This is a genomic window from Arthrobacter sp. KUASC02, from assembly GCF_059739395.1.
Genome location: NZ_AP046053.1, coordinates 4263568 through 4373779, shown reverse-complemented (window position 1 = coordinate 4373779; position 110212 = coordinate 4263568). Strand labels below are relative to the sequence as shown.

At 65.2% G+C, this 110212-nt stretch carries 109 protein-coding genes, 3 tRNA genes and 1 pseudogene (1 of these 113 cut by a window edge); 60 read left to right on the top strand and 53 right to left on the bottom strand.

Features of this window, described 5'->3' with window-relative positions; translation table 11 throughout:
• The 4 genes from AC6JAC_RS20125 to AC6JAC_RS20110 form a co-directional block, all read left to right on the top strand.
• A protein-coding gene (locus tag AC6JAC_RS20125) for a PEP/pyruvate-binding domain-containing protein (protein WP_497966893.1) crosses the window boundary here: on the top strand, positions 1-1905 show its 3' portion. 747 nt of this gene lie to the left of the window's left edge; only the last 1905 of its 2652 coding nucleotides appear in the window; the start codon falls outside the window, past its left edge; it ends in the stop codon at positions 1903-1905.
• A 104-nt stretch (positions 1906-2009) separates the two neighbouring features.
• Positions 2010-3236 (top strand): LolA family protein, encoded by a 1227-nt coding sequence (locus AC6JAC_RS20120; protein ID WP_497966330.1) that lies wholly within the window; start codon positions 2010-2012, stop codon positions 3234-3236.
• Positions 3233-4255 carry an ABC transporter ATP-binding protein gene (locus AC6JAC_RS20115; protein WP_497966328.1) on the top strand — a complete coding sequence of 341 codons (1023 nt, stop codon included), beginning with the start codon at positions 3233-3235 and terminating at the stop codon, positions 4253-4255. The genes AC6JAC_RS20120 and AC6JAC_RS20115 overlap by 4 nt, the downstream gene beginning before the upstream one ends.
• Positions 4256-4298: 43 nt before the next feature.
• Entirely contained in the window at positions 4299-5105 is an 807-nt protein-coding gene (locus AC6JAC_RS20110; RefSeq protein ID WP_497966891.1) for an ABC transporter permease, read from the top strand.
• On the opposite strand, the gene AC6JAC_RS20105 is transcribed toward AC6JAC_RS20110, so the two are convergent.
• Positions 5102-6535: a C40 family peptidase gene (locus AC6JAC_RS20105; protein ID WP_497966326.1), complete on the bottom strand. Its 1434-nt coding sequence runs from the start codon at positions 6533-6535 to the stop codon at positions 5102-5104. The genes AC6JAC_RS20110 and AC6JAC_RS20105 overlap by 4 nt on opposite strands.
• Positions 6536-6835: 300 nt before the next feature.
• Here AC6JAC_RS20105 and AC6JAC_RS20100 point away from each other — a divergent pair, with 300 nt between their 5' ends.
• The gene (locus tag AC6JAC_RS20100; RefSeq protein ID WP_497966324.1) at positions 6836-8482 is read left to right on the top strand and encodes an S-layer homology domain-containing protein; all 1647 of its coding nucleotides are present in this window, start codon (positions 6836-6838) and stop codon (positions 8480-8482) included.
• A 53-nt stretch (positions 8483-8535) separates the two neighbouring features.
• On the opposite strand, the gene AC6JAC_RS20095 is transcribed toward AC6JAC_RS20100, so the two are convergent.
• From AC6JAC_RS20095 to AC6JAC_RS20080, 4 genes are all read right to left on the bottom strand, one after another.
• Positions 8536-9462, bottom strand: coding sequence for a cation diffusion facilitator family transporter (locus AC6JAC_RS20095; RefSeq protein WP_497966322.1), 927 nt, complete (start codon positions 9460-9462; stop codon positions 8536-8538).
• A gap of 14 nt (positions 9463-9476) precedes the next feature.
• On the bottom strand, positions 9477-9905 hold the full coding sequence (locus AC6JAC_RS20090) for a metallopeptidase family protein (protein ID WP_454697468.1): 429 nt from the start codon (positions 9903-9905) through the stop codon (positions 9477-9479).
• A 9-nt stretch (positions 9906-9914) separates the two neighbouring features.
• Positions 9915-10928 carry a DMT family transporter gene (locus tag AC6JAC_RS20085; RefSeq protein ID WP_454697469.1) on the bottom strand — a complete coding sequence of 338 codons (1014 nt, stop codon included), beginning with the start codon at positions 10926-10928 and terminating at the stop codon, positions 9915-9917.
• Positions 10929-11037: 109 nt separating this feature from the next.
• Entirely contained in the window at positions 11038-11937 is a 900-nt protein-coding gene (locus AC6JAC_RS20080; RefSeq protein ID WP_497966320.1) for an ArgP/LysG family DNA-binding transcriptional regulator, read from the bottom strand.
• Positions 11938-12006: 69 nt separating this feature from the next.
• Here AC6JAC_RS20080 and AC6JAC_RS20075 point away from each other — a divergent pair, with 69 nt between their 5' ends.
• Both AC6JAC_RS20075 and AC6JAC_RS20070 read left to right on the top strand, forming a co-directional pair.
• Entirely contained in the window at positions 12007-12609 is a 603-nt protein-coding gene (locus AC6JAC_RS20075) for a LysE/ArgO family amino acid transporter (RefSeq protein ID WP_497966318.1), read from the top strand.
• A 115-nt stretch (positions 12610-12724) separates the two neighbouring features.
• Positions 12725-13270 carry a methyltransferase family protein gene (locus tag AC6JAC_RS20070; RefSeq protein WP_028272978.1) on the top strand — a complete coding sequence of 182 codons (546 nt, stop codon included), beginning with the start codon at positions 12725-12727 and terminating at the stop codon, positions 13268-13270.
• Between the two features lie 36 nt (positions 13271-13306).
• On the opposite strand, the gene AC6JAC_RS20065 is transcribed toward AC6JAC_RS20070, so the two are convergent.
• Entirely contained in the window at positions 13307-14332 is a 1026-nt protein-coding gene (locus AC6JAC_RS20065; RefSeq protein ID WP_028272977.1) for a PHP domain-containing protein, read from the bottom strand.
• Positions 14333-14516: 184 nt separating this feature from the next.
• Here AC6JAC_RS20065 and AC6JAC_RS20060 point away from each other — a divergent pair.
• From AC6JAC_RS20060 to AC6JAC_RS19980, 17 genes are all read left to right on the top strand, one after another.
• Positions 14517-14589 (top strand) — tRNA-Glu (locus AC6JAC_RS20060).
• A 92-nt stretch (positions 14590-14681) separates the two neighbouring features.
• Positions 14682-14755 (top strand) — tRNA-Asp (locus tag AC6JAC_RS20055).
• A 48-nt stretch (positions 14756-14803) separates the two neighbouring features.
• A tRNA-Phe gene (locus AC6JAC_RS20050) sits at positions 14804-14879 on the top strand.
• Positions 14880-15473: 594 nt separating this feature from the next.
• A complete protein-coding gene (locus tag AC6JAC_RS20045) occupies positions 15474-16607 on the top strand; it encodes a LacI family DNA-binding transcriptional regulator (protein WP_231511446.1) in 1134 nt (377 codons plus the stop codon).
• Positions 16608-16685: 78 nt separating this feature from the next.
• Entirely contained in the window at positions 16686-18365 is a 1680-nt protein-coding gene (locus tag AC6JAC_RS20040; RefSeq protein ID WP_497966315.1) for an ABC transporter substrate-binding protein, read from the top strand.
• A 199-nt stretch (positions 18366-18564) separates the two neighbouring features.
• The gene (locus AC6JAC_RS20035; RefSeq protein ID WP_497966313.1) at positions 18565-19542 is read left to right on the top strand and encodes an ABC transporter permease; all 978 of its coding nucleotides are present in this window, start codon (positions 18565-18567) and stop codon (positions 19540-19542) included.
• An 11-nt stretch (positions 19543-19553) separates the two neighbouring features.
• Entirely contained in the window at positions 19554-20588 is a 1035-nt protein-coding gene (locus tag AC6JAC_RS20030; protein ID WP_497966311.1) for an ABC transporter permease, read from the top strand.
• Positions 20585-21520 (top strand): ABC transporter ATP-binding protein, encoded by a 936-nt coding sequence (locus AC6JAC_RS20025; protein ID WP_497966309.1) that lies wholly within the window; start codon positions 20585-20587, stop codon positions 21518-21520. Before AC6JAC_RS20030 ends, AC6JAC_RS20025 begins: the two co-directional genes overlap by 4 nt.
• Positions 21517-22566, top strand: coding sequence for an ABC transporter ATP-binding protein (locus AC6JAC_RS20020; RefSeq protein ID WP_454697477.1), 1050 nt, complete (start codon positions 21517-21519; stop codon positions 22564-22566). Before AC6JAC_RS20025 ends, AC6JAC_RS20020 begins: the two co-directional genes overlap by 4 nt.
• Positions 22563-24134: a glycoside hydrolase family 32 protein gene (locus AC6JAC_RS20015; protein ID WP_497966306.1), complete on the top strand. Its 1572-nt coding sequence runs from the start codon at positions 22563-22565 to the stop codon at positions 24132-24134. Before AC6JAC_RS20020 ends, AC6JAC_RS20015 begins: the two co-directional genes overlap by 4 nt.
• A 539-nt stretch (positions 24135-24673) precedes the next feature.
• Positions 24674-26269 carry a glycoside hydrolase family 68 protein gene (locus AC6JAC_RS20010; RefSeq protein ID WP_028272902.1) on the top strand — a complete coding sequence of 532 codons (1596 nt, stop codon included), beginning with the start codon at positions 24674-24676 and terminating at the stop codon, positions 26267-26269.
• A gap of 230 nt (positions 26270-26499) precedes the next feature.
• On the top strand, positions 26500-26949 hold the full coding sequence (locus tag AC6JAC_RS20005; RefSeq protein ID WP_497966304.1) for a hypothetical protein: 450 nt from the start codon (positions 26500-26502) through the stop codon (positions 26947-26949).
• Between the two features lie 88 nt (positions 26950-27037).
• Positions 27038-27499 (top strand): Asp23/Gls24 family envelope stress response protein, encoded by a 462-nt coding sequence (locus AC6JAC_RS20000; protein WP_028272904.1) that lies wholly within the window; start codon positions 27038-27040, stop codon positions 27497-27499.
• Complete coding sequence (locus AC6JAC_RS19995; RefSeq protein WP_028272905.1) at positions 27496-27687, top strand: hypothetical protein; 192 nt, start codon at positions 27496-27498, stop codon at positions 27685-27687. The genes AC6JAC_RS20000 and AC6JAC_RS19995 overlap by 4 nt, the downstream gene beginning before the upstream one ends.
• Complete coding sequence (locus tag AC6JAC_RS19990) at positions 27684-28067, top strand: hypothetical protein (RefSeq protein WP_028272906.1); 384 nt, start codon at positions 27684-27686, stop codon at positions 28065-28067. The genes AC6JAC_RS19995 and AC6JAC_RS19990 overlap by 4 nt, the downstream gene beginning before the upstream one ends.
• A gap of 101 nt (positions 28068-28168) precedes the next feature.
• Complete coding sequence (locus AC6JAC_RS19985) at positions 28169-28732, top strand: hypothetical protein (RefSeq protein ID WP_497966889.1); 564 nt, start codon at positions 28169-28171, stop codon at positions 28730-28732.
• Positions 28729-29340, top strand: coding sequence for a hypothetical protein (locus AC6JAC_RS19980; RefSeq protein ID WP_497966302.1), 612 nt, complete (start codon positions 28729-28731; stop codon positions 29338-29340). Before AC6JAC_RS19985 ends, AC6JAC_RS19980 begins: the two co-directional genes overlap by 4 nt.
• A 58-nt stretch (positions 29341-29398) precedes the next feature.
• Here AC6JAC_RS19980 and AC6JAC_RS19975 read toward each other — a convergent pair whose 3' ends face one another.
• Positions 29399-31288 carry a glycoside hydrolase family 13 protein gene (locus AC6JAC_RS19975; protein ID WP_497966300.1) on the bottom strand — a complete coding sequence of 630 codons (1890 nt, stop codon included), beginning with the start codon at positions 31286-31288 and terminating at the stop codon, positions 29399-29401.
• 109 nt (positions 31289-31397) lie between these two features.
• Here AC6JAC_RS19975 and AC6JAC_RS19970 point away from each other — a divergent pair, with 109 nt between their 5' ends.
• From AC6JAC_RS19970 to AC6JAC_RS19950, 5 genes are all read left to right on the top strand, one after another.
• Positions 31398-32681 carry an ABC transporter substrate-binding protein gene (locus AC6JAC_RS19970; protein ID WP_028272910.1) on the top strand — a complete coding sequence of 428 codons (1284 nt, stop codon included), beginning with the start codon at positions 31398-31400 and terminating at the stop codon, positions 32679-32681.
• A gap of 6 nt (positions 32682-32687) precedes the next feature.
• On the top strand, positions 32688-33725 hold the full coding sequence (locus tag AC6JAC_RS19965) for a carbohydrate ABC transporter permease (protein WP_028272911.1): 1038 nt from the start codon (positions 32688-32690) through the stop codon (positions 33723-33725).
• Positions 33722-34618, top strand: a complete 897-nt coding sequence (locus tag AC6JAC_RS19960) for a carbohydrate ABC transporter permease (RefSeq protein WP_028272912.1) — start codon at positions 33722-33724, stop codon at positions 34616-34618. The genes AC6JAC_RS19965 and AC6JAC_RS19960 overlap by 4 nt, the downstream gene beginning before the upstream one ends.
• 8 nt (positions 34619-34626) lie before the next feature.
• Entirely contained in the window at positions 34627-34896 is a 270-nt protein-coding gene (locus AC6JAC_RS19955; RefSeq protein WP_028272913.1) for a hypothetical protein, read from the top strand.
• Positions 34897-34996: 100 nt separating this feature from the next.
• The gene (locus AC6JAC_RS19950) at positions 34997-36061 is read left to right on the top strand and encodes a LacI family DNA-binding transcriptional regulator (protein ID WP_497966297.1); all 1065 of its coding nucleotides are present in this window, start codon (positions 34997-34999) and stop codon (positions 36059-36061) included.
• Positions 36062-36076: 15 nt separating this feature from the next.
• On the opposite strand, the gene AC6JAC_RS19945 is transcribed toward AC6JAC_RS19950, so the two are convergent.
• Together AC6JAC_RS19945 and AC6JAC_RS19940 are read right to left on the bottom strand one after the other, a co-directional pair.
• Positions 36077-37045 carry a DUF8083 family protein gene (locus AC6JAC_RS19945; protein ID WP_497966295.1) on the bottom strand — a complete coding sequence of 323 codons (969 nt, stop codon included), beginning with the start codon at positions 37043-37045 and terminating at the stop codon, positions 36077-36079.
• 10 nt (positions 37046-37055) lie between these two features.
• Positions 37056-37862: an exodeoxyribonuclease III gene (locus AC6JAC_RS19940; protein ID WP_497966293.1), complete on the bottom strand. Its 807-nt coding sequence runs from the start codon at positions 37860-37862 to the stop codon at positions 37056-37058.
• Positions 37863-38166: 304 nt separating this feature from the next.
• Between AC6JAC_RS19940 and AC6JAC_RS19935 the strand changes: the two genes are divergently transcribed.
• The 4 genes from AC6JAC_RS19935 to AC6JAC_RS19920 are packed head-to-tail and all read left to right on the top strand — an operon-like array spanning position 38167 to position 42551.
• Positions 38167-39666, top strand: a complete 1500-nt coding sequence (locus AC6JAC_RS19935) for a CoA-acylating methylmalonate-semialdehyde dehydrogenase (RefSeq protein WP_497966291.1) — start codon at positions 38167-38169, stop codon at positions 39664-39666.
• Complete coding sequence (locus AC6JAC_RS19930) at positions 39666-40778, top strand: enoyl-CoA hydratase/isomerase family protein (RefSeq protein WP_497966289.1); 1113 nt, start codon at positions 39666-39668, stop codon at positions 40776-40778. The genes AC6JAC_RS19935 and AC6JAC_RS19930 overlap by 1 nt, the downstream gene beginning before the upstream one ends.
• Positions 40771-41718: a 3-hydroxyisobutyrate dehydrogenase gene (gene mmsB, locus AC6JAC_RS19925; RefSeq protein WP_497966287.1), complete on the top strand. Its 948-nt coding sequence runs from the start codon at positions 40771-40773 to the stop codon at positions 41716-41718. The genes AC6JAC_RS19930 and mmsB overlap by 8 nt, the downstream gene beginning before the upstream one ends.
• 53 nt (positions 41719-41771) lie before the next feature.
• On the top strand, positions 41772-42551 hold the full coding sequence (locus AC6JAC_RS19920) for an enoyl-CoA hydratase (protein ID WP_028272677.1): 780 nt from the start codon (positions 41772-41774) through the stop codon (positions 42549-42551).
• 58 nt (positions 42552-42609) lie between these two features.
• On the opposite strand, the gene AC6JAC_RS19915 is transcribed toward AC6JAC_RS19920, so the two are convergent.
• From AC6JAC_RS19915 to AC6JAC_RS19870, 10 genes are all read right to left on the bottom strand, one after another.
• Positions 42610-43641, bottom strand: a complete 1032-nt coding sequence (locus tag AC6JAC_RS19915) for an aldo/keto reductase (protein WP_497966285.1) — start codon at positions 43639-43641, stop codon at positions 42610-42612.
• Complete coding sequence (locus AC6JAC_RS19910; protein WP_497966283.1) at positions 43638-44990, bottom strand: LLM class flavin-dependent oxidoreductase; 1353 nt, start codon at positions 44988-44990, stop codon at positions 43638-43640. The genes AC6JAC_RS19915 and AC6JAC_RS19910 overlap by 4 nt, the downstream gene beginning before the upstream one ends.
• Positions 44990-46357 (bottom strand): LLM class flavin-dependent oxidoreductase, encoded by a 1368-nt coding sequence (locus AC6JAC_RS19905; RefSeq protein WP_497966281.1) that lies wholly within the window; start codon positions 46355-46357, stop codon positions 44990-44992. The genes AC6JAC_RS19910 and AC6JAC_RS19905 overlap by 1 nt, the downstream gene beginning before the upstream one ends.
• 26 nt (positions 46358-46383) lie before the next feature.
• Positions 46384-47190: an ABC transporter ATP-binding protein gene (locus tag AC6JAC_RS19900; RefSeq protein ID WP_497966279.1), complete on the bottom strand. Its 807-nt coding sequence runs from the start codon at positions 47188-47190 to the stop codon at positions 46384-46386.
• Positions 47166-48026: an ABC transporter permease gene (locus AC6JAC_RS19895; RefSeq protein ID WP_497966277.1), complete on the bottom strand. Its 861-nt coding sequence runs from the start codon at positions 48024-48026 to the stop codon at positions 47166-47168. Before AC6JAC_RS19895 ends, AC6JAC_RS19900 begins: the two co-directional genes overlap by 25 nt.
• Positions 48023-49138, bottom strand: coding sequence for an ABC transporter substrate-binding protein (locus AC6JAC_RS19890; protein ID WP_497966275.1), 1116 nt, complete (start codon positions 49136-49138; stop codon positions 48023-48025). The genes AC6JAC_RS19895 and AC6JAC_RS19890 overlap by 4 nt, the downstream gene beginning before the upstream one ends.
• 372 nt (positions 49139-49510) lie before the next feature.
• On the bottom strand, positions 49511-50134 hold the full coding sequence (locus tag AC6JAC_RS19885) for an SAM-dependent methyltransferase (RefSeq protein ID WP_497966273.1): 624 nt from the start codon (positions 50132-50134) through the stop codon (positions 49511-49513).
• 128 nt (positions 50135-50262) lie between these two features.
• Positions 50263-50691 (bottom strand): DUF1761 domain-containing protein, encoded by a 429-nt coding sequence (locus AC6JAC_RS19880; RefSeq protein WP_347895827.1) that lies wholly within the window; start codon positions 50689-50691, stop codon positions 50263-50265.
• An 87-nt stretch (positions 50692-50778) separates the two neighbouring features.
• Positions 50779-51285 carry a MarR family winged helix-turn-helix transcriptional regulator gene (locus tag AC6JAC_RS19875; RefSeq protein WP_028272670.1) on the bottom strand — a complete coding sequence of 169 codons (507 nt, stop codon included), beginning with the start codon at positions 51283-51285 and terminating at the stop codon, positions 50779-50781.
• A gap of 38 nt (positions 51286-51323) precedes the next feature.
• On the bottom strand, positions 51324-53078 hold the full coding sequence (locus AC6JAC_RS19870; protein ID WP_497966271.1) for an AMP-binding protein: 1755 nt from the start codon (positions 53076-53078) through the stop codon (positions 51324-51326).
• Positions 53079-53237: 159 nt separating this feature from the next.
• Here AC6JAC_RS19870 and AC6JAC_RS19865 point away from each other — a divergent pair, with 159 nt between their 5' ends.
• Positions 53238-54371 (top strand): acyl-CoA dehydrogenase family protein, encoded by a 1134-nt coding sequence (locus AC6JAC_RS19865; RefSeq protein ID WP_497966887.1) that lies wholly within the window; start codon positions 53238-53240, stop codon positions 54369-54371.
• 109 nt (positions 54372-54480) lie between these two features.
• The gene (locus AC6JAC_RS19860) at positions 54481-56025 is read left to right on the top strand and encodes an S-layer homology domain-containing protein (protein WP_497966269.1); all 1545 of its coding nucleotides are present in this window, start codon (positions 54481-54483) and stop codon (positions 56023-56025) included.
• On the opposite strand, the gene AC6JAC_RS19855 is transcribed toward AC6JAC_RS19860, so the two are convergent.
• Positions 55994-56587, bottom strand: coding sequence for a dihydrofolate reductase family protein (locus AC6JAC_RS19855; protein WP_497966267.1), 594 nt, complete (start codon positions 56585-56587; stop codon positions 55994-55996). The genes AC6JAC_RS19860 and AC6JAC_RS19855 overlap by 32 nt on opposite strands.
• Before the next feature lie 62 nt (positions 56588-56649).
• The gene (locus AC6JAC_RS19850) at positions 56650-57192 is read right to left on the bottom strand and encodes a GNAT family N-acetyltransferase (RefSeq protein ID WP_347895820.1); all 543 of its coding nucleotides are present in this window, start codon (positions 57190-57192) and stop codon (positions 56650-56652) included.
• Between the two features lie 182 nt (positions 57193-57374).
• Between AC6JAC_RS19850 and AC6JAC_RS19845 the strand changes: the two genes are divergently transcribed.
• The 5 genes from AC6JAC_RS19845 to AC6JAC_RS19825 all read left to right on the top strand — a co-directional run bounded on the left by AC6JAC_RS19845 (position 57375) and on the right by AC6JAC_RS19825 (position 60804).
• A complete protein-coding gene (locus AC6JAC_RS19845) occupies positions 57375-57776 on the top strand; it encodes a cytochrome c oxidase subunit 4 (RefSeq protein ID WP_028272665.1) in 402 nt (133 codons plus the stop codon).
• Between the two features lie 61 nt (positions 57777-57837).
• Positions 57838-58242, top strand: coding sequence for a P-loop nucleotide/nucleoside kinase family protein (locus tag AC6JAC_RS19840; protein WP_347895818.1), 405 nt, complete (start codon positions 57838-57840; stop codon positions 58240-58242).
• 363 nt (positions 58243-58605) lie between these two features.
• Positions 58606-58899 carry a hypothetical protein gene (locus AC6JAC_RS19835; protein ID WP_156037214.1) on the top strand — a complete coding sequence of 98 codons (294 nt, stop codon included), beginning with the start codon at positions 58606-58608 and terminating at the stop codon, positions 58897-58899.
• Positions 58900-59064: 165 nt separating this feature from the next.
• Positions 59065-59799 (top strand): TetR/AcrR family transcriptional regulator C-terminal domain-containing protein, encoded by a 735-nt coding sequence (locus AC6JAC_RS19830; protein WP_028272663.1) that lies wholly within the window; start codon positions 59065-59067, stop codon positions 59797-59799.
• Between the two features lie 24 nt (positions 59800-59823).
• A complete protein-coding gene (locus AC6JAC_RS19825) occupies positions 59824-60804 on the top strand; it encodes a prenyltransferase/squalene oxidase repeat-containing protein (RefSeq protein WP_497966263.1) in 981 nt (326 codons plus the stop codon).
• Positions 60805-61180: 376 nt separating this feature from the next.
• Here the strand turns inward: AC6JAC_RS19825 and AC6JAC_RS19820 are convergent, their stop codons facing one another.
• Positions 61181-62218 carry a helix-turn-helix transcriptional regulator gene (locus tag AC6JAC_RS19820; protein WP_497966261.1) on the bottom strand — a complete coding sequence of 346 codons (1038 nt, stop codon included), beginning with the start codon at positions 62216-62218 and terminating at the stop codon, positions 61181-61183.
• A gap of 120 nt (positions 62219-62338) precedes the next feature.
• On the opposite strand from AC6JAC_RS19820, the gene AC6JAC_RS19815 reads away from it, so the two are divergent.
• Positions 62339-62737 carry a DUF1304 domain-containing protein gene (locus AC6JAC_RS19815; RefSeq protein WP_028272661.1) on the top strand — a complete coding sequence of 133 codons (399 nt, stop codon included), beginning with the start codon at positions 62339-62341 and terminating at the stop codon, positions 62735-62737.
• A 253-nt stretch (positions 62738-62990) separates the two neighbouring features.
• Positions 62991-64682, top strand: a complete 1692-nt coding sequence (locus AC6JAC_RS19810) for an alpha/beta fold hydrolase (protein ID WP_497966259.1) — start codon at positions 62991-62993, stop codon at positions 64680-64682.
• 10 nt (positions 64683-64692) lie between these two features.
• On the opposite strand, the gene AC6JAC_RS19805 is transcribed toward AC6JAC_RS19810, so the two are convergent.
• A complete protein-coding gene (locus tag AC6JAC_RS19805) occupies positions 64693-65607 on the bottom strand; it encodes an SDR family NAD(P)-dependent oxidoreductase (protein ID WP_497966257.1) in 915 nt (304 codons plus the stop codon).
• A 484-nt stretch (positions 65608-66091) separates the two neighbouring features.
• Here AC6JAC_RS19805 and AC6JAC_RS19800 point away from each other — a divergent pair, with 484 nt between their 5' ends.
• The gene (locus AC6JAC_RS19800) at positions 66092-67165 is read left to right on the top strand and encodes a DNA polymerase IV (protein ID WP_497966255.1); all 1074 of its coding nucleotides are present in this window, start codon (positions 66092-66094) and stop codon (positions 67163-67165) included.
• Between the two features lie 88 nt (positions 67166-67253).
• Here AC6JAC_RS19800 and AC6JAC_RS19795 read toward each other — a convergent pair whose 3' ends face one another.
• Both AC6JAC_RS19795 and AC6JAC_RS19790 read right to left on the bottom strand, forming a co-directional pair.
• Positions 67254-67883 carry a suppressor of fused domain protein gene (locus tag AC6JAC_RS19795; protein WP_497966253.1) on the bottom strand — a complete coding sequence of 210 codons (630 nt, stop codon included), beginning with the start codon at positions 67881-67883 and terminating at the stop codon, positions 67254-67256.
• Between the two features lie 151 nt (positions 67884-68034).
• The gene (locus AC6JAC_RS19790; protein ID WP_497966251.1) at positions 68035-68793 is read right to left on the bottom strand and encodes a hypothetical protein; all 759 of its coding nucleotides are present in this window, start codon (positions 68791-68793) and stop codon (positions 68035-68037) included.
• Positions 68794-68969: 176 nt separating this feature from the next.
• Between AC6JAC_RS19790 and AC6JAC_RS19785 the strand changes: the two genes are divergently transcribed.
• The 3 genes from AC6JAC_RS19785 to AC6JAC_RS19775 all read left to right on the top strand — a co-directional run bounded on the left by AC6JAC_RS19785 (position 68970) and on the right by AC6JAC_RS19775 (position 70605).
• Positions 68970-69632: an ATP-binding protein gene (locus AC6JAC_RS19785; protein ID WP_497966249.1), complete on the top strand. Its 663-nt coding sequence runs from the start codon at positions 68970-68972 to the stop codon at positions 69630-69632.
• Positions 69633-69867: 235 nt separating this feature from the next.
• Positions 69868-70272 (top strand): SHOCT domain-containing protein, encoded by a 405-nt coding sequence (locus AC6JAC_RS19780; protein ID WP_156037213.1) that lies wholly within the window; start codon positions 69868-69870, stop codon positions 70270-70272.
• A gap of 30 nt (positions 70273-70302) precedes the next feature.
• Entirely contained in the window at positions 70303-70605 is a 303-nt protein-coding gene (locus tag AC6JAC_RS19775; RefSeq protein ID WP_028272653.1) for an antibiotic biosynthesis monooxygenase family protein, read from the top strand.
• Positions 70606-70760: 155 nt separating this feature from the next.
• On the opposite strand, the gene AC6JAC_RS19770 is transcribed toward AC6JAC_RS19775, so the two are convergent.
• Positions 70761-71348 carry a hypothetical protein gene (locus tag AC6JAC_RS19770; RefSeq protein ID WP_454697507.1) on the bottom strand — a complete coding sequence of 196 codons (588 nt, stop codon included), beginning with the start codon at positions 71346-71348 and terminating at the stop codon, positions 70761-70763.
• Positions 71349-71414: 66 nt separating this feature from the next.
• Entirely contained in the window at positions 71415-71888 is a 474-nt protein-coding gene (locus tag AC6JAC_RS19765) for a DUF1990 family protein (protein WP_454697508.1), read from the bottom strand.
• Positions 71889-72324: 436 nt separating this feature from the next.
• Between AC6JAC_RS19765 and AC6JAC_RS19760 the strand changes: the two genes are divergently transcribed.
• Both AC6JAC_RS19760 and AC6JAC_RS19755 read left to right on the top strand, forming a co-directional pair.
• Positions 72325-73005 (top strand): hypothetical protein, encoded by a 681-nt coding sequence (locus AC6JAC_RS19760; protein ID WP_497966246.1) that lies wholly within the window; start codon positions 72325-72327, stop codon positions 73003-73005.
• A gap of 177 nt (positions 73006-73182) precedes the next feature.
• Positions 73183-73425 (top strand): hypothetical protein, encoded by a 243-nt coding sequence (locus tag AC6JAC_RS19755; protein ID WP_454697509.1) that lies wholly within the window; start codon positions 73183-73185, stop codon positions 73423-73425.
• A 106-nt stretch (positions 73426-73531) separates the two neighbouring features.
• Here AC6JAC_RS19755 and AC6JAC_RS19750 read toward each other — a convergent pair whose 3' ends face one another.
• On the bottom strand, positions 73532-74536 hold the full coding sequence (locus AC6JAC_RS19750; RefSeq protein ID WP_497966243.1) for a LacI family DNA-binding transcriptional regulator: 1005 nt from the start codon (positions 74534-74536) through the stop codon (positions 73532-73534).
• A 108-nt stretch (positions 74537-74644) separates the two neighbouring features.
• Here AC6JAC_RS19750 and AC6JAC_RS19745 point away from each other — a divergent pair, with 108 nt between their 5' ends.
• The 3 genes from AC6JAC_RS19745 (at position 74645) to AC6JAC_RS19735 (ending at position 77389) form a co-directional block, all read left to right on the top strand.
• Positions 74645-75766, top strand: a complete 1122-nt coding sequence (locus AC6JAC_RS19745; protein WP_028272648.1) for a Gfo/Idh/MocA family oxidoreductase — start codon at positions 74645-74647, stop codon at positions 75764-75766.
• On the top strand, positions 75763-76554 hold the full coding sequence (locus AC6JAC_RS19740) for a TIM barrel protein (RefSeq protein ID WP_497966241.1): 792 nt from the start codon (positions 75763-75765) through the stop codon (positions 76552-76554). Before AC6JAC_RS19745 ends, AC6JAC_RS19740 begins: the two co-directional genes overlap by 4 nt.
• A gap of 271 nt (positions 76555-76825) precedes the next feature.
• Positions 76826-77389: a dihydrofolate reductase family protein gene (locus AC6JAC_RS19735; RefSeq protein ID WP_497966885.1), complete on the top strand. Its 564-nt coding sequence runs from the start codon at positions 76826-76828 to the stop codon at positions 77387-77389.
• A 496-nt stretch (positions 77390-77885) separates the two neighbouring features.
• Here AC6JAC_RS19735 and AC6JAC_RS19730 read toward each other — a convergent pair whose 3' ends face one another.
• Entirely contained in the window at positions 77886-78425 is a 540-nt protein-coding gene (locus AC6JAC_RS19730; RefSeq protein WP_497966239.1) for a hypothetical protein, read from the bottom strand.
• A 183-nt stretch (positions 78426-78608) separates the two neighbouring features.
• On the opposite strand from AC6JAC_RS19730, the gene AC6JAC_RS19725 reads away from it, so the two are divergent.
• Positions 78609-79262 (top strand): DUF4304 domain-containing protein, encoded by a 654-nt coding sequence (locus AC6JAC_RS19725; protein WP_497966237.1) that lies wholly within the window; start codon positions 78609-78611, stop codon positions 79260-79262.
• A 173-nt stretch (positions 79263-79435) separates the two neighbouring features.
• On the opposite strand, the gene AC6JAC_RS19720 is transcribed toward AC6JAC_RS19725, so the two are convergent.
• Positions 79436-79567 carry a hypothetical protein gene (locus AC6JAC_RS19720; protein ID WP_497966235.1) on the bottom strand — a complete coding sequence of 44 codons (132 nt, stop codon included), beginning with the start codon at positions 79565-79567 and terminating at the stop codon, positions 79436-79438.
• 339 nt (positions 79568-79906) lie between these two features.
• On the opposite strand from AC6JAC_RS19720, the gene AC6JAC_RS19715 reads away from it, so the two are divergent.
• Entirely contained in the window at positions 79907-80365 is a 459-nt protein-coding gene (locus tag AC6JAC_RS19715) for a hypothetical protein (RefSeq protein ID WP_497966234.1), read from the top strand.
• A gap of 786 nt (positions 80366-81151) precedes the next feature.
• Here the strand turns inward: AC6JAC_RS19715 and AC6JAC_RS19710 are convergent.
• Entirely contained in the window at positions 81152-81634 is a 483-nt protein-coding gene (locus tag AC6JAC_RS19710) for a tetratricopeptide repeat protein (RefSeq protein ID WP_497966232.1), read from the bottom strand.
• A gap of 153 nt (positions 81635-81787) precedes the next feature.
• Here AC6JAC_RS19710 and AC6JAC_RS19705 point away from each other — a divergent pair, with 153 nt between their 5' ends.
• Positions 81788-82150 (top strand): hypothetical protein, encoded by a 363-nt coding sequence (locus tag AC6JAC_RS19705; protein WP_497966230.1) that lies wholly within the window; start codon positions 81788-81790, stop codon positions 82148-82150.
• A gap of 45 nt (positions 82151-82195) precedes the next feature.
• Here AC6JAC_RS19705 and AC6JAC_RS19700 read toward each other — a convergent pair whose 3' ends face one another.
• The 6 genes from AC6JAC_RS19700 to AC6JAC_RS19675 all read right to left on the bottom strand — a co-directional run bounded on the left by AC6JAC_RS19700 (position 82196) and on the right by AC6JAC_RS19675 (position 87191).
• Positions 82196-82579, bottom strand: a complete 384-nt coding sequence (locus tag AC6JAC_RS19700) for a PASTA domain-containing protein (RefSeq protein WP_347895788.1) — start codon at positions 82577-82579, stop codon at positions 82196-82198.
• 95 nt (positions 82580-82674) lie between these two features.
• Positions 82675-83397, bottom strand: a complete 723-nt coding sequence (locus tag AC6JAC_RS19695; RefSeq protein ID WP_497966228.1) for an AAA family ATPase — start codon at positions 83395-83397, stop codon at positions 82675-82677.
• Positions 83398-84425: 1028 nt separating this feature from the next.
• Positions 84426-84923 carry a hypothetical protein gene (locus AC6JAC_RS19690; protein WP_497966226.1) on the bottom strand — a complete coding sequence of 166 codons (498 nt, stop codon included), beginning with the start codon at positions 84921-84923 and terminating at the stop codon, positions 84426-84428.
• 182 nt (positions 84924-85105) lie between these two features.
• Positions 85106-85393, bottom strand: coding sequence for a hypothetical protein (locus AC6JAC_RS19685; RefSeq protein ID WP_497966224.1), 288 nt, complete (start codon positions 85391-85393; stop codon positions 85106-85108).
• 981 nt (positions 85394-86374) lie between these two features.
• Positions 86375-86839 (bottom strand): hypothetical protein, encoded by a 465-nt coding sequence (locus AC6JAC_RS19680; protein ID WP_497966222.1) that lies wholly within the window; start codon positions 86837-86839, stop codon positions 86375-86377.
• Between the two features lie 79 nt (positions 86840-86918).
• Positions 86919-87191: a DNA gyrase subunit A gene (locus AC6JAC_RS19675; RefSeq protein ID WP_497966220.1), complete on the bottom strand. Its 273-nt coding sequence runs from the start codon at positions 87189-87191 to the stop codon at positions 86919-86921.
• A gap of 1843 nt (positions 87192-89034) precedes the next feature.
• Here AC6JAC_RS19675 and AC6JAC_RS19670 point away from each other — a divergent pair.
• Positions 89035-89634, top strand: coding sequence for a recombinase family protein (locus AC6JAC_RS19670; protein ID WP_347895774.1), 600 nt, complete (start codon positions 89035-89037; stop codon positions 89632-89634).
• Between the two features lie 115 nt (positions 89635-89749).
• On the opposite strand, the gene AC6JAC_RS19665 is transcribed toward AC6JAC_RS19670, so the two are convergent.
• The 8 genes from AC6JAC_RS19665 to AC6JAC_RS19630 all read right to left on the bottom strand — a co-directional run bounded on the left by AC6JAC_RS19665 (position 89750) and on the right by AC6JAC_RS19630 (position 98353).
• Positions 89750-89953: a cold-shock protein gene (locus AC6JAC_RS19665; RefSeq protein ID WP_013599688.1), complete on the bottom strand. Its 204-nt coding sequence runs from the start codon at positions 89951-89953 to the stop codon at positions 89750-89752.
• Positions 89954-90097: 144 nt separating this feature from the next.
• Positions 90098-90991: an alpha/beta fold hydrolase gene (locus AC6JAC_RS19660; protein WP_497966883.1), complete on the bottom strand. Its 894-nt coding sequence runs from the start codon at positions 90989-90991 to the stop codon at positions 90098-90100.
• Positions 90992-91002: 11 nt separating this feature from the next.
• Positions 91003-93720 carry a PEP/pyruvate-binding domain-containing protein gene (locus AC6JAC_RS19655; protein ID WP_497966218.1) on the bottom strand — a complete coding sequence of 906 codons (2718 nt, stop codon included), beginning with the start codon at positions 93718-93720 and terminating at the stop codon, positions 91003-91005.
• 9 nt (positions 93721-93729) lie between these two features.
• On the bottom strand, positions 93730-94047 hold the full coding sequence (locus AC6JAC_RS19650) for a hypothetical protein (protein ID WP_028272440.1): 318 nt from the start codon (positions 94045-94047) through the stop codon (positions 93730-93732).
• Positions 94048-94140: 93 nt separating this feature from the next.
• Complete coding sequence (locus tag AC6JAC_RS19645; protein ID WP_028272439.1) at positions 94141-95292, bottom strand: GGDEF domain-containing protein; 1152 nt, start codon at positions 95290-95292, stop codon at positions 94141-94143.
• A 139-nt stretch (positions 95293-95431) separates the two neighbouring features.
• On the bottom strand, positions 95432-96487 hold the full coding sequence (locus tag AC6JAC_RS19640) for a zinc-dependent alcohol dehydrogenase family protein (RefSeq protein ID WP_028272438.1): 1056 nt from the start codon (positions 96485-96487) through the stop codon (positions 95432-95434).
• A gap of 82 nt (positions 96488-96569) precedes the next feature.
• Positions 96570-97196: a response regulator gene (locus AC6JAC_RS19635; protein WP_028272437.1), complete on the bottom strand. Its 627-nt coding sequence runs from the start codon at positions 97194-97196 to the stop codon at positions 96570-96572.
• Positions 97193-98353: a sensor histidine kinase gene (locus AC6JAC_RS19630; RefSeq protein WP_497966215.1), complete on the bottom strand. Its 1161-nt coding sequence runs from the start codon at positions 98351-98353 to the stop codon at positions 97193-97195. The genes AC6JAC_RS19635 and AC6JAC_RS19630 overlap by 4 nt, the downstream gene beginning before the upstream one ends.
• A 239-nt stretch (positions 98354-98592) precedes the next feature.
• On the opposite strand from AC6JAC_RS19630, the gene AC6JAC_RS19625 reads away from it, so the two are divergent.
• Together AC6JAC_RS19625 and AC6JAC_RS19620 are read left to right on the top strand one after the other, a co-directional pair.
• A complete protein-coding gene (locus AC6JAC_RS19625; RefSeq protein ID WP_497966213.1) occupies positions 98593-99168 on the top strand; it encodes a GlcG/HbpS family heme-binding protein in 576 nt (191 codons plus the stop codon).
• 82 nt (positions 99169-99250) lie between these two features.
• Positions 99251-99916: an ankyrin repeat domain-containing protein gene (locus AC6JAC_RS19620; RefSeq protein ID WP_454699889.1), complete on the top strand. Its 666-nt coding sequence runs from the start codon at positions 99251-99253 to the stop codon at positions 99914-99916.
• A gap of 192 nt (positions 99917-100108) precedes the next feature.
• Here the strand turns inward: AC6JAC_RS19620 and AC6JAC_RS19615 are convergent, their stop codons facing one another.
• From AC6JAC_RS19615 to AC6JAC_RS19605, 3 genes are read right to left on the bottom strand one after another with little or no spacing between them, the layout of a single operon-like run.
• Complete coding sequence (locus AC6JAC_RS19615; RefSeq protein WP_497966211.1) at positions 100109-101293, bottom strand: acetyl-CoA acetyltransferase; 1185 nt, start codon at positions 101291-101293, stop codon at positions 100109-100111.
• Positions 101290-101976 (bottom strand): CoA transferase subunit B, encoded by a 687-nt coding sequence (locus AC6JAC_RS19610; RefSeq protein WP_028272432.1) that lies wholly within the window; start codon positions 101974-101976, stop codon positions 101290-101292. Before AC6JAC_RS19610 ends, AC6JAC_RS19615 begins: the two co-directional genes overlap by 4 nt.
• Before the next feature lie 28 nt (positions 101977-102004).
• A complete protein-coding gene (locus AC6JAC_RS19605; RefSeq protein WP_028272431.1) occupies positions 102005-102721 on the bottom strand; it encodes a CoA transferase subunit A in 717 nt (238 codons plus the stop codon).
• Positions 102722-102939: 218 nt separating this feature from the next.
• Here AC6JAC_RS19605 and AC6JAC_RS19600 point away from each other — a divergent pair, with 218 nt between their 5' ends.
• Positions 102940-103725, top strand: coding sequence for an IclR family transcriptional regulator (locus AC6JAC_RS19600; RefSeq protein WP_497966209.1), 786 nt, complete (start codon positions 102940-102942; stop codon positions 103723-103725).
• Between the two features lie 289 nt (positions 103726-104014).
• Positions 104015-104980 (top strand): plastocyanin/azurin family copper-binding protein, encoded by a 966-nt coding sequence (locus AC6JAC_RS19595; protein WP_497966207.1) that lies wholly within the window; start codon positions 104015-104017, stop codon positions 104978-104980.
• A gap of 49 nt (positions 104981-105029) precedes the next feature.
• Here AC6JAC_RS19595 and nadE read toward each other — a convergent pair whose 3' ends face one another.
• On the bottom strand, positions 105030-105851 hold the full coding sequence (gene nadE / locus AC6JAC_RS19590; protein ID WP_028272428.1) for an NAD(+) synthase: 822 nt from the start codon (positions 105849-105851) through the stop codon (positions 105030-105032).
• 292 nt (positions 105852-106143) lie between these two features.
• Here nadE and AC6JAC_RS19585 point away from each other — a divergent pair.
• Positions 106144-107037: pseudogene (locus tag AC6JAC_RS19585) on the top strand (IS30 family transposase); the annotation flags it as partial.
• A gap of 35 nt (positions 107038-107072) precedes the next feature.
• On the opposite strand, the gene AC6JAC_RS19580 reads toward AC6JAC_RS19585, so the two are convergent.
• The 4 genes from AC6JAC_RS19580 to AC6JAC_RS19565 all read right to left on the bottom strand — a co-directional run bounded on the left by AC6JAC_RS19580 (position 107073) and on the right by AC6JAC_RS19565 (position 110011).
• Complete coding sequence (locus AC6JAC_RS19580; RefSeq protein WP_497966881.1) at positions 107073-107930, bottom strand: IS3 family transposase; 858 nt, start codon at positions 107928-107930, stop codon at positions 107073-107075.
• Positions 107927-108247, bottom strand: coding sequence for a transposase (locus AC6JAC_RS19575; RefSeq protein ID WP_497966879.1), 321 nt, complete (start codon positions 108245-108247; stop codon positions 107927-107929). The genes AC6JAC_RS19580 and AC6JAC_RS19575 overlap by 4 nt, the downstream gene beginning before the upstream one ends.
• A 427-nt stretch (positions 108248-108674) precedes the next feature.
• Positions 108675-109409 carry a hypothetical protein gene (locus AC6JAC_RS19570; protein WP_454697523.1) on the bottom strand — a complete coding sequence of 245 codons (735 nt, stop codon included), beginning with the start codon at positions 109407-109409 and terminating at the stop codon, positions 108675-108677.
• A gap of 131 nt (positions 109410-109540) precedes the next feature.
• Positions 109541-110011, bottom strand: a complete 471-nt coding sequence (locus AC6JAC_RS19565) for a hypothetical protein (RefSeq protein WP_497966204.1) — start codon at positions 110009-110011, stop codon at positions 109541-109543.
• Positions 110012-110212 lie beyond the last annotated feature (201 nt).

The window sequence follows — 110212 nt, the reverse complement described above, 5'->3', positions numbered from 1 at the left end:
TCCGTCCCTTCCCTCAGCGATGGCCAGATCCGGGAACTGGCCGCCCTGGGCAGCAGGGTGGAGAGGCACTACGGGGCGCCGCAGGACATCGAATGGGCCATCGACGCCGCGGACAAGCTCTTCCTGGTGCAGTCCCGGCCCATCACCACGCTGTATCCCCTGCCGGATCCGCGCCCCGACCTGCGGGTGCCCGAGGGGGCTCGCGTCTTCCTGTGCTTCAGCCTTGCCCAGGGGCTGACCCGTCCGCTGACCCCGATGGGGATGGCCGGCTTCCGGATGATCGCGTCCTCGGTGGCCCGTGCGGCCGGCTTCGACGTGCCCGAGCCGCGCAACGGCCCGGCCCCGTTCCGGCAGGCTGGGCAGCGCCTCTTCGTCGACCTCACCCCGGTGGTCCGCAGCAGCGTGGGCCGCGCCATTGTGCCCCGTGTTTTCGACATTATGGAAGCCAGATCCGCCACGGTACTCCGCCGGCTGTTCGCTGACCCGAGGTTCTCGGTCACGCTCAGGTCGCCGTGGCCGCTCCTCCGGCACGTAGTTCCGCTGGCGGCGAAGGCCAGGGTTCCGGAGTCGTTCCTCCGGGCGCTCCTTCGACCGGAAGCGGCGCTTCAGCGTGTGGATAGATTCGGCGCGCGGTTCCGGGGCGGCCTCGTGGTCCCGGACACGGCCACGCCGGCGGAACGGCTGGAGCAGGCCGAACGCATCCTGGGCGAGAGGCTCTTCCACATCGTTCCGGCGGTAATGCCGCTGCCCGCTCTGGGGTTCGCGCTGCTGGCGGTCGCCGGGAAGCTGGCGGGGCAGGGCTCCGAGTCCGGTGCCCTGCAGGGCGTCCTCCGGGGCCTCCCCAACAACGTGACCACGGAAATGGACCTTGCCCTCTGGCAGTTGGCCACGGACATCCGCTCCCACCCGGGGGCCGCCGCCGTTTTTGAGGGGGCCTCTCCGGCTGAACTGGCGCGGCGGTACCGCTCCGGCGGGCTTCCCGCCGTCGTGCAGTCCGGGCTGGCGGGCTTCCTGGCACGGTACGGCCACCGCGCCGTGGCGGAAATCGACCTCGGCATGCCCCGCTGGTCGGACGACCCCGCGCACATCCTGGGAGTCCTGGCGAACTATCTCAAACTCGACGATCCGGCACTGGCCCCGGACCGGCAGTTCGCCAACGCCGCCCGCGAGGCAGAGGCCCAGATCGAGAGGCTAACAGCGATCGCGGGGAGCAAAGGCGGTCCGGCCGGCAGGCTGCGGGCCCGCATGGTGCGTGGTGCGCTGACGCGGACCCGTCTGTTCGCCGGACTGCGCGAACTGCCGAAATACCACATTGTCGAAGGCCTGGCTTCGGTGCGGAAACAGCTGACGGCGGTGGGGGAGGCGCTCGCCGCGGCAGGCAGCATCGCCGAGGCCGACGACATCTTTTTCCTCGACTTCGCCGAGGCGCACCGGGGCCTTGCAGGGGAGTCGCTGCGGGGAATCGTGGCGGAGCGCCGCGAGGCCTACGACGCCGAAATGGGCCGCCGTCGCATTCCCCGGGTGCTGCTTTCGGACGGAACGGAACCCGAAGCGCTGCACGGCACCGGCGCCGGCACGGCGGCCGGGGTCCTGTCCGGCACACCGGCGTCGGCCGGAACCGTCACGGCCCGGGCGCGCGTCATCCTGGACCCGCAGGGCGCCGCGTTGGAACCCGGTGAGATCCTGGTGGCCCCGTCAACGGATCCGGGGTGGACGCCATTGTTCCTCACCGCCGGCGGGCTTGTGATGGAAATGGGCGGGCCCAATTCCCACGGCGCGGTCGTCGCCCGTGAGTACGGAATTCCCGCCGTCGTGGGCGTCCCGGACGCAACCTCCGCCATCAGCACCGGGCAGCTGATAACGCTCGACGGCGGGGCCGGCACGGTCGCGCCGGCAGCGGGCTGAGCCGCCCCGGCAAGCTCACGACGGCGACGTCCCAAAGGGGTGTAGCGGGCGGGTCCGAAGCGTACTCTGGAATCAATAAGCTGCAATGTTGGAGCGGAGTTGTCATGACCAGAAAGTGGCTGCGGTGGATGCCCGCCGCCGCCGTGCCCGCCGTAATTGCCGCCGCTGCGCTGGCAGGGTCTTTGCCGGCAAGCGCAGGGGACCCTTTGCCCGCCAAGACGCCGCAAGAGGTCCTGGCGCTGGTAGCGCATCACTCCGCTCCGTCGCTCTCCGGGACGTTGGAGCAGACGTCCCGGATCGGCCTGCCCGAGCTTCCGAAAACCGGGCCGTCGGCCGGCGGCGCAGCGTCCGTCCTTGAGCTGTTGAGTGGGCCGCATACCGCCAGGGTGTTCCTGGACGGACCGCGCAACGTGCGGGTCCAGGTCCTGGACCGCCTCGCTGAACGCAATGCCGTACGCAGCGGGGACGAGGTGTGGCTGTACAGCTCCAGGGACAACACCGCCACTCACCTGACACTCCCCGCCGATGCCGGCCGGCATCATGATGTTGGCCAGTACAAGCATCCCGGTGCGGGCACGGACGGTGTGATGCCGACGCCGGAGGACCTGGCCGCCCGGTTCCTTGCGGCCGCTGACCCCACCACTGAGATTTCAGTGCTTCCGGAGGTCAACGTTGCCGGCCGGGCCGCTTACAACCTGGTGGTCACCCCGCGGACGGAAGGCACCCTGATCGCTTCGGTAGCCATCGCCGTTGACGGCCAGAGCGGCCTGCCGCTGAGCGTCGAACTGAAGGCCCGGGGCCAGGGCGAACCGGCCTTCAAGCTGGCGTTCACCAGCCTGTCACTTGAAGCCCCGGACGCCTCACTGTTCGCCTTTAACCCGCCGCCGGGGGCCACCGTCAAGGAAGTCGAAGTACCGGCCCACGGAACGGGAAGCCTGCCCGGACACCGCTGGCCCGGACACCGTACGGAAGAGGGCGTGGTTCCTGACGCTGCAGTTCCTGGCACCGTGTCGCCTGACACTGCAGTTCCGGAAGCTGTGGCACCGGATGCTGTGGCACCTGAGGCTGCGGCGACGGATGCTGCAGCAGTGCGGCCTACGGTGACGGGTACCGGCTGGGAGAGCGTGGTCGAATTCCCCGCCAGCGCCGCATCTGCGGAGGCCGGTGCGATGATGTCCAGCGATCCGCTGCTTCAGCAGGCCGCTGTTGCGGTGCCGGGCGGACGGCTGTTCAGCACCGCCGTCGTAAATGTGCTGTTTACCGATGACGGGCGCGTTTTCGCCGGGTCTGTTCCCGCGGACCGCCTGCTGACCGCTGCTGCCGCGAGGTGACCGTCGCGGGACGGCGCGCTGAGCTGGCCATAGAGACGCGCGGCCTCAGCAAACGGTTCGGCCATCAGCTGGCCGTGGACGGCGTTAATTTGGCCGTCCCGAGAGGTTCGGTGTTCGGTTTCCTGGGCCCGAACGGCTCCGGCAAAACCACCACCATCCGCATGATGCTGGGGCTCGCCGGGGCAACGGGCGGGTCGGTCAGCGTGCTGGGGCTGGAGATGCCGGAGCGCTTCCACGAGGTCCTGCCGCGTGTGGGCGCCCTGGTGGAAGGTCCCGCGTTCTACCCGTTCCTGTCCGGAGCGGCCAATCTTCGGCGCCTCGATGCGGCGGACCCTTACGCCGTACAGTCCACGCGGCGTGCCCGGGTGGAGTCCGCGCTGGAACGCGTGGGCCTGACGCACGCCGCCGGGAAGAAAGTCCGCGCGTATTCGCTCGGCATGAAGCAGCGCCTGGGCATCGCCAATGCGCTCCTCTCGCCCCGGGAGCTGCTGGTGCTCGACGAGCCCACCAACGGCCTGGATCCCCAGGGCACCCGCGAGGTGCGCTCCCTGGTCCGCTCCCTTGCGGCCGACGGCGCCACGGTTTTCGTCTCCAGCCACCTGCTGGCGGAAGTCGAGCAGATCTGCACTCACGCGGCGGTCATGAGCGCGGGCCGGCTGGTGGCGCAGGGAACGCTCGCTGAACTGCGGGACGAGGGCAAGGTCAGGATCCGCCTGGTAACGCCCGACGCCGGCCTGGCCGAGGGCGTTTTCGCCCGGCTGGGAATGACGCCCATGGGCGGCCGGAGCAACGGTGCGATGGTTTACGGCGACAGCCGGCAGGCCGGGGATACCGGCACGGCCGGAGACACAGGGCAGTTGGGCGACGCAGGGCAGTCGGGGGTTGCCGTGGAGCCGGAGGCCGTGGTGGCCGCCATGGTGGCGGCCGGTGTGCGGGTGCGCGGCTTCGCCGTGGAGCAGGGCAGCTTGGAGGACCGCTTTGTGGCGCTGACGGGGGAGGGGTTCGACATTGCCCAATAAGGAAGTTGTCACGACGGATGCACCGGCCAAGGCTTCCTCCGGCTTGCCTCTGCTGGCCTCCGAACTGAGCGTCCTTTTCCGCCGGCGCCGGACCTGGGCCATGCTGCTGGCGCTAGCGGCCGTGCCGGTGCTGATGGCCATTGCCGTCCGCGTGTCCTCGGCCGTTCCACCAGGCCGCGGACCTGCCTTCCTGGACAGGATCACCCAGAACGGGCTGTTTGTGGGGGTAACGGCGCTGCTCGTGTGTGTGCCGCTATTCCTGCCGCTCACCGTGGGCGTGGTGGCCGGGGATACGATCGCGGGCGAGGCTGGCCTCGGCACCTTGCGCTACCTCCTGGTGGCGCCGGCCGGCCGCGTGCGGCTGCTGCTGGTCAAATACGCCGGCGCCGCCGCGTTCTGCATCGTGGCTCCGCTGGTGGTGGCGCTGGCGGGGGCAGGGATCGGGGCGGCCCTGTTTCCGGTAGGCCCGGTGACGCTGCTGTCCGGCGACGTGATCACCCCTGGGGAGGCAGTGGTGCGCCTGCTGCTCGTGGCGGCGTACCTGACCGTGTCGCTGCTGGGGTTGTCCGCCGTCGGACTCTTCCTGTCCACCCTGACCGATGTTCCGGTGGGCGCCATGGCAGCCACCATCGTGGCGTCCGTGGTGTCACAGGTTGTGGGTGAGCTGCCGCAGCTCGAGTGGCTGCACCCCTGGCTGTTCAGCCACTACTGGTTCGGTTTCGCGGATCTGCTGCGCCAGCCGATTGCCTGGGATTCCTTTGGCAGTAATGCGTTGCTGCAGGCCGGCTACATCGCGGTTTTCGGGGCGCTGGCCTACGGCCGGTTCGTCACGAAGGACGTTCTGTCCTAGTACCGTGCAACGGTCGGGTGGAGCTGCATTCCGGCCATCCAGGTCAGGTCAGTGACCGTGATGCCGTCTTCCGGGCTCAGGGCCTGGACCACGCGTCCGCCGCCAAGGAAGATGGCTACGTGGTAGAAATCGGGGGCTGACCCCCAGACCAGGAGGTCACCGGGCTGCGCCTGTGAAAGAGGTACATGAACGGGCGCCTGCGCGTACTGCTGGGCCGCCGTGCGCGGAAGGTACTTGCCGGCCGCAGCGAAGGCATTCTGCACCAGCCCGGAACAGTCGAAGCCGAGCGGTCCGGAGCCGCCGTAGTTGTAAAAGTAGGGAGAGCCCACCTTGCCCAGCGCCACCGAGATGGCGGTCTGGTTTGAGCCACCCGGAGACGGGGCGGGAGCAGGGGCCGGAGCCGGGACGGCCGGTGCGGGAGCTACCGGGGCGGGCTGAGTCGGAGCCGGGACCACGGGCGCAGGCGGAGCAGGTGCAGGCGGGGCCGGATCCGCGGGCGCGGGGTTGGCCGGGGCAGGTGCGGGGGCAGCCGGCGCCGCCGGGGCGGGTGCGGGGGCACCCGGGGCCGGGCTGTTGGGCGCTGCCTCCGTCTGGGCCGCAGCCTGGGAAGCTGCTGCAGCGGTGACGGCAGCCAGCCGTTCCTGGGCGCGCTGGCGGTTCAGCGCATCAACCCTGGCTGACTCGAGTGCCACCGTGGTGTTCTTGAGGCTTGCCAGCTGGTCCACGAGCACGGTGCGCTGGGCCTTCGCCTCGGAGACCGCCTTCGCCTGCGCCGCATTGGCGCGTTCGGCTTCAACCTTGCGGTCTTCGGCGGACCTGGCCGCGTCGTCGGCCGCACGGTTGGCGTCCTCGGCCGCGGCAGTCAGCGACTGGGAGGCCGAGGCGGCGTTGTCGGCCGCCTCAAAGGCCCGGCTCCGGCTGGCGGAAATGGCTTCGAGGGTGGCGGCCTGCTTCAGCACCTCGCCGTTCCCACTAACAAAAGTGCTCAGCGCGGGATTGAGTCCACCGTTGCGGTAGAGGTCCCCGGCCAGCTGTCCCACCTGCTTGCGGGTCTTCGCCTGTTCGGCCTGGGCAGATGCGGCCTTCGCCGAGGCAAGGGCGGCGGCATCGCGGCGGATCCCGAGCGTGACCAGGGCATCACCGTAGGCATTGTTGGCCTGCATGGCCGCGGCAAAACTGGCTTCCTGGGCTGCGGCGGCGTCGGCAAGGATCCGGTCGATTCTGGTGACCTGGTCCGCCGTCGCGCTTTCACTGGCTTTGGCAGCCGCGATCTCCTCGGGCGAGGGGATCTCCGGCGACGCCGGAACGCTGAGCGCCGGCTGGGCGGTGGCCGGTGGCGGGGCCGCCCCGGCGGGCAGTGCGAGGGATCCGAGGAGTACGACGGCGGTGCACAGCACAGCCGCTTTGCGGCCGGATCCGGTCAAACCCATCAAGTAACCTCGCAACAGTCAGGCTGGAGCGCGCGAGGAATTCAATGTCATCCGTGATTTTCACAGGGAAATGCCCCGCTGCAGAGTGCCAGCACTCACGAGGCTACGTGGCCGGTTGCAACTTTGGCAACACTGGTCACATCAATAACATAAACAACAACAGTGTGATTCCGTCCCATTTTCGGCTGGCGTGTCGGGAAAGGGGCGAAACGAGTAGTCGCCACGCTAGCGGCCGGTCGAAGGGCCGCCGTACGGTGAACAGGTTGGGGGGCCTGATCCGTTCGGGCGAGGGGATTTCTCATGCAACAGCGTCGCGGCCAACTGCTTTTCGCCGGGCATCGGAGGGGCAGAGCGGGCATCGTTGTCCTGCTCGCCGTGATGTTGGTGGTGATCGGCGCTCCCGCCCCGATGACGGCGTCGACCTCAGGCTACTGGGTGTCGGCGTCGTTTCCGGCCGCGGGTTCGACGCGCTTCACGTCTGCAATCGCCGTTCATCCGTCCGGGTCCAAGATCTACGTTCCGCATGCCCTCTACATGAGCTCGGGCAATGTCACGGTCCAGGATGCCGCCACCGGCGCCCTTCAGACGACCATTCCGGGAGCGCTGAGCACCTCTGGCGTTGTGCTTAGCGACGACGGTTCGCGGCTTTACGTCGGCAGCGGCGGCCATACCCAGAACCCCCGCGACCCGGGCACGGCACCGGGCATTGTCCAGATCGTCGACACGCAGACAAACACCGTGACCGCGAGGATCGAGACGGATCGGGGCGGCGGACGCTTGGCCCTGTCGCCGGACGGGCGCACGCTCTACGGCGCCATGTACGAGGGCCGCAATGTCACCTTCATCGACACGGCTTCGAGCGCGATTGTCGCCAGAGTCCCGGTTCCCGGCCAGCCAGGAGGGCAGCTCGCAGTGAGCCCGGACGGGGGCACGCTCTACGTCGGTGACCTGCTGTCGGGAGGCATCCACGTGCTTTCAGTTGCGGAGCGGAGGGTTGTGAAATCAATTGAAACCGGCTGCACGGCAAGCTCCGCCCTCACGCTGAACCCTTCCGGATCGCGCCTGTACATCACGGGCTGCATCTACCCGGCCGTCGTCGGCATTGTGGACACCGCCACGGCGGTTTCGCATACAGTCCCGCTCACGGGCGTAGCCAGCGCAGTCGCCTTCAGTTCGGACGAGCGCACGGCCTACGTTGTCGACGGCAGCGAAAACGGCCACATCCTGGTCTTCGACACGGCCACCGAAACCGTCTCGGCGACCTTCCCGGCGGGACAGCTTCCCGGGGGACTTGTTGTCAGCCGCGACGGATCCACCCTCTTCATCGTCCACGCGGGTTCGGCCGTCTCGCGGGTTGCCCTTACGGGAGACGCGCGCCAGGCCTTTACCGACGTCCCCGCAAATGCCCAGTTCTTCCACGAAATCAGCTGGCTTTCGAATTCGGGGTTCAGCACCGGATACCCGGACGGCTCCTTCCGGCCCCTGGACAGCATTCAACGCGACGCGATGGCCGCCTTCCTGTTTCGGAAGGCCGGTTCCCCGGCCTGGTTTGTTCCGCCCGCCGTCTCACCATTCAGGGACCTTGGGCCCGGGGACATGTTCTACAAGGAGATCACGTGGCTGGCCGGCCAGGGCATCACCACCGGATACGAGGACGGCACCTTCCGACCCAGGACGCCGGTTTCGCGCGAAGCCATGGCCGCATTCCTCAACCGGTATGCCACTTCCGTGAACCGGGCGCCCGTCTACACTGCGCCGGCTACCGCGCCGTTCAGTGACGTCCGTCCCGGCGATCCCTTCCACCGGGAAGTGAGCTGGGCTGCTGCTGCCGGGATCAGCACAGGATATCCGGACGGCACCTTCCGGCCCGGCGCGCCGGTTTCGCGGGAGGCAATGGCTGCGTTCCTGTACCGGCTCACCAACCCGGACAAGCCCATGCCGCAGTAGCCAGGCAGGTGGGAACCGCCCCGTGCGGGCGCTACAGAAAAGCTCAAACCACCTCAGGCGTGCTGGTGGGACTCGTGCTCGGAGTGGCTCTCCGGCTCCAGCTGGAATGTGCAGTGCTCGGTGTCGAAGTGCGAGCCCAGACAGGTGGCGAGCTTGTCCAGCACCTGGTCGGCCCCGCGGGCGCTCAGTACGGCGTCCTCCACCACCACGTGGGCGGAGAAGACCGGGACACCTGAGGTGATTGTCCAGATGTGGATGTCGTGCACGGACACAACTCCCTGCACGGACAGGATGTGCTCACGGATCATCTGGACTTCAACGCCCTTCGGGGTCGCTTCCAGCAGCACATCCACCACGTCGCGGAGCAGGTGCCACGCCCGGGGCAGGATCATCAGGGCAATGACGATCGAGGCAATGGTGTCCGCCGCCTGGAAGCCCGTCACCATGATCACCGCGGCAGCGGCAATGACGGCGAACGAACCCAGCAGGTCCCCCAGCACCTCGAGGTAGGCGCCGCGCACATTGAGGCTCTCCTTCTGGGCGCCGCGCAGGATCAGCAGCGACACCAGGTTGGCCACGGCCCCGAGGACAGCGGCCCAGAGCATCACGTCGGTCTGGACTTCGGGGGCCGAACCGATCCGCCGGATGGCTTCGGTGAAGATCACCACGGAGATCACAATCAGCACCAGCGCGTTGGCCAGGGCCGCGAGGACTTCGGCGCGCTGGTACCCGTAGGTCCGCTGGTCGCTGGCGGGCCGGGTGGCGATCCACGCGGCCAGGAGGGCGATGAACACACCGGCGGCATCGGACAGCATGTGGCCGGCATCGGCCAGCAGGGCCAGGGATCCGGAGATCACGGCCCCTACGACCTGGATCAGGACCACGGCCAGGGTGATGCTGAGGACGGCGATCAGGCGCTTGCGGTGCTTGGCAGTGCCCGTGGCTGAGAGGCCGTGCGAGTGGCTGTGGTCGTGTCCCATGCCTACAAGGCTAGCTAGTCCCAGCCAAGTTCGTGCAGCCGTTCATCGCTGATGCCGAAGTGGTGGGCAACCTCATGTGTCACGGTAATGGCCACCTCCTGGATCACCTCTTCCCGGGACGCGCAGATTTCCAGGATGGGCAGACGGTAGATGGTGATGCGGTCCGGTAGCGACCCCGCACCCCACCACGCATCACGCTCGGTCAGCGGCACGCCTTCGTAAAGGCCCAGCAACACTGTGTCCGGGTCCTCGCCCGGCTGCGGGACGTAGTCGTCCTCGATGAAGACGGCCACGTTGTCCATGGCCTTGGCCACTTCCGGCGGGATGCGCTCCAGCGCGTCGCTGACGGCCGATTCGAAGTCCTCATCGGTCATGGGAAACGGTGCATCGTTGTCCGCCCCGTCCGGGACGATCGGCAGGCCGGGCGGCAGGTTGGCGGGCATACCAAGACTCTAGCGGGACCTGCGCCGGGTCAGCGCCACTCCCACCAGGCAGATCACGCCGCCCACCAGACCCCACACGGTGGGCACTTCGCCGAGCACCAGCCACGAGATGAGGATGGTGGTGCCGGGCACCAGATAGGTGGTGGCAGCCAGTTTCCCGGCGTCGATAAGGGACAGCGCATACGCCCACGTTGTGAACGCAATCGCCGTCGGGAAGATCCCCAGATAAACCAGCCCGAGGGTGGCCGGCAGCGGGGCCTGCTGCAGTTCGGCCACCAGCTGGCCGGTGAACGGCAGGCAGCAGACGGCACCCACCATGATGCCGAACCAGGTGGCCTGGGCCGCCGGGAACTTCCGCAGCACCGGCTTCTGGACAATCACGCTGACGGCGGCGAGCACGGCGGCAAGGAGGCAGAGCAGCACGCCCGCCACATCCGCCGTCGAACGCTGGCCCGAACTGAGCGCGATCACCGCGACGCCGGCGAACGCTATCAGGCTGCCGATGATCAGCCAGCGCGGAAAGCCTTCCTTGAGGAGAATGCCGGCCATCACGGCCACCAGGATGGGGTTGACGTTGATCAGCAGGGCCGCGGTGCCGGCGTCCAGCAGGTGCTCGGCGGCGTTGAGGGCCACGTTGTAACCGCCGAACCACATAACGCCGTACGCGAGGATGGGCCACCATTCCCGCCCCTTCGGCAGCATCCGCAGCTTCGGCAGCACCACCGCACCGAGGACGACGGCGGCAATCGCCAGCCGTCCCAGGGTCAGGGAACCGGGGGAGAAGCTTGGGCCCACGGCGCGGATGCCCACGAAGGCGGAGGCCCAGAGGACCACCGTGATAACGACGGCGGCGACGCCCAGTTTGTTGACTGGCGCCTGCTTCGGAGAGGGGCCGGCGGCGGGCGGATTGCCTGGCGTCTGGGGTTGCGTCTGGGGTTGCGGGGCGGATGCGGGGGCAGCGTGCGGGGACCCTTCGTGGGGGCCTGCGGACGGAGTGGGGCCGGGTGCGGCGGTTGTAGCCATGCTGCCAATCTAGCCCCCGCCGCGGCGGCGGGGCTGGCGGAAATCGGTCACGTCTAGTCGAGATCCTGCCAAAGTTGCCCTGCTACCGGCAGGGTGCTTTCGCCGGGCTTCACCTCAGGACGCGCGCCGCGTCCTGGATGGCAGACGCGACGCCGTCCAGCACGGCCGATCCGTACCGCCACTGCTGCCAGTGCAGCGGGACGTCCACAAAGGACTTGGCAGCCAGGGTCTGCAGTGTTCGCCGGTCCAGGTCGTCGCCGATTTCAATTTCGGGAAGAAGGCCCCACCCCATGCCCAGCCGGATGGCCTCGCCGAACTCGTGTGCTGCGGGCACGTAGTGGCGCCGCGGCTCGACGGGTTTCCGGCTGAAGCGCCGCAGGTAGCGGTCCTGCAGGTCGTCCTTGCGGTCGAAGATGATGACCGGCGCCTTCGCCAGTGCCTCCGCCGCCGCCGCGCCGTCGAACGCGGCCCCGCCGTCGAACCACTGCTCGGCAAAGGCCGGCGTGCAGACGGGCAGGTAGCGCATGACGCCGAGCCGGCGGGAAGTGCACCCCGGGGCGGCTTTGGCGGTGGCCGTGATGGCCGCTGCCGCCGCACCGCTGCGGAGGAGCTCCAGCGAATATTCCTGGTCCTCGCGCAGGATTTCCAGCTGGACCGTCCCGGCCACCGCAGCCAGCCCGGCCATCGCCCACGTGTGCAGCGAGTCGCTGTTGATCACAAGGGTGAGGCGGGTGTCCGGAGTGGTGGCTCCCGGCTGCAGTTCATCGGCGAGATCCGCCGAGAGCATCTCCAGCTGCCGGGCGAACCGCACCACGGCCTGGCCTGACTCGGTGAGTTCGATCGGCCTGGTCCTTCTCAGCACAGGACGGCCGACGGCCACCTCGAGGGCGCGGATGCGCTGGCTGACGGCGGAGGAGGTAACCGACAGATGGCTGGCGGCGGCATCAAAGCTGCCCTTCGCGACGATGGCCGCCAGCGTCCGGGCCTGGTCCGGCTGGATGTCTATCATTAGCTCATCTTATCTATCAGCAGAATGTTTAACTGGTTTCATGCTGGGGTTCGTCCTACCGTTGTAAGGGTGATCCTCCCCGTTCTCTCAGGCCTGGCCAGCGGCCTCTCGCTCATCGTCGCCATCGGCGCCCAAAATGCGTTCGTCCTCCGCCAAGGCCTCCAACGCTCGCATGTCGCCCTGGTCATCGCCGTCTGCGCCCTCTCGGACCTGGTGCTGATCGTGCTGGGAGTAGCGGGCATCGGCGTCGTGATCGAACAGGCCCCGGCGGTACTGGAGGTGGTGCGCTGGGCCGGTGCTGCCTTCCTGGCGGCCTATGGCGCCTTCGCCGCCTGGCGCGCCGTCCGCGGGCAGGCACTCGGACAGCTCGGGACGGGGCAGTCCGCCGGCTGGGCCGCGGTCCTGGGAACCGGCCTGGCTTTCACCTGGCTGAACCCGCATGTGTATCTGGACACCGTGCTGCTCCTCGGGTCAATCGCCAGCACGCACGGACCGGACGGCCGATGGTGGTTTGCGGCCGGCGCGGGGCTGGCCAGCGTCGCCTGGTTCACCGCTCTGGGCGTTGGCGCTCGGTTCCTTGCGCCGGTGTTCCGCCGCCGGAGCGCCTGGCGCGTTCTCGATGCCATCATCGCCGTCGTCATGGTGACCATGGCCATCCTGCTGGTCGCCTGAATTCGGTCCGTTCCCCTGCCTCGGAAGGTCGTTCCCCTGCCCCCGGGCCGCCGGAAGGGCCGGGAGGGCCGGTCGGCCCTTGTCCGCTGAACACCGCGGGTTCACGCTTGCTGGTATGAAAGCCTACGCAGCCTCGGCCCGTGACAGAAGGCGCGCCGCGATCGGCACAGCGGCCTTCGCCGTCGCCCCTGCGACTGTGGCCGGCGTGGTTCCATGGCTCCTGACCCGCTGGGAGGTTGCGGCGCCCGTCCCCGGCGGTGTGCCTGCGCAGGTCGGCGGCGCCCTGTTGATTGGTGCAGGGGCGGCGGTGATCGCGAACTCCTTTGTGCACTTCGCCGTGGAGGGCCTCGGCACACCCGCACCGTTTGCCCCGCCCAAGCACCTGGTGGTGGGTGGACTTTACCGGTACGTGCGGAATCCGATGTACGTGGCCATTGCCGCTGCCGTTGCCGGGCAGGGACTCCTGCTGGGCCAGCCAGTGCTCTACGTAGCCCTGGCCGTCGGCGCCATTCCGGTGGTGGCGTTCGTCAGGTTGTACGAGGAGCCGGTCCTGGCCCGGAAATTCGGTGCCGACTACGAGGAGTACCGCCGGAACGTTCCGCGCTGGCTGCCCCGGCCCACACCGTGGCGGCCGGAGGGTCCGGAGTCGGCCCGGGGCTGAGGAGTTTCCGCCAGGGCCCCGGACCTCGGCGGCGTGCTACTTTCCCCGGCCGGTCCACTCCAGCAGCCGGTCCAGCGGCCAGGTGGTGACGATCCGTTCGGCGGGCACGCCGTTCGAAGCGGCACGCTCGGCACCGTACTGCAGGAAGTCCAACTGACCCGGCGCGTGCGCATCGCTGTCGATGCTGAAGAGGCAGCCGGCATCGAGGGCCAGCCTGATCAGTTCGTCCGGCGGATCCTGCCGCTCGGGCCGGGAATTGATTTCGACGGCGACACCCCGCTCGGCGCACGCTGCGAACACCCGCTCGGCGTCGAACTCGGACTGGGGCCGTGTTCCCCTGGACCCCTGGACCAGCCGGCCGGTGCAGTGGCCGAGGACGTTCATCTGCGGATCGCTGATGGCGCCCAGCATTCTGGCGGTCATGGTGCGCCTGTCGGAACGAAGTTTCGAGTGGACGCTCGCTACCACGACGTCCAGCCGGTCCAGCATGTCCGGGGACTGGTCCAGGGTCCCGTCCTCCAGGATGTCCACCTCGATGCCGGCGAGCAGGCGGAAGTTGCCGCCGCCGTCGTCGTTGTTTATGTCCGCCACAATGTCGAGCTGTTCGGTGAGGCGTTCGGCGCTGAGGCCGTTGGCGATCTTGAGGCTGGGGGAGTGGTCCGTCAGGGCGAGGTACTCCCGGCCAAGGGTGCGCGCGGCGTCCGCCATCAGTTCGATCGGGGACCCGCCGTCGGACCAGTCGCTGTGGCTGTGCAGGTCCCCGCGGAGTGCCGAGTGCAGTTCGGTGCCACCGGCCGCGAGTGGCTGCTGCCCCCGTTCGCGAAGGCCTTCCAGATAGTCGGGGACGCCGCCGTCGACTGCCTGCCGGATCACTTCGAAAGTCCTGTCCCCGATGCCCTTCATGCTTTTCAGCCTGCCGGTGCGGGCACGGGCCGCAACTTCGGCCGGATCCAGGCCGCCGATGATGCCGGCTGCTTTCCGGAAGGCCTGGACCTTGAACGTGGGGGCCAGTTCGCGTTCCAGCCAGAAGGCGATCTCATTGAGGGCATCAACGGCATCCATCAGTCCATCTTGCACCCGCCCGGCACTGAATTCTGCCCCGACTTTCCAACCGCGGGGTGCCGATTTTGGATATTCCCAAGGTCTGCCCTACACTTTTATAGTCCAGTTCGGAGCAACTCGAAAGGGCGGAAAAGAAAGGCTTCGGCCCTTTATTTTTGCCCTGAATGAGTCGGATTGAGTTCAGGCCCCCATCGTCTAGCGGCCTAGGACACCGCCCTTTCACGGCGGCGGCACGGGTTCGAATCCCGTTGGGGGTACGCAAGGAAGTGGTCAAACCGGATGAAAAAGTCTGGTAGGCTGGAAGCCTTGAAAAAAGCAGTAGAGATACTGTGAAGCAAGAAACAAGCAAGGCCCTGTAGCGCAGTTGGTTAGCGCGCCGCCCTGTCACGGCGGAGGTCGCGGGTTCAAGTCCCGTCAGGGTCGCTCTGATTGCCAGAAGAAATTCCGGCCATCAAGGTGACGTGTCACCTAGGCTCTGTAGCTCAGTTGGTAGAGCGTTCGACTGAAAATCGAAAGGTCACCGGATCGACGCCGGTCGGAGCCACCACTGGGAAGCATCAGTTCTTCGGAACTGGTGCTTTTCTTCTTTAACGCCCGTGGAGTATCCGGGGCTTGTCCGTGGATCCTGACCCTGAAGGTTTGGATCCGCGGACAAGCTTAGGAATGCCGGGCCAAGCCGGCGCGTTGAGCCCGCCCGCGCGCGCCCGCCCCGCGCCCGCCCGCGCGGTTTCGACGCGCCAGCCCGCGCGCCCGCCCGCGCGGTTTCGACGCGCAAATGTCCCTGCGACGCGCAAAACTTCCTGCGACCCCCATATATCGGGTGCGCCAGGTAATTTGCGCGTCGCCAGGCGATTTGCGCGTCGTGAGGATCAGGCCGCCAGCAGCCCTGATTGTGTTCCTGCCGCCACGGCCCCCGCACAGCGGAGACGCCCTGCGGTCCCCATGCTGCGCTGCCCACACGCCCCGGCCTCAGAAAGTCCCGGCGGCCTCAAACGACGGCATTAGGGCTCTTCCAAAATTAGTCGTTGACAGGATCCGAGTAACGCGCGTAACCTAAATCACACGTTCGAAGTAACGCGCGTTACCAAAAGAATTTCAGCTGGCCAGGGCGGCCAGTGTCGGCAACATTCCGGAGCATTCAATGGCGAAGAGCACACACGCAGCGGCGTCGGCACCCGCAGCCCATGCGGCCGCGGCCCGGCCGGCCACCAGCGCCCCCGCCAGCACGGGTGCCCCCGCCGCCCAGCGCGGGGTCACTATGGCGGACGTGGCCAAGGCTGCGGGAGTGTCCCGCACCGCGGTGTCTTTCGTCCTCAGCAACCGGGAGAACGCCAGCATCTCCGAGGAAACCCGCACCCGGATCCTCGAAACCGTCCAGGTCCTCGGCTACCGTCCCAACGCCGGTGCACGTGCCCTCGCCTCGCAGCGCAGCGACTGGTACGGCATCGTCACAGAGATCGTCACGGCACCGTTCGCCGTCGACATCATCAAGGGCGCGCAGGACCAGGCCTGGCTGCACCGCCGGTTCCTGCTTATCGCACCCTCGGACCAGGCGGATGCAACGGGACCGAACCAGGGCATGGAAGATGCAGCCGTTGAGAAGCTGCTGGAACAAAGGGTGGAAGGGCTTCTCTACGCGGCCACCTACCACCGGGCCGTGCACGTTCCGAAGAGTGCCAACGAGGTGCCCACTGTCCTCATCAACTGCTTCGACGCGGACGGGAAGCTGCCCTCGATCGTCCCGGACGAACGCGCCGGGGGACGCGTCGCCGTCGAACGTTTACTCCAGGCCGGGCACTCCAGGATCGGTGTCATCAACCTGGATCCGGACATTCCCGCCGCCGTCGGGCGTTTGGAGGGGTGCCGGGAAGCGCTGGCCGCCGCAGGGCTGGAACTGGATCCTGAACTCGTGGTCTCGGGGCACGCGACGGCGGATGGCGGTTACGAGGCCGCCTGCGAAATCCTCGACAAGTACCAGGCCGGGGCAGGCAGGCCAACTGCCTTGTTCTGCCTCAACGACCGGATGGCTATGGGCGCCTATGACGCCATCAAGGAGCGCGGGCTCGCCATCCCCCAAGACATCGCCGTGATCGGCTTCGACAACCAGGAACTCATTGCGGCCTACCTCAGGCCCAAGCTGACCACGGTTGCGTTGCCCTTCGAGGAGATGGGTGCGCTGGGTGTCCAGACACTCGCAAGCCTTACAGCAGGACAGCCGATCACTGCACATCAGCAAATGGTCGACTGTCCGCTGCTAGAACGCTATTCAGTCTGACGGCAAATCAACTACTGAACAGCAACCCCTAACCACACCTTCACCTTCACAGCGAAGAAGAGGAAAGAGATATCCATCATGACACAAGCACGATTCCTGAGGTCTGCCCGCATTGCGGCGGCGGGCCTGGCCATGGGCGCCCTGGTGCTCACCGGATGCTCGGCCAATGCAGGCAACTCCGGTTCCGCCAAGGCTGACGGCTCGGCGCAAAGCGCCCTCCTGACCATTCCCCGCGAGGACATGGGCACGTTCGTCCGCAACTTCAACCCGTTCGCCCCCACCGTGGCCCCCATGACCCAGCAGGCCATCTACGAATCCCTGCTCATCTACAACCCGGCCAAGGGCGACACCACCCCGTGGCTGGCCAGTGAATGGAAGGCGGCCGGGGACGGAAAGTCCATCACCTTCACCCTCCGCGACGGCGTGAAGTGGTCCGACGGCCAGCCCCTGGTCCCCGCCGACGTGGTCACCACGTTCGCGTTGCAGAAGAAGATCAAAGGCGGCTACGACTACTTGGACACGGTCACGGCCGAAGGCGCCAACCAGGTCAAGTTCAGCTTCAAGACCGCCTGGTCCCCGGCGCTGTTCGACCTCGGCCAGCTGAGCATCCTGCCGGACCACGTCTGGTCCAAGATCGCGGACCCCGAGAAGGACGCCAACGAAAAGCCCGTCGGCACCGGCCCGTACACCGAAGTGGACACCTTCCAGGCCCAGTCCTTTGTGCTGAAGAAGAACCCCAACTACTGGCAGCCGGACAAGCAGAAGATCGCCGGTATCAAGATGCTCGCCTTTGCAGGGAACGACGGCGCGAACCTCGCCGCCGCGAACGGCGACGTGGACTGGGCGCCGCAGTACATGCCCAACATCGAGAAGACCTTCATTTCCAAGGACCCGGACCACCGCAAGTACTGGTTCCCGCCCACGGGTTCCATGATCAATTGGCAGCTCAACACCACCAAGGCGCCGTTCAACGACACGGACGTCCGCAAGGCCCTTTCCATGGCGGTGGACCGCGAGCAGGTCACCAAGATCGGCATGAGCGGCTACACCAAGCCGGCAGACTGCACCGGGCTTTCCGGGAACTACGAAACCTGGAAGAACAAGGAGGTCCAAGACAACTGCGAGTGGACCAAACTCAGCGTGGACGAGGCCAACAAGCTCCTGGACAAGGCCGGCTACGCCAAGGGTGCGGACGGCAAGCGCACACTGAAGGGCGGCAAGCCCTTCGAGTTCAAAATCTCCGTGGGAGCAGCTTCCTCCGACTGGCTCTCCGTGGCCAACGTGATCGCCCAGAACCTCGCCGAGGTTGGCGTCACGGCCAAGGTTGATTCGCCGGACTGGGCGGCCGTGGTGGCGGGCTACGAAACCGGTGACTTCGATTCCGGCATCGTCTGGACCGCCAACGACCCCAGCCCGTACAAGTACTTCGCGGGCGTCATGGGCTCCACCACGGTCAAACCGGTGGGGGAGAAGGCCTTTGAGAACTACCACCGCTTCGGCGATCCCAAGGCGGACTCCCTGCTGACCGAATTCGCAGCCGCAGCCGACGAGAACACCCAGCACGATATCGCGGACAAGCTCCAGGAGGAGTACAGCGCAGTGGCTCCGACCATCCCGCTGTTTGCCGGCCCGGAATGGGGCGCCTACAACAACACCCGGTTCACCGGCTGGCCCACGGAAGAAAACCCGTACGCCACCCTCTCGGTCCGGGCACCCACCACTGTCCTGGTCCTGACCTCGCTGGAACCGGCCAAGTAGTCCCCGCTGCCTCCCCAAACTCGCGAGCTCGTTTGGGGCCCCTCGGCAGCGTGGGCCCACCCGCTGCCTCCCCAAACTCGCGAGCTCGTTTGAGGCACTTCGGCAGCGTGGGCCCCAACTTTCCCCGCACACCCGGCGCTGTTGCCGGCGCCGGGTGTGCACCTCCCAAACTTCCGCACTTCCCGAATGGAGGGAAACCGTGCGCTTTATCCTGCGCCGCCTGGGTTTCTACCTGATCGCCTTCTGGGTGTCCATCACTTTGAACTTCCTCCTCCCGCGCTTTATGCCGGGAGACCCCGTATCCCGCATGTTCGCCCGCACCCAGGACCGCATGCAGCCCGAACAGATCGAGGCCCTCCGCAAGCTGCTCGGCGTCGACAGCCGCCCCATCTGGGAGCAGTACGTCGGCTACCTGCACAACATGGTCACCGGGCAGATGGGTGTCTCCATCTCCCGCTTCCCGACGCCGGTCACCGAAGTCATCGCCTCGCAGGTGGGCTGGACCCTCCTGCTGGGCGGGACCGCGCTGGTGATTGCCGCCGTCGTGGGCAACCTGCTCGGCATCCTGGCCGCGTGGCGGCGCGGCGGGGCGATCGACTCCGCGCTGCCTCCGCTCCTGATTTTCATCGGCTCCTTCCCGTACTTCTGGCTCGCGATGGGCGCCCTCTACCTGTTCGGCGTCACGCTGGGCTGGTTCCCCATCCGCCACGCGTTCAGCGACACGATTGAGCCGAGCTTCAGCTGGGAGTTCATGTCCGACGTCGGGATGCACCTGGTGCTGCCGGCCCTCACCATCGTGCTGGTTTCGGTGGGCGGCTGGATGCTCGGCATGCGCAACACCATGATCGCCACCAACGCCGAGGACTACATCACCATGGCCGAGGCCAAGGGCCTGCGCCCCGGCCGGATCATGTTCCGCTACGCCGCCCGCAACGCCATGCTGCCGTCCGTCACCAGCTTCGGCATGAGCCTGGGCTTCGTGGTGGGCGGTGCCCTGCTGACCGAAGTGGTGTTCGCCTACCCCGGCGTGGGCTACCAGCTCCTCAACGCCGTGCAGGGCCTCGACTACCCGCTTATGCAGGGGCTCTTCCTGACCATCACCGCTGCCGTGCTGCTGGCCAACTTCCTCGTGGACATCCTCTACGTCCGCCTCGACCCGCGCGTGCGCGCCAACTAGGAAGGACGGACATGACCACGTCCATCGCAACCACCGCTTCCACCCTGCCGGGGGAGACTCCCGCCGGCGGCCCCGGTGCCAGTTTTGGAACGCCCGACGGCGGCACCGGACTCCCGCCCGGAGCCTCCGTCCGCAGGCCCAACCGCAGCCTGCTGCACGGCCTGCTGACCAACAAGAAGGCCATGACCGGCGCAGCCATCCTGTTCATTTTCATCGCCCTGGCGCTGCTTGCCCCCGTCCTCTACCCGGACAACCCCTCCAAGATCACCGGCATGGCATCGCAGGAGCCGGATTCGGAGTTCTGGCTGGGCACCACGGCCAAGGGCCAGGACGTCCTGGCGCTGACTATCCACGGTGCCCGCAGCTCTCTGTTCGTGGGCCTGACCGTTGGCTTCGCCTCCACGTTCATCGGCATCCTGGTGGGCCTGGCCTCGGCCTACTTCGGGAAGTTTATCGACGAGGCGCTGTCCCTCACCACCAACGTGTTCCTGCTGCTGCCCGGGCTGCCGCTCCTGGTGATCCTGGCCGCGTTCCTGCCGCCCGGCCTGGGCACCGTGATCCTTGTCCTGGTGGTCACCGGCTGGGCCGGTTCGGCCCGGGTGCTGCGCTCCCAGGCGCTGTCCATTCGGTCCAAGGACTTCGTGGCCGCGGCCGTGGTCACGGGCGAACGGCCGTTGCGGATCATGTTCCGGGAAATCCTGCCCAATATGGCCTCGATTGTGATGGGCACTCTCCTGGCCTGCATCATCTACGGCATCGGCGCCCAGGCGGGCCTCGAATTCCTGGGGCTGGGTGACGTCAGCACCGTCTCCTGGGGCAACAACCTTTACTGGGCCGGCAACGAGGGAGCCCTGCTCACCGGCAGCTGGTGGGTGTTCGTGCCCTCCGGGCTGTGCATCGCGCTGGTGGCGTTTTCGTTGTCGCTGATCAACTACGCGGTGGACGAGGTTACGAACCCTCGACTGAGGAAAATACAGCTGCGGAAGATCCGGAAAACCAAGCCCGCCTCCAAACCCGCAAAACCCGGAAAGCGAGCATCGGCATGACCGTCTCCCAGACCTCCTTCGGGTCGCACGAACCTGTCCTGGAAATCAAGGACCTCACCGTGAAGTACCGCGGCGACACCCGCTCCACCACCGCCGTCGACCGTGTTTCCTTCAGCATCGGCACCGGCGAAATCTTCGGGCTGGCCGGGGAATCCGGTTGCGGCAAGTCCACCATCGCCAACGCCATCATGCGGCTGCTCCGCGACCCGGCGGAGATCGCCGGCGGCAGCATCCGTTTTGGCGGCAAGGATGTCCTGGCCATGGGGCAGGAAGAGCTCCGCCGCTTCCGCTGGCAGGACGTGGCCATGGTGTTCCAGTCGGCCATGAATTCGCTCAACCCGGTGATGACCATCGGTGACCAGATCGTGGATATCTACACCACCCACGCCGGCTACACCCGGAAGGAGTCGCTCCGGCGGGCAGCCGAACTGCTCGAACTCGTCCGCATCGATCCCGCCCGGCTGAAGTCCTACCCGCACCAGCTCTCCGGCGGCATGCGGCAGCGCGCCGTCATCGCGATGGCTGTTGCGCTCAAGCCGTCGCTGCTGATCCTCGATGAGCCCACCACCGCGCTGGACGTGGTGGTGCAGCAGGAAATCATGGCCCAGATCAAGGAACTGCAACACGAACTGGGCTTCTCCGTCCTGTTCATCACGCACGACATGTCCCTCATGGTGGAGCTCTCGCACCGGATGGCCGTGATGTACGGCGGCCGGATCGTGGAGACGGCCAAGGCCAGGGACATCCACGCCGCCCCGCTGCACCCCTACACGCAGGCCCTGATGGGGGCGTTCCCGCCGCTCACCGGACCCCGGGTTCCGCTGACAGGCCTGGCTGACGGCGTGAAGTTCAGCAACATCGCCGACGTCCAGGAAGTCACGCCCGGACACTTCGTTTCGCCCCTTCCAGTCCTCCAAGGAGCATCGTCATGAGCAGGCACAGTGATACAGCTGCCCTCGAAGTGAAGGGCCTGGTCAAGGACTTCCATAGCGGCGGCCTGTTTTCCCGCGCCTCGGTCCGTGCCCTCGGCGGCGTGGATCTCGCCATCCGAAAGGGCGAGATCGTGGCGCTCGTGGGGGAGTCCGGGTCCGGCAAGAGCACCCTTGCCCGCTGCATCGCGCGTCTGGAAAAGCCCACCGAGGGCCAGATCCGGCTTAATGGCACGGACGTGCTAAAAAGGGACCGCTTCCAGGCATCGAGGGAATACCGCTCGCAGCTGCAGATGGTGTTCCAGGATCCCTTCGGCTCTCTCAACCCCGTACACCGGATCGAACACTTCCTCACCCGTTCGCTGACCCTGCACGGAAAGGCCGGCACACCGGCGCAGCTGCGGACCCGCCTCGATGAGCTGATGACCACCGTGGGACTTACCCCGGACATGCTCAATTCCTACCCGCACGAGCTCTCCGGCGGTCAGCGGCAGCGCGTGGCCATTGCCCGGGCGCTGGCGGTCGAACCGGAAGTGATCCTGGCGGACGAGCCCACGTCCATGCTGGACGTCTCCGTGCGGATCGGCATCCTCAACCTGATGCGGAAGCTCCGCGACGAGCAGGGCATTTCGATGCTCTACATCACCCACGACCTCGCCTCCGCCCGCTACCTCGCGGACCGGATCGCTGTCATGTTCGCCGGGGAACTGGTGGAGGAGGGCGAATCGCTGGACCTGCTGGCCAACCCGGCCCATCCCTACACACGGCTGCTGGTTTCGGCCGTACCGGACCCCGCCCGCACCGGATCCTACGATCCGCGCGAGCGTGCCGCCCTGCGCGCGGCGGTGATGGAATCGGCGTCGTGCGCGTTCGACGGCGACCCGCAGCAGCGCTGTTCCGCCACCGAACCCGTCCGGCACCGCGTGGGAGACCCCGCGAATGAGCACTGGGTGCGCTGCCACCTCTACCGGCCTCCGGCCACGGCGGCGAGCCACGCCCTGTCCGCCGAGCCCCTCGACGCCCTTCCAGAAGACAAGGCCTCCGCATGACCGAACTGACCCACCCGCTGGCCACGGTGCCGCAGCACGAGCTGGTGGCAAGAGCCGAGGCAGACCCGCACCGGCCACGCTTCCACTTCGTCTCACCCGCAGGCTGGCTCAACGACCCCAACGGCGTGAGCCAATGGAACGGGACCTACCATCTCTTTTACCAGTACAACCCGGAGGGCGCCTTCCACCACCGGATCCTGTGGGGCCATGCCACCAGCACCGACCTGGTCAACTGGGCCGACCAGCCTGTGGCGCTTGAGCCCTCCGCCGGCCCGGACGCCGACGGTTGCTGGTCCGGTGTGCTGGTGGACGACGGCGGCACGCCCACCCTGGTGTACTCGGGCCGGCACGGGGAACGGGAGCTGCCCTGCGTGGCGGTCGGCTCACCGGATCTCCTGAGCTGGACCAAGGCCCCCGAAAACCCTGTAATCCCTGCGCCGCCGGCCGGGGTGGACATCACCGCCTACCGCGACCACTGCGTCTGGCGGGAAGGCCCGGTCTGGCGCCAGCTGGTGGGGTCGGGCATCCGCGGGCGCGGCGGGACGGCGTTCCTGTACGAGTCGGCCGACCTCCGCCGCTGGGACTACATCGGTCCGCTGTTCATCGGCGACGCCGCCTCCGGCCATCCGGCCGCCACGGACTGGCAGGGCACCATGTGGGAGTGTGTGGACCTGTTCCGCGCGGGCGGCGGGACGCTGGGTGACGGTTCTCCGGGTGACAGCACCGACGTGCTGGTCTTCTCGGCGTGGCACTACGGCGATACGCGCCATCCGCTGTACTGGACCGGCCGCTACGCGGGGGATTCGTACACGCCCCGGAACCTTCACCGGCTGGACTACGGCGGACGCTACTTCTACGCCCCGCAGTCCTTCGCGGACGAGTCCGGACGCCGGGTCATGTTCGGCTGGCTGCAGGAAGGCCGGACCGACGCCGCCATGGTGGAGGCCGGCTGGTCGGGCGTGATGAGCCTGCCGCGGGTGGCCACCCTGGAAGCGGACGGGGAACTGGCCTTCGCCCCCGTGCCGGAGCTGGAGTCGCTGCGGCGCGACCATGTCCGGCTCGGGCCCCGCACAGTTGGCGCGAGTGATGTCCTGACCAGCGTGTCCGGGAACCAGTTGGACCTTGAACTGGAGCTGGAATTAGAGCCGGGGAGTGTCTTCCGGCTGGGTGTCCTGGGGAGCTGGCCCGTTAAGGACCCGGCACTCGCCCAGGACCCGGAGCCGGCCGAGGAAACGGTGATCGAAATTGGCTGCGACGTGGGCAGCGGCGGGTTTTCGCACTCCTACGTGCTTCTTGACCGTTCCCGGACCAGCCTCGACCACACGGTGGACACCGGGGAGAAGTCAGGCCCCGTCCGGCTGCCCGGCGGGAAGTTGCACCTGCGCGTGCTGGTGGACCGCTCGGCGCTGGAGGTCTTCGCCAACGGAAAGCCGCTGACGGCCCGCGCCTACCCGACCCTCGGCGGCCAAACCGTCCGGTTGTCGGCCACCGGAACGGTCAGGCTGCTCCAGCTGGACGCCTGGCGGATGGAAGGAGTCTTCGCCGGCCCGCGCCCGCTGTTTCCCTAGGCCCCAAAATCCTGAAAAACTCCCACAACCCCCGTCGATTGCTCCGTAGCGGCCCTTTTGGGGCTCCATAAGGGCCGCTACGCAGCACTCGATGGCACGTCCGAGATCAGAGGCGATCTGAACGGACAGGCTCCCGGAGAACCCGTTCCGCCCGCCGCCCGGAGGTGAATTGCAGGTGGCCTGCGGGTGACTTTTCACACTAAATCTGATTTATGGCGCAACATTTGACTCGAAAAACGAGATGTGGCACGCGCGCGCAATGGGCAATGTAAGCGCTTGCACAAATGGAGCGAAACTCGGTTTTTAGCCGCTCGAAACACGGTTTGATAAGCCTGCTTATGCGTGCCAGCGTAGAGACCGGCGCAGGAAAGGATTCCTTTCCGAAGCGCCTTCCGGGGCCCTACCCAAGCCCCGTCCCCCTCGACACAAAGGCGTCCTCGATGACGCCTGCCGTGTCGTCGGGAACGCCGGAGTTTCGGGGAATGAGGGCAGACGCCCGTCTTCCACGAATGGTCTCAACTCCGCGAGAAGAGCAATAAATGCACAAGCACCCCAATACACACCGGATGCTGCGGTGGCGCCCTGCCGCCGCAGCACTGGCAACGGCCGTGGCGGCTTCCGCCTTCCTTGCGGTTCCCTCGGCCCAGGCCAACGAACCCTCGGACCCGCCCGCCACCCAGCAGATGCCGGCACCCACGCCCGGCTTCCCGCTGCCCACCGATCACAGCCAGAAGGCTTATGACCCGGCGGCGGAGTTCACCTCAAAGTGGACCCGCGCCGATGCCAAGCAGATCATGGCGCAGAGCGACTCCACCGTCACGCCCGGCCAGAACTCCATGAGCCCGGATGTCACCATGCCGGAAATCCCCGAGGATTTCCCCGCCATGAACGACGACGTCTGGGTCTGGGATACCTGGTCCCTCACCGACGAAAATGCGAACCAGATCAGCTACAAGGGCTATGACGTCATCTTCTCCCTGGTGGCTGACAGGCACGCCGGCTACGGCTTCGACCAGCGCCACTGGAACGCCCGGATCGGTTACTTCTTCCGCAAGACCAACGCCGACCCGGCCAAGGACAAGTGGAACTACGGCGGACACCTGTTCCTGGACAACACCTCCATCGGCAACACCGAATGGTCCGGTTCCACCCGCCTGATGCAGGGCAACCAGGTCAACGTGTTCTACACGGCCACCACGTTCTACGACGTTGCCGAGCGCAACGCGGGCGGCGGCGGCATCGCCCCGGACGCTGCCATTGCCAAGGCACTCGGCAACATCCACGCCGACAAGAACGGCGTCACCTTCGACGGCTTCAAGCACACCAAGCTGCTGGAACCGGACGGCAAGATGTACCAGAACAAGGCACAGAACCCGGGCTTCGCCTTCCGCGACCCGTACACGTTCGCCGACCCCGCCCACCCGGGCAAGACCTTCATGGTTTTCGAAGGCAACACCGGCGGCAAACGGGGCGAATACGAGTGCAAGCCCGAGGACCTGGGCTATAAGGCCGGCGACCCGAACGCCGAGAGCCTCAATGAGGTCAACAGCAGCGGCGCCTACTACCAGACAGCCAACGTGGGGCTGGCCGTGGCAGACAACAAGGACCTGACCAAATGGTCCTTCCTGCCGCCGGTCCTCTCGGCGAACTGCGTCAACGACCAGACCGAGCGTCCGCAGATCTTCATCCAGAATGAAGGCGGCAAGAACAAGTACTACCTGTTCACCATCAGCCACCAGTTCACCTATGCGGCCGGCATGCGCGGCCCCGACGGCGTCTACGGCTTCGTCGGTGACGGCATCCGCTCCGACTACCAGCCGATGAACAACAGCGGACTGGCCCTGGGCTCGCCCACGGACCTGAACCTTCCGTCCGAGTCCCCGGAGGCACCCACTCCGAGCCAGAACGGCCGTCAGTTCCAGGCCTACTCGCACTACGTGCAGCCGGGTGGCCTGGTGCAGTCCTTCATCGACAACGTGAACGGCGTCCGCGGCGGCTCGCTCTCGCCCACCGTGAAGATCAACTTCCGTGACGGCGTGTCCCAGGTAGACCGCACCTTCGGCAAGAACGGCCTCGGTCCGTTCGGTTACCTGCCCACGAACGTCAAGGTTGGCGGCGAGGGGCTCTACAAGTAACCCGCACGGGGACCCAACACCAGCAGTAGCAGCGGGGGCGTCCGGAACTCATCCGGGCGCCCCCGCTGCTTTTGCGCCCTCATAGCCCTTATATAGGTACAGACCTTCCGCCCGCCGCTTGGGATCCCGGAGGCCATCCGGGCTAGACTCGCACGCCGGGGACAGAACGCCATCGCCGCCTGAAGCCGGAAACGGAACGGGCGCCACAATCTCGACCAGAAAAGTGACTCTTGAACAACCTCTCACGCCCTCTGACCGCAGCCGCCCTCCTCGCCGCACTGGCGCTCACCGCATGCTCCGCGCCCGAAGCCGGCAGCGCGCCGTCGTCGTCCGCTGCCGCGACCGCCGCGGCAACGGCGACCCCGACCCCCACCAAAAGCTCCGGGCCGTACGGGGACTTTGCCTCAGCGGCGGAGGCGTGCACCACCATCTCCCAGCAGGCCACCGGCGCCTCGCTTTTCCCGCTTTCGGCCGCGCAGGGCAAGACCGCGGAACTGGAACAGCTCAAAGCGGAGCTCAGCGACACTGCCGGACGCGTTCCGGACGAGCTCAAGGCCGATTTCGCCCACCTGAATGAGGTGGCCGTGGCCGGGCTGAGTGACCAGACGGTGTACTCCAGCGGAAAGTTCGAAGCCGCCATGGCCCCTGTTACCGGCTGGCTCGCCGCCAACTGCAAATAGCGGATTCCGGCCTGGCGATTTTCACCGGCGTCCGGCCGCTTGTCGCGGCCAAGGGATAGGGTGGTGTTCAAGAGAAGGGGAGTGCCTGATGGAATACCAGAACCCACATCCCGCGCCGGGGGCCCACGCTGATCCAGCCGTTGCCCTGACGGCCGGCACCGGACGTACCGTCATTTCCGAAACGGCCGTTGCCAAGGTCGCAGGTATCGCCGCCCGGGCCGTTCCGGGGGTTTATTCGCTCGGCACCGGTCCGTCCCGCGCCCTGGGGGCCATCCGGGACGCCGTCGGCAGCTCGGACCACGCCGCCGGCGTCCACGCAGAGGTCGGCGAGACGCAGGTGGCAGTGGACATCAACCTCGTGGCCGTTTACGGGACGCCGCTGCACTCGCTGGCAAACCAGGTCCGCGCGGCCGTGTACGCCGCCGTCGAAGAGCTCGTGGGCCTGCAGGTCATCGAGGTAAACGTGGAGATCAATGACGTCTACGTGGCGGGGCCGGCAAAGCCCGGACTGCCCGTGGAAGCCCGGACCGAAAGGGAGGCCATCCAGTGAACCTGACCGTGGTGGGAATTGCAGTGGGCGCCTTCGTGGCCTTTATGTCTTTCCAGTTCGGCGTCTGGGGTTTCCTGGTCTCGCTGCTTTTCATGGGGATAGGAGCCCTTTTTGGCCGTGCCGCGGAAGGGAAACTTGACCTGCGCAGCGTGTTCGACGCCATCACCGGCCGGCGCTCGTCCTCATGAGCAGCGCGGCCGGAACCGTGACCGGCGGGTCCGTGATGGCCGGTCACAACCGCATCAGCACCCAGGCGCTCACCAGCCTTGCCCGGGCAGCCGCCGCTGAGGCGCTGGGCGTCCCGGCACACGACGTCCGGGCGGACTGGTCCGACGACGACGGCCTGCTGGCCCTCTCGCTGGTCCTCCCGATCAGGATTCCGCCGCTCACCACGGTGCTGCGCGACCCCGGCCGCGTCGCCGGCTTCGGCGGATCCATCCGGGACCGCGCAGTCGCAGCCAGATCCGTGGTCCTGCACCGCGTTGCGGAGCTTAGCGGGGCGCAGCTGAGCCGGGTGGACATCCGCATCAGCGGCGCCGCCATCAGCGAAGGGGGACGGGTCCAGTGAACAACGGCACCGACGTCCGCTCAAAAGGCAGCCACGCAGCAGGGAACGGCGAATCCGGCGCAGTCTCCGCCGGCAGTACCCCGGATCCCCGGGGCGCCGGCATGCGCCGGATCCTGGACCGCGAAACACGCTCATCCCGTGCAGGGGTGGCCGGAATCGCTGCTGTCCTGGTGATCATCCTGTGCGGCTACGGCCTCCTCGAAGCCGGAGTCCGTGCGATCGGGCAGCCGCCGTGGCTCATCGATCCGCAGACCGCCGCGGAACGCATCATCGCGCTCCCGCAGGGCATACCCCCGCTGCTGCTCGGCGCCATCGGTGCCGTGACGGCCATGGCGGGTCTGTTCTTTTTCCTCAACGCAGTGCTGCCCGGCCGCCGCGCCCGGCACCTGCTTCCGGACCGCCGCGCCGGAGTGGTGGCCGACGACGAAGTGATCGCCTCCGCCCTGGCCCGCCGTGCCCGGCTGGCCGCAAACGTCACGCAGGAACAGGTGATGGTGGTGGTGTCCCAGCGTCAGGTGGTAGTCAACGTGCGGCCTACCTCCGGGGTGCCGGTCAGCGAAAACGCCGTCCTGGCAGTCGTGCTCGACGAGCTGCGGGACATGGCTCCGGAACCGATGCCCGAAGTGCGCGTCAATGTGGCTACGTCAGGAGTGATCGGGGCATGAACAACACCCCCAGGACGCTGAACAGGATCCTGATCGGAATCCTCGGACTGAAACTGCTCGCCGTCGGACTCTTGCTGGTTGTGCTGGCCACCGTCCCCGCGGCGGCATCATGGTGGCAGCAGTGGTCCGCCGGCGTGTGGAACGGAATGAGTCAGCTCTTGCAGCGCACCAGCATTCCCGGCCGCCAGGAGAGCTGGCTCTGGGCGGTCCTTGCGCTGCTGCTCGCAGTGGTCATTGCCTTGATGGTCGCCTGGGTGGCCCAGCAGGGCAAAGGCCGCTCCAGCCTTATCCTTGCCGAGGACGACGCCGAGGGCCTCCCCGGCAATGTGCGGATCGGCGGCGGCGTTGCCGAGCAGGCGCTGCGGGCCGCATTGGCCGAACGGCAGGACCTGGCCGGAGCAACCGTGGCCACCTACGAGGTCCGGGGCGAGCCCGCGCTGAAGATCCGGCTGCAGCCCAGGCAGGGCGTGGCCCCGCACCTCCTCGCCGCCGATGTGTCGGCCCTCGTGGAGGCGCTCGACGCCGTCGTCGGCAAGCGCGTCCCGGTGCTGATCCACATCGGCACCGGCGCCCGCTCCCGGTTCAGCCGCGCGGAACGCGTCCGCTAGCTAGATCACTTCCAGCTAGATCACTTCCAGCTAGATCGCCCCAGCTAGATCGCCCCAGCTAGATCGCCACGAGGTAGGCGGCCGAGTTCGGCGCAAGCTTCCGCGCGCCTCCCGGCCCCGCCCCGGGTTCAGCCGGGGCTCCCGCCACGGCCTCCGGACTGCTGGCAAGGGCAATCCGGTAGCCGTCCGGCAGCGCGGCCGCCGCGATGCCCATGTTGGCGACCACCAGGACGTCCCGGTTCTCGAAGGCGAGCACGCCCGCGGCGGGGGCATGCACGGCGGCCCAGCGGAAGCTTCCTGCGCCCAGCCGGTGTTCCTTGCGGAGTGCCAGCGCGGCACGGTATAGCTCCAGGGTGGAACCGTCGACGCCGTCCTGCCGGTCCGCGGCCAGTTCCCGGAAGGATTCCGGCTGGGGCAGCCAGGGGGCGGCCGGCGCGCTGCCGGCGAACCCGGACGCGAAACCGTAGCCTGGCTCGGCAGCCTTCCACGGGAGCGGCACGCGGCAGCCGTCGCGCCCCCGCTCTACGCCGTCGGTTCGGAAGAAGGTAGGGTCCTGGCGGGCCTCGGCGGGCACGGTCGTGTGTTCCGGCAGGCCCAGTTCCTCCCCTTGGTAGAGGTACGCCGAGCCGGGGAGGGCGAGTGAAACCATGGTGGCAGCCCGGGCGCGCGCGAGGCCCAGCCCGGCGTCGGGCTGTTCGTCCTCGGCAGCGATGCCCTTCGGGAACGTGGTGGGGTCCTTCAGGCCGAAGCGGGTGGTGTGCCGGACCGTGTCGTGGTTGCTGAGGACCCAGGTTGTCGTGGCACCCACCGTGGCGGCAGCCCGCAGCGAATCCTCAACGGCCGGGGCCGTCCGCTCCGCATCCCAGCCGGCCAGCAGGAAGTCGAAGTTGAACGCCTGCTGCATTTCATCAGGCCGGACGTACCGTGCCAGCCGCTCCGCCGGTTCCACCCACGCCTCGGCCACCATCATGCGGTCGCCGTCGTATTCCGCCAGCACCCGGTTCCAGTCGCGGTAGATGTCGTGCACGCCGTCCTGGTCAAAGAAGGGCGACGGCGGGTAAAGCGGCGAAACGACTTGGTGCTCGTTGCCGGCTGCGGCGGCGGCTGCTGCGTCAGCGGCAGCGGCAGCGTGAGCGCGGTGTGGCTCTTCGGCCTCGGTGTGGCCGCCGTGGGCCTCGCCCGGCAGTTCGCTGGCTCCTTCCACCATCGCCGCGGAGCCCTCCCAGTCCGGCAGGCCCGCCTCCTTGACCATGCCGTGGGCCACGTCCACACGGAAGCCGTCCACGCCCCGGTCCAGCCAGAACCGCAGCACGGAGCGCATTTCCTCCTGGACCTCGGTGTTGTCCCAGTTCAGGTCCGGCTGCTTGGTGTCGAAAAGGTGCAGGTACCACTGGCCGGGCTTGCCGTCGGCCTCCGTAACGCGGGTCCAGGCCGGTCCGCCGAAGATGGATTTCCAGTTGTTGGGTGCCAGATCGCCGTCGCCCGAGCCGGGGACGGAATCCCTGCCCTGCCGGAACATGTACCGGTCGCGTTCGCGTGAACCCGGAGGCGCGGCGAGTGCCGCCTGGAACCAGACGTGTTCGTCCGAGGTGTGGTTGGGGACCAGGTCAACGATGACCTTCAAGCCCAGCCCGTGAGCTTTCTGCAACATCCCGTCGAAGTCCGCCAGGGTGCCGAAAAGCGGGTCCACCTGGCGGTAATCCGCCACGTCATAGCCGGCATCGGCCTGCGGGGATTTGTAGAACGGGGACAGCCACACGGCATCAACGCCTAGCCGCTGCAAGTAATCCAAATGCGCCGTTACACCGAGCAGATCGCCCATCCCGTCTCCGTTGCCATCGGCAAAGGACCGCGGGTAGACCTGGTACACGACGGCGCTGGCCCACCACGTCGGAATCGAGGAACCGCTTGTCGGGACTGGGCTGTGTGCCACAGATATCCTTTCCATAAACTTCGGTGTAAACGCTTGCATTTCTCACCGCAACGTTACTAGTGTGATGGGCACCACTTCAACCGCACCGCCGATTTTGCTCGACACTCAGCGAGGAGTCTCCTTTATGAAATCCCCTAAGTTCCTTTTGCCGGCCGCTGCCGCCGGCGTTCTAGCATTAACGCTCTCCGCCTGCGGAGGCGGAGGCGGCACCACGGGCGGGGGTGGCGGCGACGCTGAACAAGGCCTCGATGGCCGCGGCCCCATCACCTACGTCCAGGGCAAGGACAACAGCAACGTTGTCCGCCCCCTCATTGAGAAATGGAACGCTGCGCACCCGAACGAGAAGGTCACGTTCAAGGAGCAGACCGACGCCGCTGACCAGCAGCACGATGACCTGGTCCAGAATTACCAGGCAAAGAACCCGAACTACGACGTTGCCAGCGTCGACGTTGTGTGGACTGCCGAGTTCGCCGCCAAGGGCTGGCTGCAGCCGCTGAAGGACAAGATGGCGGTAGACACCAAGGGGATGCTGGAGCCCACCATTGAGGCGGGCTCCTACAAGGGCACTCTCTACGCGGCACCGGTGTCTTCCGATGGCGGCATCCTCTACTACCGCAAGGACCTCGTCCCCACTCCGCCCAAGACCTGGGACGAGATGATGCAGATGTGCTCCGTCGCCAAGGCCAACAACATCGGCTGCTATGCGGGCCAGTTCAAGAAGTATGAAGGCCTCACCGTCAATGCGTCCGAGGCGATCAACTCCTTCGGCGGTTCCGTGCTGGACAAGGACGGCAAGCCGAGCCTGAACACTCCGGAAGCCAAGACCGGCCTTGAGAACCTGGCGAAGGCCTACGCGGACGGCAACATCCCGAAGGAAGCCATCACCTACCAGGAAGAGGAAGGACGTCAGGCATTCCAGGACGGCAAGCTTCTCTTCCACCGCAACTGGCCTTACGTGTACAACCTGGCCACCACTGAAGCATCGTCCAAGGTCAAGGATGTCCTGGGCATGACCGCACTGCCCGGTGCGGACGGTCCCGGTGCCTCCTCGCTTGGTGGTCACAGCGCGGCTGTGAGCGTGTACTCCAAGAACAAGGCCACTGCCCTGGACTTCGTGAAGTTCCTGACGGCCGAAGAGCAGCAGAAGTTCTTCGCCACCCAGGGTTCGCTGGCACCCGTGCTCGGTAGCCTGTACGAGGACAAGGAACTCGTCGCCAAGCTGCCGTACCTTCCGGTCCTGAAGACCTCCATCGAGAACGCCGTGCCGCGCCCGGTATCGCCGTTCTACCCGGCGGTTACCAAGGCCATCCAGGAAAATGCCTACTCCGCCATCAAGGGAGAGAAGACCGTGGAAAGCGCACTGTCTGACATGCAGAAGTCCATCGAATCCGCTAGCGCGGGACAGTAGCCACTCATGTCAACCGAATTGGGCCCGACGCCGGTAAAGTCACCGGCGTCGGGCGGTACCCCGATCCATCACGGACCCAAGGGTGTCGGTGAGGACAACAAGATCCTCAGCCAGGGCAAGTGGGCTTCCTGGCTCCTCGCCCCCACCATCATCGCGCTGGCGGTAGTGATCGTTTACCCGATCATCAGCGCACTCGTGATGTCCTTCCAGAAGGACGCCGGCCTGGATCCGGTCACCGGGCTGTTCACAGCCGGCGGCCCGGCAGGCGTCCAGAACTACGTGAACTGGCTGGCCCAGCAGTGCTCCGCTCCTGGTGGCGGCACTGTTGCCTGCCCGCCCGGAACCCTCGGTGCCCAGTTCTGGTCAGCCACGGCCACCACGTTCTTCTTCACCGTGGTCACCGTGACGCTGGAGACCGTCCTCGGTTTCTGGATGGCCCTCATCATGGCCAGGACGTTCCGGGGACGCAGCCTGGTCCGTGCAGCAGTCCTGGTTCCGTGGGCCATTCCCACCGCCGTGACCGCCAAGCTCTGGCTGTTCATTTTCGCCTTCGAAGGCATCGCCAACAAGCTGTTCAACACCACCATCCTGTGGACAGGCAGTGAGTGGCCGGCCAAGTGGGCCGTGATCATTGCAGACGTCTGGAAGACCACGCCGTTCATGGCACTGCTGATCCTTGCCGGCCTCCAGATGATTCCTGCGGAGGTCTATGAGGCCGCCAAGGTTGACGGCGCGACCACCTGGCAGCGGTTCCGGATGATCACCCTTCCGCTGGTCAAGCCGGCGCTGATGGTGGCAGTCCTGTTCCGCACGCTGGATGCACTCCGGATGTTCGACCTCCCGTACATCCTTACCGGCGGTGCCAACAACACCACTACGCTGTCCATCCTGGTGATCAACCAAATCAGACAAGGGTTCAACGCGGCGGCAGCATTGTCCACCATTACGTTCATCATCATCTTCCTGGTTGCGTTCATCTTTGTGCGCTTCCTTGGTGCGAACGTCGTGGAGCAAAGCGGAGCCACTGGTAAGGGGAAGAAATGAGCGCCGGGACAGCCACCACTGCCCTCAGGGCACAGCAGGACCGGGGCCGGAAGGCAGCCCAGAACAGGGAGAAGTGGGCGCAGGGACGCACGTACATCAGCGCCGTCGTCGTCCTGATCTGGTGCCTTGCGCCGGCCTACTGGATGGTGGTGACTGCCTTCCGCGAGGTGGGCTTCACCTACGACACCTCGATCTTGCCCACCCATGTCACGCTGGATAACTTCAACACGGCCTTCGATACGTCCTTCGGCAACAGGTTCGGCCAGGCTCTGCTCAACAGCATTTTCATCGGCGTCGTAGTCACGCTGGTCTCCCTGCTGATCGGTGTTTTCGCCGCCTACGCCCTGGCCCGCCTGAACTTCCGGTTCAAGTACCTGGTGCTGGGCTTCATCCTGGGGGCGTCCATGTTCCCGGGCGTCGCCCTCATCACCCCGCTTTTCCAGCTTTTCACCAACATCGGCTGGATGGGTACCTACCAGGCGCTGATCATCCCGAACATCTCCTTTGTGCTACCGCTGACCGTGTACACGATGACCTCGTTCTTCCGCGAAATGCCGTGGGAACTCGAGGAATCGGCACGGGTGGACGGCTGCACGCAGGGCCAGGCGTTCCGGAAGGTGATCCTGCCGTTGGCGGCACCGGCCATCTTCACCACGGCCATCCTGGCGTTCATCTCCTCCTGGAATGAATTCCTGATTGCCAGCCAGCTGTCCAGCGACGCGACCCAGCCGGTGACGGTGGCAATTGCCAGCTTCGCCGGAGCGCAGCCAAACCAGATTCCGTACACGGCCATCATGGCCGCCGGAACCATCGTCACCATTCCTCTGGTGATCCTGGTCCTGGTCTTCCAGCGCAAGATTGTTGCCGGCCTCACCGCCGGCGCTGTTAAGTGATCCGTCACGTGACAGGTTCGGCAACAGGCAAGGAACAGAACCAGGGGCTCGTTCGCAATGAGCACAAGCGTGCCCGCTCCGGTGAGGACTTCGACATCATCATCGGCTTCCTCGGCTTCTGGGCCGTGGTCCTGCTGGCGGTCACCGTCTGGATGGAGGTGACCGCCCAGCCGGCCCTCGGCTGGGCGCTGGGCCTGCTGGCCACGCTAGTGGCGCTGTACGGGATGGTGCGGCTCCGCCGCCGCCTGCCGGCCAGGACCGCTACACGTAAGAAATAGGAGCTGATCAAAGGCTCAAAGCTGAAGCGGAATAGACTGGCTTGTTGCCGCAGGAACACCCAGGTAGCAAGAATCTGCGAACAGCTAGCAAGGGGAAACCGTGGCACGCACAACAGACAGGGCTCAACGGGGCGGCCATTCCGGCGTCAGCATTGAGGACGTCGCCGCAGCAGCCGGGGTTTCCACAGCGACAGTCTCGCGCGCAGTCCGCGGACTGCCCAGGGTTTCGCCGGCCACCCGGGAAAAAATTCTCCAGGTGGCCGGCGCTTTGGGCTACGTGGCATCTTCCTCCGCGTCCGGCCTGGCCACCGGGCGGACAAAAACCATCGGTGTGCTGGCGCCGTTCGTCAGCCGCTGGTTCTTCTCCAAGGCGATCGAGGGCGCGGACCGGGAACTGCATGCGCGCCAGTACAACCTCTCGTTGTTCAACCTGGGCGGCCACGGCAGCAACCGCGAGCGGCTCTTCAGCAAGACCATGGTCTACAAGCAGATCGATGCCCTGCTGGTACTTTGTATGGCGCTGACCCATGAGGAACTTGAACACCTGCAGAAGATCGACATTCCCCTGGTGGTGGTTGGCGGTCACGTGGAGGAGTGCCCCTACATCGGCATTGACGACTACGCCGCAGCGTCCACCGCCGTCCGGCACCTGATCAGCCTCGGCCACAAGGACATCGCGCTACTGCACGGCGACGACGAAACCGACCTCAACTTCGACGTTCCCCGCGTCCGCATCAAGGCGTTCCAGGACGTCATGGCAGGGTCCGGGCTGACGGTGCGCCCGGAATGGGACGAGTGGGGCGACTTCACGGTCCGCAGCGGGCAGGAAGCGTTCACCAGGATGTGGGCCGATCCCGGCCCGAAGCCCACCGCCATTTTCTGCGCGTCGGATGAGATGGCCATGGGGGTCATTTTCGAAGCCACCAAAATGGGTGTTCGGATACCCGAGGACCTGTCTGTCATCGGGATCGACGATCACGATTTCTCCGACGCCATGGGGCTCACCACTGTCAGGCAGCGGCCTGACGAGCAGGCCGAACTGGGGACCAAGATGCTGCTGGACGAACTGGACGGCACCGTTGGCGCAGTCCAGTCACAGGTTGCGCCCCATCAGCTGATCATCAGAAGGACGACGGCGCCGCCCCCGTCCCGTGACCACGCTTAGGAAGCGCGAGCAGGCTTAGGAAGCGCGCGCCAGCTGCCTGATGGGAATCCACCGCGAGGCCAGCCGGCGGTAGGCTGCCGCGGCTCCGGTCATGTCTCCCTCGGCCAGGCATTCGATGCCCAAACGCACATCCATGGGGGACTCATCCGGATACACCTTGTCCGCCACGGCACCGTAATCCAGTTCCACGACGGAACCGGGGTGGAAGAGTTCCAGCCACTCGGTCAGCTGGGTCATGTCGTCCAGCATGTCCAGGTCGGGGGCTGCAAGGGCCAGGTTGGCCACGGCGTAACGCACGCGTTCCAGCGCTGCACCGATCGGTGCCCATACCCGGACAGTGACGATCCGCCCGTCCGACTCCACCACATCCTGGGGATCGGATTCCTGGAAGAGCGAGAACCAGCTGAACGGGATACCCCAGGTGGATGCCCGCGTGTGGACGCGGCTGGTGCCCTCGCGGGCTTTCACCAGGTCAATGCGTTCCTGGTGCTTGTCGCGCTGTTCTTCCGGAATCAGCAGTTCAGCGAGCGGACCGTGGATACCTTCCATGAGGGCGTTCGCAGCCAGTCCCGCCCGCAGCACCAGCTGGCTGGGACAGTACAGCAGAGCCTGTTCTTCATTATCGGCGCCTGCAGCGGCGGTGCCGCTGGCAGCGTCACCCGGCCCGCCGGCGTCGGACGTTCCGGACGCATCCGGAGCGCCGGAAGACTTCGGCGTAATGGGCTGCTTGGGCTCCGGGGGAGCCGGAATGACCCGGACCAGGTCGGTGCGCCCGGTGGGGAAGGGGTCGCCGCCGGGGCGGGTGATCCGCCCGAGGGACGCCTGCAGCTCAGCGTTTTCCACGGCTGCGCGGGACGCCGTCCTGGCACCCGCCGCCCGAAGCGCGGCGCGCTGGTCCTCCGGAAAAGCGGTGAGCGGCTCGTAGATCCGCAGCGCGGAGGAGAAAGGCAGGCCCGCCTGGCCCCGGTAGATGTTGCCCGTCATCGCGGCCCCATCAGTCGGCCAGTTCCACGATGACCGGAGCGTGGTCCGAGGCGCCCTTGCCCTTGCGTTCCTCGCGGTCGATCGAGGCCCCGGTCACGCGGGCGGCGAGGGCGGGGGAGGCCAGGACGAAGTCGATCCGCATGCCCTCCTTCTTGGGAAAGCGGAGCTGCGTGTAGTCCCAATAGGTGTAGACGCCCGGCCCCGGAGTGTGCGGCCGGACCACGTCGCTGAAGCCGGCGGCTTCGAAGGCGTGGAAAGCGGCCCGCTCGGGTTCGCTGACGTGGGTCATGGCGTTGGCGCGGAAAAAGTCGATGTCCCAGACGTCGTCGTCCTGCGGTGCGATGTTCCAGTCGCCCATCAGGGCGATCTGCGCTTCGGGGTTGTCGGCCACCCAGGTCTGGGCGTGGGTTTTCAGCATGTCCAGCCAGCTGAGCTTGTAGGGCATGTGTTCGTCGTCGAGCGACCGGCCGTTGGGAACGTAGAGGCTCCACACGCGGACGCCGCCGCAGGTGGCACCGATGGCGCGGGCCTCCTGGACGGGGTCCTTGCCGTTTTTGCCGAAGACGGGCTGGTCCAGGAAGGAGCGTTCCACGTCCGCAAGCCCAACGCGCGAGACGATGGCCACGCCGTTCCACTGGCTCACGCCGAAATGGGCCACCTCGTAGCCCATGCGCTCAAAGAGTTCCCAGGGGAAATTCTCGTCCTTGCACTTGGTTTCCTGGATGGCCAGCACGTCACAGTCGCTGCGCTCGAGCCAGGCCTCCACTCGGTCGGCACGGGCACGGAGGGAGTTCACATTCCAGGTAGCAATCTTCACAGTCCCTAACTTACCGAACTTGGGGCCCCGGCATCTGTCCAGCCCAGCTGTGTGCCGCCGTCGTGACCCTATTTCGGCTGGAAAGCGCGCAGACACGGGCGTTTCGCGGCCGGGACCGGGAGCCGGGGCACCAAAGAAGGTCACGACGGCGGCGCCGAGGACACCCGAGGGCAGCACCCGACGGCGGTGGGCAGGCAGGTGGGCGCACCTCCGCGGGCGGCGCCGGCAGTCTGGAATTTAGTAGGAAGTCCGAGTATATTCAGCTTCAGGATGATGTAGGTCACATGCAAAGGAGCATTCCGCCATGGTTCGCGAGCTTTCCCATTACATAGACGGGCAACGGGTTGAAGGCACTTCGGGGCGCTTCAGCGACGTCTACGATCCCTGCACCGGGCAGGTCCAGGCCAGGCTGCCGCTGGCCAATGCCGAGGAAGTCCGGAACGCCATCGCCAGCGCGGAGAAGGCCCAGGTGGAGTGGGGCGCTATGAATCCGCAGCGCCGCGGCCGGATCCTGCTGAAGTTCGTGGACCTGGTGAACGAGAACATCGACGAACTCGCCGCGCTGCTCTCCTCCGAACACGGCAAGACCCTCCCGGACGCCAAGGGGGACATCCAGCGCGGCATCGAGGTGGTGGAATTCGCCGCCGGCGCCCCGCACCTGCTCAAGGGAGAGTTCTCGGACAACGCAGGGACCGGCATCGACGTGCATTCGCTGCGCCAGCCGCTCGGCGTGGTGGCCGGCATTACGCCGTTCAATTTCCCCGCCATGATTCCGCTGTGGAAGTCCGGCCCGGCCCTGGCCGCAGGCAACGCATTTATCCTCAAGCCCTCGGAGCGGGACCCCTCAGTTCCCCTGCGCCTGGCCGAACTCTTCACCGAAGCGGGAGTCCCGGACGGCGTGTTCAACGTGGTCAACGGGGACAAGGAAGCGGTGGACACCCTGCTCGAGGATGAGCGGGTCAAGGCGATCGGCTTTGTGGGCTCCACCCCGATCGCGCAGTACATCTACGCCACGGCGGCAGCCCACGGCAAACGTGCGCAGTGCTTCGGCGGCGCGAAGAACCACATGGTGATCATGCCGGATGCGGACCTGGACATGGCCGTGGATGCCTTGATGGGCGCGGGCTACGGTTCCGCCGGCGAACGCTGCATGGCCATCTCCGTCGCCGTCCCGGTGGGCAAGGAAACGGCCGACGCCCTGGTGTCCAAGCTGGAGGAACGGGTCAAGCACCTCCGCGTGGGCCACAGCCTGGACAAGGACTCGGACTTCGGGCCGGTGGTGGCGGCGTCCGCCAAGGAACGGATCGAAGGCTACATCCAGTCCGGCGTGGACGAGGGCGCCACCCTGGTGACGGACGGCCGCGGCCTCACCGTGGACGGCTACGACGGGGGCTTCTGGGTGGGCCCCACGCTCTTCGACAACGTCACCAAGGACATGAAGATCTACAAGGAGGAGATCTTCGGCCCGGTCCTCAGCGTGCTCCGCGCCGAAGACTACGACGAGGCCCTCCGGCTCTGCAGCGAGCATGAGTTCGGGAACGGTGTGGCCATTTTCACCCGCGACGGCGACGCCGCCCGTGACTTCGCCAGCCGCGTGCAGGTGGGTATGGTGGGCATCAACGTGCCCATCCCGGTGCCCATCGCTTACTACACGTTCGGCGGCTGGAAGGCCTCCGGCTTCGGGGACCTGAACCAGCACGGGGCCGACGCGTTCCGTTTCTACACCAAGACCAAGACCGTGACCACCCGCTGGCCCTCCGGCATCCGCCAGGGCGCCAGCTACGTGATGCCGGAAGGCAGCTGATGAGCGCAGGACCTACCGCCGGTACGAACACAACAGGCCCCGACGAGGCGCCCACCGACGAGGTGCTGTTTGAGCGGCGCGGCCGCCTCGCGGTCATCACGCTGAACCGGCCCAGGGCGGTGAACGCGCTCACCGCGGGCATGGCCGCCGCCATGCTGGAACAGCTCACGGCATGGGCGGACGACGACGGCGTGGCCACCGTTTTGGTGCACGGCGCCGGGGAGCGGGGTCTGTGTGCCGGCGGCGACATCGTGGCCATCTATGAGGACATGCTGGCGGGCGGTGACGCCACCGCGGACTTCTGGCGCACCGAGTACCGGCTGAACGCGCTGATCGCCGGGTACCCCAAGCCGTATGTGGCCTTCATGGACGGCCTGGTGCTGGGCGGCGGCGTGGGGATCTCAGCGCACGGGTCCGTACGTGTGGTCACCGAGCGCACCCGCACCGGCATGCCGGAGACCACCATCGGTTTTGTGCCCGACGTCGGCGGCACCCTGCTGCTGTCCCGCTCGCCGGGGGAGGCGGGCACCCATGCGGCCCTGACGGGCGCCCACCTGAGCGGTGCGGATGCCCTGTTCCTGGGTCTGGCCGACCACTTTGTGGCGTCCGGGAACCTTCCCGCGCTGGCGGCCGCGCTGGAGACCGAAACGGCGGAAGCCGCCGTCGGACGCTTCACGGAGACGCCGCCGGTATCGGAGTTGGCCGGGCAGCGGGACTGGATCGACTCCTGCTACGCCAGCGACGACGCGGAGGACATCCTCCGGCGGCTCCGCACTTTTGACGGCGACGCCGCCGGGGAGGCAGCTGAAGCGGCGGACACCATCGAGGCGAAGTCGCCCACGTCCGTGAAAGTGGCGCTGGCATCGCTCCGCCGCGCGCGCGGCCTGAGCCTGGAGGAAGTCCTCGCCGAGGAGTACCGCGTTGGCCTGAGGTTCCTGGCAGGCGCGGACTTCCGCGAAGGCATCCGCGCCCAGGTGGTGGACAAGGACCGGAATCCGCAGTGGAAACCGGCCAGCCTGCACGAGGTCTCCGCCGCCGACGTCGCCAGGTTCTTCGAGCCGCTGGGGGACCGGGAGCTCAACCTGCAATCAAAGGAGGCCCGCAATGCCTGAAACTGAAACAGCAGCACCCGGAGAATCCGGAGGAAAAGGGCACGTCGCGTTCCTCGGGCTGGGACACATGGGCGGGCCGATGGCCGTCAACCTGGTCAAGGCCGGGTACACGGTGGCTGGGTTCGATGTGGTGCCCGCGGCGCTGGACGCGGCCCGGGAACACGGAATTCCCACCGTGGCGACGCCCGCCGAGGCAGTCGCCGGTGCGGATGTGGTGCTCACCATGTTCCCCAGCGGCCAGCATGTCCTGGATGCCTACCGCGGGTCGGGCGGGCAGCCGGGCCTGCTGGACGTGGCCGGACCGGACACCATGTTCCTGGACTGCTCCACCATCAACGTGGACGAGGCCCGCGAAGCGTCGGCGCTCGCCGTTGCCGCAGGCCACCGGGCCGTGGACGCCCCCGTCTCGGGCGGCGTGGTGGGTGCCGAGGCCGGAACCCTGACCTTTATGGTGGGCGCCCTCCCCGAGGACTTCGACGCCGTGCGGCCCCTGCTGGAAGTGATGGGCAAGCGCGTGGTCCACTGCGGCGGCCACGGTGCAGGCCAGGCTGCGAAGGTCTGCAACAACCTGATCCTGGGCGTCTCCATGATCGCGGTGAGCGAAGCATTTGTGCTCGGCGAGAAGCTCGGGCTCACGCACCAGGCCCTCTTCGACGTTGCGTCCGCCGCATCCGGGCAGTGCTGGGCGCTGACCACCAACTGCCCCGTGCCGGGACCGGTGCCCACCAGCCCCGCCAACCGCGACTATCAGCCGGGATTCGCCGGCGCGCTGATGGCCAAGGACCTCAAGCTGGCCCTGAACGCCCTGCAAAGCACCGGAGTGGCCGCGCGCATGGGCCCGCTGGCCTCGGAAATCTACGATACGTTTGCGGCTGAAGGCGGGGCGGCCCGGGACTTCTCCGGCATCATCACGGATATCCGGGACAAGTCCGCGCACTAGGCAGTTTTCGAAGCAGAACCACCTGCAAGGCAGAACCACGTGAGGAGTCAGGCATGACGGAGCAGTACGGGAACATTCTGGTGGAACGGCGCGGACGCGTGGGGCTGGTGACGCTGAACCGGCCCGAAGCGCTGAACGCGCTGAACAAGGCCACCATGGATGAACTCGTGGCTGCCGTCACGGCCATGGACGCTGATCCCGAAGTGGGCGCCGTGGTGGTGACCGGGTCCGGCAAGGCGTTTGCCGCCGGTGCGGACATCAAGGAGATGGCCGAGCAGGGCTACATGGACATGTACGCCGCGGACTGGTTCCGCGGCTGGGAGGATTTCACCCGGCTGCGCATTCCGGTGGTGGCGGCGGTTTCCGGCTTCGCCCTGGGCGGCGGCTGCGAGCTGGCGATGATGTGCGATTTCATCATCGCGGGGGACAACGCCAAGTTTGGCCAGCCGGAGATCAACCTGGGCGTCCTGCCGGGAATGGGCGGATCGCAGCGGCTCACCCGGGCCGTGGGCAAGGCCAAAGCGATGGACCTGATCCTCACGGGCCGGTTCATGGACGCGGAGGAAGCGGAGCGCGCCGGGCTCGTGTCCAGGGTGGTGCCCGCGGCGGACGTTGTGGAAGAAGCCGTGAAGGTGGCCGAAGTGATCGCCTCCAAGTCAAAGTCGGCTGCGATGCTGGCCAAGGAAGCCGTCAACGCCGCCTTCGAAACCGGACTGGCGCAGGGAGTGGTTTTCGAGCGGCGCCTCTTCCACTCACTGTTCGCCACCGAGGACCAGAAGGAAGGCATGGCGGCCTTCACGGAGAAGCGGCAGCCGGTCTTCAGGCACCGCTAGCCGCCGGGAAGGCCACCGCCCTGCGTCAGTTGGCGCGCAGGGCGGCAGCAACACCGGGTCAGCGCGGGCGGCGCCGCAGCAGGGGATCCGAGAGCGACGGCGGCTGGTAGCCGGCGTCAGCGCTGTTCAATGTGGTGCCTGGCGGCACGATTTCATCGATCCGGTCCAGCACGTCGCGGGAGAGGATCACTTTCTCCGCGCCCAGCGCCCCTTCCAGGTGCTCCAGCGTCCGCGGGCCGATGATGGCCGAGCTGACAGCCGGGTGCTCCAGCACGAACCCCAGGGCCAAGTGGATCAGGGACAGCCCGGCCTCGTCGGCCAGTTCAGCCAGTTCCAGCACGGCCTGGGTCTTGCGGGCGTTCTCCGCGGTTGACGGGTCATGCCGGGCAGGCTGCCGGGCGGCCCTGCTGGACGGGGTGTGTCCGCCGTCGGGCTTGATCCGGCCGGACAGCCAGCCGCCTGCCAGCGGGCTCCACGGCAGCACGCCCAGTTTGTGGCGCTGAGCCAGGGGAAGCACTTCGCGTTCCACGCCGCGCGCCAGGATGGAGTAGGGCGGCTGTTCCGCCACCGGCCGTTCCCGGTGGCGCTCGCGGGCCACGTACTGGGCCTCCACGATCTGCCCCGGTTCGAAGGTGGACGTGCCGATATAGCGGATCTTGCCCTGCCGGACCAGGTCGCTGAGTGCCCCGAGCGTCTCGTCGATGTCCGTGTCCGGTTCGGGCCGGTGCACCTGGTAGAGGTCGATCCAGTCGGTCTGCAGCCGGCGCAGGCTGTCCTCGACGGCGCGGATGATCCAGCGGCGCGAATTGCCGGCCTGGTTCACGTCCTCGCCAAGGCGCCCGTGGACTTTGGTGGCGAGAATTACGTCGTCGCGGCGGCCCTTCAATGCCTTGCCCACGATGGTCTCGGATTCGCCCCGGGAGTAGACGTCGGCGGTGTCCACCACGTTGATACCGGAATCGAGCGCCCGGTGGATGATGCGGATGGAATCGTCGTGGTCCGGATTGCCGATGGACCCGAACATCATGGTGCCCAGCGTCAGCGGGCTGACTTTGAGTCCTGTGGCGCCCAGGCTGCGGTATTCGGTCATGCGTGTGCTCCTTGTAGTTGCTGGGTGGTCTGGCCCGCGGGGCTGTACTGGCTTTCCGGGCGGTCCAGGCCGAAATGTCCGCGCAGGGTCCGGGCAGAGTATTCGGTCCGGAACAGGCCGCGGGACTGCAGGATGGGCACAACCTCGTCGGCGAAAGCCTCGAAGCCGCCGGGAAGCCAGGGAGGCATGATGTTGAACCCGTCGGCGGCCCCGTTTTCGAACCAGAGCTGGATCTCGTCGGCCACCTGCAGCGGTGTTCCGGCCACGGTGTAATGGCCCCGGGCGCCGGCGAAGCGGTGCAGGACCTTGCGCACGGTGAGGCGTTCCCGGCGGATGGTGTCCAGCAGGAGCTGGCTCCGGCTGCTTTCCCGGCCCGCCGAGGCCAGCAGCTCATCCGGGAAGGTGTCATCCAGCTTCAACCCGTCGAGGTCCACGCCCAGCAGCTTGCGCAGGATGCCGAGCCCGTATTCCGGCTGGGTCAGCTCATCGAACTCCTGCCGGAGCGCCCGGGCCTCTGCTTCTGTGGAGCCGAGGTAGGGGCTGATGCCGGGTAGCACCAGGAGCTTCTCCGGGTCCCGGCCCTCCGCCGCAGCCAGCGCCTTGATGTCGGCATAGAAGTCCTGCGCGCTCTGCAGCGTCTGGTGGGCGGTGAATACGGCCTCGGCGTGCTTGGCCGCGAATGCCTTCCCGTCGGCGGAGGAACCCGCCTGAACATAGACCGGCCGGCCCTGCGGTGACCGCGGCGTGTTCAGCGGTCCTTCCACGCGGAAGTGATCACCCTGGTGCCCGATCGGGTGGATCCGGGAGGTGTCGGCGAAAACCCCCGTGCCGGCGTCGGACACCACCGCGCCGTCCTCCCAGCTGTCCCACAGCTTGCCCACCACCTGGACGAATTCGTCCGCCCGGGAGTAGCGCTCTGCGTGCGGCGGGTGCTCGTCCAGGCCGAAGTTGCGGGCTGCCCGTTCCGCGCCGGTGGTCACGATGTTCCAGCCGGCCCGGCCGCCGCTGAGGTGGTCGAGGGACGCGAAGAGCCGGGCCGCGTTGTACGGCTCCAGGTAGGTGGTGCTGGCCGTGCCGATCAGGCCGATCTTTTCGGTGGCGACGGCGATCGCGGACAGCCAGGTGAACGGCTCAATCCGGAACCTGGTGGCGTACTGCACGTTGCTTTCCAGCGCAGGGCCGTCGGCGTAGAACACTGCGTCCAGCTTCGCCGCCTCCGCCCGCTGCGCCAGCTCCTGGTAGAAGCGGATGTCCAGCAGCCGGTCCGGCCGGGACTTTGGATGCCGCCAGGCGGCTTCGTGGTGGCCGCCCGGGTATATGAACAGGTTGAGTTTCAGCTGCCTGCCCATCAGAAGGCCGAACCGATGGACGCCAGCGCCTGTCCGTCGGCGCCGGCAAAACGGTTGTCCGGGCGGTCCAGGCCGTAGTGCTCGCGCAGCGTCCGGCCCGTGTATTCGGTGCGGAACAGGCCGCGCTCCTGGAGGATGGGCACCACCAGGTCCACAAATGCTTCGAGGCCCGAGGGAAGCACCGGCGGCATGATGTTGAAGCCGTCCGCGGCGCCGCCGTCGAACCATTCCTGGATGGCGTCGGCCACCTGGACCGGCGTGCCGGTGAAGGTCCGGTGGCCGCGGCCGCCGCCCAGTCGGCCGATCAGTTCGCGGACCGTGAGCTTTTCCCGGCGGGCCAGCTGGACGATCAGGGTGTAGCGGCTCTTGGCGCCTTCGATCTCGTCCTCGCTGGGCAGATTGTCCGGCAGCTGGCGGTCCAGGGGCAGGTCCTCGGGCGCGACGCGCAGGGTCTTGGCCAGCTGGATCCGAGCGTATTCGGGCTTGATGAGGCGGTCCAGTTCGCGTTCCAGCGCCTGGGCCTCTTCCGCCGTGTCCCCGATGACCGGGACGATGCCGGGAAGGATCTTGATGCTTTCCGGGTCGCGTCCCGCGGCGGCGGTCCGGGACTTCAGGTCCCGGTAGAACTCCTGCGCGTCCGCCAGGGTCTGGTGGGCGGTGAAGACGGCGTCCGCGTACCGGGCGGCGAGGTCCTTGCCGTCCTCCGAGGAGCCGGCCTGGACAATCAGCGGGTGACCCTGGGGCGAACGCGGGACGTTGAGCGGGCCGCGGACCTTGAAGTGCTTGCCTTCGTGGTCGATGGTGCGGATCCGCTCGGAATCCGCCCAGACGCCGTCGGCCTTGTCCGCGAGCACGGCGTCGTCCTCCCAGCTGTCCCAGAGCTTCTGGGCCACCTCGATGAACTCCGCGGCGCGCTCATAGCGGACGGCGTGGGCGGGCTGATCGTCCACGCCGAAGTTCCGGGCGGCGTCGGGCCCGGCTGTGGTGACCACGTTCCAGCCCGCGTGGCCGCCGCTGACCCAGTCCACGGAGGCGAACCGCCGTGCGAGGTTGAACGGATCGTTGTAAGTGGTGGAGGCCGTGGCGATCAGTCCGATGCGTTCCGTGGCACCGGCGATGGCGGTCAGGAGCACCGTGGGCTCAAGCTTTCCGGCCGGCCGGCGGCCCACCTCGCCGAAGAGGACGGGCGAATCGGCGAAGAAGATGGAGTCCAGCTTGCCGCGTTCGGCGGTGCGGGCCAGCTGCTTGTAATGCTCCACGTTGGTGCTGGCATACGGGTCGCTTTCGGGCAGCCGCCAGGACGACTCGTGGTGGCCGGTGCTCATGAGGAAGGCATTGAGGTGGAGGGGGCGCTGCGTGGAAGTCATGGGGTGCTCCTTGGATGTGTGAAGGTTTAGTGGCTGGCGACGTTGACGTCGACGCCGAGGGCTGTCAGCAGGTCGCGGCGCAGGGCTTCGTGGCCGGCTGCGTCGCTGAAGGTACCGGCGGCGGTGGTGCCGATCTCCGGAGCCACGGTGCGGACGGTGGCCACGCGGCCGTTGTCCAGGACCACGATCCGGTCGGCCAGGGCGATCGCTTCGTCCACGTCGTGGGTGACCAGCAGGACGGCGGGGCCGTGCGCGGCTACGAGGTCGCGGAGCAGGCCGTGCATCTTGATCCGGGTCAGCGCGTCGAGGGCGCCGAACGGTTCGTCGGCCAGCAGCAGCTGCGGTTCCCTGACCAGGGATCGGGCCAGGGCCACGCGCTGCTGCTCACCGCCGGACAGCTCGTGCGGCCAGGACTTTTCCCGGCCGGCGAGTCCCACCTCGGCGAGTGCCCTGCGTGCCTTGGCGTCGGCGTCGTGATCCCGCAGTCCCAGCGTGACGTTGCCCAGGACGGTGTCCCAGGGGAGGAGCCGGGAGTCCTGGAAGACCACCGACACCCGGTCCGGGACGTTGATGACGCCGCTGCCTTTGACGTCGTGGTCCAGCCCGGCGAGCGCCCGCAGGAGGGTGGACTTGCCGCAGCCGCTGGGGCCCAGCAGTGCTACGAACTCGCCGGGGGCGATGTCCAGGTCCACGCCGTTCAGGACGCCCTTGGGCCCGAAGCCGCGGATCAGGCTGCGCACGGAAACGGTGGGGGACCCGGCTCCGGTACGCGGGGCGGTGCGGCTGGAGCCGGAGGGTGCGACGGCGGTCAGCCCGCCAGAGTGCGCTGCCATGAGAGGGCCTTTCGTTCGATGAAGCGGACAATGCCGTCCGAGAGCAGGCCGAGGATGCCGTAGACGGCGAGCCCGAGGACGATGATGTTGGTCTGGCCGTAGGTGCGGGCGAGCTCCATCATGTAGCCGATGCCGCTGGTGGAGTTGATCTGTTCCACCACCACCAGCGACACCCAGGCCCCGGTGACTGCGAAGCGGAGGCCCAGGAAGAAGCCCGGCAAGGCGCCGGGGAGGACCACGCGGCGGATGAAGCCGGCCCGGCTCAGGCCCACGGTCTGCGCCAGCTCGACGTAGCGCAGGTCAATGCCGCGCAGCCCGGCATGGGTCTGCAGGTAGATGGGGACGAAGACGCCGAGGGTGATGGTGAGGACCTTCATGGTTTCGTCGATCCCGAACCACAGGATGAGGAGCGGGATCAGGGCCAGGCCCGGGATGGCCCGTTTGATCTGCACCGGCCCGTCGATGAGCGCCTCGCCCGCCCGGCTGAGCCCGGAAAGCAGGGCCAGCACGGCGCCCACCACGATCCCGAAGAACAGCCCCAGCCCGGCGCGCTGTGCGGAAATGGCAAGGTTTTCCTGGAGCCGGCCGTCTGCGATCAGCTCGCCGGCGGTGGCTACCACGGTCCACGGTTCGGAGAGGATGCGGGGGTCAAGCAGCCCCGTTGCCGAGGCGGCTGCCCAGAGCAGCAGCAGGGCCGAGGGGCCCACCCAGGCGAGGCGCCGCCGTCGTCCGGGTCCCAGCCGGCGGCCGGTGGGGCGCACATCGGCGCGGCCGGCGAGTGCCGGGCCCTGATGGGGTGCGGCGGCGGTGCGCTCCGCCAAGGCTGCGGCGCTCATGCGGCACCTGCCTTGCCGGCCGCGGCGAACGCCGTGCCCGCGATGGCTTCGTAGCGTGTGTCGTAGAGCTTCGCCGCCACGAGCTCGGGCTTCTTCTGCTCCCTGGCCAGCAGGTCGATGGTCTGCTGGTGCCGCTCGATGGCCTCCGTCCAGGACAGCGGAACGTCCGCCTTGCCGGCGGCGTCGATCAGGTACTGGCCGTCCTCGCGCGAGAGGCCCTGGTCCTTGACGTAATAGCCCTCAAGCCATTCCTGGGGGTGGTCCTCGATCCAGCGCTTGGCTTTGCCCCACACCTCAACGTAGGCGGCGAGCGCTGCGGCCTTGGCCGGATCATCCAGGACCTTGGCGGGGGAATAGAGATGGCCGGGATCATCGCGCAGGCCGTGCCGGAGGGTGGAGCCGCCGTCGGCCTTGTACTTGGAAAGGTAGCGCTTGATCTGGACGCCGCCCAGGGGTGCGGCGTCCACCTGCTTGCTGGACAGGGCGGTGGCGTAGGTGTCGCCGGTGCTGGGCAGTTCCACGAGCTTCACGTCGGCCTGCTTCAGGCCGGCCTTTTCCAGGATCCGCAGGACCAGGGCGCCCTGTGCCTGGCCGGGGCTGTAAGCGACCTTTTTGCCGCGCAGCTCCTGCAGGGAGGAGATTCCCGCCCCGGGTGCAATGCCCAGCTCGTACAGCGGGTGGTTCACGGCGTCCTGCCGGAAAACGCTGGCGATGATCCGGACGTCCAAGCCCGTCCAGGTGGCGTGGATGGGCGGGATGTCCGCCACGGAACCGACGTCCAGGGCGTTGGCCCGGAAGGCCTCGGTGGTCTGCGGGCCGCCGGAAATGTTGGCGAACTCCACGTTGAAGTCCAGCTCCTTGATCAGGCCGGACAGCTCCAGGGCCACCTTCACGCTGGGGTCGCCCACGGTGATGGAGGTGCCTGTGGGAACGGATGTGGCGAGCGGCGCCGAAGGCTGCGTCGCCTGCGTGGCGCCGGCAGTGGCGCTTCCGCCGCAGGCGGTCAGCAGGCCGACTGCCGGCAGCGCGAGCAGGGCGCCGAGGGCCCGGCGGCGGGTGAGCGTGGAGCGCCCTTGGGTGGAGGGAGGCAAGAAGGGTGCAGCGGAGGACATAGTGGCCTTTCATGGGGGATGAAGCGCGACGATGTAGTGCAGGCGGTGGGCATTGGCATGCTGGAAAGCGGGCACAGCGGAGCTGGCCCCGGGGGCGCCGGGAGCGGTGGGGGGATGGGTGGTTTTTGTTGCGGATGTGCTTCGGCTTGTGCCGTGAAATCACCTAAACACGGTCTGCACAGCCTTGGCCAGCACCCCGCAATGGAAGCGAAACGGGAGGAAACCGGACTACTTCTGACGCCACGCACCGTGCAGTACGAGGCCAAACCAAGCAATCCGGCGCCATGATCCGCAACCCGGCTTAACCTGCGTTCTTCGAGCCTGTCGCCTGGGGAAGGCAGTGTTGTGAGGCCTCCGCCTGATGCGTGTGCGTCAGGACCGGCGGTGGGCGCGGAGCACAGAATCCGTGACGGTTACGGAGTTGCCGTCGGCGTCCCGGACGGACCGCCGGCGGGCTTCGCAGACGTCGATCTGCCATTCTTCGGGGTCCAGTTCGGCGGCGATCTCCTCGGGCGTGAAGAGGAGGCCCGGCTGCGACGGACGGCGGATCCCGGTTGCCAGGTCGTCCGGGTGGTGGCCAACGATCAGGAAGGTACCGCCGGGGGCAACGGACGCTGCCAGCCGGTGGTAAAGCTCTGTCCTTTGAGCCAGGGGCAGGTGCATGAACTGGGCGGACACAAGGTCGAAGGTCCCGGCGGGCGGGGGCATGGCGGTGAGGTCGTGGTGGACCCAGACGATCCGCCCCGCCACTGTTGCATCCTCGGCCGCCCGTTCCGAGGCCCGCGCCAGGGCCACGGAGGAGATGTCCACGGCAGTAACCCTCCAGCCCTGCCGTGCCAGCCAGATGGAGTCGGCGCCCTCGCCGCTGCCAACGTCCAGGGCTGAGCCCGGGCGAAGGCTGGCGGCTTCGGCCACCAGGCTCGGGTTCGGATTGCGGCTCCAGACCGAACCGTGCTGGCGGTAGCGCTCATCCCAGAACGACTCGTCAAACTTCATCCGTGGTCTCCCTCGCTGCCCGTGCTTCAGGTCCGGCAGCGTACCGTCAGGGACGGCCGGCGCTAAGCCGTGACTATGCCACGATACGCGGTGAGGGGGTCCTCAAGCCCGCGGGCTCATAGGGGCAGCTAGGCGGCGCTGATGCCGAACAGGCCGATGATCAGGCCCATGACCACCAGGGTCACCAGCTCGTGGGCGCAGTTCAGAATGGTCAGCCCGGCCGGGCGGCCCTCAAAGGCGTCGTGCGTGATGAAGCGGGCGGCCGTGAAACCGGCCCAGAGGATGACTGCGGTGATCAGGGTGTTGGCCAGGAAGTTGCCGCCGTAGAAGTGCTGGGAGATGGCGGCGGACCCGGCGAGGACCAGGGCGCTGATGAAGCTGACCACCAGCGTGATCAGGATGGGTTTGACGGCGTCCTTTGCTTCCCCGCTGGGCGAAACCTTCGCCACCCTCATCCAGTAGTTGCCGAACACCTTCGGGGTGTACCAGACCGAGCCCACCACCATGCTGGACAGGGTGGCCAGCAGTACGGCCCAGATATTGATTTCCGGAATCATTGCGCTCTCCTCGGTCCAGCGTCAGGTCATGTCCTAGACATCAGCAGTCTAGGGCTGCCTGCATACCAAGGTGCGGCAACACGGTAGTCAGTCGCCGAAGTCGCCGGCGTTCTGCCGGAATCTCCCGAGGATCCGGATCAGCTGGTCCACATCCTGGCTGGCGAAGCCGGACTGGCCGAACACCTCGGTGTTCAGTGCCGCCGTCGCACGTTTGGCCAGGGTGCGCCCCTCCGTGGTGAGTTCGATCAGGGTGGTGCGCCCGTCGGTCGGGTGCGGGGACCGGACCACCAGGCCGGCGTCCTGGAGGCGGTCGACGGCGTTGGTCACCGAGGTGGGATGGACCTGCAGGAGCGCGCTGGCCTTGTTCATGGGCAGCGCGCCGCTGCGGGCGAAACTCAGGAGGGCCAGGAGTTCGTACCGGGCGAAGGTGAGGCCGAAAGGTTTGAGGACGCCCTCGATCCGGGCCAGCAGGATCTGCTGGGTGCGCATGATGGCGGTGATGGCCGCCATGGGCGCGGCGACGTCGCCCCAGCCGTGCCGTTCCCAGTTGCGCTGGGCGTCGGCAATGGGATCGCGCGGGAGCGGGTTTCCCATGGCACCTCCTGACATGTGGGTTGCTTCAGCCTAGCTTTTCAAACACCGGGGCTTTTCAATCCCGGGAAATCCGCCTCCGAGTACTCGACGCCCAGGCCCTCGGGCTGCGGACCGCCGCCGTGCCGGAGCTCCTCACTGTGCCGGAGTTCCACGCGCCGGATCTTGCCCGAGATGGTCTTGGGCAGTTCCGCGAATTCCAGCCGCCGGATGCGCTTGAAAGGTGCCAGATGGTCGCGGCAGTAGCGCAGGATGTCTTCCGCGAGCTCCGGGCCGGGCTGGTGCCCGGCGGCGAGGACCACAAACGCTTTCGGCACGGACAGCTTGACCGGATCGGGGGAAGGAACGACGGCGGCCTCCGCCACGGCGGGGTGTTCGATCAGGACGCTTTCCAGCTCGAACGGGGACAGCCGGTAGTCGGAGGATTTGAAGACGTCGTCGCCGCGGCCCACGTAGGTGATGATGCCGCGCTCGTCCCGGCTGGCCATGTCCCCCGTGTGGTAGTAACCGTCGCGGAAGGCGTCAGCGGTCTTCTCCGGGTCGCCGTAGTAGGCCTTCATCAGCCCTGCGGGGCGGGGGTCGAGGCGGAGGCAGAGTTCGCCGTCGTCGGCCTCTTCTCCCGTTGCGGGGTCAACCAGCACCACGTCGTAGCCGGGCAGCGGCCTGCCCATGGCGCCGATCTTGATCGGCTGGCCGGGTGTGTTGGCCACCTGCACGGTGGATTCGGTCTGGCCGAAGCCGTCGCGGATGGTCTGGCCCCAGGCGCGGTGGACCTGGTCGATCACCTCGGCGTTGAGGGGTTCGCCGGCGGACACCACCTTGGTGGGCGGGTTCTTCAGGACGGTCAGGTCCGCCTGGATCAGCATGCGCCAGACCGTGGGCGGGGCGCAGAAGCTGGTCACCTTTTCCCGGCCCATCTGTTCCATGAGGGCTTTGGCGTCGAACCGGCTGTAGTTGTAGATGAACACGCAGGCCTCGGCGATCCAGGGCGTGAACACATTGGACCAGGCGTGCTTGGCCCAGCCCGGCGAGGCCACGTTCAGGTGCACGTCGCCCGGTTCCAGCCCGATCCAGAACATGGTGGACAGGTGCCCCACGGGGTAGGACGTGTGCGTGTGCTCCACCAGTTTGGCCTTGGACGTGGTGCCTGAGGTGAAGTAGAGCAGCAGGGTTTCGTCCGCCTTGGTGGGAGCGTCCGGGGCGAAGTCCGCCGGGGCGCTGTGGGAATCGGCGTACTGCAGGGCCGCGGTGTCTTCAGCCGCGCTGTTTACAGCGGTGCTGCGCTCGCCGTCGGTGATTTCAATGAGCCTGTAGTCGCCGGGAACGCCGGCAAACTTGCCGATGTTGGAACTTCCGACGGCGGCCCAGCCCGCCTCGCCGCGCTGCACCCGGTCAGCCAGGTCCGCGGGGCCCATGAGCGTGGTGGTGGGGATCATGACGATTCCCAGTTTGATCCCGGCCAGCATGAGTTCCCACAGTTCCACCTGGTTGCCGAGCATGATGATCATGCGGTCCCCGCGGCGGACGCCCTGGCTGCGGAGCCAGCCGGCCACCTGGCTGGAGCGCTCGGAAAGCTCCCCGAAGCTCCGCCGGGTGGCGCTGCCGTCCTGCTCCACGATGACCAAAGCTGGTTTGGTGCCCTTGGCGGGGTCCGCGGCGATCTGGTCGAACCAGTCGAGGGCGAAGTTGAATTCTTCGAAGCGGGGCCACTGGAATTCATCCCGTGCCTGGCCGTAGTCCTCGCGCAGGGCCAGAAGCCTGTCCCTCGCGGCCCGGAAGTCGTCGGTGACTGTCATGGGGGCCTTTCGCCTAGTGATCCATATCACTGTGCAATATACTAGGACATCCAAGGGTTTGGAAGAGCGAAGGGACGCGTGCCGGTGCAGCCACAACGACGTGACAGCGGGGAAATCACCACAGTTGCCGAGCAGCCGCCCTTTCCGGACGCGGACCTCATGTACGTTGTGGACCTGCTGCCGGAGGGGGAACGGTCGCGGTACCTTGAGGTGCGGGAGTTCCTGCAGTCCCGCATCCGCGCAGCGTCCATCGAATACTGGAACCGCGAGGAATTCCCGTTCGGACTGCTGGCCGAAATGGGCAAGTACAGGCTGGGCGGCCTGCAGACGGACGGGACGTCGGCGCTGTTCAAAGGCCTGATGTATGTGGAGGTGGCCCGGGCGGACGTGTCCCTGTCGGCGCTGGTGGGCATCCACAACGAGCTGATCGTCGGGATGATCGACGAGCTCGGTTCGGACGAACAGAAGCAGCGGTGGCTGCCCGGACTCCAAGCGTTCACCCAGCTGGGCGCCTTCGCGCTGACGGAGCCGGAGCACGGCTCGGATATTGCCGGCGGCCTGGAAACATCAGCCCGGCTGGAGCGCGGCGAATGGGTGATCAACGGCGCCAAGCGCTGGATCGGCGCCGGGACCATCGCGGACTTTGCGCTGGTCTGGGCGCGCGATGAGGCGGACGGCCAGATCAAGGGCTTCATCGTGGAAACGGACCGGCCCGGCTACTCCGCTACGAAGATCTGCAACAAGATCGGCTTGCGGATCATGCAGAACGCGGACATCGTTCTCGACGAGGTCCGGATTCCGGCGTCCAACCTCCTGCCCGGCGCCACGGATTTCTCCAAGGCCAACGACCTCCTCCGCGACTCGCGAGCCTGGGTGGGCTGGCAGGCGGCCGGGATCCAGCTGGCCGCGTTCGACGTCGCCCGTTCCTATGCCCTGGAGCGGAAGCAGTTCGGCAAGGAACTGGCCCGGTTCCAACTGGTTCAGCAACAGCTGGCCGAAATCCTTGGCAACGCCAGCGCCTCCCTCGCGCTGATGGCCCAGCTGGCCCGGATCCAGCAGGACGGCAAGCTGGAGATGGCCCAGGCGGCCATGGCGAAGTCCACCACCACCCGGCTGGCGCGGGCCTCGGTGGCGATGGGCAGGTCGCTGCTGGGCGGAAACGGCATCAGCAGCGACTACGAGATGGGCAAGTTGTTCGGCGACGCCGAAATTCTCTACACCTACGAGGGCAGCTACGAGATCAATTCGCTGATCGTGGCCCGTGCGGTGACCGGCAGGTCCGCGTTCGTCTAAGGACCTTCACGGCGCCCTGAGGGGCTGGCCGCCGCCGTGAATGCCGTGGTGTGGATCAATGACCGCCGTTGGTAGGATTCAGCATCAGCCGGCACACATTGGGGGAACCATGCCGTTATCTTTCGTTGCCCGTCGCGTTGCGAGGGCACTCGTTGGCCTCGCGCTGGTAGCGGCCATGGCCGCTGGCGGAAGTACCGCGCCGGCCACAGCGGCCGACACCGGATCAATCAGCGGAAGGGTCACGGCACCCGAGGGCGTGGACATCAGCCGCGTCTCTGTGGTGGCAACACGCAGTTCGGACCGCGTTGAGTGGGGCGAGGTCCGCCCCGCAGCGGACGGTTCCTACACAATGGGGCAGATGCCGCCGGGGTCCTACACTGTGATGGCCCGCGGCAGGAACAGCGGTGGATACGACACCTGGTACGGCGGGCCCACCCGGGAACGCGCACAGGAAGTGCTGCTGGGCACGCAGCAGGCCGTGTCCGGTATCGAGTTGATAGTGCCCTTGGGTGCCACGATTTCGGGAACCGCTTCTGTTCCTGATGGATTCAGCTTCGCCACGATGCGCGTGTCGGCAGAGGGAGGCTCGACGTATTTCACAACGCTGTACTCACCCGTCGATGCCTTTGGGAAATACCTGATCAGGGGCTTGGCGCCGGGCTCCTACCGGATCAGTTTCTACCCTGAAGACGGAGACCTGCTGCCCAACTACTACGGGCCCGGCGGTATTTACGCGCCCGCCGCCGTCACCGTCACCGGGACGGAGTCCATCACCGGGATAGACGCAGCCGTGCTGAGGGCCTCCAGTATCACGGGGAAAATATCGGTCCCTGACGGCTATTCCACCGAGGGGATGACGGTGTCCGCCCGCAGCGAGGACAACAACGTGGTGGGTCGAGGGTCCATTGCGCCGGACGGGTCCTACAGGGTCACCCACCTGTTCCCCGGAAGATTCCGAATCAAGGTTGGAGCCAGGGCCACCGGACTCGTGGACCAGTGGTACACGGACGGCGCTGACCCCGGCGGCACCACCCGCGTTGAGGCGCCGGCCGAGGCAAACACCGGCGGCATCGATCTGACATTGTTGCGGATACCAGCGCTGGTAGATGTGGCACCAGGCAACCTCTTCTTTGACGAAATCAACTGGCTCGCCGCGCGCGGCATTACCAGCGGGTTCCCGGACGCCACCTACCGGCCCCTCGACTCCATTCACCGCGACGCGATGGCGGCCTTCTTGTACCGGGTGGCAGGACGCCCCGAGTTCACGCCACCGGCCAAGTCGCCGTTCAGCGATGTGTCTCCGGCCGGACCGTTCTACCGGGAAATCACCTGGCTTTTGTCTGAAGGAATCACCACCGGCTACCCGGACGGAACTTACCGGCCCCAGAGCCCCGTCAACCGCGATGCGATGGCAGCGTTCCTTTATCGATCGGCCCACAAAGTCTCCTGCGGCGACCCCGCGGCGGAATCCACGTTTTCCGACAACCCGGCCGGCCGCCAGTTTCATTACGAGATTGACTGGATGGCCTGCTTCGGAATTTCCACCGGCTATCCGGACGGATCCTACCGGCCGGACGAACCGGTACACCGTGATGCCATGGCGGCCTTCATTAAGCGGTGGGCTACGGACCCCGGGAACCTCGGCCTGGACTGACCGACTCGTAGTGCAGTAGAACCACGCCGTTGCCGAACGCATGGGTTCCAGTCAGCTTGAGGTTCATCCGGATGTCCGGTGACTCGAACAGTGGCCGGCCGTTGCCCTGGCCCAGGACCACGGGGTGGACGTAGATCCGGTATTCATCCACCAGACCGAGGCGCAGGAATGTCGCGGTCAGGTTGGCGCCGCTGAGTGCAATGTCGCCGCCGGGCTGCGCCTTCAGTTCCGCGATTTCTTCAGGCACGACGTCGTGCATCACCGTCGTGTTCCAGCCTGCCTCGGTGAGGGTCCGGGAGAAAACGATTTTGGGAATCTCGCGCCAGATCCCGGCAAACTCTGCCTCGACCGCCGTGCTGTGTGGATCCTGGTCGGCGGTTGGCCAATAGTCGGCCATCAGCTCGTAGGTGACGCGCCCATCAATGAACGCACCCATCTCCCTGCTCATATCGTTGAAGTGCTGATGCAGTTCCTCATCCACCAGGTGCCAGCTGATGTCTCGGTTCAGCCCTTCGAAGTATCCGTCCACCGAAACTGACGCGATCAGAATGATCTTCCGCATGTCGATCCCTTCGTGGCAGGGCGGGCACCCGGGCGGGACCGCCGGTCGTACCCTCCAGTGAATCACTCGAGGATGCGTTGGAACAGGACATGGTCCTGCCACGAGCCAGCAATCTTCAGGTAGGACGGTGCCAGGCCGATCTCATCAAACCCGGCGCGGGACAATATTTTCCGCGAGGGTGTGTTGTGTTCGAGAGTGGCCGCCTGGACCCGGTGCAACCCGAGCTCGTCCCTCGCCGCAGCCAGCACGAAGGCGAAGGCTGAGCTGCCGATGCCGAGTCCGTTGAAGTCCTTGTCCACCCAGTAACCGACGTGGGCGCTAAGGAACGGGCCGCGGACGATTCCTGTCAGCGTGATGGCTCCCACGACGCGGCTGCCGGCTAAGAGAATCCACGGAACCTCCTGCCCCGCAGCATGCAGGGCAAGCTTTGATTCGATGACGGCGCGCTGGCCGGCAGCCGTGAAGAACTCGTCAGCCCGCGCAGGTTCCCAGGGTGCCAGATGGTCCCGGTTCAGCCGGTACGCCGCACTCAACGCTTCGGCATCAGCAGCCTGGAGCAACCGCATTCGAACATCTCCGGTCAGTGTGGCGGCCTCAGCAATCATCCTCCGACTCTATCCGCGGGTGGCTGCCTTCTCGGTGCCCGGGGAAGGGGCGGAGCGGTGCGTTCCGGGCCCCGGTGCAAGGGGGGTCCTTCGTCCCTTCCGCGGGGCGGGGAGTGAAGGCCACAGTTGGATCAAGGGGTTGAGCTTGCCTGACCCCGGCTTGATTGGCAGAAAGAGGAGTCATGAAAATCGAATCCTGGATTTTCGGAGGCATGGCCATTTTCTTCGTACCCGTTGGGGTGGTCTACGGCTTCATCACGGAGTGGACCGAGCCGGTTGGCTTCCTGGCCTTGTGGCTGGTGGGCGGTCTGGCAGGACTGATCGGGGGATACCTCGGCTATACGGGCCGGCGGGTCGGGATGCGTCCCGAGGACCGCCATGATGCGGAGATCCACGAGGGCGCAGGCGAGCAGGGCCAGTTCAGTCCCTGGAGCTGGTGGCCCATTGCCCTGGGCTTTTCCGCGGCCACCGGGTTCCTTGGACTGGCAATTGGATTTTGGATCCTCTATATCGGCGCGGGATTTGCGCTGGTTGCGCTGATTGGATGGGTTTTTGAATACAGCCGCGGGGACCACGCCCACTAGTCAGGTGGGGTGGAAGGCGCGCGCCGTCGTCGTGCATTCCCGGAACAGCAACAATTGGAGCATGGCTGCATCCGTAATTCTGATAAACGGGCTCCCCGGTGCCGGAAAGACGACGCTCAGCAGGCTGCTCGGTGACGCGCTGGGGGTTCCCGTCGTCTCAAAAGACCGGTCCTGGTGGTACCGGCCGCGGGACCTGGGCTTTGTTGTTGACGGAATCGCCAAATCGGGAAAGCCCCGGGTAATTGAAATCTGGTGCGAGGTATCAGCCGACTTGGCTTGGAGCCGTTATGCAACGCACCAGCGGCATTGGATACATCCCGACGGACTTGGCGCAGAACACGACTGGGCGGAGTGGGGAGCCAATGCTGCGCCGTTGGCGATCGGGCGAACAATTCGTGTTGATACTTCGGATGAGGTTGATGCGAAAACTGTCGTGGCGAGACTGAGCGCTGAGATGCACCGATAGCGAACCCCGCCCTGCGCAATCCCGCAGGCGGAACGGGGCGAATACTGTGCCGGGAAAAGAAATTCGCCCATCGACTTGAAACTAAGCCTACTTATGATTAGGGTTGAAGTCATGAAGGGGTGCGGCGTTATGCGCACTGACGCCCTTTCGGAAGGTTCCAACGGGACCGGACAGCTTGGGAGAAAGACCTGTTCCATAGGTGCTCCCGGCGCCCGCCGAGGCGAAGAGCTGTAAGCAACCAAAAAGAGATGCGGTGAACCGCGGCCCGAATCCGGGCTGCAGCCACCCTGGTGATCGCGTAACCGTGGTCCCGGGGCGGGGTCTTGCGTGCATCAAAATCGAGGGAGCAAAAAGATGTCAGTTATGAAGAAAGCTACTACCGCCGTTGCCGGATCGCTGTTCCTGGTGGGGATGGCCGCAGGGCCTTCGATGGCTGCGGACAACAGCACGGTCAACGACGGCCTGGTGAACGTCACCGTCGGCGATGTGACAGTCCTTGAGGACGTCAACGTTGGCGTAGCCGCTGACGTGACGGCGCAGATCTGTGGCGTGGAAGTCGGGCCGGTCGCCGTTCTGGGTGAGGCTGTCGACGCCACGAGCACCAAGTCTGTCGTCTGCACCGACAACGGCGGTCCGGTCACCATCATTCAGAACTGACGGACTGCACCTGTGTAGGGGGCGTTGACGCCCCCTGGCGAAACGGTGCACAGCGCAAGCGATACACAAAAACGGCGGGACCATCTGGTCCCGCCGTTTTTGCGGGCCAGAAGCTGGTGTACGTAGTACACTCGTTGACAACAAATCGCAAGGTAAGGTGCCCCCATGACGCAGCAGGCGGAAGCTACGCGCCGGATCCCGCTGAACCGGGAGCGGGTGCTGACCGCCGCCGTCGTACTCGCCGATGAAGCGGGCATCGAGGCGCTCAGCATGAGGCGGCTGGCGCAGGAGCTCGGCGTAGTTCCGATGGCGCTCTACAAGCACGTCGCGAACAAAGAGGAACTCCTTGACGGGATGGTGGACGTCCTTGTCGGGGAAATCGACCCTCCCGCCCGCGATACCGGATGGCAGAGCGCGGTCCGGCTACGCGTGCTTTCAGCGAGGAAGGCCCTGTTGCGGCATCCGTGGGCCCGTCAGGTGCTTGAGTCGCGCACCAGCAGGACGCCGGCGGTTCTCGGCTACATGGACTCGTTCATCGGAATGTTCCTGGCCGGCGGCTTCTCCGTGGATCTCACCCATCACGTGATGCATGCGCTTGGCAGCCGCATGTGGGGGTTCACCCAGGAGCTGTTCGACGATTCGGCCGGCAGCGCGCCGGCTGGCAACCCACCCACCGGCAACGCGCCCGCCGGGCAGGAGGCCATGCTCCGGGAGATGGCGCAGCGGTACCCGAACATCCTGCAAGTGGCCATGGCGGCCAATCACGACGACGGCTCCGTGGTGTCGCAGGGCTGCGACGACCAGTTTGAATTCGAGTTCGCGCTGGACCTCCTCCTGGACGGCTTCGAGCGCTTCCACCGGCAGGGCTGGACATCGGAGCGGGCGAAGCTGGAGCGGTAGCCCGCCGGATGCTAGCTTGTGGGGATGGAGGCACTCGACTGGCTGCTTGACTCCGATCCCGCGATCCGCTGGCAGGTCCTGCGCGACCTCACGGACGCGCCTCCTTCAGAAGTGCAGTCCGAACGTGCCCGCGTAGCCACCCACGGCTGGGGCGCCCGGCTGCTCGCGCTGCAGGACAGCAGCGGTCAGTGGGGCGGCGGCACGTACTTCCCGGCGCAGTTCGACGAGTCGGAGCCGGGCCAGCCCTGGACTGCAACCACCTACAGCCTGTTGCTGCTGCGCGATTTCGGGCTTGACCCCCGTAGCGCCCAGGCACGCCGCGCCGTCGAACTGGTCCGCGACAACTCCCGCTGGGAGGAAGGGGATCAGCCCTTCTTCGAGGGCGAAGTGGAGCCGTGTATTAACGGCATGGCCGTGGCACTTGGTGCCTACTTTGGCGAGAACGTCGACGGCGTCGTGGAGCGTTTGCTGGGCGAGCAGCTCGCCGACGGCGGATGGAACTGCGAGGCGGAACGCGGTTCGGTGCGTTCGTCGTTCGGGACAACCATCAACGTGCTCGAAGGGCTGCTGGAGTACGAGCACGCGACCGGCGGGTCCCCGGACTCAGTTGCTGCCCGGCAGCGCGGCGAGGAGTATCTGCTGGAACGCGGGCTTCTTCGGCGGAAGACCACCGGCGAACTGATTGACCGTGACTGGCTGGCGTTCTCGTACCCGACCCGCTGGTTTTACGATGCGTTACGGGGCCTCGACTACTTCCGCGCGGCAGGCGCCAGTCCGGACGAACGCATCGCCGAGGCGGTGGACGTGCTGCGCTCCAAGCAGCAGCCCGACGGCACCTGGCTGCTGGAAAACACGCACCCGGGCCGGATCCACTTCGCCCTGGAGGACGGTGACGGCCGCCCGAGCCGGTGGAATACCTTGAGGGCGCTGCGGGTGCTCGGATGGTATGAGGGCAGTATCGCCGGGGGCAGTGCCCGAGCGGTGCGGCTGCGGGAAACCACATGAGGCCGCGGGCCGGGCTGGCTGGTGCAGCGGTGGTGCTTTGTGTTTTGTCCGCATGCGCAACGGCGACGCCGCCAGCGGGAACCGATACATCGGCGGAACGGGGTTCCGTGCCGTGTCACGGCCCGTATGTCGCCGACGTCGACACAAGTGCTGCAGGCGAGCCGACGCCCGGAGCAGCAGCCGTGGCCTGGTCCAAGTCTGTACTGGCGCCCGCCGGGGCCCCGACCGATGGATGGACGCCCATCGATGCGGAAACGCTACGGAGCGGTGATTGGACCGTCGGCGTAACCTCCACCGTTTCTGGCGGGTGGCTGGTCAGTGGCCTCGGTTGCGGATCGCCTGGCAGCTAGCCGCAGGCAGGATGAAGCCGGCCGCCTCAGCCCAGAAGTCTCGCCACCAGTTCGCCGCGGCTCCCCACTCCCACCTTGTCGAAGAGGGACTTCAGGTGGTCATGGACCGTGTGGGGCGAGATGAACAAATGGTCGGCGATGTCCGTCGTCGCCGCGCCGGAGACCACCTCAAGGCAGACCTCGCGTTCCCGCGCCGTGGCGCCGTAGGCGGCGAGCAGGAGGCTCACCATTTCGTGGGTGGTGGCGGGTTCCACCGTAACCACCATCTGGCCGGGGTCGTCCCCGGTGATGAGCCGGCTGGCTTGGAGCACCACCCAATGATCTCCGGCGTCCCGCATCCTCATCCGGGCGGTCCCGGAAACGGAAACCTTTGCGGCAGCCACCACTGAGTACAGCGTCATGGTGAAACGGCCGGGCGCCTGATCGTCCAGCTCCGCCAGCCACGCGGCGGCTGGCTCAGTCGCGGCACGCAGCTCACCGCGCGGTCCGACCAACACGATCACGGGACCCTTCGGCCCGTGCGAGGCGTGCCGCTCCATTCGGACTGCAACCCGGGTGGCCGCGGCCAGGGCTGATGCGATGGAACTCAGGAATTCCATTTCCCGGTCGGTGAAGTCCGTACCTGGCTCACGGAAGAGTCCGCCCACGGCCCAGCAGGCGGCGTCGGTCCGGAACACCGCCCGAAGTTCGTGCTCCAGCCCCTGCGGACGGAGCAGGTCGTTGAGGCGCACGCTCCTGACCACGTCGCGGTGCGGCACATCCGAGAGCCGGGCGGCCGGCGCCGGCCGCCGGACCAGCGCCGCGAAGGCATTCGGCTCCGTGCCCGCATATTCGGTCTCGGCGAAGCGCACGGCGTATTCGTCAGGCACAGGCCACGGCGGCCAGTTGGTGATCGAGGTCATGATGAGGGAGTCCGGGTCGACGCCGGACCAGCAGGCCTGCTCAAACGGCACCGTGTGATGGACGACGGCGAGCGCTGCGGCATGCAGCTCGGCTACGCCCATGCCTGTGGTCGCCATGGCCGAAATCTCGCGCTGTGCCCGCTCGGCACGATCTGCCCACATGCTTTCAGTATCCGCCGCCAATGACGGATCGCAATCCCCAGTTTGGGGGATGGCTGAGGTGCTCGCGGAACCCCCCGGGCGGGGATGGGACGGGCTTCGCGGCGGACGTAGTCTTCGACCATGAACGCCGTTGCCCAACTGTTTGCGCTGCTTGAAGCCCTTATCTATATCTCGGTGTTTCCGCTTGAGGCCTTTCTCCTGCACCGCCCGGCCGTGCAGAAATTCCTCAGCACCCCTGCCGGAAATGTCCCCGCCGTCATGATGTGGGCGATTCCTGTCGGCTTCCGCAATCTGCTCATAGCTTTGGGGGTGATTGCGGGACTCGTGGCACTGAATACCGGGAACGAGGTGGTCGGCAGGACACTGGTTACCTACTGCTGCGCCTACATGGTCCTGGGCGGGTCCACCATGGCCCTGGCCGATGCTTTGGGACACTACCCCAAGAGGGGGGACAGCATTCCGGGAACCCTCGCCGCCACCGTGCCGGCCCTCATTGCGCTTGTTGCCTCGGCGTTCTGAGCGGGCTTTGGCCGCCATTGTTGGCGCAAAGCACAAACGAAGGCCCGCCTATGGGGGACAGACGGACCTTCGCAATTAAAAAGTTACGCCTCTTCTAAATACCCATCGAGTGGAGATGTAGTGATGCCGCGCAACAACCACTTGGGGACCTGGTCGCAGCATGCGTCACCGCCCTTTCCGAGTCCCGGCCGGCGGCGTAGTCTGCCTCCTATCAGGACACCCGGCTATCAGGACACCCGGAGCGGGAGGACCCATGGACGGCTATGCCGAGCTGCGGGCGTTCCGCGGCACGCACCCGTACCGGTCGGTGATGGTCGCCGGCGTCGAATGGAAGTACATCGCCGGAGCGGTGCCCGAGGAGGGCATGCCGGCACTCCTCGTCCTGGGCGGCGGGTTCTCCTTCGGTGATTCGGCGTTCCGTACGATCACTGCCTTCGAACCGCGCTTCCGGGTGCTCTCACCCTCGTATCCGGCGGTGCGGACCATGGCCGAACTCGTGGCAGGAGTGGCGGCCATCCTCGACGCCGAGGGTATCCGGTCCGCGAGCATTTTCGGCCATTCCCTCGGCGCCGGCGTCGGGCACGCCTTTGCACGCCGCTATCCGCAGCGCGTGGACAAGCTCATCCTGTCCGGGTTCGGTCTTTACACCCGTGGTCACGCACGCCTCGTGAGCGCCTTTGTCGGGCTGTTCTCGATACTGCCCAAAGATGCCCTTACCGCTTTCTATCGTCCGAGGATCGCACGCCTTGTCGCAGGGGCGGAAGCCGACGAACGCGCTTTCCTCACCGCCTACACGGAAGACCTCTTCGCAGCACACACGAAGGAATCGGCCCTTGCCCGCCTGGCAGTCGTCCTGGATCTGGCGACGCATCCGGACCGTTACGCCGCGTCGTCCACCTTCGAGCGTCCGGAGGACGTTCTGGTGATCGCTGCTGCGGACGACCGCGGGTTCACCGCGCACGAACGCGAAGCGTTGCTGGCCGCCTACCCCGGTGCCCGGGCCTACGTCCTCGGCGGGGGCGGCCACCTGGCGGCCGTCACCCACCCGACTGAATACGCCGACGTCGTCGAATGCTTCCTCGAAGGCCGGCCCCTTCCCGCGGGGCGCAGCGACAACCCTGCCGTCGCGGCCCTTGACGCCAAGCTGGCCGGCTTCCGTGCCAGCCACGAGTACCGCACGCTCGACGTCGACGGCGTGCGCTGGCGCTACCTCGCCGGCGGATCGGGCGAACAAACGGTGCTTCTGCCCTCCGGCGGAACAAGGATGCCGGACATGTACCTGCTGCTGATCGAGGCGCTGGAACGGGACTTCCGTGTCATTGCGCCGGCGTACCCCGCCGGTGCTGGCATCGCCGGGCTGGCGGACGGCCTGGCTGCGATCCTCGACGCCGAGGGCGTTAGGCAGGCGGATGTGCTGGGCTCATCGTTCGGCGGATTTGTGGCCCAGACGTTCGCCCGCCGGCATCCGGAGCGCGTGCGGCGCCTGGTGCTGGCGAACACGGGAAGCCCGGCTGCGGCCCCGCTCCCTTTGCTTCCGCTCCTCATCCGGTTCCTCTCCGTGCTTCCGGAAAGCGGCGTGCGGTCCCTGACAGGCCGGAACTGGCGCCGCTGGTTTGTCCCGGGCTCACAGGAGGACGCGAGTTTCTGGACCATGCTGCTGTCGGACGTGCTCAGCCGGCTGGGCAAGGAGGACCTGCTGTCCGGTCTGCGGGAGATGGGGGAGTTTGCCCGTCTTCCGGCCGAACGGGCACCGGGGGTGCGTGTACCGGTGCTGCTGATCGAATCGGAGCGGGATGAAGCGTTCCCGCCCCAGGCACGGGCGGCCCTCCGCGCCCTCTATCCGGCCGCGGAGACCTGTCTTTTCGCGGGCGCGGGACACGGAGTCATGGCAACGCGGACCGCCGAGTACATCGCCACCGTGGAGGAGTTCCTGCGCCGACCCTGACCTGGGCCGTTCACGGGAGCCCGGCAAGGTGCGAGCAGGCGTCCCACAAGCGCTTGCGGGCTTCGGGATCCGATCCCATGCCCGGCGTCGGGAGCTCTTTGCGCTTTGCCCAGAGCTTGCCGGAGACTGCCGCCGTTTCCTTCGACATGGCAAGCCAAAGCGCTGTGTCTGCCGCCGTTTCGGCGGGAGCACCGAGGGCGTTCGTGATCCAGCGAAAAGGGCCGCCGACGTCGAGCAGCAGCGATGTGTTCTTGACCAGTCCCGGATGGACGGCGTTCGCCACCACGCCCGAGCCGTGCAGGCGTTCAGCGAACTCTTTGGTGAGCAGAACCCGGGCAAGCATTGTGGGCGGGGTCGAGCGCAGGTAGCTGTACCTGCCCTTGGCAGTCTGGAGATCGTCGAACTTGGGTTTGGTGTTGCCGTATTTGGACGCGATATTCACGATCCGGGACGTTCGCGCCGCACCGGACGGCTGGCCAGCAACTCCGGCGTTCCCTTCCGGGACGGCGTCTCTATCCGCCACGGCCGCGGCGTTTTTGAGCGCGTCGAGCAGGAGATTGGTCAGCAGGAAGTAAGCCATCACATTGGTGGCGAAGGTCAGTTCGAGCCCGTCGGGGGTCTCGTGGCGTTCTTTGCGGAACACGCCCGCTGCGTTGACGAGCACGTCGAGCCGGTCATGGTGCGACAGGAACTCGGCGGCGGCCGCACGGATTGAGGACTGGACCGAGAGGTCACAGGCCAGTGGCTCAAGCCGGGCGTCAGGGACGAGTTGGCGGATGCCCCTCATTGCTTCTTCCGCCCGGGGCCCTGATCGCCCCACCACCACGACCAGCGCGCCCTCGCGGGCAAGTCCTGTTGCCACGGCCTTTCCCAGGCCGCTCGCTGCCCCCGTCACCAGGGCCACGGTTCCATCCATGGAAGCCATCGTCATCGCCTCCTGAGGCTTGTCCAGCCAACTAGCCGCCGCGTCACGGCATCGCCTTATCGCCGCCGCGCGCTGTGTGCGCTCAGTCTCAGCTGGTCAACATCACAGCACACCGTGGTCTGGTTGACCAGCGCTTAATCAGTTGACTGTCTCGATGGGCTGCCACCCTGGCTCGCCGACGGCTGAGGCCACGGCTTTCTAGCCGGGGCCACTGCGGAGGCCAGCGCGGCCGCCAGGGCGGGCACGTACAACCAGCCAATGGTTGCGGAAGCGAGGAAAGTGAAGACGGCGAGGGCAACAGTAGCCGCAATGGATGCATGCATCCGTGCCGGTCCCCGCACGAGGAGAGGCATCCCGGTCAGAGCGACCCGGGTCAGCAACGGGACAACGATGGAGGGCCCAACGACCTCAAGCAGGGTCGAGGCAGTGACTTGGTCTAAACCACGTCGATGCCAGCCAAGGATGTTTAAGGCAGACTGGTGGCGTGAGCGGAATCCGGTGGGTGCTGCACGTCGACCTCGACCAGTTCATCGCGGCTGTCGAAGTGCTCCGGCGGCCGGAGCTTGCGGGCAAACCGATCATTGTCGGCGGCCGGGGCGACCCCACGGAACGAGCTGTGGTGTCGACCGCGTCCTACGAAGCCAGGGCGTTCGGCGTGGGTTCCGGAATGCCCTTGCGCATTGCGGCCCGGAAAGTGCCCGACGCTGTGATCCTGCCCGTCGATCACGAAGCCTACCTCGCCGCATCGGAAACAGTGATGGCAACCCTACGCTCGCAGCCCGGCGCCACGGTGCAGGTGCTGGGGTGGGATGAAGCCTTTGTTGGCGTGGAGACAGAGAACCCGGAAGCCTACGCCCGGGAGGTGCAGGCCGCTGTCCTGGAGCGGACGCAGCTGCATTGCAGCGTGGGCATCGGCGATACCCTGGTTCGAGCCAAGGTCGCCACCGGTTTCGGCAAGCCGGCGGGTGTCTTCCGCCTCACTGCCGCGAACTGGCTGGAGGTCATGGGCACCCGTCCGACTATGGACCTGTGGGGCGTCGGAACCAAAGTGTCGGGCCGGCTGGCCAAACTCGGCATCAACACCGTCGCCGAGCTGGCCGCGTGCGACCCCCAAGACCTGGTCCCGGAGTTCGGCCCCCGGATGGGTCCTTGGTATGCGGAGCTCGGACGCGGGGACGGCGCCAGCGTTGTGGACGATACCCCGTGGGTTCCCCGCGGGCACAGCCGGGAGATCACCTTCCAATGGGACCTGACTGAGCCCGCCCAGGTGGATGACGCCCTGAGGGAGCTGACAGCGCGTGTCCTCGAGGATGTTGTGGCCGAAGGACGGCCGGTGATTGGGCTGACCCTCAAGATTCGTTATGCGCCGTTCTTCACGAAGACCCACGCGAGAAAGATTCCCGAGACGTTCGACCGGCACGAAATCCTCGCGCGGACCTTGGACCTCGCAGCTGAAATCGAAGCCGGGCGTCCAATCCGGCTGCTGGGCCTGCGGGCCGAAATGGCAATGCCCGCTGACGCCAGAAAGGGACATACGCCGACGCGCGGCGGTTGGTGACGCCGAGCCGACTCACGCACTAGTCAACGAGTCGTTGCGGCCACACGTCCTTACCCAAGCTGGCTCGCGGACCAGTGCCACTCGCCAATTAGGGCCTCCCGTTTCGCAGGAACCACAAGGGCCTGCGAAGGATTCGGCGCCTCTCGATCCCCGCTGGCAGGTCTCTGTCGAGGTTCCAGGATTCGACGCCGGTCTCTTCCCAGATACCGAAAAGCTCGTCGGATCGGTTGCCGTGCCTGTACTGGGCCTCCTCGGGAAAGACCGGCAGAGCGTCGAGAAATACAACGTGCCGGCCGGTGGTCAGCTGGAGCTCCGGAATCAGGTCATCGGGACGTTCAGTGAGGACCCATCCCGTGAATTTCCGTCCTTTGATGACTTTCCAACTGCCTGCGACGAACACGCCGTGTTGAGGCACAGTGTTGCTTTTTTGGACGCTCAAAGTCATGTTTGCGAAGGCCTCTTTTACCGCCTCAGAACCCGTGTTAACCCCCAAGAAGAGCTCAACGGCGTGCTGCCTGGCACCCGGGCCGTGGCGGGTGGCGCCGGCCGACGCATAGAGGTGGACGCCCATCCGGCTCGTACCCTTTGGCCACTCGAAGACGCCCAGGGATTCGCCTGAACGGGTACGCATCTCGTGATACTCCGGCTCGGATCCGACCACTGCTGCGTAGTGCTCACGCAGCTCCTCAACCACCGTCATGCTCCCCATGTGGTCCATCTAAGCATCGTTTCTTGCGGGAAACGTAGCTATCTGGAGGGGTGGGTTTTTGCTTCGATCCTCCTTTGTTCTGAGGAAGGGAAGATGCGGCCCCGGTGGATAGCCCGCCGGTTCACCGTCCGGCGGGCTATCGTTCATCGCAACGCGAGGGTCAGGCGTAGGTCAGGCTGATCAGCAGCGCCTTGAGCTGGGCGTATTGATCAGCTGCCATCCAGGCCCTGGCTGCGCCCCTGTTTGGGAACGCGGGGTCGTTGAACAGAACACGGGTGCTCAGGCCGCCGTTAGCCGTTGACACGAGATTGCACCACGATGAGACGCCCTCACCCTGCTGCAGGGAGCGGGGATCGCTTAGCCCCATGAAGTAGGCCTCACTATCACCATAGGACTCCACGACGAACCCAAAAACGGGCCCGGTGCCGTCCGGTGCAGCCATTCCAGGAACAGCCGCTTGATCGAATACGCGACGGGATACGGGGCCGCCAGCACAACCAGCGGTCATGCCATTTACCAGGGAGAGCAGATCATTGCCTGCACTGTCAGTGACGATCGCTTCCATGCCGGGGAGGCCTGCAGGCGGGAGCACGGTTCGCACCGTCCATGCCTCCGGATAGGCGAAGGAGATGTGTCCGTCCGGGAATGTGAAGGTTTTCAATGCCGGAGCTGCATGCTTCGCCGACGAGGCGGGCACTGCTGACGCTGATACCGCACTGGCGGCAGGACCCGCCGGTGCCGCGGAAGCAGCTGATAGAAATGCCAGCGCTGGCGTGGATTCGGCCGTGTCGTTCACGGTTACGTTCGAGGCGGCGGCAGAGCCAGTTCCTGGCTGAAGCCCACATCCGGCAAGTACAAGGCCGACGGCGAAACTCGCCATCGTGACGGCCGTGAAGATTCCGGCGCGATTGGAATTCATTGTTGTAACCCCCAATATCTGTGACGGCGGGCTGAATGTCCCGCTTGATATCTAAATTTCCGGGAGCTCGCCTGAAGTTACAGGCAGGGCAGAAAAACCGAACTTGGACTGAGTGAGGTATGGCGACAGGGTGTTTCGCAGGGTTGCGGCGAGCGCGGCTTGCAATACTGTTCCACATGGAAACTTCTAGGGACGCCTGGGAAATCACGACACACGACTGGTTCAAGCAGGTGGATCGTGATCATCTTGCCCAAATTCAGAGAAATGCGGAGGTGTACGCGCGGAAGGGGACAATTCACCTGATTCTTGAAGTGCTTGCCTATGCAGTAGACGAGGCCGAACACCATGGCAGGCCAGCGCATATTACGATCACAGTTCACTCGGATGGATCAGTGTCCGTCGCGGACACTGGGCGGGGGACTGATACACGCACCGACGACCACGGCCGGACGGTCCGAAAGCCAGTGATGGCCACCAAGGACATTCGGTTCTTCGATTCCCGGGAGAATGTAGGGCTACCGGACGGGCTGCCGCGGCGCGGGATGTCGGTTGTCGCTGCACTTAGCACCTGGCTCGCGCATACCAACCGCAGGCTCAATGGGTCCTGGACTCAGCGCTACGAGCATGGCATACCTGTGACAGGTCTAACCGATATTCCCGGGGACGGCACGACAGGAACGATCGTGCATTTCCTGCCGGACGCGGACTTCGTCAAGCCCGCCGAGGTCACATTAGGCGAGCTCCGCCAATTGGCTAAGCCACCAGTTCCCTCGCTCACAATTGAAATCCGGGAAGAGCAAGAGAACTCGGCTGCCTATTCGTCGGAAACGTCGTCCTGATCTTTGTCTCCGCGGCTCCGGAATAGCACGTCGGACGCGGCCTCTATGACCGCCTGAACCACAGCCCCGATTGCCTCCAAAAGGATTGACATGCGGCCACGATACGACCAACGGCGTGCAGCGCCAAGATGGCTGCCCCTGCTTGACTGCAACACTCGCGGGTGGAGCCAACCGAGAGCACTGCGCCGCCCTTGAGGGATGTTCAACGTCTGGACACGGGGCTATTCTTCACCACATGAACGAACACACGGTTCCGAGCGGCGGGTATTTGTTTGAGTTCAGAGGGAAGCACCCCCTCCGTCAGACAGCGCGATGGGTAACCGGTGTCGGGTTAGCTGGGGTCGGAATGGCAATCGCGGTCATAGGAACCGCGTCAAATTTGTATTTGTCCATGCCCTTGGGCATCGCGGTAGCAGCTCTCGGCGCCGTCGTGCTGGTTTGGTATGCAATGACCAAAAACAAGACGAAGCAAGCGTCCGCTCCCGTTCGGGCAGGAAAGCATCACATCAGGAACGCAGATAAGGCAGCCGCAAAAGAATCTGTGGCGGCTGATCTTGCCCTTATAGCAAACCTCTATTCCCAGGGCGCTCTCACCGCAGAAGAATTCGTTGCCGCAAAGCGGCGCATCCTAGATATCTGACGATCTGTCCGAACCTGCGAGACTTGCCCAATGATTACCGAGCACGCGCTGCTTCCCGTTATTTCCGGCCAAGAAGACGATTTTGAGGCAGCCTTCGATCGCGCTCGGTTGGTTATTGCGTCGATGCCAGGCTTTGTCTCGTTGTCGCTCTCGCGTTCGATCGAAACTCCCGGCACATATTTGCTGCTTGTGCAGTGGGACAGTTTGGAGGACCACACCGTTGGTTTCAGGGGATCCCCGCAATATCAGCAGTGGCGGCAACTACTGCACAGATTTTACAAACCGTTTCCCTTGGTCGAACACTTCGAGCTCGTTAACTCTGCTCCTCGGTAGAGAGCCCGTGGGCTAACCGGCTTCCGTGGCCCTGGCAAAGAAGAGCGGGTCTATATCGAAACCAGTTGCTCGGGGACCGGATCAGCCGAACCCCCAAGGCCGTCTTCCGCCACTCCGACAGTCGGCTCTTTCACCGATGCTGGCCGGTAATCAGCTTAGTTTTCGGGTATGGATTCGTCGGGCATGAGATGTCCTCCATCTGGAAACTGGGCGATAAGTCCTTCGATGCGTGTCCTGCGCCTCGGGATCCATATCGGATACCAGAGGGCTACACCGGCAAACCCGATGGTGGCGAGTACCCAGAACCAGGGGTGATCCGGATTCTCGAGGGTCAGGAAAACGCCCATCGCGGCAAATGCACCAAACAGCAGAGGCCCGGCCCAGATCATGTAGCGCTCTTGGGCGGCGATCTTGGTCAACTCGGGAATCCACTGTTCAGCGGCGGCGCCTTCCGGGAGGCGCCCTTTCGATACCGCCTGTTTCAGGTTGGTCCCAGTGGGCCAGCCTTCGGGCTTCTGCCTTTCTTTGGCACGTTGCCGGCGGGTGAACCACAAGGCAAAGCCGCCCACCGCCAGGCCCAACGCCCCCGTGACGGCGATCTCGATTGGCTCCACTTGCTCTCCCTGGAGGAGTTTCATCCCAAGCATGAAGACTGTGTATACGACGGCGATTCCCAGAACCAGAGCCCACCTCGGTGCCCGGCGCAGCAGCCGTACCCAGCCACTTACCTCGTCATCGTCCACATCAATCCCCTTCGAATGTTTATCAGCAGTGACGTCCTCGAGCCGTACGCGGCACCTCTCGGACTATCACCGCAGCGCGCGCAGGTACCGCCTCTGAATGATCCGCTGTGCAATCAGGAGGAGCGGGAAAAGCAATCGCCATGGTTGTTGAGGAGCTGCTCGCGTGAGCGAGCGAATGGTGAGGTGCACTTCGTCGCCACTACGGTGTACCAAAAAGGCTTCCTCGCCATCGACGGGGTGCCCCGGCCTAGTGCGGTACGAAAACCCCGATCTGTCCGGTTCTTGGACGACGTCTACCACTTCGACTGGTTCGACGACGGAGAGGCCACACAGGCGCGCAGTTACGACGACCCGGTCGCCCGGCGATACCGGACCTGGGGAGTCCACGACAAACCCACTCGCGGTTTTCACTTTCCAAAGAAGCACCTCAAGAGCGACACGCTCCCAAACAGCGTCGCCGCTTCCGACGAATGCCGTCACTTCTGAACGGCGGTATTTGAGGTCGCTGAGGGGCCATTGGTCAAGATGCGGGCTCGTCATGCGTCATCTCTTGGCCATTCTGAGTTGCGTCAGTCTTCCGGCTTTGCCGGGCCGCAATGATGCCGTCTCGCGTCGCCGCCCGGATTACCCCATAGAGGACATAAAAGAAAATAGCCGCAAGGACGGCAGTCAAGACAATATCCATAGTTCTTCCCCCAAAGATTCGCTGGTCCGAGAAGGACACCGCAAGCCTACTTCAGGTGCAATGCTCAGTTCTTCTCACGATTTCCGGATGGAGAACCCTTTGCCATCGTGAGCGGTCTTTTCGGGCGGCAACGCGCCCTACCGTTGGCCGATCCCTTACCGGAGGTAGGGCTGACACCCGACATTTGGAGAAGAAGGGCGCGGGCATCCTCAAAGAGTATCCGGGTCGGCACCAACCGTTCTTAGTGCCATCCTGCCAACTTCATTCGCAGTGCCATGTCACTGTTATCTGGTGAAGAGAGCAGTTGAAGTTTATGCATTTATCCTCCAAATAGCTGGATTTTTTGCACTCGGGCTGTACGGAGTCTCCCAGCTGCAAAGGCAGGACCCCCGCGGCGTTGTCGTTCTCGCGCTTCTGGCGTGTGGGATTATGCTGACGCTGCCCTATGTCTGGGCCCACCATCGCCGCGGCAGAAACACGCAACGGTTCCTGACAGGAAAACCATTCCGTCCACATACCTTTCATTCATCTGCCACCGCAGAGTACAAACACGCCCCAGAAACCGTTTGGGAGCTTATCCGGCCCGCTCAAGTGGCCGTCCTGATAGAGGGTGCTGCTCAGGCGTTCAAAGTGCCGGGCACCCCGGAAGGCGAAGGCGAACGGCAGTGCTTCATTTCTGGAGATGGTCAGGTTTCTTGTGTAGAAGTTGTCAAAGAAGTTCCTTACCGCTCTGCCGTAACCAGATCGATCTGCTCGCCACTTCAGCCGTCGGTCCAGACAACATACATTCTGGAACCCAGCACAACTGGCTGCAAGCTCACGATGGAGACTGTTGTTGAGTCCCCGGTCGCCCTTGCGATTGCACAGCGGCAGGCTTTTCGGGCTCACAACGAAAGCTTCGTGGAAAAGGTTGGGCACCTGCTCGATAGGCAGTCAGTGCAGGAAGTGCCCACAACTTCAAGCGGAGGATGATGTATCCGCAGTCGCATACACATCTTCAGACGGAGATTTATCGCGCTAAACGACGCTTGTGGCAGCTGTGACCGTGGTGTCCCGGTGAACCATCCTCTAGGACACATCCCCTCAACATAACGTGATGGCTAGGATTCAAGACGTGACGGGTGCAGCCCGTGCCAAATTGGGGGAGATATGAAGATGGTCATTCTTGCAATTGCCGCGTGGGTCTTGACTGACCTCATTGCACTTCTCGGGATTAGTGCCGGTGCGACCATATGGTTCTACATGGAGCCGGTCGTCGATTCAGTGCCTGATCCGGCGAGCTACTTTGTCGCCGTTGGTGCCGGGTTGCTGGCGTTGTTCCTCAGCTTCGCTGTCAGCGTCGACATTACTGTACAAGCAGCCCGCTACACGGCCGCAGAGAAATTCAAGTAACCCCTCGACGGACTTTCCTGGCAGGTGGAAGGGACTTCCTTCGGCCGCAAGACCTAGGCCGATGTTCGGCGAGTCCTGTGAGTATCTGTCGGGTCCCAGCTTCGAATCAGGGCTGCATCTGCGGAGCGGGATGCCCCGTGGTTCTGCGGAGGACCAGGTGGGGTGTTCTGACGAGATGGGCTGGCGGTTGGGGGGTTTCTATCCGTTCGACGGCGCGGTCAACGGCTGCGGCGGCAAGGAGCGGGGCGTCCTGGCTGATGGAGGAGAGCTGTACGTAGCTGAGGCGGGCGAATTGGCTGTCGTCGTAACCGAGGACGGAAACGTCGGTAGGTACCTGCAGTCCGGTTGCCCGGAGGCTTTCCATGACGCCGAGGGCTGCCCTGTCGTTGAAGGCGATGATGGCTGATGGCATGTCGCCTATCAGGGACTGGCCGGCTCTCAGGCCGTCCTCTTCGGTTGGGCCGCCGGGCACGGTTACGGGTTCCAGCCCGTGCCGGAGCATCTCGGTGTGGAAGGCTGCCCGGCGTTGGTCTGCGGAGACGGCTGTTCCGCCGTCGACGTGGACAATGCGGCGGTGACCGAGGGCGGTGAGGTGGTCCACGGCGATCCGGATACCAGCGTGGTCATCACTGCTGACCGAATCGACGGACTCGCCGACGTCGTTGCGGAGCAGGCTCACAAGGGGCACCTGGCCGGCATAGCGGGCCAGGTCCTGGTTGCTGAGCATGGGGGAGATCAGGATGAGCGCTTCGGAGCCGAAATCCAGCAGCGCCTCAATGGCCCGTTCTTCGGGCCGGCCGTTGGCCACCGCGCTGAGGGCAATTTCGTAGCCTCTGGCGGCGGCTTCGGCGTAGGCGGCGTCGACTATTTCGGTGTGGAAGGGCTGGGAGCTGGAGAAACTCAGGCCCAGGAGCTTGGTCCGGCTGCTGCGGAGCAACCGGGCCCGGGAGTCCGGCCGGTAGCCGAGTTCGCGGGCGGCCTCCATGACCTTCTGCCGTGTCGGCTCCGACGCCCCGGGCGCCCCGCGCATCACGATGGACACCAGCGCCCTGGAGACTCCGGCCGCGCGGGCCACGTCCATCAGGGTGGGGCGGCGCTGCTGATCGGTCATGTTTCCTCCTTGATGGAGACAGTCTATAGAACGATCTAGACAGGTCCATTATCGCCATGCCACCATGGAGCTACTAGAACGATCTAGATCCGAACTTCAGGAGTTGTCATGAGCTATCTTCAGCATCCGGTCAGTGAAGACCGGCCGGTCCGTATCGGCCTGATCGGGGCGGGATGGATTGGAAATTTCCACGCTGAGTCAGTCGCCCGGCGCATCCCCGGCGCCCGCCTGGAAGCAATCGCCGATCCGGCGCTTCCGGCCGTGGAGGCCCTGGCCGGCCGTCTGGGCGTCGCCAAGATCAGCGCTGATCCGGCCGACGTGATCAATGATCCCGACGTCGAGGCCGTCCTGATCGCGGCGCCGGCACGCTTCCACTCCGGTCTGATCGCGGCCGCGGCCCGGGCCGGAAAGCATGCCTTCTGTGAGAAGCCCGGCGGGCGCACGGTGGAAGAACTCGATGAAGCCCTCGACGCGGCTAATGCTTCCGGGGTGGTTGTCCAGTTCGGCTTCAACCGGCGCTATGCGGCCGATTTCGCCGCGGCTCGCAAGCTTATTGACGACGGCGCCGTGGGCACCCCGCAGCTGCTGCGGTCCCTGACCCGGGATCCAGGCAGCACAGCCGGCATCACCAACCCGGAGCGGATTCCGCCGGGAACGATCTTCCTCGAAACCCTCATTCACGACTTCGACACCCTGAACTGGCTCAACCCCGGCGCCGTCCCCGTCCGCGTCCACGCAGTGGCTGACGCCCTGGTTGCACCCGAGGCGAAAGCCGGCGGACTCCTGGACACCGCCGTCGTGACCATCACCTACAGCAACGGCGCGATTGCAGTTGCCGAGGCGAACTTTAACGCCCTCTACGGCTACGACGTGCGCGGTGAAGTGTTCGGCTCCGCGGGCATGGTCACCGCGGGAGGGCCGCAGGCCTCTAGCGCCACGAGCTACACCGCCGCCGGCATCGGCTCGGCCACCGTCCGCCTGAACGTGGATCTCTTCCACGACGCCTACACTGCCGAACTAGCCCACTTCGTCGACGCCGTGAAGGCCAGCCGCGACAGCCTCCAGGCTCCCGGTGCCCCTGGCCCCGGGGGCGCCGACGCTCGGAACGCCCTCACGATAGCCCTGGCCGCCGTCCGTTCGGCGGAGACCGGCCTGCCGGTGGATGTTGCATCGATCGCGGAGCTACGTCCCGCCGAGCCCGAACTTCACGTGACGGGTGGAAAGGCGTGAGTTTCCGCCTGGCCGTGTGCGCCGAGATGGTCTACGGCGACCTTCCCCTGATCGAACGCGTGCACAGGATCCACGAGCAGGGATTTGAAGTTGAGCTCTGGGACACCCGGGGCAGGGACATCGCCGCACTCGCCGCAACGGGGGCCAGGTTCTCCTCGATGAGCGGCTACTTCGGCGGCAGCCTCATCGACCCCGACAGCGCCGGCGAGGTGCTGGCATCGGCGGAAAAGCTGATTCCTGTCGCGCTGGAACTCGGTGTCGAACGGATGGTGGTCCACCCGGCAGAGCTCGGAGGAGGCGGCCTGGCCGTCCGTCCCGTCCACCGCTCCACCGGACAGATGTGGCTGACCGGACTGCGCACCCTTGAAGGCCTGGCCGTTCTGGGCGAGAAGCACGGCGTGACCTTCGCGCTGGAGAACCTGAACACCATCCTTGACCACCCGGGCATACCGCTCGCCCGGGCCAAGGACACCATGGCGCTGGTTGCGGCAGTGGACCACCCCAACGTCAAGATGATGTTGGATCTTTATCACGCCCAGATCGGCGAGGGAAACCTGATCGAACTCGTCCGGGCCGCATTGCCCTGGATCGGGGAAATCCAGGTGGCCGACGTCCCGGGCCGGTTCGAACCCGGCACCGGAGAGGTCAACTACCGGGCCGTGGCCACCGCCCTAAGAGAAGCCGGCTACACCGGTGTCATCGGCCTCGAGGCCGGAGCCTCCGGCGGCCCGGGCCCGGAATCAGGAGACACCGCCCTCGCCGCCTTCCGCGCCGCCTTCGACAGCTGAGCACCACCCAACACGCCCGTTTCCCCGCCAGGTCAGCGCCCTGCCGTGTTCAGGGCAGGGCGCCGACTCACCATTGGAATCAAAGGAGATCCACCTTATCGGCAAACTTAGCCGCGTCCGTCTCCCACCTGGTAGCGGACTGCGAGAGGATCCTTCCGTACGGAGCATCTGCATGGCGTGGTGGTCAACTGGTCTCAGTGTGGCCTGACCGATGATTCTCCGCGCCATGCTGGTCTGTACAACGGATACCGGCTCAGGGGAGACTGACGCCATGCGCACCTTGACCTTCGGCATGAACCTGAGCGTCGACGGCTACATCGCGGCGCCCGGCGACGATCTCGGCTGGAGCGCACCGAGCGATGAGCTGTTCCAATGGTGGTCCGACCGGGTGGGGGCAACGGGCCTCGCGCTGTACGGCCGCAAACTGTGGGAGACGATGAGCTCCCACTGGCCGACCGCCGACCAGCAGCCTCACGCCACACCGGCGCAGATCGAGTTCGCCCGCCGCTGGCGGGATATGCCTAAAGTGGTGTTCTCCTCGACGACCAGCACGGTCGACTGGAACACCCGCCTGGTCACCGGCGACGCGGTCACCGAGATCAGCCGGCTCAAGGCCGACGACGGCGGCCCCATGGATATCGGCGGTGCCACACTCGCCGCGGCGGCCATGCGGGCCGGACTGATCGACGAGTACGTGATCGTCACCCATCCGGTCCTAGTGGGCGGCGGCACGCCATTCTTCACAGCCCTGGACAACTGGGTGAACCTGGACCTGGTCGAGAACCGGACGTTCCCCGGAGGTGTGGTCCTAACCAGGTACGAGACCAGGCGCTGACTGCCCACCGTCGGACCCACTCGGGCGTCGGGCCCCCAAGGATCTGGTGGCACTGAGTTGGATGGCGAACCTTGAAAGCGGCAGTGGCTGGTATTGGAATGAGTTCTCATGAATGGCGCGCAAGTAGTTCTAACGCTCATCTTCGTCGTCGGCGTACTGATGATGGTCCCCTACGCCGTAGACATGTCCCGCCACCCGCGTCAGGAAGGCGAGCCGCTGGGTTCGCGCCGGACCGCTCTTATTAGTCTGGCTTTGACAGGCATCATCCTAGACGTAGGTCTAAGCTCTGCAATGATTTCGATGTTGACGTCTGGGGAGTAAAGGCCTACAGGGCCCGAGCTGACCGTGCGTACCAGCCATTTGCGGACAGGCCTTAACACGAACCCTGAGTGTCGATCCGAAGTGTGGGGCTTGATGTTGCCTGGAATGAGTCGCCCACAGGAAAGCTACCCCTAACGGGCCTGCAACCCATGTGGCAGATCACGGTTGACGCCTCTCACGAGTGCCCTACGACCTTAATCAGCTTGTCCAGTGACTCCGGGGCGGCAGCGATCTCCACCTTGCCGTCGTCTGTCAAAAGGGTCATGGCCTGGATGCCGAAGACCTGAATGTATTTACGGTCCTTGCCACTAACTTTTCTGCGCTCTGGGAGCAGATCCAGGACTTTAATCGTGGTCGGCCGCCCGGAGGGCTCCAGGGTGTCGTAAACCGCGGGCTGGAAGCGGATTGATCCCATGCTAGGCGTCGCGATCCCTTGGTTCCAGATGCTACTGAGTGAACCGGTTGGAGAGTCCGGATAGCGGACATACGCCATAATTTGGTCGTGTTCTTCGAGGCGGAGTTTAGTTTTGCTTCTTCGCCGTGTTTCGAAGACTGCAAGGAGCCAATAGCCCAAGGTCCATACAAAGGCTGTGATGAGGGCGTTCTCGAGGTCGTGTTGTCCAAGGGCAAACCAAACAACCGTCGTGAACACAAAGAAGAGTATGTAGCCCAAAGCCAGGGCTAGATACGGGTGATGTCGTACCCATTCCTTCATCGGGCAATACTAGGCATGCCTCTCCAATAGGCGATCCTGAGTCGAACTCTCTGCGGCATGGTGTCGAATGTAACCATCACATCCACACCCGCCGCAGCACGTGACCCGCTCCAGAGGACGCACGGATTTTGCTCGTCCGTCGAGATATGGGTGTTTCCGAACCGGGTATGAGATTGTTCCTAAATGACAGTCCAGGAAGCGCTCAAGGTTGCGTTGCGAGAGGTGCTCGGTCCCTCAGCCCGGATCCATGGCTTCAAGGGCACAGCTCCGACCTGGCGGAAGTCGACGCCTTCAGGCGATTGGGCCGTCATGAACGTGCAGTCGTCATCTTATAGTTCGGCGGAACACCTGAAGTGCGTAATCAACCTGGCAGTCGCCCCCGCACCCTGGCTTCGCTGGAGCCGGGTGAAGTTGGGCCCTGGAATGCCGAAGTCGGTCACCGAATCCCTTGGCCTTTATCGCGAGCGGCTTCATCCGGAGGGGACCTCACCGGGCCATGATGTCTGGTGGGAGATGACGGATGCTGTTTCCGCTACGTCCGCAGTCGCGGACATGGTTTTCCAGCTGGACGTTGCGGGCTGGCCAGTTCTCGACCGGTTGCTGAGACCGGAGAGCATGCTCGAACAGGTTCGAACCGGGAGCCTTGGAAATTGGAAGCGGTCGAGCTCCGCGGTTCTCTTCGCCCGAGCTGAGGCCCTACTACTGATGGATGGCGGCCCGAGCCCTGAGTTGCACGAGCGCTTGCAGTTTGCGCTCGAAAACTGCATGCCTCAGCAGATGGAGAACGCCCTCGAATTTGATGCCTGCGTGCGGCACCAGACGAATCACGCCGACTGAATCCTCCTCCTCGATGGCCCCCAAAAAGCGCAAATTAACGATCGTGAGCCGAACCCTGACAGGGCGGAATATCGGGCCCGGCCGCGCGTGAATGACAAGAGGGGCGACGAAGAGCCAGCACGAGGAAAGCTACCCTCAACGGGCTCGACCTGAACGAGCGGCAAGACCCGTTTCTAGGCCCGGTTGGAACCGGAGTGAGCCTTCTTGGACTGCCGCCACACCACCATGTAGGCAACGGCCAGCACGAGAGAGATGACTGAAAGAATGAGATGCAGATAGTCAGGGTCTCCTCGGGAGAATTCCATAACCGTCAGGGTCAACCACAACACCGACGTTAAGGACCAAAGCACCGTCCAAAAGACTAGGACGCGCCGGCTGGGTTTCGGAGGCTTCTTCCCGGGCTCAGTTAGGCCCATCATGTCCGTCATCCGCAACCAGGCGTTGCGTGGCCCGCTACCCGTCCTGGGCTAACGGTAGCCGCCGTCCCGGAGGTTAGGAATAGCAAAGGGCGAGTGTGCGAGGCCATAAACTCAGCGCTATTTCCTGACCCCAGCGGTCATCCGCCGAACCACCTGCGGGATAATCCGCGGCACTGCGCCAACTACCTGAGGTCGTACCGTGAGTCCTGAGGCTAGGCTAAGCGAATGGACCCGGAGGCAGGTAAGAACGGCAAAATGTATGAATGGCAGTCCTGGCCTTCCGATTCGCTGGAGGGCATGCCGCCGAAGCGACGGCGACTTGTTGTGTGGGGTCTGTGGTGGTTCCTCTTCCTAGGCGTGCTGCTAGGTAGTGTCTTGGACGCTGCCAATGTTCCGCAACCCTGGCGTACTTTGTTGGCCATCGCTGGTATAGCTGCGCTCTTCGGTCCATTGATCCGTGGGGCCATGGTTGAAACCCGCAAGCTCCGGGCCGAAGGCATCGTCCTGCCGTCCTATCCAGTTACCCGCAAGTCGCTTATTTCCTTTGCCGTCATCACCGCTATTCTCTGGGTCGTCTTCGCCTTCCTCGTCGCTGCGGGCCGACCCACGTTCCCTCTTCTGCCAATCGTCGGAACGATTTGGCTGGCGTACCAATTGCTCCGACTTCGATCACAGCCCCATTGAGGAAGACAAGCTGAGACTCTCAGTTCTCAGTCGCATTGCCCAACCTTGAGCGGGCCGAAAATCAGTTGTTCAGCACGTCTCGCCTCAATATGGCCACGTGTGCACCGTGCAAGGAAAGCTACCCTGACCGGGCCGTTCAGAGTGGCTCTAGGGTCTCGCAGACGGCCGAGTGCAGCACCATCTGAAAATCAGCCTGGACTGTTGGAAAACTTCCTCCACCATCCAATGATCGTGAAGGCGAGGATCCCCACAACGAGGGCGAAAGGAATCCAAATCGAGTCAGCAGTTGGAACACCCACGGCGTTGACTGGGTAGATGGTGCAGTTTGCGGTGGCAGAGCCGCAATGACCGGCGGATCCTGCGGGGACCGTCAGGAGGGCTGCTAGTAGTGCGCACCCAAGGCTAACGATCACTCGACGCACGAGGCGGGGGTTCTTGGCCATAGTTATCGGACGCGGCGAATCCTGTTGTGCCATCTCACGACCTCCTATTCTGGAACGTGCCATTCCCTGATTGTCTCCATATGCGAATCACAAAAATAGGGGGTTCGTCGGAACCTCTATTTCGATCTGATCACCTTATGGCTTTGCTCTAGGGGGAAAGGTGGGGCCTGATGCATCAGCGCTGCTCTTCCCTTGAGCCGAACCCTGACCGGGCGAAAAGTGGCTCTCTCTGACGCTGAAGATCAGAGAGTCGTCTAAGGGGCGGGTCCGAAGGAAAGCTACCTTCACCGGGCGCTCGGCAGGCCGGGAACCCAGAGCGTGTGATCAAAACGCGGACGTCGACCTAGGCAGGATATGGACCGAGCGCTGCCGCGTACCCTGTGACTGCGCGACGATAGAGGGGAAGGGTCTTGGCCAGGGCCTCGAGTGCAACACGGAGAGCCTGATCCGGCCGGCCGGCATCAAACAGTGCCAGGGCGAGGAAGGCACGATGCGCGTCCCCGGCGACGTCGTTTTCCTCCACATCCTCGAGCACTCGAATGGCCGCCTCGAACTCGCCCACGTTGCGCAGTGAGCTGGCGAGTTGAATGAGAGCCTGAGGCCGTCGTCTGTCATCGAGACCAGCGTCGAGGGCAAGGCGGTAAAGGCGTATCGCTTCCGTCTCGCGCCCCAGAAAGTCGTGAACAGAAGCCCATTCATACAGAGCCGCGGCATCACCATCAGGCCGTTCATCGACGAGCGTTTTCATGCTCCTGAAGATTGCGGAGTCCGTGTCATCGGCCTGGGCCCAACACTCCTGCACGCGGCTTTCCCAGTTGTCCATCATGCGCAGATTCTTCCATGGCGACACAACCCGCTGTGACCACCGCAAGTAGGTGGGGTCGTGAGCCGAACCTCCACAGGGACGCCTTGGACGTGTTCCGTTCCCTTGAGGTTGCCTTTCGAATGGAATGATGTGGCTAACGATGAGGAGAATTCGATGACCGCTATTGTCCAAGCACGGTTGCCCAACGCGATTTTTCTGGTGTTGGGATCTGAGGAACCAACCCTCCCGGACGTCACCGCAGAAGGGCTGGTCTGGGCGAGTGGAGATGCCCTGATCATCGGCGGGACGAACGACATGGACGGTGACACCACCATTCACGTCGCAGCGCAGGCGCCCATTCAAGAACTCATCCAGCTCGCTCCACAAGTAATTCAGTGTTCAGCGGGTCGATTGACGTTGGAGACGGTTTATGGCGAGAAACTTTCGCAATATGAGGTGCCGGTTGGGTCGGCAAAGATTTGCATTTGGGTCGATGACCTTCGGGAACCGGGGATGGTTCACCTGCAAGTCAGCTAGCAGTTGGGTGGGTATTGCCACCTCCTAGGACCGCTGGGGAAACCTTCAGGTGGCCGATTCCTCTGGCGAGCTGTCGCTGCTGAGCTCGATGCTTTGGACTGGGCCTTCCGGCGTGGCGTGATCCCAGTCAATCGAAGGTGGCGGGTTCTCGAGCTTCCGAGCCATGTCGGGTTCGAGACCTTTGCGGAACCATATGCGGAGGGAGTCATTCCGGTAGGAAACGCTACCTGCCGCAGGTGACTGGCTCTGGATGGTCGGATTCTTGGGCCATGCGATCGAGCTAATTGGTGGCCCATCGGGGTCAGGATTCGCCAGAGTCAGGCCGGCAGCTTGCGCTATTTCCCTCGCCTGGAGGAAGTGTTCCCCAACGACGTTGGGGACAATGACGAGGTCAGCGGCTCGTTGTTCGTCTTGGGCGTTGTCTGGCATTTTTCCTCCTGTCGGTATTGTCTGCCCGATTGAAATTCGCGGCCAATGTCGCGCGGTGCGGGGAGGGCGCTAGTTCAACCCTGGGCGGACTTGCCTTAAAGGTGTCGCAGGTATCTTTCAGGTGAGTCCAGGAATGATCGCCAGTTGGAAACCAGCTCGAGGTCCGACCATTCCTGCTGCCGAAGTCCCCATGGGCCGACTTCGAGAATCTGCGCGCCGGGTAGAGCTGCGAGAACGGGGGAGTGTGTGGACATGATGACTTGCGAGGAGCCTTCGGCGAGGAGATCTTTCAGGACCGCGAGGAGGCTGAGGCATCCCGCGAAGGACAGTGCCGATTCTGGTTCATCGAGCACCCATAATCCGCGTCCTCGGAAACGATCCACCGCCAGTTCCAAGAACGATTCTCCGTGTGACATGTCGTGGAAGGAGATGTCCGGACCCGAGGTGCTCGGGTTCTTCTCGAGGTAGGTGAAGAAGCCGTGCATGGTTTCAGCCCGCAGGAAGTAGCCGCGTCTTGTGGCGCCGGCGTTTCGAACGAGCTGCAGGTGGTCGGCAAGGATGGGCTCCGTGGATCTGGTGCTGTGGCGGGCCCCTGTGGATCCGCCTTCAGGAGACAAGCCATAGGCCAGCGCGATGGCTTCCACGAGAGTGGATTTTCCCGACCCATTTTCGCCGACGAATATTGTGGCCGGAGTCAGATCGAGCCCCTGGTCTAGAACCTGGGCGACAGGAGGCAGGGCACCAGGCCACCGACCGCGCTCGAGTACGTGGGCCGGGTCTTCGGTCACCCGTCTGATCGGAAAGTTATGCGCGGGCATGCCCCCCATTCTTACAGGCACCTCTCGCTGTCTTCCCCCCACCCGAGGCCGAACCCTGACCGGGCCGAAAATTGGCTGTTCAGCACGTCTCGCCCAAAATGGCACGTATGCACTGTGCAAGGGAAAGCTACCCTGACCGGGCGCCCCGTCAAGGTCGCCATCGTCAGGTGTGATCTCCGTCCTCAGCCCCGTGGGATAAACGGGAACCGACCTAAAAGTATGGTTATGCCTGCCGCGGAACCTTAGGCTGTCAGCATGAAGCCTAGGTGCTTGGGGCCTCGCCCCGGACACCCGGACAAGGCGACGGGGTGACATATGCTCCAAGAAGATGCAGGCCGCGAAGACAACAATCGCGAGAGGGTGCCCCGGCTCTTGCGCATGTTGGTGTTCTTCAGCAAATACCCCGAAATATTAGCCATCATTTTGGTCGCCCTCCTTGCGCTAGTCAGCTCTATGTTGGCCGTTTTCCTGCAATAGCGATGGAAGGAGCGTCATCAAAACTATCCGTGGGATCAAGCGACTTCTGACCGAATTGCCTCAACCGGCAAGGACGTTCTATTGGTGCTTCTACGCGGTGTTCCTTGCGACGTTCGTTCTCGTCGCAGCAACCCGGACGAACTGGGTGGCGGCCATTGGAGTCAGCGGAGCGGGCATACTAATCTTCCTGTTCGGGCTGCACGTCTTCCGGGACATCAACGACACGGCAACCACCTGGTCAAGGATCTACAAGGAAAGTCGCGGAATCAGACCCGAGAGCTCTACATTCGCCGACGTGCCGACGATTAGAGCCATGGGATTCATGCACATGATCGTGGGCATATTTTTCGTTGTAGGAGGGATTATTGCTTTTGCCTCTTCGTAGACGAGGACGGAGCGGTTTCCACGTGGAACCCTGACCGGGCCGAAAATCGGCTCTCCGAGACCGAGAGGCCGAAGTGGCCAGGAACGAGCGGTTCAAAGGATTGCAACCTTCACCGGGCTAAGCCTTGGCCATGTGGCCCGGTAGCCCGACAGCCGATGGATCCGGTTTATTTGGGCGGGTCGAGTACTTTGGGTGTGCCCGTGCCCGGGTTACCCGGGATGGCGTTGCCGGTTGGGTTGTAGCTGGATGTTCCCATCACGAGATTCCAGTGCCCGGCGCCCCAAGAGATCTCGTATTTGATCCCTGCTGTCGCGCCCGGTTGCAGAGCCTCAACTTGTGCGAATTCAGGAAAGTCCCTGCTGAACTTGAGCTCGACGGTCGCGGGGTCCCAGCCTCGGGCGGAATGGACTAGGCGTTCCGCCTCAGGGCGGACATTGACGAAGACCTCTGGCACGAGCTTCTCCACCTGCTCAACGGAACCCGTCGCGGCAGCTGCCACTACGCTTCTTGCGAAGTCCTCACGGGTAGCTGCATCCGGCTGGGAAGGATCCGGAGCGCATGACACCACCGACAGTGCGGAGAGAACGACCAGTATGGCCAGGCACATCAGACGCTTCCGAACATTACCCAATCCGGTCCCGTGTTCACGCATAACGCTGACCATACCTCACCGCCTTACGGGAACCGGCCGCTTGGCAACCCTGACCGGGCCGAGAATCGGCTCTTCGAGGCCGAGAGTCCAAAATAGCCATAAATGAGCGGTCTGAAGGATTGCAACCATGACCGGGCTGAAAACGGGCAACTCGCGGCGGTGGAGTGGTCTCTATGCGAACAGGGCCCAGGTCGTTATGCCGCCGTCTGGGTAGACCCCACGATCCATGCAATAAACCCCTCGACAATAAGACAGATCCCCAGGGCAATCCAGACTTTCGCGAGGATTCTTATGCCGCGACGCTTTTTACTTCTGTACGCGTCCATGTTTTCTTCGCGCAAGAAGAGGTTCCAGTTGGTCACAAGTTTGGAAAGTGGGCCGGAAATGGCCAATGTAAACAAGCCCATGAGAACGACGAGTAAGCCAAATCCCATGGCCGGCATATCCACCCCGTCCCAATGCTTCTCATTTGTTGTGACCAAGACACCTTCGTCGTTTACGGCCGGAGCGGCAGCGGCTTGGGCTAGTTGGTTGCTCCACTGTTGCAGGGGATCGACGGTGGGACAAGGCCCCTGGCCGCCCGTGTGCCATTGTTGTCCGAGCCTGGAGAAGAGACGGGAGCCGAACCCTGACCGGGCTGAAAACCGGCTATCCGAGACGGAGAAGCCGAAGTGGCCAGGAATGAGCGGTTCAAATGATTGCAACCCTGAGCGGGCGCAAAATGGCGGTCATGGTGGTGAGCACGATAAGGGTGCCCCATGCGGGCAGTTTGGGGTGTGCAGGGAGGCGGAAAGCGGGTATCCCGTACTCATTCCGTGAGAATGTCTCGTGAGTAGTCTTTGAGTAGTGGGGTACTCAGCGCGGCTTGCCTCGGTAACCACCATCAGAATTCAGGAGCCTGCTATGTACGAATCCAAGGTGGCGGCTCCTTGCATGCTCCGTCTGCGTTTTGAGTCTTTGGCATGGCTGGCAGGCGCAGAGATCTACGGCTGTACGGGGGTGTGACATGCAGTTGGCGGACCTATTGTTTTGGGTTTCCCTTTTTGTGATGCTGCCCGCCTTCGTCTACATCGCGAAACACCCGCATCGCAAAGGCGAACCATATAGCAGGGAACTAAAAAAATTCTTGTGGATTTCAGTCCTTCTGAGTGCTGGTTTCCTGCTCGCCGCAGGCTTTGTAATGTTTGCCAGTCCTTGAGATGTCCCATCCAGCACGCGACGCCTCGTGCATGTAGCCAGAGCCAGAAGGGACCCCGCCAACGGTGCGCAGGCCAGTCATGGAGCCAACCCTTACCGGGCCGAAAAATGGCCGACTCATGCACCGGGCCCAGTAACGGCGAAGAATGCCCGGTCCGAGGGATAGCCACCCCTTGCGGGCATTCCCACGGGAAGGAAGAGGAACGCAGCGGCCAATGGATTATCCTGAAGCCTTGCAGGTAAAGACCGGTGGCGAGCGGTAAGCGCTATGAGAACGCCAAGTCCAAAGTCAGGAACAAAATTCCTGTGATGGAGAGCAAGACACCGAATGCGATTCCGACGGACTCCATCGTCCTCACCTGATGTTGCTCTTGTTCCTGCTCAGGTCGGAGCTTGCCGAACATCGTCATGGCGATTTGGAATTGATAACGCGCAATGTCCCTGCGGAAGACGACCCAAATAATTGAGATGAGAATGAGGATCAGCCCGAGTTCGCCAGTCCGCCCGGCTCTCGGGGGCAACCCGAGCCCGTAGGTAACAGTGACGAAGGTGCCGATGGCCGCTGCAATGCATGCAGCCAACTGAATCTGGCGCCTTTTGCCAAAGGTCTCACCCTTCTCTGACCAACCCAGCCGGTTCTTCCTGCGCTCGAAGGTGCGCGTCCAAAGAAGCGTGGACACGGATCCGATCACGAAGACGGCGCCGAAGACGAATAGCCAGGGTTCGCGCATAACGCTGACAAGATCCCGCCGGCCTGCTGAAGTGGCTAATTACCTGCCGAACCAGTAATCGACGGAGAACACGAAGTCCTCAGCGGCCATCACGCAACTTTGATCGAAGTTCTTCTGCATAGGAAGCGATGGCCTGACGCTGGTCTCGGGTGAACCTTCTGGCCTGCAGGTCGAGGACAAACCGGCTGCCCAGCTCTCCCACGCCCAAAAGCTGACCCACGCGACGGATTGCTTCGTCCATGTCCTCTGAATCCTCAATCTCCTGGAAGACCTCGTCGCGCCGATCCATCGCTTGCACCAGGGCCTCGTGGATCATCAATTGTTCCCTCGTCTGCCGCTCATCCTCATCCATGCCGCGATTCTTGCACGCCGGAAGTCATTGGGGCATTGTGCCCAGGTGGGGATCGTGAGCCCAACCCTGAACGGGCCCAAAACTGGCCGATCCAGCACCTTGGGCCCAATGCGGACAGAATGAGCGTCCCGTAGGAATGCAACTCCTATCGGGCCGAAACTGGCCGTGGCGAGCCACCTCCGGGAAAGAGCAAAATCCATACACGCATGCCAACCGGAACCGATAAATGCAACAGATCCATCGAATCCCACGGTATTTCTCCTAGAATTCGCTGAGCGACCAAATTTCTGGAGAAGAGATTCAACATGCGATATTCAATGGCTTGGGAATCGGGGCGATCAGCGGGGGCGGTCGGCGGTCTCCTCGGCGCCCCGGCAGCGTACTCGCATAAAAGGTCAGACGCGATAAGGAAACCGTGATGAAAAAGAGCGCCGCAATATGGGTAGTCACCATCCTCGCACCGTGTCTTGGGGGTGTCATAGGATATCTGCTCGGCGGGCCCTCCGTGGCGGTTCTAGGTGCCGGCTGTGCTCTAGTTCCAGTTGTAATTTTGCACGCTGGTCGGTGGGTCGAGGGCCGTCGAGATCGGTCTCGAGATTCTATGCACGACGGCAATGAAGACTCTGGCAGCGGCTCCTGAAATGGGCTGCCTAAGGTTGGTGTCTGACTCTGGCTACTTCCAGATCAATAAACAGGGCACCGCCCGACACCCAATTAGGGCAGCACTACTCGCATAGCGGACAGGCCCGCGGAAGGATCTTGAGCGAACATTAACCAGGCCAAGAAATGATTGTTTAGGAGATTGGCCCCGAGGTGGCCAGGAATGAACGGTTCAGAGGAACGCTACCCTGATCGGGCCAGCGCTGGTGCAGCCGGGCTCTAGTCAGTATTGTCCGCATATGGTCGCTGAAAAGTGGGACGCGCTACTGAAGGATCTTCGATCTTCCTTGCATGATGTGGCGATCATTGTCAGTGACGACGGACCCGGTGGGCGCTCGTACCCTTTTGCGCAGGCTGATTTCCATCCAACGGATGAAGCGGGAACACCAAGAGTTTGGCCTGCCTTGGCGCGGTTCAACTATTGCTGTCTTACGGTGACGGGCGCGCCCGCTGGGAGCTGGGTTGGGCCGATGAGGACGTGACGTTCGTCAAGGACGTCGTGCGGGCAGTTTGTACTGGGAATTCCAAAGAGATTCAGAGCCCTGGACGCGTTCACGTCGAAGTGTCTTTGCTCGATGGATCCATCGTGAAGACCTCCACGTACGAATTTCCGTCCGGACTGGTTCCCAGGCCCGGATGGAAGAAGCGGGAACGGAAGGCCTAAGGATGAGTCCGGCATTGCTATTCGGTTTGTTTGTTCTTGGATCTGGCCTGTTTGTGTGGGTGATTGCAGGGTTCGTGGCGAGGCGAGCAGCGACTATCCGGTCGTGGTTTGCGGAGGTCGACATCGCATGGTGGACGCAACGTGGCAAGGCGCAGATTCATGTGCTCGCATTTTTGTGGATTCTCCTCGGCCTCGGATTTTGCGCGTATGGCCTTGCTGCGGGCCGATGACATGAGGCCTTTGTAGGTCGGCCCGACCTCCGCATTGAGCGTTCGCACGCCGAGGTACCTTTCCGGGCACCCCAGCGGACCAACCACACCACGAAACACAGCGAAACATTTCTCGCACACCCGCCCGTACAAGCCGTCCCGTAAGCGGGTCCTTCTCCGGGCGGACCCACCCCTCACCAGCACAAACGCAGTCCCGTGGAGAGCCGCCACCGTAAGACCCGTCCGATGGAGTGCCCGGTGACGGTGGCATATCTGGTCCGCCCAAAAGTCGCGTGGCACACTGTTGCGCATGACCGCTTTGCTGGTCGGCTACGCGCGGGTGTCCACGGAGCAGCAGGACCTCACGGCGCAGCGCGACGCATTGTCAGCTATGGGGATCACCCCGGACCGGATCTACGTTGATCACGGGCTGACGGGCACTGACCGGAACCGCCCGGGCCTCCGGGAAGCGATGGCGGCCTGCCGGGACGGGGACACGTTCGTGGTCACAAAGCTGGACCGCCTGGCCAGGTCCGTTCGGGATGCCCACGAAATCGTCGACGAGCTCGCCCAGCGGAATGTGAAACTCAGCATCGGCGGATCGGTGCACGATCCGACCGACCCGGTGGGAAAGCTGCTGTTCAACGTCTTGGCCATGGTGGCTGAATTCGAGAGCGACCTGATTCGTGCCCGCACCCGCGAGGGCATGAAGATCGCGAAAGCCAAAGGCCGCCTGCGCGGCAAGAAACCCAAGCTGTCTCCGGCGCAGGAAGCCCACTTAGTGAAGCTGCACGACGCCGGCGAGCACACCACGGGCGAACTCGCGGAGCTCTTTTCCGTGGCCAGGTCCACGGTGTACCGGGCAGTCCAACGCGCCGGGCACAAGACGGGGCCAACTGCTAAGCGTTGACCGTGGTGAGCCGCGGGATCGCCAACGCAACAGCCCCTTCGAACCTGTGGTTCGGAGGGGCTGTTGGTGGTGCAGGGGCGGCCCGGCTGGGCGCCGGTGCCGTTACCCTAAGCCTTTAGAGAGGGCGGATGTTCTCTGCCTGCGGGCCCTTCGGACCCTGGGTCACATCGAATTCGACCTTCTGGTTCTCGTCCAGTGAACGGTAACCGCTGCTAGCGATCGCCGAGTAGTGGGCGAAAACGTCAGCTGATCCGTCATCGGGGGCAATGAAGCCAAAACCCTTTTCGGCGTTGAACCATTTAACTGTGCCTGTTGCCATGGCTGCATTCCTTTATGTGACTCTGATTTTCTCTGCAGGCACGGATGCCCGCAGAGCGGAGAACGTCCCCCGCTGTCCCCAACGTACGGGGCTGACGCATAACGTGCAAGGGTATAAGTGCCCTTGCGACACTTTGTGTCTCTCTCAGGTGTCCGCGGCATACATGGCAAGCAGGTCCCGGCCGAACTGGTGCGGCGACGTTTCGGACGGGCTATGGCCTCCGCGGTAGACCGAAATCCGGGCACCTATCGACTGCGCGAACTGGCGGTGCAGCCGTAGCGGCCAAAGATCGTGCTCTCCCACGGCCACGAATTTCGGCACCTTGGCGGCGGCGATGGCCCGCCGGAGGTCCGGCACATGTTTCATCAGTTCGTAGATGTCCCGGACTGATTGCCGGCGCGTAAACCGGAACCGGTTGGGGGAGACCTTGTTGACGTTGCGACGGATGGCCCAGATCATCACCGCGGCCCCCACCCGGCCGTTGGCCCAGCCGGTGAACCTCCCGATCCTCCTGACTCCGCGGAAACACTGCCCCGTCAAGGGCGGGCAGCTGAGGAGCGTGAGGCTGCGGAACAGTTCCGGGCGCTGCGAGTAGGCGATCTGCGCCAGAATCGCGGCAAAGGAGTAGCCCACCACATGCGACGGACCTTCGCCCGACTCAAGAACAGCGATGAAGTCGTTGACGAAGAGCTCATAGTCATAATGCCTTCGGGGCGGGACGAGGTTCTCCGGGCCGGCGCCTGCCGATTGGTACTGGCCCGCCAGATCATAACTCAGCACGTAGAAGCCTGCCTCGGCGAGCTCGGGCATCATCACGGCGAAATCCTCCTTGGAACCCGTGGCCCCGGGAATCAGCACCACCCGCGGGTTCTGCGGCTTGCCCATGGTGACCACCGCCAGGCCTCCGCTCGGTGCTGGAAACCGGCTACTTGTCGAGCCCTCAGGAAGGACGGCCCAGTCCCAGCCGCGGATCGCCGCGTCCCTCTGGGTTGCGTCATCCGCAACCCCACCGGCGGAACGGGGTTCCTCCTGCGCCATGGAAAAGAGCCTCACCACGTTACGGTTCCGGCCGCGCCGTCCACCGTGACGGTCTGACCGTCGCGCAACCGAACGGTGGCATCAGCCACACCCACGACGGCGGGGATGCCGTACTCACGGGCCACCACCGCCCCGTGAGAGATGACACCGCCCATCTCCATCACCAAGGCACCCGCCGTCATAAACAGCGGCGTCCAGCCGGGATCAGTGGACGGGGCCACCAGGATCTCCCCGGGTTCCAGGTGCGCCCCGATAGGATCCATGACCACCCGGACCTTCCCGGAGGCGGTGCCTGCGGACGCGGGCGTCCCTGACAGCCGGTCCGGTGCCGCAGTCCGGGGCAATCCGGAGGCCGCGGCCATCATGGCTGCCTCGACGTCGGTGCCGTCCGAGAGCAGGAGGCGCGGAACGCGCCGCCGCCGCAATTCGACGTCGTACAGCCGACGGCGGCCGGCGACAATTCCTTTCAGGTCCGCCCCGCGCAGGCCCACCCGCAGTTCATCGAAGTCCAGGAAGAACACGTCGGCGGCGGCCGCGACGGTGCCGTTCCCCGCCAGCTCGGCGCCCACGGCCATGAGCTGCCGGTGCATCTCCGCGAGCACCATCACGATGTAGAACTTGGGCAATTCACGCAGCCCGGACAGCTGGCGTGCCCGGCGCAGGCACAGCGCCACGAGTCTTCCGCGCAGCAGGCTATTCTCACCGGCCCGGTCCACCAGCTCGCTGATCCGCGCCTCCGCATGATCGGCGGCCCTGGCAAACTGGCGGTCGGGTGCCTGTTCGGGATCCTCCACCCGGAGGTAGTTCGAGATCATTCCCAGGAGATGGTCGGGTTCCTCGGCCCACCTCGGCATCCCCAGGTCGATCTCCGCCACGGCCCGGTGGCCGTACTTGGACAGGAACTTCCGCAGCCCGGCCTGGGCAGCGGCAGGGAGCGCGCCGGCCCGATACAGCGCGGCCAGCTCACCGGGCTTCAGCTCCGAGAACACCCGCCGCGCGTCCGGGTCCCGGCCCAGGGACACCGCCAGGTGCCACAATTCCAGGTCCATAATGGTGGTCACGTTGTGGGGAAGCCCCCGAAGGACCGCCTCAAGTTCGCGAGGCTGGGCAATCCCGCGGAGCAGCCTGCGGGCCGCGGCCAGCATCAGGTACCCCACGGACGGCCCCGGCAGGGTGGCCTGGATCAACCCGTTGATGACACCGGTTCCCAGGACATTCTCCGCGTGCTGCAGCCGCCTCGCCGCAGAGGCCGGGAGGGGGAGCTTCAGCCGGGCTTCGAGGCGGTCCTGGAAACGGCGGGCCCTGCGCAGTTCCCCGTCCGGCCACAGCAGAGCACGGATCATGGCCGGAAAGAGCGCTATCATCAGGCCCAGGCTCTGGGTTCCCTCGCTGCCCTTCGCCTCGGTCCTGCCGGCGCCCTGAGTGACCTTCCGGTCCGATTTCTTGCGGGGACGCCGGACAACGGCAAACCTCGGGTCTTCCAGCAGCGACGGGAAGACGGCAGCCGACCTTCCGTCCGCGAGCGGCAGCATCCTCACCAGTGCCTTACGGCCGGATTTGCTGCGGATGATCGGTGTCAGCTCGATGTACATCCGCAATCCCGGGTTCACGTATTTCCAAGGCCCCTTGTTGCCCCTCATGAGGCCCAGGACCGAGAGCCCCATCGGTGTGATGGGGCGGGTGAGTCCCTGGAGCAGCGTGCCGCACAGGTAAACCCGCGTATCCGAGCCAGCCGTTTGCTCCGTCCCGGCTTGTCCGCCGAACGGGTCGGCGTCCGGCAGCGGATACAGCGTGGTGATGGGCCGCGACTGGGTCAGCCAGGCCTTACCCCCGGCGTCGATCACCCACTCCACGTCCTGGGGCGCGCCAAACAACCGCTGGGCGGCGTCGCCGAGGGAGGTCAGTTCGCGCAGCTGGTCCTTGGCCAGGCTTAGCGCCGTGCCGTCCGGCGACTGCAGGGTCCGGCCCGACGCGGTCTCCACCACGAAATGGTCGGGATTTACGGAGCCGGACACCACCGCCTGTCCCGGCCCCGGAGCGGCGTCAATGACGGTCTCGGTCCGCGTGCCGGTCACCGGGTTGGCGGTGAACAGCACGCCGGCCATGCCGGCGTCGACCATTTGTTGAACGACGACGGCGAGGCCCACCTCGCGGTGGCTGATCCCGTTCGAGGTGCGGTAGGCCACCGCACGGTCTGTCCATAGGGAGGCCCAGCAGCGGCGGACCGCCTCGACGACGGCATCGGCGCCAACGACGTCCATGAAGGAGTCCTGCTGCCCCGCAAAACTTGCGAACGGCAGATCCTCGGCGGTGGCCGAAGACCGCACCGCCACCGGCGCATTGCCCATCGTCCTGTAGGCTCCGCGGACTGCGGCCTCGACGTCGGGCGGCACCGGTGCTGCCACCACCGCCTCCCGGGCACGCCGCGCCAGTTCATCACGCTCCCCGCCCGACAGCCCGGGTGCCCCGTCCAGTACGGCCCCGTCCAGTACGGCCCCGTCCAGGCGGGCCGCAATGGCGTCCAGTTCCGCCGTCGCAGCCATCCGGTATCCCGCCGTCGTCAGGCAGAAACCAGGCGGAACCGGAAAGCCGGCAGCCACGAGTTTTCCGAGGTTCAGCGCTTTGCCGCCCACCAGTGCCAGCGACCCCGAGGCCAGCTGAGCGAGCTCAACAACGAGGCTGCCCCCGCCGGCGGTGTCCGGCCCCGGACCACGGCCTACCGAAACCATGTCCTGCTCCTAGCCGTTGTCCGCGCCCTCTCCGGTGTCCTCCCACATGACGTCCAGGTTGTGGAAGATCACGGGGCCGTCGCACAGGGCGGCCATTTTTGCAGCGAACTCCGATGTCTCAGGGCGTCCGGAGTTCTCCATCGCCGAGTCAAAGGAATCGAAGTCCACGATGGTGAAGTAGGTCCCTGGATGGTCCCGGTCCGCTGCGGCAACAATGCGGCGGAACGTGGGCGTGGTGCTGCCCTCCGTTCTCGACGGACGGCCCAGCTCTTCGATTTCCTTGATGCGGGACGTCTGGAATTGGATGATCTGCACAAACCCGGCCATGACGGCTCCTTGACGGCGTTGGATGCTGATGCGGATCAGGCTAGACCCCGCGGCGGGGCGCGCAAAGGGGAGAAGTGCCCTACTTTGTCCGGGCTACGGCGTGGGGATTCCCCGGACCGTGCGGTTGCGGCCCTGGGATTTGGCCTTGTACAGGGCGGCATCCGCCGTAGCGATCAGCTCGTCAAGGTCGGACGCCCCGTGACCGATGGGCGCGATGCCGTAACTGACCGTTGGCATCCGGGAACCGCCCGGGCCGCGTACTGCCTTCAAATGCCGGTTGATTTCCTGGGTGATGGCCTCTGCCCGGTCCGGGCTCACACCCGGAAGGAGGAAGATGAACTCCTCGCCGCCGTATCGTCCCACCAGGTCTGTTGAGCGGACCGTGCCGTTGCACGCGGCGGCGAAGGACTGCAGGGCCGTGTCTCCGGCAGCGTGGCCGTAGGTGTCGTTGACCGCCTTGAAATGGTCCAGGTCGGCCAGGATCAGCGAGCCCAGCGCTCGGGTGTGCCGCAGCCGCTGCAGCTCGTCGGAGGCCAAATCCAGGAAGGCCGCGCGGTTGAGGAGCCCGGTGAGGCCGTCCTGGGTGGCGACGGCGCGAAGGGCGCGCGTCTGCTGTTCGCTGCTCAGGGCCGCCATACTGAAGGACACCACCACCAGCAGCACCATGGTGACCAGGGTGGTGACCGCCGAGCCGAAATAGGCAACGAAGATCCGGCCGTCCGGGCCTTCGCCGACGTACACGATCAGCCGGCAGAAGTAGTAGGCGGAGAAGAAAGCAGCGGCGATGGCCAGCGGGATCCGGACCCTGGAGTAGCCCGGTTCCAAGCGCCAGAGTTCGCGGGAGGCCAGGCCCAGCATCAGGCTCATCAGGGCGAGGAAGACGGCGCCTCCGGCCCAGATGTTTACCCCCGGATTTTCGAGGGCCGATGACACCGTCACCACCGCAGGGCCGGCGGCCAGCTGCCAGGAATGCGGCCGCGAAGCCCGCAACGACCTGGCACCTGCCCACACGCAGGCCGCCCCGGCCACAAGCAGGCAGTTCCCCAGCGGATTGGCCCACACCTGGTGCGCTGTTCCGTTGAAGAGGTAGGACGCGGAGCCCGCGAGGAAGAGCGTCAGGGCCACGCACCACCAAGCACTGTACGGGGAGCGCGTGCTGCGGTACGCGGCGAAGTAGAACAGGAGCGCCAACGTGAACGCGACAATGGCGAAGGCAACCCTGAGGGTTAAAGTGTCGAGTTGCATTCAGTTCCCCCGGCTCGCAACGAAGCGAGGTCCCGGACTGCACGCGGCCCGGGACACTACGCACACTTAGTATCGCATTCGGCGGCCCTGGCGGGATGCCGATATCGCGCCTGTTAACTGCGTGCGGGCCGCGGCCGGATCAGGGAGTCAGCAGCACCTTGATGGCGCGCCGTTCATCCATCGCCTTGTACGCTTCCGGCGCTTCCTCCAGCGGCATCACGGAGTCAAAAACGCGGCCGGGGTTGATGGCTCCGGACAGCACATCCGCCAGCAGTTCGGGGATGTACGTTCGCGCGGGAGCCATGCCGCCGGCGATGGAGACGTTGGAGTCGAACAGGTAGCGCAGCGGGACCTCGCCCCCGCCGGTGGGGACGCCCACGAAGCCAAGGGCCCCGCCCGGCCGGACACAGTGCAGCGCCTGCTCCATGGATTCCTTGGTGCCCACGCATTCCAGCACGGAATCGGCCAGCACTCCGCCCAGCAACTCGCGGACCTTGGCCACGCCGTCGTCGCCCCGTTCCTCCACGATGTCCGTGGCCCCGAACTCGCGGGCCAGCGCCTGCCGGTCCGCGTGGCGGGACATGGCAATGATCCGCTCCGCCCCCAGCCGCTTGGCCGCGAGGACGCCGCAAAGCCCGACGGCGCCGTCGCCCACCACTACAACGGTGCGGCCCGGTGCGACCTTGGCCGCAAGCGCCGCGTGGTGGCCGGTGGCCATGACATCGGACAGCGTCAGCAGGTTGGCTGTGAGCGCAGCGTCCGGCTCGGTGACGCCCGGAACCTTGACCAAGGTGCTCTCGGCGCGCGGAACGCGGACGGCCTGGCCCTGGCCGCCGTCGATCTTGTGTCCGGTGTCATCCCGGCCGCCCCAGCCGGCCAGGTGGTCGCAGGCAACGGTGACGCCGTTGAGGCACTGCGGGCACTCGCCGCAGCTGACCACGAACGGCGCGATGACAAAGTCGCCCGCCGCCAGTTCGGTCACGTCTTCTCCAACGCTCTCCACCACGCCGACGAATTCGTGGCCGATGGCCGTCGGTTTCTTCGTGGGCCTGACACCGCGGTACGGCCACAGGTCGGAGCCGCACACACAGGACGCCGTCACCCTGACCACCACGTCGGTGGGCAGCTGGATGGTGGGGTAGTCCCGGTCTTCAACCCGGATGTCTCCGGGGCCGTGGATGATGGTGGCGCGCATGGGGGCTCCTTCGGTGGGGTGCTGGGCCAGATCTGAGTCTAAACCCGGCTGCCTGACCCGTGCAGGTTGCGGCAGGAATCCGCTACCGCATTCCCTCGCGCCGGATCGCCGTGGCAATTGCCGCGGCCCGGGTCTCCACGCCGAGTTTGGCATAGATGTGCGCCAGGTGGGTTTTCACGGTGGCCTCGGAGATGAACAGCCGCCGGCCGAGCTCACGGTTGCTGAGGCCTTCGATCAGCAGGCTCAGCAACTCCGCCTCACGGGGTGTCAGGATCTCGTCCGGGTTCCGCAGCTGCTGGAAAAGCCGGGACGCCACGGGTGCGCTCATCACGCTCTTGCCCTGCACCGCCCCGCGGATGGCGGCGAAGATCTCCTCCGGCGCCGCGTCCTTGAGCAGGTACCCCATGGCTCCCGCGTCCACGGCGCGGACAATGTCCGCATCCGAGTCGTAGGTGGTGAACACCAGCACGGCCTGCCTGGCGTTTTGCCGCCGCAGCTGTTTGATGGCCTCGATCCCGTCCATGCCCGGCCCCATCGCCAGGTCCATCACCACCACCGCCGGGCTGAGCTGCTCCGCGAGGGCCAGGGCGTCCTCGCCGGAAGCCGCCTCAGCCACCACGTCAATGTCCGGCTGCGTTCCCAGCAGCGCCTTGAGCCCGCTGCGGACCACCAGATGGTCGTCCACCAGCAGCACGGTGATGGGCTTCACTGTTCGTCACCCGTGGGCAGTTGAGCGGCCACGATCGTCCCTTCCCCGGGGCTGCTTTCCACCGAAAATACTCCGCCCAGCTGTTCCACCCGCTGGCGCATCGCCCGGAGGCCGTAGCCTCCGGCGTCCGACGGCGGTGCCAGCGACAGCGGGTCGAAGCCGGCGCCGTCGTCGTACACATCCAGCGTGACGGAGCCCGGCAGGTAGCCCAGCGTCACGGTGGTGTTCGCCGCCGCTGCATGCAGCTGCGTGTTCGCCGCGGCGCTCTGGACCACACGGATCAGCGCGTGCCGGACATCGGCGGGGACGGGCCGCGGCTCACCGGTCACGAACATACGCATACCCGGTATGTACTGGGAAGCTGCCTGGCTCAGGGCGTCCGGCAGCGGCGCGGTGTCCAGGCCGGGGGTGGCGAGTTCGTGGACCAGGCTGCGGGTCTCCGCCAGGTTCCGGCGGAGCATCCCGCTGGCGCTGAGGACGTCGTCGCGCGCGGACTGGCTGGGCCACGACCGGTTCGCGGCTTCCAGCAGGAGGAGGCTGCTGGCCAGGCCCTGCGTCACGGTGTCGTGGATTTCCCGGGCCACGCGTTCGCGCTCCTCGATGGTGCCGGCCCTGCGCTCGCTGGCCGCCAGCCGGCCCTGGGCCAGCGACACCTCGTCGTGCAGCCTGCGCTGTTCGGCGGCGTCCTGCTCGATCCGGTCGTAGATGAGCGTGAGCATCACGCCCACGGCCAGGGGTCCCAGGAGCATGGCAACATCGCTGCCGCCGCTCAGCCGGAACAGTCCGACGGCGGTGGCCGCCGCCGTCGCGCCTCCCGCCAAGTACGCCACCCAGCCGGTGAAGGCGGTCCGGCACAGGAAGAACAGCGCAAACGAGCACCACGCGAAGCTGGGCGCCGCAATCACCAGCACCGCCCAAAACGCCACCAGGACGAACATCCACACCGCCCATGGCCGGCGCTTTTGCGAGAGCACGGCGATGACGGCATAGAGCGAACACACTGCGGCCGCGAGGGCCAGCACCCACAGGTTGTCCGCGGGGCTGTGCCGCATCACGTACCGGACCGCCGACGCCACCAGGAGCACGGCAAAGCCAAGATGGACGACGGCGTCAATGCGGCCCAGCGGGGTCCGAAAGGCTGGCGGTAAGGAGGGCATGGGGGTCCGGTTCCGGTGGAGGAGTTCTCCTCACCATGCTAGGGCCCGCGCCGTTATTGGTCTCTCAGCCATTTGGCTGATACGCCCAGCCCGATGGGGGAGGCTGCGGCAGACCATTGCCCGATGCCGGCTGCGCCCCCGGCCGGGAGGATGGATTCGAGGCCCGGGAACGAACCCGGGCAGTGCCGCTGAGGTCGTTTGAGACGCAAGCCCCTGATGCCCCGATCCAAGGAGAACCCGTGAAGAAGTCCAACAAGATCGCCGCCGCTGCTGCTGCCGGAGCACTCCTCATGACCGGAGGGCTGACGGCTGCGGCCAACGCCGTGCCGGCACCCGTGCCCGCCGCTGTGCCCGCCGTCGACGTCCAGCCGTCTCCCGAAACCGTGGTGGCGCAGAACCGGATCAGCGTGGGTGCCTCCGCGGACGCCGTCAAGGCCGCCCTCGCCAAGTGCCAGGCCGACAAGCTGCCGTTCGTCACGGTGGCCCTGGTGGACCGGTTCGGCACCGTCCAGGCACTCCTTCGCGGTGACAACGCAGCCGAGCACACCATTGAGGCCGCGCAGCAGAAGGCCTACACCGCCGCGGCCTTCGGCACGCCCACCAGCGAGCTCGCCAAGCGCATCAACGGCAACGGACCCAGCATCGCGGACCTCCCCGGCACCCTGTTCCTCGCCGGCGGCGTCCCGCTCAAGGTCAACGGCGTGTCCGTGGCCGGCATCGGCGTGGGCGGCGCCCCGGACGGTGCCCTGGACGAAGCCTGCGCTACGGCCGGCGCCGAGTCCATCGCCGCTGCGGCCACCGGAACCGCGAAGTAGGCTCTGGTCCATGGGGCGGTTCAGGACGTGGCGCGTTGCATCGGGCCGGCGGCGACTGGCAGTGCTCGCCGCCGCCGGCGGCATGGCAGCTTTCCTTGCTGGCTGCCAGGCTGGTCCGGGACAGCCGGAGCGGCTGGACTCCCCGCCGTCGACCGTTCACGTCACTCCCGGGACGCCGACGGCGATTCCGTCGGCAGGGCAGACCACGGACGCCACGCCCATGGCAGAATCTCCGCCTGCGTTGCCCCCTGAGGCGCAGGCGGAACTGGACCAGCGGCTCATCCGGGCGGCCAAAGCCAACGACGCCGCTGCGGTGGCGGAGCTCATCCGGGCCGGCGGCAACGTCAATGCCAAGGACGCCATCCAGGACTCGGCGTTCCTCTATGCCGGGGCCGAGGGGTTCAACGAAGTGTTGCAGCTGACCCTGGCCGCAGGCGCGGACGTCCAGAGCACCAACCGCTTCGGCGGAACGGCTCTCATCCCCGCCAGCGAACACGGGCACGTGGACACCGTCCGGATCCTCATTGCCGCCGGCGTGCCCGTGAACCACGTGAACAACCTGGGCTGGACCGCCATGCAGGAAGCCATCCTGCTCAACAACGGCGGCCCCAGGCAACAGGACGTAGTGCGGCAGCTCCTCGACGCGGGCGCGGACCCCGGCATCCGGGACCCCCAGGGGCGGACTGCACTGGAGAACGCCGAGCGGCTGGGCTTCGTGGAGATCGTGGCCCTGATCCGGGGCCGCTAGCCCAACTGAGTAGCAGCAGGTGTCGTTTTGAGGGTTCAAAACGACACCTGCTGCTACTTACAGGGGTGGGGTTAGACGGCCTCGCGCCGTCACGACCTTCTTTCGACGGCCACAAGGCCCGACACGCGAGTACATGGGCGCGTCGGGCGCTGCCTGCGGACAAAAGAAGGTCATGGCGGGGGCGGACTCCGGTTAGACGGCCTCGAGGACGCTGACGTAGTTGGCGATGCCCACTCCGCCCATGTTCTGCACGGCGGCGCGGCGGGGGCTGGCGAGCTGCATGTCGCCGGCGGTGCCCGTGAGCTGCATGGCGGCGATGACGTGCTGCGAGACGCCGGTGGCGCCGACCGGGTGGCCCTTGGCTTTGAGCCCGCCCGAGACATTGATGGGCAGCTTGCCGTCCTTGAAGACCCAGCCTTCCTGCACGGCGCACGAACCCTGGCCGGGTTCGGTCAGCCCCATCGCCTCGTACATGAGCAGTTCGGCGATGGTGAAGCAGTCGTGCACTTCGGCGAAGTCCAGGTCCTCAAGCCCGACGCCGGCCATCCCCAGCGCGCGCTGCCAGGACGCACGCGTCGCGGCGAAAGCGGTGGGGTCCCGGCGCTCGGCCGGGAAGAAGTCGTTCGCCTGGCCGAAGCCGGCGAGCCGCACCGGGGCGGTTGCCCCGCCGGTCGGTGAGACGGACAGCACGACGGCGGCGGCGCCGTCGGACACGGGGGAGCAGTCGGTGCGGCGCAGCGGGTCGGCCACCATCGGGTTCTTGTCCGAGACGGTGCGGCAGAACTCCTCGCCGAGGTCCTTGCGGAGCTGGGCATAAGGGTTGTCCACACCGTTGCGGTGGTTCTTGGCCGCGATGCTGCCCAGCACATCGGACACCGGTCCGTAGCGCTTCTCATAGTGCTTGGCCACCTCGGCGAACAGGCCGGTGAAGCCGGTGGTGGAGGCCTTGCCGGCCATGTCGTAGTCCGCGCCGAGGAGGGCCGCGCCCACGACGTCCGCTCCGGCGTGCGTCATCTTTTCGGCACCGATGACCAGCACGGTCTTCGCGGTGCCTGCCAGCAGCGACTTGGTGCCCTGCTGGAACGCGGCAGAGCCGGAAGCGCAGGCGTTCTCCACGCGGGTGGAGGGCACGTTGGCCAGCTGCTCCGAGACCTGCAGGGCCAGGGAGGACGGGAATGCCAGCGGCATCATGCCGGAGTTGAACTGGCCGAGGTAGATTTCGTCGATCTGACTCGGTTCGATCCCGGCGTTGCCGATCGCCTCGGTGGCCACCTGGACGATCAGGGACTCGAGGGTTTCGTCGGTCAGCTTGCCGAACCGGCTGTGGCCCCAGCCGGTCAGCAGGACGTCCTTGCCGAACTGGTCTTTGAGGCTCATGCTGCGGCTCCTTCGTTTTCGAGCTGGACGTCGAAGGCGGCTTCCGTCTTCGCGCGGAGTTCCTCCACGGTGACGCCCGGGGCGAGCCGGGTCAGCGTGAGCTGCCGGCCGCCGTCGTTCGCTTCATCCGGGTCTGCCTTCACCAGGTCAAAGACCGCGAGGTCGCTGATGATCCGGTCCACGCAGCTCAGGCCGGTGAGGGGAAGGGTGCACTCCTTGACGATCTTGGCGGTGCCGTCCTTGGCGTTATGTTCGGTCAACACCACAACGCGCGGTGTGCCGGCCACCAGGTCCATGGCGCCGCCCATGCCCTTTACCATCTTGCCCGGGATGGTCCAGTTGGCGAGGTCGCCTGCTCCGGACACCTGCATGGCGCCCAGGATGGCAACCTTCACGTGGCCGCCGCGGATCATGCCGAAGGACGCGGCCGAGTCGAAGATGCTGCCGCCGGGGAGCACCGTGACCGTCTGCTTGCCGGCGTTGATGAGGTCGGCGTCCTCCTCGCCCTCATAGGGGAACGGGCCCATGCCGAGCAGGCCGTTCTCGCTCTGCAGGACCACGCGGACGCCGTCGGGCAGGTTGTTGGCCACCAGCGTGGGGATGCCGATGCCAAGGTTGACGTAGTCGCCGTCGTTCAGTTCTTCGGCCGCGATGGCAGCCATTTCATCCCTGGTCCAGGCCATGGGGTTCTCCTTAGATAGATTCAGGGGGTTATGCAAATGCGAGTTCGGTCCGCGGGCGTACCGTGCGCTGCTCGATGTCCTTGACCCGGCCGCTGGCCTGCACCAGGCGCTGGATGAACACGCCGGGGGTGACCACATGGTTCGGATCCAGCTGTCCGGGTTCCACGATCACCTCGGCTTCGGCCACCGTGATGGCACCGGCCGTGGCCACCACCGGGTTGAAGTTGCGGGCCGTGTAACGGTAGATCAGGTTGCCGTCAGTGTCCGCAGTGTGCGCGTGGACCAGCGCAACGTCGGCCAGGATGGCGCGCTCCTGGACGTACGTTTCGCCGTCGAACTCTGCCAGCGGCTTGCCCTCGGCGACGAGGGTGCCAACACCGGTCTTGGTGTAGAAGGCCGGGATGCCGGCGCCGCCGGCGCGGAGGCGTTCGGCGAGGGTTCCCTGCGGCGTGAACTCGACTTCCAGCTTGCCGGCAAGGTACTGCTCGGCGAAGAGCTTGTTCTCGCCCACATAGGAGGCGATCACCTTGCGGACCTGTCCGGCCTCGATCAGCACGCCCAGGCCCTTGCCGTCCACGCCCATGTTGTTGGACACCACGGTCAGGTCTTTGACGCCGGAATCGCGGACGGCCTCGATCAGGTCAGCCGGGATACCGCTGAGGCCGAAGCCTCCGACGGCGAGCGTCATGCCGTCCCGCAGCACGTCCTGCAGCGCGGCGGCCGGGCCGGATTTCACCTTTGACATTGCATCTCCTCATTGAGCGGGCGGGTCCGCCAGTGCGGGTCCCCTGCGAAGCCGATAATCCACTTTGTGGACTGTTGTTCTGGAATGGGAGCGTACGGGGCGTTTCGCGGGGCTGTCAAGGCGCGAATTTACCGGAATCTAGAGCATTTTTACAGTGTGGACGGTATGCTGTGATGTGTCCATATTGTGGATGATTTCGAGGATTCAGGGGAGAGTTTATGACTTCGGTGCCGGTCCAAGGGGCCCAAGTGGTGAGCAGGGTGGCCACCCTGCTGAGGATAGTGGGCAGGCAGCCCGAAGGCAGTCCGCTCGTTGAAGTGGTTCGGGAATCGGGCCTGACCCGTCCCACCGTCCACCGGCTGCTGAGTTCGCTGGCGTCCGAGGGGCTGCTGGACCAGGACCCGCAGAGCGGCAACTGGGTGCTCGGGCCGGAGATCCTGCTAATGGGTTCCGTGGCCTCAGCCCGCTTTCCGCTGGAGGACATCGCCCGGCCCAGCCTGCGCCGGCTGGCCGAGGAAACCGGTGAAAGCGCCTTCTTCTCCATCCGCCGGGGAACCGAAACAGTATGCCTGCTCCGCGAGGAAGGCAGCTTTCCCGTGCGTTCGTTTGTGCTGCACGAGGGCGTCCGGTTCCCGCTGGGTGTGGCGTCCGCCGGCACCGCGATCATGGCGTTCCTGCCCGAGGCCGAACAGGAGGAACTGCTCGCCAACTGGGCCGTGCATGCCGGTCAGTTCGCTGCGGCGCACACCGAAGCCCTGGTTCGGGAGAACCTGGCCCAGACCAGGCAGGCGGGCTATTCGGTCAATCCCGGGCTGGTGCTGGAGGGCAGCTGGGGCATGGGCGCGGCGGTTTTTGACCAGCGCGGGCGCCCCGCCTGGGCGTTGTCACTGACCGGCATCGAGCCGCGGTTCCGCGGGGACCGGCAGGAAACCCTGGGCCGCCTCCTGATGGAAGAGGCGCACAGGATCTCCACCCTGCTGACGCGGTCACCGGGTGGAGCTTAAGGGTTTGCCGGAGTATCGACAAATTATTCTGGTCGGAGCACGATTGGAACTGTATCGGCAGTGTCCAACCGATCGGACCGGCGGCGACGCCGCTTGCGTCAACCGGTCCCTTCCCCCACCGGATGCATAGCGGTGATCCTGCTGAGGAGTAAGGGTGGCGCGCCGGATATATTGACTGCCTTCCCGCCTGAGCCTGGGTAGGCGCGGTGGCAGGAGAACGCCGGAACCGTATCACCGGTTTCCCGGCACCTACGAGAACACAGGGAAACACACCGAAGGAATGAGTCTTATGGCTCTCCAAAAAGAAAGCCGCCAGATCCCGCGCCTTATCCGCGTGCTCGTGGCGGCGCTGATCTCGCTGCTGATGCCGGTGGCACTCAGCGGCACTGCCGTCGCGGACGGCGGAAAATCACCCAGGACCTGGACTGTGCAGGTCGGTTCCGAGTCATCGGACCAGGCGATTCAGGGGATGTCCTTCCTCCCCGAAAACATCTACATTAACGCCGGGGACAAGATCACCTGGAAAGCGAACGCAGCAGAAATCCATACTGTGACGTTCCTTGCCGAAGGCCAGTCCCTGGAGTCCACGCAGCCGTTCAACCCGGAGAATCCCCAGTATGTTGAAGCCCAAGGCGGCAAGACTTACGACGGAAAGTCGTACTACAACTCGGGTGTCATGACGAACGTTTCGGACAGCGGCTTCAAGGAAGTGGGACGCTACACGCTGAAATTCCCGGACACGGGCGAGTTCATCTACTACTGCCTGGTCCATGGCATGGCCATGAAGGGGACCGTTCACGTTCGGGACGCGGGAACCGACTACCCCTACTCCCAGTCGCAGTACGACCGCCAGTCCAACAAACAGGAGCGGAAGATCCTGCGGGACGGCTACGAGCAGTGGGACGCGGCGCGGGCCAAAGCCGATGACCATACCGTCATCGCAGGCACAGACAACGAGACGGCCATGCTCATGCGGTTCGTCCGGGCCCACATCCTAGTCCACGTTGGCGACGAAGTGACGTTTGTCAATGACGGCATGGGAGCTCCGCACACCGTCACCTTCGGCGAGGAGCCAGCCGACGAGTTCGCAGCCGTGGGTGACCCCGCTGACTTCACCGGCGGAGACCTCAGTTCCGGCCTGATGCTGCCGAAGAGCACCTTCACCGTGAAGTTCAACAAGGCCGGAGATTTCGATTACATCTGCGCCCTCCACGACTTCATGGGAATGAAGGGAACTGTGGAAGTCCGGGACTGACCGGAGCCTGCGGACTCAGAGCCTGACCCCGGCGGCTGCCGGGGTCAGGCTATTTCCACCAGGTGTCGAAGATGGTGACCGGGACAGTGCGCTTGTGGCGGGTGCGGAGGTACTTCTGCTCGATCGATTCGGCCACGGACTCGGGGACCTCGCGGCCCTCGAGGTAGTCGTCGATCTGGTCGTAGGTGATGCCGAGCTCGTCCTCGTCGGTGCGGCCGGGCTTGCCGTCGAGGAGATCGGCTGTGGGCACCTTCTCCCAGATCCGGGCGGGAGCGCCCAGCTCGGCGAGGAGTGCCCGGTTCTGGCGCTTGTTCAGCCCGAACAACGGCAGGATGTCCGCGCCGCCGTCGCCAAACTTGGTGAAGAATCCGGTGACGGATTCGGCGCCGTGGTCCGTGCCGATGACCAGGTAGTTGTGCTCGCCGGCGAGGGCGTACTGCGCGATCATGCGGGTGCGGGCCTTGGTGTTGCCCTTGTGGAAGTCGGAGATTCCGTTGCCCACGGTCTTCTCGAATTCGTCCTCGAAGCCGTCCACCGCAGCGGAGATGTTGAAGGTCCACTCGGTCTTGGCCTTGATGAAGTCCAGGGCGGCCTGGGCGTCGTCCTCATCGTGCTGCACACCGTAGGGGAGACGGACCGCCACGAAATTGGCGTCCGTTCCTTCTGCCGCGAGCTCTTCGACAGCGAGCTGGGCAAGCCGGCCCGCGAGCGAGGAATCAAGGCCGCCGGAGATGCCCAGCACGAAGCCCTTGGTGTTCGTTGCCTTGAGGTAGTCCTTCAGGAACGTGACGCGTTTGCGCACCTCCCCGGCGGGGTCGATCCGGGGCTGGACGCCCATTTCTTCAATGATCCTGGCCTGGAGTTCGCGCATGTGATCCAGACTAGTCAGCAGTGTCAACCATGCTCAACTGTGTCCGCCTGAATCAGGCCCGGACGGCTTCTCACGAACGTCGCAACACCACTCTGAAAGAGGTGTTGGATCATGCGCAGTTCGACGCGCCGATCGCGAAAAATGGGCCCAGAGGGCTTGGTTGAGAAGAAGCCCTTGTACGTTCAGCTCATGAAAGAAGGCCACTCCAACTCGGCAGCATGCAGGATTTCTTGGGATCCACAAAAACACGGGCAGGCGTTGGTTGCATGGGCGCAACGGGGTCGAGGGCCTGGTGCAGCAGGGCTTGGACCCGAGACCCGGTAAAGCGGTTCCGGCCGCAACCGTGTCCAGTCGCTATCTGTCAGAGAACGAACGCATCTTCATTGCCGACCGGTTGCTGGGTAAAGCGAGTCTTCAATCTATCGCCCGCGATCTCGGCCGGTCACCCTCCACAATCAGCAGGGAGTTGGCCCGGAATCGACCGGACTCATGTCGCTATCATCCGTTCGGCGCCCAGCAGATGGCACAGAAGAGAAGGCCGCGACCCAGACTGGCAAGGCTTGCCGGAGATGACGAGCTCAGGGATTACGTCGTGGTCTGTCTATCGAAGCGGTGGGGCCCCCAGCAGGTCTCCTGGGCCCTAAAGGAACGGTTTCCGGGGGAAAAGCGCCGGCACTTGGCTCATGAAACGATCTACTGTGCGCTCTACCAATTAGGCATCCGCCCCGTTCCAGCGGGATCTGCCCGCCTGCTGCGTTCGGGTAAGTTCAGCAGGCGACCAAGGTCCAGGACCAAGGTGAAGCCACGCCGGCACATTAATGATGCTCTGAAGATCGGGGACCGCCCGGCCCACATCGCCACCAGGGAGGAAGCTGGCCATTGGGAAGGTGAGCTCATCATGGGGAAAGGAAACAAATCAGCGATAGTGACGCTGGTTGAACGCTCTTCGCGACTCCTCGTCGCTTTCGTGCTCCGTCCGGGGAGCAGGTCCGACAACGTGCGTGACCAGCTCATCGAAGTGCTCGGAGTCATGCCGGCCACCTTGCGGAGGACATTGACGTGGGACCGTGGATCAGAGATGGCCAAACACGCCGAGGTCACAGCTGCGCTGGGGACGCTCGTGTACTTCTGCGATCCGGCCAGCCCCTGGCAGCGCGCGTCAAACGAGAACGCTAATGGCCTACTGGAGTGGTCCCCAGAAGTTGGATTCCTAATTAGACGTTACGCGGTGGCGAGCTTGCGAGCGAGGTATTCGTCGGGGCTGAGGTAGCCGAGTCTTCGTTGGATCCGGGTGCTGTTCCACCAACGCAGATACTCGGTTAGCCCGGTATGGAACTGCTCGATGGTCCTGGGTTGCTGGATTCGGAACCACTCCTCTTTGAGGTGGCTGAAGAACCCTTCCATGGAGGCGTTATCCAAGCACGTGCCCTTACGGGACATTGATTGAGTCAGTCCGGCTTCGCGGAGCGTGTCCTGCCAGAGCGGATGCCGGTACTGAAATCCCTGATCTGAATGGACCAGGGGTCGCTCATTCGGAGCGAGGCCGCTGATCGCATTGCGAAGGCCGTCGGTGACCATTTTGACGCTCGGAGACGGACCCGCCATGACAGAGACGATTCGATTGTCATGGAGATCAAGGACCGGTGAGACGTAAACCTTGGAGATACCCACCGTGAACTCGGTGACGTCGGTGGCCCACTTTGTGTGTTTTACCGCAGTCTCGAACTGGCGGTTCAACACGTTATCGGCCGTCTTACCGACCTCGCCGCGGAAGGAGTTGTATCTGCGCCGCCGACGCACTGGGCTTTGCAGGCCGAGCCCACGCATGAGCTTCAGCACGGTCTTCTTCGACACTGTCCATCCCTGTCGCAGCAGCATGGCCAGGACGCGTCGATGCCCGTATGCGCTTCGCGCCTGCGTGAAGACCTGACGAATGGCTTCTTTGAGTGTCGCGTGCCGATCCGGTCGGGTGAGCCGGTTGCGGTGGTCGTAGAACGTGGACCGGGGAATCTTTGCCAGGTGCAGTAACAGCGGTAACCGGTGGTGGGCCTTGAGGTCATCTATCGCTTGAACTTTCAGCGTCGTTCCTGTGCCCTCAAGGCCCGCAATTTTCCCAGGTACGCCACCTCCGCACGTAACCGCTCGTTCTCCCGTCGGAGTTGCTCGACCTCGCTCTCGGGAAGTGCGTTCTCGGGATCGACTGGTGGCCGGCCCCGTTTCTTCGGGCGTAAGCCGTCTTCACCATCGCGTCGGTAAATTCTCGTCCAATTCGTGACGGTGCCGGGAGAGGGAAGGCCATACTCCTTGGCCAGGACGCGTCCGGACACGCCCTGAAGATGACGCCGCACGATTAGGAGCTTGGTTTCGATGTCGTACTGCTTACGGCTTCTTGTCATCAGCGCACCCGATCCTCGAACCTGCCATCGTTCATACAACATTTGGACAGGGTTGGGTGCTAAATCAAGAGCAAGCGCGACGGACTTGGCAGTCAGCCCTTGCTCGAACAACTCGATAGACGACACTGCATCGGAGTGACTCAACGTGCTTCTCAAGTACATCTGACTACTCCCTGAAGAAGGATCCTAAATTGCGTGTCCAACTTCTGGGGACCACTCCACTACTTCGTCAGTACTTCCGGAAAGGAGATGACCTAAGCACCATCAAACCGGCGGATGCCCTCTTCGCCGCAACGGAGATCAACAGCCGCCCCAGAGCTGTGCTGGATTGGTCCAGCGCATCCGCCAAGTTCGCGACTTATCACGACGCAGCGGCAAAGTTAGCAGTACCTGGTTCGTCCGTCCCGTAAGGAGATCGCCTATCGCATCAGCTGGTCACTTGTCGGAGCTTGAAAACGATCGAGTCGAAGACGGCGCGTGCCTCTCGTGTCAGCTCCGGATTGATCGATTCGTGGAATTGGACTACCCAGAACATAGCGCGCCGGCCGTTCAGGTTGACCACCCGGTAGGTTTCGCGCTCAGCAACGCTCGAGTACCAGCGGGTGCATACATTCGAATATTCTGAGTGAACGCAAAACTGACCATTGTCGCAGGCTTTGATATTCACGTCGCCCTCGACGGAGTGGTCGAACTCGACGCCGGAGTAATCGCCCACCACGACCTCGACGGGAGTGGTGCTGGCCGTTGACGTCTGCGCCGTCAACGCGTCGACGAAAGCCTGAGCCGATGGATTGACCTCGACGAGCGCGCCCTGCCACGCGCATGCGTCCCTTGGCACATGGTCGGAGGGCCACCAACCCACGAAGACCGCCCTTTCATCCGGGTGATCCGGGTCGTCCTTGCCCACGCCGGCGCCGCCTTCACTCACCCAGCCGTCTGGGACGGTGATCTCGAAATTCTCTGCGAAGCTGGTGACGAGGTATGTACCAGCGTCGATGTCGCCGCTCTTGGGCAGCGGTGGGACCGTGAGCAACGGTGGGACCGTGCGGGCCTCCGAAGTCGGTGCGGGGGATGGCGCCTCGGTGACGGTGCACGCCGAAAGGCCGAGGCAGACGGACAAGACTGATGTCATGGAGATGAAATGGCGTAGCAGCACACGCATGGAGGCCTCCAAGGCAACCCTTATGCTGCGGACGTTACGCCCAGCCAACACGGACCGCAAGAGACGCCAGAAGCCATCGCTCCCCCATTTTGGATAACGGGAACGGATGGTGAGTCCCGCCGCCGGATCCGCTACGGGAGCGCGAGGTCCATGATCGGCGTGAAAACCATCTCCTCGGAAGGATCGCGAGCAGGCAGCACCACGCCTCGCGGATCCTGGACAATGCGAGGCGCTGGGGCTCTGCGCGGGTCCCGTCCGAGCCCGAGCGTCGCAGTCTGGGCGACGAGCGGGCGGGCGAACGCCGTTCCCATAACGCTGAACCGGTCACTCCCGCCGCCATTCCCGTGAACCATCTTCGCGAACGTGCCGTCTGAGAGCCGTAGAACGAGCGCGTCTTCGCGCCCTCTCCGCAGCGGTTGATCGATAAAAGTCACGTTCACCCGCACAAACGAGTCCCAAACCTCATAGCTGGTCACATAACCCCGGACCCCCGAGCCGTCCGGAACTACCACCTCGAACTCATGCCGCTCGGGAAGTAGCACGCGTTCGAGCCGAGGCTGCTCGCCCCCCATAGAGTGCACAGCGCCGATCAACGTCCCCATTGTTTAGCTCCTGTGTCTGTCATCAGCGTGGCCCCATCCCGTTCGCGACACCACCGATGATTCCTGATAGCAATCGGCTGTCAAGACTCCGGCTGCCCCGCTGCGGCATGTCCTGCTGTCCCGGTTTAGAATCCCTGCCGCAAGACACTCCCTCACGGGTCGCCCGTCAGACCAGGATTTCATTAGAGAAGGCCAGCATCC

Excerpts from the sequence above, each read along its gene's own strand:
- AC6JAC_RS20120 (WP_497966330.1), top strand. The coding sequence starts at position 2,010 with ATGACCAGAAAGTGGCTGCGGTGGATGCCCGCCGCCGCCGTGCCCGCC.
- AC6JAC_RS20105 (WP_497966326.1), bottom strand. The coding sequence starts at position 6,535 with ATGGGTTTGACCGGATCCGGCCGCAAAGCGGCTGTGCTGTGCACCGCC.
- AC6JAC_RS20100 (WP_497966324.1), top strand. The coding sequence starts at position 6,836 with ATGCAACAGCGTCGCGGCCAACTGCTTTTCGCCGGGCATCGGAGGGGC.
- AC6JAC_RS20095 (WP_497966322.1), bottom strand. The coding sequence starts at position 9,462 with ATGGGACACGACCACAGCCACTCGCACGGCCTCTCAGCCACGGGCACT.
- AC6JAC_RS20090 (WP_454697468.1), bottom strand. The coding sequence starts at position 9,905 with ATGCCCGCCAACCTGCCGCCCGGCCTGCCGATCGTCCCGGACGGGGCG.
- AC6JAC_RS20085 (WP_454697469.1), bottom strand. The coding sequence starts at position 10,928 with ATGGCTACAACCGCCGCACCCGGCCCCACTCCGTCCGCAGGCCCCCAC.
- AC6JAC_RS20080 (WP_497966320.1), bottom strand. The coding sequence starts at position 11,937 with ATGATAGACATCCAGCCGGACCAGGCCCGGACGCTGGCGGCCATCGTC.
- AC6JAC_RS20070 (WP_028272978.1), top strand. The coding sequence starts at position 12,725 with ATGAAAGCCTACGCAGCCTCGGCCCGTGACAGAAGGCGCGCCGCGATC.
- AC6JAC_RS20065 (WP_028272977.1), bottom strand. The coding sequence starts at position 14,332 with ATGGATGCCGTTGATGCCCTCAATGAGATCGCCTTCTGGCTGGAACGC.
- AC6JAC_RS20045 (WP_231511446.1), top strand. The coding sequence starts at position 15,474 with ATGGCGAAGAGCACACACGCAGCGGCGTCGGCACCCGCAGCCCATGCG.
- AC6JAC_RS20040 (WP_497966315.1), top strand. The coding sequence starts at position 16,686 with ATGACACAAGCACGATTCCTGAGGTCTGCCCGCATTGCGGCGGCGGGC.
- AC6JAC_RS20030 (WP_497966311.1), top strand. The coding sequence starts at position 19,554 with ATGACCACGTCCATCGCAACCACCGCTTCCACCCTGCCGGGGGAGACT.
- AC6JAC_RS20025 (WP_497966309.1), top strand. The coding sequence starts at position 20,585 with ATGACCGTCTCCCAGACCTCCTTCGGGTCGCACGAACCTGTCCTGGAA.
- AC6JAC_RS20020 (WP_454697477.1), top strand. The coding sequence starts at position 21,517 with ATGAGCAGGCACAGTGATACAGCTGCCCTCGAAGTGAAGGGCCTGGTC.
- AC6JAC_RS20015 (WP_497966306.1), top strand. The coding sequence starts at position 22,563 with ATGACCGAACTGACCCACCCGCTGGCCACGGTGCCGCAGCACGAGCTG.
- AC6JAC_RS20010 (WP_028272902.1), top strand. The coding sequence starts at position 24,674 with ATGCACAAGCACCCCAATACACACCGGATGCTGCGGTGGCGCCCTGCC.
- AC6JAC_RS20000 (WP_028272904.1), top strand. The coding sequence starts at position 27,038 with ATGGAATACCAGAACCCACATCCCGCGCCGGGGGCCCACGCTGATCCA.
- AC6JAC_RS19990 (WP_028272906.1), top strand. The coding sequence starts at position 27,684 with ATGAGCAGCGCGGCCGGAACCGTGACCGGCGGGTCCGTGATGGCCGGT.
- AC6JAC_RS19985 (WP_497966889.1), top strand. The coding sequence starts at position 28,169 with ATGCGCCGGATCCTGGACCGCGAAACACGCTCATCCCGTGCAGGGGTG.
- AC6JAC_RS19980 (WP_497966302.1), top strand. The coding sequence starts at position 28,729 with ATGAACAACACCCCCAGGACGCTGAACAGGATCCTGATCGGAATCCTC.
- AC6JAC_RS19975 (WP_497966300.1), bottom strand. The coding sequence starts at position 31,288 with ATGGAAAGGATATCTGTGGCACACAGCCCAGTCCCGACAAGCGGTTCC.
- AC6JAC_RS19970 (WP_028272910.1), top strand. The coding sequence starts at position 31,398 with ATGAAATCCCCTAAGTTCCTTTTGCCGGCCGCTGCCGCCGGCGTTCTA.
- AC6JAC_RS19965 (WP_028272911.1), top strand. The coding sequence starts at position 32,688 with ATGTCAACCGAATTGGGCCCGACGCCGGTAAAGTCACCGGCGTCGGGC.
- AC6JAC_RS19960 (WP_028272912.1), top strand. The coding sequence starts at position 33,722 with ATGAGCGCCGGGACAGCCACCACTGCCCTCAGGGCACAGCAGGACCGG.
- AC6JAC_RS19945 (WP_497966295.1), bottom strand. The coding sequence starts at position 37,045 with ATGACGGGCAACATCTACCGGGGCCAGGCGGGCCTGCCTTTCTCCTCC.
- AC6JAC_RS19935 (WP_497966291.1), top strand. The coding sequence starts at position 38,167 with ATGGTTCGCGAGCTTTCCCATTACATAGACGGGCAACGGGTTGAAGGC.
- AC6JAC_RS19930 (WP_497966289.1), top strand. The coding sequence starts at position 39,666 with ATGAGCGCAGGACCTACCGCCGGTACGAACACAACAGGCCCCGACGAG.
- mmsB (WP_497966287.1), top strand. The coding sequence starts at position 40,771 with ATGCCTGAAACTGAAACAGCAGCACCCGGAGAATCCGGAGGAAAAGGG.
- AC6JAC_RS19920 (WP_028272677.1), top strand. The coding sequence starts at position 41,772 with ATGACGGAGCAGTACGGGAACATTCTGGTGGAACGGCGCGGACGCGTG.
- AC6JAC_RS19915 (WP_497966285.1), bottom strand. The coding sequence starts at position 43,641 with ATGACCGAATACCGCAGCCTGGGCGCCACAGGACTCAAAGTCAGCCCG.
- AC6JAC_RS19910 (WP_497966283.1), bottom strand. The coding sequence starts at position 44,990 with ATGGGCAGGCAGCTGAAACTCAACCTGTTCATATACCCGGGCGGCCAC.
- AC6JAC_RS19905 (WP_497966281.1), bottom strand. The coding sequence starts at position 46,357 with ATGACTTCCACGCAGCGCCCCCTCCACCTCAATGCCTTCCTCATGAGC.
- AC6JAC_RS19900 (WP_497966279.1), bottom strand. The coding sequence starts at position 47,190 with ATGGCAGCGCACTCTGGCGGGCTGACCGCCGTCGCACCCTCCGGCTCC.
- AC6JAC_RS19895 (WP_497966277.1), bottom strand. The coding sequence starts at position 48,026 with ATGAGCGCCGCAGCCTTGGCGGAGCGCACCGCCGCCGCACCCCATCAG.
- AC6JAC_RS19890 (WP_497966275.1), bottom strand. The coding sequence starts at position 49,138 with ATGTCCTCCGCTGCACCCTTCTTGCCTCCCTCCACCCAAGGGCGCTCC.
- AC6JAC_RS19885 (WP_497966273.1), bottom strand. The coding sequence starts at position 50,134 with ATGAAGTTTGACGAGTCGTTCTGGGATGAGCGCTACCGCCAGCACGGT.
- AC6JAC_RS19880 (WP_347895827.1), bottom strand. The coding sequence starts at position 50,691 with ATGATTCCGGAAATCAATATCTGGGCCGTACTGCTGGCCACCCTGTCC.
- AC6JAC_RS19875 (WP_028272670.1), bottom strand. The coding sequence starts at position 51,285 with ATGGGAAACCCGCTCCCGCGCGATCCCATTGCCGACGCCCAGCGCAAC.
- AC6JAC_RS19870 (WP_497966271.1), bottom strand. The coding sequence starts at position 53,078 with ATGACAGTCACCGACGACTTCCGGGCCGCGAGGGACAGGCTTCTGGCC.
- AC6JAC_RS19865 (WP_497966887.1), top strand. The coding sequence starts at position 53,238 with ATGTACGTTGTGGACCTGCTGCCGGAGGGGGAACGGTCGCGGTACCTT.
- AC6JAC_RS19860 (WP_497966269.1), top strand. The coding sequence starts at position 54,481 with ATGCCGTTATCTTTCGTTGCCCGTCGCGTTGCGAGGGCACTCGTTGGC.
- AC6JAC_RS19855 (WP_497966267.1), bottom strand. The coding sequence starts at position 56,587 with ATGCGGAAGATCATTCTGATCGCGTCAGTTTCGGTGGACGGATACTTC.
- AC6JAC_RS19850 (WP_347895820.1), bottom strand. The coding sequence starts at position 57,192 with ATGATTGCTGAGGCCGCCACACTGACCGGAGATGTTCGAATGCGGTTG.
- AC6JAC_RS19845 (WP_028272665.1), top strand. The coding sequence starts at position 57,375 with ATGAAAATCGAATCCTGGATTTTCGGAGGCATGGCCATTTTCTTCGTA.
- AC6JAC_RS19840 (WP_347895818.1), top strand. The coding sequence starts at position 57,838 with ATGGCTGCATCCGTAATTCTGATAAACGGGCTCCCCGGTGCCGGAAAG.
- AC6JAC_RS19835 (WP_156037214.1), top strand. The coding sequence starts at position 58,606 with ATGAAGAAAGCTACTACCGCCGTTGCCGGATCGCTGTTCCTGGTGGGG.
- AC6JAC_RS19830 (WP_028272663.1), top strand. The coding sequence starts at position 59,065 with ATGACGCAGCAGGCGGAAGCTACGCGCCGGATCCCGCTGAACCGGGAG.
- AC6JAC_RS19825 (WP_497966263.1), top strand. The coding sequence starts at position 59,824 with ATGGAGGCACTCGACTGGCTGCTTGACTCCGATCCCGCGATCCGCTGG.
- AC6JAC_RS19820 (WP_497966261.1), bottom strand. The coding sequence starts at position 62,218 with ATGTGGGCAGATCGTGCCGAGCGGGCACAGCGCGAGATTTCGGCCATG.
- AC6JAC_RS19815 (WP_028272661.1), top strand. The coding sequence starts at position 62,339 with ATGAACGCCGTTGCCCAACTGTTTGCGCTGCTTGAAGCCCTTATCTAT.
- AC6JAC_RS19810 (WP_497966259.1), top strand. The coding sequence starts at position 62,991 with ATGGACGGCTATGCCGAGCTGCGGGCGTTCCGCGGCACGCACCCGTAC.
- AC6JAC_RS19805 (WP_497966257.1), bottom strand. The coding sequence starts at position 65,607 with ATGGCTTCCATGGATGGAACCGTGGCCCTGGTGACGGGGGCAGCGAGC.
- AC6JAC_RS19795 (WP_497966253.1), bottom strand. The coding sequence starts at position 67,883 with ATGGACCACATGGGGAGCATGACGGTGGTTGAGGAGCTGCGTGAGCAC.
- AC6JAC_RS19790 (WP_497966251.1), bottom strand. The coding sequence starts at position 68,793 with ATGAATTCCAATCGCGCCGGAATCTTCACGGCCGTCACGATGGCGAGT.
- AC6JAC_RS19785 (WP_497966249.1), top strand. The coding sequence starts at position 68,970 with ATGGAAACTTCTAGGGACGCCTGGGAAATCACGACACACGACTGGTTC.
- AC6JAC_RS19780 (WP_156037213.1), top strand. The coding sequence starts at position 69,868 with ATGAACGAACACACGGTTCCGAGCGGCGGGTATTTGTTTGAGTTCAGA.
- AC6JAC_RS19775 (WP_028272653.1), top strand. The coding sequence starts at position 70,303 with ATGATTACCGAGCACGCGCTGCTTCCCGTTATTTCCGGCCAAGAAGAC.
- AC6JAC_RS19765 (WP_454697508.1), bottom strand. The coding sequence starts at position 71,888 with ATGACGAGCCCGCATCTTGACCAATGGCCCCTCAGCGACCTCAAATAC.
- AC6JAC_RS19755 (WP_454697509.1), top strand. The coding sequence starts at position 73,183 with ATGAAGATGGTCATTCTTGCAATTGCCGCGTGGGTCTTGACTGACCTC.
- AC6JAC_RS19750 (WP_497966243.1), bottom strand. The coding sequence starts at position 74,536 with ATGACCGATCAGCAGCGCCGCCCCACCCTGATGGACGTGGCCCGCGCG.
- AC6JAC_RS19745 (WP_028272648.1), top strand. The coding sequence starts at position 74,645 with ATGAGCTATCTTCAGCATCCGGTCAGTGAAGACCGGCCGGTCCGTATC.
- AC6JAC_RS19735 (WP_497966885.1), top strand. The coding sequence starts at position 76,826 with ATGCGCACCTTGACCTTCGGCATGAACCTGAGCGTCGACGGCTACATC.
- AC6JAC_RS19730 (WP_497966239.1), bottom strand. The coding sequence starts at position 78,425 with ATGAAGGAATGGGTACGACATCACCCGTATCTAGCCCTGGCTTTGGGC.
- AC6JAC_RS19725 (WP_497966237.1), top strand. The coding sequence starts at position 78,609 with ATGACAGTCCAGGAAGCGCTCAAGGTTGCGTTGCGAGAGGTGCTCGGT.
- AC6JAC_RS19720 (WP_497966235.1), bottom strand. The coding sequence starts at position 79,567 with ATGGAATTCTCCCGAGGAGACCCTGACTATCTGCATCTCATTCTTTCA.
- AC6JAC_RS19715 (WP_497966234.1), top strand. The coding sequence starts at position 79,907 with ATGGACCCGGAGGCAGGTAAGAACGGCAAAATGTATGAATGGCAGTCC.
- AC6JAC_RS19710 (WP_497966232.1), bottom strand. The coding sequence starts at position 81,634 with ATGATGGACAACTGGGAAAGCCGCGTGCAGGAGTGTTGGGCCCAGGCC.
- AC6JAC_RS19705 (WP_497966230.1), top strand. The coding sequence starts at position 81,788 with ATGACCGCTATTGTCCAAGCACGGTTGCCCAACGCGATTTTTCTGGTG.
- AC6JAC_RS19700 (WP_347895788.1), bottom strand. The coding sequence starts at position 82,579 with ATGCCAGACAACGCCCAAGACGAACAACGAGCCGCTGACCTCGTCATT.
- AC6JAC_RS19695 (WP_497966228.1), bottom strand. The coding sequence starts at position 83,397 with ATGCCCGCGCATAACTTTCCGATCAGACGGGTGACCGAAGACCCGGCC.
- AC6JAC_RS19690 (WP_497966226.1), bottom strand. The coding sequence starts at position 84,923 with ATGGTCAGCGTTATGCGTGAACACGGGACCGGATTGGGTAATGTTCGG.
- AC6JAC_RS19680 (WP_497966222.1), bottom strand. The coding sequence starts at position 86,839 with ATGCGCGAACCCTGGCTATTCGTCTTCGGCGCCGTCTTCGTGATCGGA.
- AC6JAC_RS19675 (WP_497966220.1), bottom strand. The coding sequence starts at position 87,191 with ATGGATGAGGATGAGCGGCAGACGAGGGAACAATTGATGATCCACGAG.
- AC6JAC_RS19670 (WP_347895774.1), top strand. The coding sequence starts at position 89,035 with ATGACCGCTTTGCTGGTCGGCTACGCGCGGGTGTCCACGGAGCAGCAG.
- AC6JAC_RS19665 (WP_013599688.1), bottom strand. The coding sequence starts at position 89,953 with ATGGCAACAGGCACAGTTAAATGGTTCAACGCCGAAAAGGGTTTTGGC.
- AC6JAC_RS19660 (WP_497966883.1), bottom strand. The coding sequence starts at position 90,991 with ATGGCGCAGGAGGAACCCCGTTCCGCCGGTGGGGTTGCGGATGACGCA.
- AC6JAC_RS19655 (WP_497966218.1), bottom strand. The coding sequence starts at position 93,720 with ATGGTTTCGGTAGGCCGTGGTCCGGGGCCGGACACCGCCGGCGGGGGC.
- AC6JAC_RS19650 (WP_028272440.1), bottom strand. The coding sequence starts at position 94,047 with ATGGCCGGGTTTGTGCAGATCATCCAATTCCAGACGTCCCGCATCAAG.
- AC6JAC_RS19645 (WP_028272439.1), bottom strand. The coding sequence starts at position 95,292 with ATGCAACTCGACACTTTAACCCTCAGGGTTGCCTTCGCCATTGTCGCG.
- AC6JAC_RS19640 (WP_028272438.1), bottom strand. The coding sequence starts at position 96,487 with ATGCGCGCCACCATCATCCACGGCCCCGGAGACATCCGGGTTGAAGAC.
- AC6JAC_RS19630 (WP_497966215.1), bottom strand. The coding sequence starts at position 98,353 with ATGCCCTCCTTACCGCCAGCCTTTCGGACCCCGCTGGGCCGCATTGAC.
- AC6JAC_RS19620 (WP_454699889.1), top strand. The coding sequence starts at position 99,251 with ATGGCAGCTTTCCTTGCTGGCTGCCAGGCTGGTCCGGGACAGCCGGAG.
- AC6JAC_RS19615 (WP_497966211.1), bottom strand. The coding sequence starts at position 101,293 with ATGAGCCTCAAAGACCAGTTCGGCAAGGACGTCCTGCTGACCGGCTGG.
- AC6JAC_RS19610 (WP_028272432.1), bottom strand. The coding sequence starts at position 101,976 with ATGGCCTGGACCAGGGATGAAATGGCTGCCATCGCGGCCGAAGAACTG.
- AC6JAC_RS19605 (WP_028272431.1), bottom strand. The coding sequence starts at position 102,721 with ATGTCAAAGGTGAAATCCGGCCCGGCCGCCGCGCTGCAGGACGTGCTG.
- AC6JAC_RS19600 (WP_497966209.1), top strand. The coding sequence starts at position 102,940 with ATGACTTCGGTGCCGGTCCAAGGGGCCCAAGTGGTGAGCAGGGTGGCC.
- AC6JAC_RS19595 (WP_497966207.1), top strand. The coding sequence starts at position 104,015 with ATGGCTCTCCAAAAAGAAAGCCGCCAGATCCCGCGCCTTATCCGCGTG.
- nadE (WP_028272428.1), bottom strand. The coding sequence starts at position 105,851 with ATGCGCGAACTCCAGGCCAGGATCATTGAAGAAATGGGCGTCCAGCCC.
- AC6JAC_RS19575 (WP_497966879.1), bottom strand. The coding sequence starts at position 108,247 with ATGACAAGAAGCCGTAAGCAGTACGACATCGAAACCAAGCTCCTAATC.
- AC6JAC_RS19570 (WP_454697523.1), bottom strand. The coding sequence starts at position 109,409 with ATGCGTGTGCTGCTACGCCATTTCATCTCCATGACATCAGTCTTGTCC.
- AC6JAC_RS19565 (WP_497966204.1), bottom strand. The coding sequence starts at position 110,011 with ATGGGGACGTTGATCGGCGCTGTGCACTCTATGGGGGGCGAGCAGCCT.